General features: G+C 44.9%; 97 protein-coding genes and 1 other RNA gene (2 of these 98 cut by a window edge). 86 read left to right on the plus strand and 12 right to left on the minus strand.

Annotated elements, in window-relative coordinates:
• The 4 genes from MKX60_RS10620 to MKX60_RS10635 all read left to right on the plus strand — a co-directional run.
• A protein-coding gene (locus tag MKX60_RS10620; protein ID WP_341059744.1) for a ComEC/Rec2 family competence protein crosses the window boundary here: on the plus strand, positions 1 to 243 show its 3' portion. Its footprint begins 2,436 nt before the window's first position; only the last 243 of its 2,679 coding nucleotides appear in the window; its start codon lies beyond the left edge, outside the window; it ends in the stop codon at positions 241 to 243.
• Positions 244 to 608: 365 nt separating this feature from the next.
• Positions 609 to 1,148: an RNA polymerase sigma factor gene (locus MKX60_RS10625; protein WP_341059745.1), complete on the plus strand. Its 540-nt coding sequence runs from the start codon at positions 609 to 611 to the stop codon at positions 1,146 to 1,148.
• Complete coding sequence (locus MKX60_RS10630; RefSeq protein WP_341059747.1) at positions 1,145 to 2,263, plus strand: hypothetical protein; 1,119 nt, start codon at positions 1,145 to 1,147, stop codon at positions 2,261 to 2,263. Before MKX60_RS10625 ends, MKX60_RS10630 begins: the two co-directional genes overlap by 4 nt.
• 73 nt (positions 2,264 to 2,336) lie before the next feature.
• Positions 2,337 to 3,353: a LacI family DNA-binding transcriptional regulator gene (locus MKX60_RS10635; RefSeq protein WP_340972331.1), complete on the plus strand. Its 1,017-nt coding sequence runs from the start codon at positions 2,337 to 2,339 to the stop codon at positions 3,351 to 3,353.
• Positions 3,354 to 3,441: 88 nt separating this feature from the next.
• Here the strand turns inward: MKX60_RS10635 and MKX60_RS10640 are convergent, their stop codons facing one another.
• Positions 3,442 to 4,392 (minus strand): sugar kinase, encoded by a 951-nt coding sequence (locus MKX60_RS10640; protein ID WP_341059748.1) that lies wholly within the window; start codon positions 4,390 to 4,392, stop codon positions 3,442 to 3,444.
• 345 nt (positions 4,393 to 4,737) lie between these two features.
• On the opposite strand from MKX60_RS10640, the gene MKX60_RS10645 reads away from it, so the two are divergent.
• From MKX60_RS10645 to holA, 5 genes are all read left to right on the plus strand, one after another.
• A complete protein-coding gene (locus MKX60_RS10645) occupies positions 4,738 to 5,379 on the plus strand; it encodes a bifunctional 2-keto-4-hydroxyglutarate aldolase/2-keto-3-deoxy-6-phosphogluconate aldolase (RefSeq protein WP_042130419.1) in 642 nt (213 codons plus the stop codon).
• A gap of 238 nt (positions 5,380 to 5,617) precedes the next feature.
• Positions 5,618 to 5,854 (plus strand): hypothetical protein, encoded by a 237-nt coding sequence (locus tag MKX60_RS10650; RefSeq protein WP_042191032.1) that lies wholly within the window; start codon positions 5,618 to 5,620, stop codon positions 5,852 to 5,854.
• Positions 5,855 to 6,238: 384 nt separating this feature from the next.
• Positions 6,239 to 6,787: an RNA polymerase sigma factor gene (locus tag MKX60_RS10655; RefSeq protein WP_036677530.1), complete on the plus strand. Its 549-nt coding sequence runs from the start codon at positions 6,239 to 6,241 to the stop codon at positions 6,785 to 6,787.
• The gene (locus MKX60_RS10660) at positions 6,784 to 8,034 is read left to right on the plus strand and encodes an anti-sigma factor family protein (protein ID WP_076284817.1); all 1,251 of its coding nucleotides are present in this window, start codon (positions 6,784 to 6,786) and stop codon (positions 8,032 to 8,034) included. The genes MKX60_RS10655 and MKX60_RS10660 overlap by 4 nt, the downstream gene beginning before the upstream one ends.
• Positions 8,035 to 8,312: 278 nt before the next feature.
• Positions 8,313 to 9,332 (plus strand): DNA polymerase III subunit delta, encoded by a 1,020-nt coding sequence (holA, locus tag MKX60_RS10665; protein WP_042191027.1) that lies wholly within the window; start codon positions 8,313 to 8,315, stop codon positions 9,330 to 9,332.
• 248 nt (positions 9,333 to 9,580) lie between these two features.
• Here the strand turns inward: holA and rpsT are convergent, their stop codons facing one another.
• Positions 9,581 to 9,853, minus strand: coding sequence for a 30S ribosomal protein S20 (rpsT, locus tag MKX60_RS10670; RefSeq protein WP_042130412.1), 273 nt, complete (start codon positions 9,851 to 9,853; stop codon positions 9,581 to 9,583).
• 310 nt (positions 9,854 to 10,163) lie between these two features.
• Here rpsT and gpr point away from each other — a divergent pair, with 310 nt between their 5' ends.
• From gpr to dnaJ, 16 genes are all read left to right on the plus strand, one after another.
• Positions 10,164 to 11,165 (plus strand): GPR endopeptidase, encoded by a 1,002-nt coding sequence (gene gpr / locus MKX60_RS10675; protein WP_042191024.1) that lies wholly within the window; start codon positions 10,164 to 10,166, stop codon positions 11,163 to 11,165.
• Between the two features lie 156 nt (positions 11,166 to 11,321).
• Positions 11,322 to 12,695, plus strand: a complete 1,374-nt coding sequence (locus tag MKX60_RS10680; protein ID WP_339266635.1) for a stage II sporulation protein P — start codon at positions 11,322 to 11,324, stop codon at positions 12,693 to 12,695.
• Positions 12,696 to 12,759: 64 nt separating this feature from the next.
• A complete protein-coding gene (locus tag MKX60_RS10685; RefSeq protein WP_149647636.1) occupies positions 12,760 to 13,245 on the plus strand; it encodes a hypothetical protein in 486 nt (161 codons plus the stop codon).
• 134 nt (positions 13,246 to 13,379) lie between these two features.
• Entirely contained in the window at positions 13,380 to 15,194 is a 1,815-nt protein-coding gene (gene lepA, locus MKX60_RS10690) for a translation elongation factor 4 (RefSeq protein ID WP_036677511.1), read from the plus strand.
• 108 nt (positions 15,195 to 15,302) lie between these two features.
• Positions 15,303 to 17,108, plus strand: a complete 1,806-nt coding sequence (locus MKX60_RS10695; protein ID WP_341059749.1) for a sensor histidine kinase — start codon at positions 15,303 to 15,305, stop codon at positions 17,106 to 17,108.
• Complete coding sequence (locus MKX60_RS10700) at positions 17,093 to 17,860, plus strand: response regulator transcription factor (protein ID WP_076284813.1); 768 nt, start codon at positions 17,093 to 17,095, stop codon at positions 17,858 to 17,860. Before MKX60_RS10695 ends, MKX60_RS10700 begins: the two co-directional genes overlap by 16 nt.
• 95 nt (positions 17,861 to 17,955) lie before the next feature.
• Positions 17,956 to 19,260 (plus strand): ABC transporter substrate-binding protein, encoded by a 1,305-nt coding sequence (locus MKX60_RS10705; protein WP_076284812.1) that lies wholly within the window; start codon positions 17,956 to 17,958, stop codon positions 19,258 to 19,260.
• A 91-nt stretch (positions 19,261 to 19,351) separates the two neighbouring features.
• Positions 19,352 to 20,236 carry a carbohydrate ABC transporter permease gene (locus MKX60_RS10710; protein WP_231573337.1) on the plus strand — a complete coding sequence of 295 codons (885 nt, stop codon included), beginning with the start codon at positions 19,352 to 19,354 and terminating at the stop codon, positions 20,234 to 20,236.
• Positions 20,237 to 20,299: 63 nt separating this feature from the next.
• Positions 20,300 to 21,127 carry a carbohydrate ABC transporter permease gene (locus tag MKX60_RS10715; protein ID WP_076284811.1) on the plus strand — a complete coding sequence of 276 codons (828 nt, stop codon included), beginning with the start codon at positions 20,300 to 20,302 and terminating at the stop codon, positions 21,125 to 21,127.
• Positions 21,128 to 21,146: 19 nt separating this feature from the next.
• Positions 21,147 to 23,396 (plus strand): FAD-dependent oxidoreductase, encoded by a 2,250-nt coding sequence (locus tag MKX60_RS10720; RefSeq protein WP_341059753.1) that lies wholly within the window; start codon positions 21,147 to 21,149, stop codon positions 23,394 to 23,396.
• Positions 23,397 to 23,608: 212 nt separating this feature from the next.
• On the plus strand, positions 23,609 to 24,781 hold the full coding sequence (gene hemW, locus MKX60_RS10725; RefSeq protein WP_042191005.1) for a radical SAM family heme chaperone HemW: 1,173 nt from the start codon (positions 23,609 to 23,611) through the stop codon (positions 24,779 to 24,781).
• 93 nt (positions 24,782 to 24,874) lie between these two features.
• Positions 24,875 to 25,366, plus strand: a complete 492-nt coding sequence (locus MKX60_RS10730) for an N-acetyltransferase (protein ID WP_042194380.1) — start codon at positions 24,875 to 24,877, stop codon at positions 25,364 to 25,366.
• 104 nt (positions 25,367 to 25,470) lie between these two features.
• Entirely contained in the window at positions 25,471 to 26,502 is a 1,032-nt protein-coding gene (gene hrcA / locus MKX60_RS10735) for a heat-inducible transcriptional repressor HrcA (protein ID WP_042191003.1), read from the plus strand.
• Between the two features lie 62 nt (positions 26,503 to 26,564).
• Positions 26,565 to 27,146: a nucleotide exchange factor GrpE gene (gene grpE, locus MKX60_RS10740; RefSeq protein WP_042191002.1), complete on the plus strand. Its 582-nt coding sequence runs from the start codon at positions 26,565 to 26,567 to the stop codon at positions 27,144 to 27,146.
• Between the two features lie 114 nt (positions 27,147 to 27,260).
• Positions 27,261 to 29,108 carry a molecular chaperone DnaK gene (gene dnaK / locus MKX60_RS10745; protein WP_042190999.1) on the plus strand — a complete coding sequence of 616 codons (1,848 nt, stop codon included), beginning with the start codon at positions 27,261 to 27,263 and terminating at the stop codon, positions 29,106 to 29,108.
• Between the two features lie 257 nt (positions 29,109 to 29,365).
• Positions 29,366 to 30,487, plus strand: a complete 1,122-nt coding sequence (gene dnaJ / locus MKX60_RS10750) for a molecular chaperone DnaJ (protein ID WP_042130386.1) — start codon at positions 29,366 to 29,368, stop codon at positions 30,485 to 30,487.
• 317 nt (positions 30,488 to 30,804) lie between these two features.
• Here the strand turns inward: dnaJ and MKX60_RS10755 are convergent, their stop codons facing one another.
• On the minus strand, positions 30,805 to 35,286 hold the full coding sequence (locus MKX60_RS10755) for a S8 family serine peptidase (protein WP_341059754.1): 4,482 nt from the start codon (positions 35,284 to 35,286) through the stop codon (positions 30,805 to 30,807).
• Positions 35,287 to 35,570: 284 nt separating this feature from the next.
• Between MKX60_RS10755 and MKX60_RS10760 the strand changes: the two genes are divergently transcribed.
• The 11 genes from MKX60_RS10760 to mtaB all read left to right on the plus strand — a co-directional run bounded on the left by MKX60_RS10760 (position 35,571) and on the right by mtaB (position 45,323).
• Positions 35,571 to 35,930 carry a hypothetical protein gene (locus MKX60_RS10760; RefSeq protein WP_042190997.1) on the plus strand — a complete coding sequence of 120 codons (360 nt, stop codon included), beginning with the start codon at positions 35,571 to 35,573 and terminating at the stop codon, positions 35,928 to 35,930.
• Positions 35,931 to 35,969: 39 nt separating this feature from the next.
• Entirely contained in the window at positions 35,970 to 36,149 is a 180-nt protein-coding gene (locus tag MKX60_RS10765; RefSeq protein ID WP_042130382.1) for a YfhD family protein, read from the plus strand.
• 93 nt (positions 36,150 to 36,242) lie between these two features.
• Complete coding sequence (locus MKX60_RS10770; protein WP_076284806.1) at positions 36,243 to 36,617, plus strand: hypothetical protein; 375 nt, start codon at positions 36,243 to 36,245, stop codon at positions 36,615 to 36,617.
• A gap of 363 nt (positions 36,618 to 36,980) precedes the next feature.
• Entirely contained in the window at positions 36,981 to 37,892 is a 912-nt protein-coding gene (locus tag MKX60_RS10775) for a methyl-accepting chemotaxis protein (protein WP_076284805.1), read from the plus strand.
• Positions 37,893 to 38,089: 197 nt separating this feature from the next.
• Complete coding sequence (locus tag MKX60_RS10780) at positions 38,090 to 38,650, plus strand: RNA polymerase sigma factor (RefSeq protein WP_076284804.1); 561 nt, start codon at positions 38,090 to 38,092, stop codon at positions 38,648 to 38,650.
• The gene (locus MKX60_RS10785) at positions 38,610 to 40,286 is read left to right on the plus strand and encodes a DUF4179 domain-containing protein (RefSeq protein ID WP_341059755.1); all 1,677 of its coding nucleotides are present in this window, start codon (positions 38,610 to 38,612) and stop codon (positions 40,284 to 40,286) included. The genes MKX60_RS10780 and MKX60_RS10785 overlap by 41 nt, the downstream gene beginning before the upstream one ends.
• A 136-nt stretch (positions 40,287 to 40,422) precedes the next feature.
• Positions 40,423 to 41,001: a DNA-3-methyladenine glycosylase I gene (locus MKX60_RS10790; RefSeq protein ID WP_042190988.1), complete on the plus strand. Its 579-nt coding sequence runs from the start codon at positions 40,423 to 40,425 to the stop codon at positions 40,999 to 41,001.
• A 190-nt stretch (positions 41,002 to 41,191) separates the two neighbouring features.
• Entirely contained in the window at positions 41,192 to 42,247 is a 1,056-nt protein-coding gene (prmA, locus tag MKX60_RS10795; RefSeq protein ID WP_076299675.1) for a 50S ribosomal protein L11 methyltransferase, read from the plus strand.
• Positions 42,248 to 42,249: 2 nt separating this feature from the next.
• On the plus strand, positions 42,250 to 42,933 hold the full coding sequence (locus tag MKX60_RS10800) for a site-2 protease family protein (RefSeq protein WP_076284800.1): 684 nt from the start codon (positions 42,250 to 42,252) through the stop codon (positions 42,931 to 42,933).
• Between the two features lie 278 nt (positions 42,934 to 43,211).
• Entirely contained in the window at positions 43,212 to 43,976 is a 765-nt protein-coding gene (locus MKX60_RS10805) for an RsmE family RNA methyltransferase (protein WP_042190982.1), read from the plus strand.
• 3 nt (positions 43,977 to 43,979) lie between these two features.
• Complete coding sequence (mtaB, locus tag MKX60_RS10810; RefSeq protein ID WP_076284798.1) at positions 43,980 to 45,323, plus strand: tRNA (N(6)-L-threonylcarbamoyladenosine(37)-C(2))-methylthiotransferase MtaB; 1,344 nt, start codon at positions 43,980 to 43,982, stop codon at positions 45,321 to 45,323.
• A gap of 738 nt (positions 45,324 to 46,061) precedes the next feature.
• Here mtaB and MKX60_RS10815 read toward each other — a convergent pair.
• Entirely contained in the window at positions 46,062 to 46,388 is a 327-nt protein-coding gene (locus MKX60_RS10815) for an AzlD domain-containing protein (RefSeq protein ID WP_341059756.1), read from the minus strand.
• Positions 46,379 to 47,113 carry an AzlC family ABC transporter permease gene (locus tag MKX60_RS10820; RefSeq protein WP_341059758.1) on the minus strand — a complete coding sequence of 245 codons (735 nt, stop codon included), beginning with the start codon at positions 47,111 to 47,113 and terminating at the stop codon, positions 46,379 to 46,381. Before MKX60_RS10820 ends, MKX60_RS10815 begins: the two co-directional genes overlap by 10 nt.
• Before the next feature lie 211 nt (positions 47,114 to 47,324).
• On the opposite strand from MKX60_RS10820, the gene MKX60_RS10825 reads away from it, so the two are divergent.
• The 4 genes from MKX60_RS10825 (at position 47,325) to MKX60_RS10840 (ending at position 52,916) form a co-directional block, all read left to right on the plus strand.
• On the plus strand, positions 47,325 to 49,553 hold the full coding sequence (locus MKX60_RS10825; protein WP_341059759.1) for a hypothetical protein: 2,229 nt from the start codon (positions 47,325 to 47,327) through the stop codon (positions 49,551 to 49,553).
• A 158-nt stretch (positions 49,554 to 49,711) separates the two neighbouring features.
• Positions 49,712 to 50,272 carry an ECF-type riboflavin transporter substrate-binding protein gene (locus tag MKX60_RS10830; RefSeq protein WP_341059760.1) on the plus strand — a complete coding sequence of 187 codons (561 nt, stop codon included), beginning with the start codon at positions 49,712 to 49,714 and terminating at the stop codon, positions 50,270 to 50,272.
• A gap of 110 nt (positions 50,273 to 50,382) precedes the next feature.
• A complete protein-coding gene (locus MKX60_RS10835; protein ID WP_341059761.1) occupies positions 50,383 to 52,089 on the plus strand; it encodes an ABC transporter ATP-binding protein in 1,707 nt (568 codons plus the stop codon).
• Positions 52,086 to 52,916 (plus strand): energy-coupling factor transporter transmembrane component T family protein, encoded by an 831-nt coding sequence (locus MKX60_RS10840; protein WP_042190968.1) that lies wholly within the window; start codon positions 52,086 to 52,088, stop codon positions 52,914 to 52,916. Before MKX60_RS10835 ends, MKX60_RS10840 begins: the two co-directional genes overlap by 4 nt.
• Positions 52,917 to 52,968: 52 nt before the next feature.
• On the opposite strand, the gene MKX60_RS10845 is transcribed toward MKX60_RS10840, so the two are convergent.
• Positions 52,969 to 53,955, minus strand: a complete 987-nt coding sequence (locus MKX60_RS10845; RefSeq protein WP_341059763.1) for a Na/Pi cotransporter family protein — start codon at positions 53,953 to 53,955, stop codon at positions 52,969 to 52,971.
• Between the two features lie 99 nt (positions 53,956 to 54,054).
• Here MKX60_RS10845 and MKX60_RS10850 point away from each other — a divergent pair, with 99 nt between their 5' ends.
• Positions 54,055 to 55,479, plus strand: coding sequence for a class I SAM-dependent rRNA methyltransferase (locus tag MKX60_RS10850; protein ID WP_341059764.1), 1,425 nt, complete (start codon positions 54,055 to 54,057; stop codon positions 55,477 to 55,479).
• Positions 55,480 to 55,941: 462 nt separating this feature from the next.
• On the opposite strand, the gene MKX60_RS10855 is transcribed toward MKX60_RS10850, so the two are convergent.
• Entirely contained in the window at positions 55,942 to 56,616 is a 675-nt protein-coding gene (locus tag MKX60_RS10855; RefSeq protein ID WP_341059765.1) for a DUF4097 family beta strand repeat-containing protein, read from the minus strand.
• A 397-nt stretch (positions 56,617 to 57,013) separates the two neighbouring features.
• On the opposite strand from MKX60_RS10855, the gene MKX60_RS10860 reads away from it, so the two are divergent.
• From MKX60_RS10860 to rnpB, 30 genes are all read left to right on the plus strand, one after another.
• Positions 57,014 to 57,814, plus strand: a complete 801-nt coding sequence (locus MKX60_RS10860; RefSeq protein ID WP_341059767.1) for a MerR family transcriptional regulator — start codon at positions 57,014 to 57,016, stop codon at positions 57,812 to 57,814.
• 293 nt (positions 57,815 to 58,107) lie between these two features.
• Positions 58,108 to 61,620, plus strand: coding sequence for a helicase-exonuclease AddAB subunit AddB (addB, locus tag MKX60_RS10865; protein ID WP_076299668.1), 3,513 nt, complete (start codon positions 58,108 to 58,110; stop codon positions 61,618 to 61,620).
• A gap of 2 nt (positions 61,621 to 61,622) precedes the next feature.
• Entirely contained in the window at positions 61,623 to 65,741 is a 4,119-nt protein-coding gene (gene addA, locus MKX60_RS10870) for a helicase-exonuclease AddAB subunit AddA (protein ID WP_341060294.1), read from the plus strand.
• Positions 65,742 to 65,782: 41 nt separating this feature from the next.
• On the plus strand, positions 65,783 to 66,964 hold the full coding sequence (locus MKX60_RS10875; protein WP_076299667.1) for an exonuclease SbcCD subunit D: 1,182 nt from the start codon (positions 65,783 to 65,785) through the stop codon (positions 66,962 to 66,964).
• Position 66,965: 1 nt separating this feature from the next.
• The gene (locus MKX60_RS10880; RefSeq protein WP_341059768.1) at positions 66,966 to 70,379 is read left to right on the plus strand and encodes an SMC family ATPase; all 3,414 of its coding nucleotides are present in this window, start codon (positions 66,966 to 66,968) and stop codon (positions 70,377 to 70,379) included.
• Positions 70,380 to 70,745: 366 nt separating this feature from the next.
• The gene (locus MKX60_RS10885) at positions 70,746 to 71,105 is read left to right on the plus strand and encodes a histidine triad nucleotide-binding protein (protein WP_042130338.1); all 360 of its coding nucleotides are present in this window, start codon (positions 70,746 to 70,748) and stop codon (positions 71,103 to 71,105) included.
• 139 nt (positions 71,106 to 71,244) lie between these two features.
• Positions 71,245 to 71,418 carry a 30S ribosomal protein S21 gene (gene rpsU / locus MKX60_RS10890; protein ID WP_036657994.1) on the plus strand — a complete coding sequence of 58 codons (174 nt, stop codon included), beginning with the start codon at positions 71,245 to 71,247 and terminating at the stop codon, positions 71,416 to 71,418.
• Positions 71,419 to 71,433: 15 nt separating this feature from the next.
• Positions 71,434 to 71,877: a GatB/YqeY domain-containing protein gene (locus MKX60_RS10895; RefSeq protein WP_042190953.1), complete on the plus strand. Its 444-nt coding sequence runs from the start codon at positions 71,434 to 71,436 to the stop codon at positions 71,875 to 71,877.
• 139 nt (positions 71,878 to 72,016) lie between these two features.
• Positions 72,017 to 73,381, plus strand: coding sequence for an NfeD family protein (locus tag MKX60_RS10900; protein ID WP_149647677.1), 1,365 nt, complete (start codon positions 72,017 to 72,019; stop codon positions 73,379 to 73,381).
• Between the two features lie 63 nt (positions 73,382 to 73,444).
• A complete protein-coding gene (floA, locus tag MKX60_RS10905) occupies positions 73,445 to 74,446 on the plus strand; it encodes a flotillin-like protein FloA (protein ID WP_042190951.1) in 1,002 nt (333 codons plus the stop codon).
• A gap of 18 nt (positions 74,447 to 74,464) precedes the next feature.
• A complete protein-coding gene (locus tag MKX60_RS10910) occupies positions 74,465 to 75,016 on the plus strand; it encodes a hypothetical protein (RefSeq protein WP_076284785.1) in 552 nt (183 codons plus the stop codon).
• Between the two features lie 169 nt (positions 75,017 to 75,185).
• Positions 75,186 to 75,479 (plus strand): sporulation protein YqfC, encoded by a 294-nt coding sequence (gene yqfC / locus MKX60_RS10915; protein ID WP_060621997.1) that lies wholly within the window; start codon positions 75,186 to 75,188, stop codon positions 75,477 to 75,479.
• Entirely contained in the window at positions 75,476 to 76,657 is a 1,182-nt protein-coding gene (gene yqfD / locus MKX60_RS10920) for a sporulation protein YqfD (RefSeq protein WP_076284784.1), read from the plus strand. The genes yqfC and yqfD overlap by 4 nt, the downstream gene beginning before the upstream one ends.
• 15 nt (positions 76,658 to 76,672) lie before the next feature.
• Positions 76,673 to 77,644 (plus strand): PhoH family protein, encoded by a 972-nt coding sequence (locus tag MKX60_RS10925; RefSeq protein WP_042190944.1) that lies wholly within the window; start codon positions 76,673 to 76,675, stop codon positions 77,642 to 77,644.
• Between the two features lie 14 nt (positions 77,645 to 77,658).
• Positions 77,659 to 79,914 carry an HD family phosphohydrolase gene (locus MKX60_RS10930; protein ID WP_076284783.1) on the plus strand — a complete coding sequence of 752 codons (2,256 nt, stop codon included), beginning with the start codon at positions 77,659 to 77,661 and terminating at the stop codon, positions 79,912 to 79,914.
• Entirely contained in the window at positions 79,911 to 80,408 is a 498-nt protein-coding gene (ybeY, locus tag MKX60_RS10935; protein ID WP_076117315.1) for an rRNA maturation RNase YbeY, read from the plus strand. The genes MKX60_RS10930 and ybeY overlap by 4 nt, the downstream gene beginning before the upstream one ends.
• Positions 80,408 to 80,803, plus strand: coding sequence for a diacylglycerol kinase family protein (locus MKX60_RS10940; protein ID WP_341059769.1), 396 nt, complete (start codon positions 80,408 to 80,410; stop codon positions 80,801 to 80,803). The genes ybeY and MKX60_RS10940 overlap by 1 nt, the downstream gene beginning before the upstream one ends.
• Before the next feature lie 204 nt (positions 80,804 to 81,007).
• Positions 81,008 to 81,427 carry a cytidine deaminase gene (locus tag MKX60_RS10945; RefSeq protein WP_042130321.1) on the plus strand — a complete coding sequence of 140 codons (420 nt, stop codon included), beginning with the start codon at positions 81,008 to 81,010 and terminating at the stop codon, positions 81,425 to 81,427.
• Between the two features lie 631 nt (positions 81,428 to 82,058).
• Positions 82,059 to 82,952, plus strand: coding sequence for a GTPase Era (era, locus tag MKX60_RS10950; protein WP_042190933.1), 894 nt, complete (start codon positions 82,059 to 82,061; stop codon positions 82,950 to 82,952).
• A gap of 112 nt (positions 82,953 to 83,064) precedes the next feature.
• Complete coding sequence (locus MKX60_RS10955) at positions 83,065 to 83,208, plus strand: YqzL family protein (protein WP_076117313.1); 144 nt, start codon at positions 83,065 to 83,067, stop codon at positions 83,206 to 83,208.
• A gap of 36 nt (positions 83,209 to 83,244) precedes the next feature.
• The gene (gene recO, locus MKX60_RS10960; protein ID WP_341059770.1) at positions 83,245 to 84,000 is read left to right on the plus strand and encodes a DNA repair protein RecO; all 756 of its coding nucleotides are present in this window, start codon (positions 83,245 to 83,247) and stop codon (positions 83,998 to 84,000) included.
• 425 nt (positions 84,001 to 84,425) lie between these two features.
• On the plus strand, positions 84,426 to 85,313 hold the full coding sequence (gene glyQ, locus MKX60_RS10965) for a glycine--tRNA ligase subunit alpha (RefSeq protein ID WP_042130314.1): 888 nt from the start codon (positions 84,426 to 84,428) through the stop codon (positions 85,311 to 85,313).
• The gene (glyS, locus tag MKX60_RS10970; protein WP_341059772.1) at positions 85,306 to 87,381 is read left to right on the plus strand and encodes a glycine--tRNA ligase subunit beta; all 2,076 of its coding nucleotides are present in this window, start codon (positions 85,306 to 85,308) and stop codon (positions 87,379 to 87,381) included. Before glyQ ends, glyS begins: the two co-directional genes overlap by 8 nt.
• 239 nt (positions 87,382 to 87,620) lie before the next feature.
• Complete coding sequence (locus tag MKX60_RS10975) at positions 87,621 to 88,097, plus strand: YaiI/YqxD family protein (protein WP_042194373.1); 477 nt, start codon at positions 87,621 to 87,623, stop codon at positions 88,095 to 88,097.
• Between the two features lie 39 nt (positions 88,098 to 88,136).
• Positions 88,137 to 89,957, plus strand: coding sequence for a DNA primase (dnaG, locus tag MKX60_RS10980; protein WP_042190927.1), 1,821 nt, complete (start codon positions 88,137 to 88,139; stop codon positions 89,955 to 89,957).
• Between the two features lie 40 nt (positions 89,958 to 89,997).
• Positions 89,998 to 91,131 carry an RNA polymerase sigma factor RpoD gene (gene rpoD, locus MKX60_RS10985; protein ID WP_042130309.1) on the plus strand — a complete coding sequence of 378 codons (1,134 nt, stop codon included), beginning with the start codon at positions 89,998 to 90,000 and terminating at the stop codon, positions 91,129 to 91,131.
• Between the two features lie 106 nt (positions 91,132 to 91,237).
• Positions 91,238 to 92,062 (plus strand): hypothetical protein, encoded by an 825-nt coding sequence (locus MKX60_RS10990; RefSeq protein ID WP_076284781.1) that lies wholly within the window; start codon positions 91,238 to 91,240, stop codon positions 92,060 to 92,062.
• A gap of 5 nt (positions 92,063 to 92,067) precedes the next feature.
• The gene (locus MKX60_RS10995; protein ID WP_339271763.1) at positions 92,068 to 92,838 is read left to right on the plus strand and encodes a tRNA (adenine(22)-N(1))-methyltransferase; all 771 of its coding nucleotides are present in this window, start codon (positions 92,068 to 92,070) and stop codon (positions 92,836 to 92,838) included.
• The gene (locus tag MKX60_RS11000) at positions 92,814 to 93,929 is read left to right on the plus strand and encodes a Nif3-like dinuclear metal center hexameric protein (RefSeq protein WP_341059774.1); all 1,116 of its coding nucleotides are present in this window, start codon (positions 92,814 to 92,816) and stop codon (positions 93,927 to 93,929) included. The genes MKX60_RS10995 and MKX60_RS11000 overlap by 25 nt, the downstream gene beginning before the upstream one ends.
• A gap of 64 nt (positions 93,930 to 93,993) precedes the next feature.
• Positions 93,994 to 94,409: RNase P RNA component class A (gene rnpB, locus MKX60_RS11005), an RNA gene on the plus strand.
• A 533-nt stretch (positions 94,410 to 94,942) separates the two neighbouring features.
• On the opposite strand, the gene MKX60_RS11010 is transcribed toward rnpB, so the two are convergent.
• Positions 94,943 to 96,163: an aminotransferase-like domain-containing protein gene (locus MKX60_RS11010; protein ID WP_341059776.1), complete on the minus strand. Its 1,221-nt coding sequence runs from the start codon at positions 96,161 to 96,163 to the stop codon at positions 94,943 to 94,945.
• A gap of 93 nt (positions 96,164 to 96,256) precedes the next feature.
• Between MKX60_RS11010 and pdxR the strand changes: the two genes are divergently transcribed.
• Entirely contained in the window at positions 96,257 to 97,696 is a 1,440-nt protein-coding gene (gene pdxR, locus MKX60_RS11015) for a MocR-like pyridoxine biosynthesis transcription factor PdxR (protein WP_341059778.1), read from the plus strand.
• Between the two features lie 5 nt (positions 97,697 to 97,701).
• On the opposite strand, the gene MKX60_RS11020 is transcribed toward pdxR, so the two are convergent.
• The gene (locus MKX60_RS11020) at positions 97,702 to 99,642 is read right to left on the minus strand and encodes a S8 family peptidase (RefSeq protein WP_341059780.1); all 1,941 of its coding nucleotides are present in this window, start codon (positions 99,640 to 99,642) and stop codon (positions 97,702 to 97,704) included.
• A gap of 309 nt (positions 99,643 to 99,951) precedes the next feature.
• Here MKX60_RS11020 and MKX60_RS11025 point away from each other — a divergent pair, with 309 nt between their 5' ends.
• The 6 genes from MKX60_RS11025 (at position 99,952) to thiI (ending at position 104,794) form a co-directional block, all read left to right on the plus strand.
• On the plus strand, positions 99,952 to 100,449 hold the full coding sequence (locus MKX60_RS11025) for a YpuI family protein (RefSeq protein WP_042190914.1): 498 nt from the start codon (positions 99,952 to 99,954) through the stop codon (positions 100,447 to 100,449).
• 234 nt (positions 100,450 to 100,683) lie between these two features.
• The gene (locus MKX60_RS11030) at positions 100,684 to 100,905 is read left to right on the plus strand and encodes a DUF1540 domain-containing protein (protein ID WP_042190912.1); all 222 of its coding nucleotides are present in this window, start codon (positions 100,684 to 100,686) and stop codon (positions 100,903 to 100,905) included.
• A 12-nt stretch (positions 100,906 to 100,917) separates the two neighbouring features.
• The gene (locus MKX60_RS11035) at positions 100,918 to 101,331 is read left to right on the plus strand and encodes a hypothetical protein (protein ID WP_341059782.1); all 414 of its coding nucleotides are present in this window, start codon (positions 100,918 to 100,920) and stop codon (positions 101,329 to 101,331) included.
• 183 nt (positions 101,332 to 101,514) lie between these two features.
• The gene (locus MKX60_RS11040) at positions 101,515 to 102,225 is read left to right on the plus strand and encodes a lytic transglycosylase domain-containing protein (protein ID WP_149647605.1); all 711 of its coding nucleotides are present in this window, start codon (positions 101,515 to 101,517) and stop codon (positions 102,223 to 102,225) included.
• A gap of 127 nt (positions 102,226 to 102,352) precedes the next feature.
• Complete coding sequence (locus tag MKX60_RS11045; protein WP_341059786.1) at positions 102,353 to 103,504, plus strand: cysteine desulfurase family protein; 1,152 nt, start codon at positions 102,353 to 102,355, stop codon at positions 103,502 to 103,504.
• Between the two features lie 3 nt (positions 103,505 to 103,507).
• Positions 103,508 to 104,794 (plus strand): tRNA uracil 4-sulfurtransferase ThiI, encoded by a 1,287-nt coding sequence (gene thiI / locus MKX60_RS11050; RefSeq protein WP_341059788.1) that lies wholly within the window; start codon positions 103,508 to 103,510, stop codon positions 104,792 to 104,794.
• Positions 104,795 to 104,831: 37 nt separating this feature from the next.
• Here thiI and MKX60_RS11055 read toward each other — a convergent pair whose 3' ends face one another.
• Positions 104,832 to 105,524: a TerC family protein gene (locus MKX60_RS11055; protein ID WP_341059790.1), complete on the minus strand. Its 693-nt coding sequence runs from the start codon at positions 105,522 to 105,524 to the stop codon at positions 104,832 to 104,834.
• 172 nt (positions 105,525 to 105,696) lie between these two features.
• Here MKX60_RS11055 and MKX60_RS11060 point away from each other — a divergent pair, with 172 nt between their 5' ends.
• The 6 genes from MKX60_RS11060 (at position 105,697) to MKX60_RS11085 (ending at position 111,340) form a co-directional block, all read left to right on the plus strand.
• Complete coding sequence (locus MKX60_RS11060) at positions 105,697 to 106,356, plus strand: TerC family protein (RefSeq protein WP_076284774.1); 660 nt, start codon at positions 105,697 to 105,699, stop codon at positions 106,354 to 106,356.
• A gap of 269 nt (positions 106,357 to 106,625) precedes the next feature.
• Entirely contained in the window at positions 106,626 to 107,135 is a 510-nt protein-coding gene (locus MKX60_RS11065) for a hypothetical protein (protein ID WP_042190902.1), read from the plus strand.
• Between the two features lie 206 nt (positions 107,136 to 107,341).
• Positions 107,342 to 109,183: a translational GTPase TypA gene (gene typA / locus MKX60_RS11070; RefSeq protein WP_042190900.1), complete on the plus strand. Its 1,842-nt coding sequence runs from the start codon at positions 107,342 to 107,344 to the stop codon at positions 109,181 to 109,183.
• Positions 109,184 to 109,308: 125 nt separating this feature from the next.
• Positions 109,309 to 109,605 carry a YlaH-like family protein gene (locus MKX60_RS11075; protein ID WP_042190898.1) on the plus strand — a complete coding sequence of 99 codons (297 nt, stop codon included), beginning with the start codon at positions 109,309 to 109,311 and terminating at the stop codon, positions 109,603 to 109,605.
• Positions 109,606 to 109,688: 83 nt separating this feature from the next.
• Entirely contained in the window at positions 109,689 to 110,786 is a 1,098-nt protein-coding gene (locus tag MKX60_RS11080) for an LCP family protein (RefSeq protein ID WP_042190896.1), read from the plus strand.
• Positions 110,787 to 110,887: 101 nt separating this feature from the next.
• Positions 110,888 to 111,340: a pyridoxamine 5'-phosphate oxidase family protein gene (locus MKX60_RS11085; protein ID WP_076299659.1), complete on the plus strand. Its 453-nt coding sequence runs from the start codon at positions 110,888 to 110,890 to the stop codon at positions 111,338 to 111,340.
• A gap of 29 nt (positions 111,341 to 111,369) precedes the next feature.
• Here MKX60_RS11085 and MKX60_RS11090 read toward each other — a convergent pair whose 3' ends face one another.
• Positions 111,370 to 111,945 carry a YhcN/YlaJ family sporulation lipoprotein gene (locus MKX60_RS11090; protein ID WP_042190892.1) on the minus strand — a complete coding sequence of 192 codons (576 nt, stop codon included), beginning with the start codon at positions 111,943 to 111,945 and terminating at the stop codon, positions 111,370 to 111,372.
• A gap of 105 nt (positions 111,946 to 112,050) precedes the next feature.
• On the opposite strand from MKX60_RS11090, the gene MKX60_RS11095 reads away from it, so the two are divergent.
• Complete coding sequence (locus MKX60_RS11095; protein WP_042190890.1) at positions 112,051 to 113,382, plus strand: PhoH family protein; 1,332 nt, start codon at positions 112,051 to 112,053, stop codon at positions 113,380 to 113,382.
• 385 nt (positions 113,383 to 113,767) lie between these two features.
• On the plus strand, positions 113,768 to 114,994 hold the full coding sequence (locus MKX60_RS11100; protein WP_341059791.1) for an extracellular solute-binding protein: 1,227 nt from the start codon (positions 113,768 to 113,770) through the stop codon (positions 114,992 to 114,994).
• On the opposite strand, the gene MKX60_RS11105 is transcribed toward MKX60_RS11100, so the two are convergent.
• Positions 114,986 to 115,343, minus strand: partial view of a coiled-coil domain-containing protein gene (locus MKX60_RS11105; RefSeq protein WP_262495767.1) — the 3' end only. It continues 770 nt past the right edge of the window; only the last 358 of its 1,128 coding nucleotides appear in the window; its start codon lies beyond the right edge, outside the window — the gene reads right to left on this strand; it ends in the stop codon at positions 114,986 to 114,988. The genes MKX60_RS11100 and MKX60_RS11105 overlap by 9 nt on opposite strands.

Below are 115,343 nucleotides of genomic sequence, written 5' to 3' on the forward strand. Positions count from 1 at the left end.
CATGGGAGCAAGACATCTTCTGGCGAAGCTTGGCTTGACTTCTGGCAGCCTGTAGCAGCGGTGATTTCTGCGGGTGTTAATAATCTGTATGGTCACCCGAAAGCTGAGGTATTGGAGCGATTGGAAGATCACCATGCATCTATATTCCGGACGGATCAGCAGGGGGAGATTCAGATGCGGGTGCGGGCGGAGGGGGTTGAAGTGCGATATAAGTTGGTGGAGGCATTGCATTTTGTGCAATAGAACGCAATCCAAGATAGCTGGATCTTCATTCTACTGTACTTTGTACACTCAAAATGAAGGAAAACGCCTAATTCTCTGAATTTTAATAGTATCTATTGCATGAAGTGCAACAGAATCTTTCTATGGAGTTGGAAAATCAAGTTCTATTGCACGAAATGCAATAGAAAGCTATTTACAGATATATTCAGCTCTCCCCAATCGGACACGCGAGCACCACTGATGACGTTTAAGCGTTCATCGGTGGTGTTTTTTTAATAGACAGACCTAAAGATTATACTGTTAAGTAAAGAACAACCCAATTATTAATTTTATAGGGAACTTTTTCAAGTTTGGAAAGTCTTATTAGGCAAGGGGTGAGACGAAACATGCTAAGCGAAGATATGCCATATGCAGAAGCGTATGCGTCCGAAATGACCTTGCGGGAAATGATGGAGGAGTATGGCTCGGATGTGTGGAATTATGCTTTTTTCTTAACTAGAAGCCGGGAGCAGGCGAATGATATTAGCCAAGAAGTGTTTTTGAAGGCATATAAGAATGTGGGGAAGTACCGAGGACAATCGTCGATGAAGACCTGGCTGCTTACGATTACAAGAAATACAGCCTTTAGTTGGAGCAAAAATAGCTTTTGGCGCAGATTCATACCATTTGGGGATCAACCTGTCACTATAACTGCTCCGTCTGCGGAAAGAGAAGCGCTCGGCAATCAGTATGCGAACCGAATCTGGGAAATTATTATGACCCTACCAGATAAGAACAGAGAGGTGCTTGTACTGGATATTCAGCATGGACTATCGATTGCCGAAATGTCTGATTTGCTGAATATAGCTCAGGGGACTGTGAAATCTCGACTCGCGCGAGCGAGGGAGAAGGTTAAGCAAGCCATCCAGAAGGAGGAGAGAGAATGAGAGGCAAAGCTGATGACAGTAACCCGGTGATGATCGGACAGAATGATTGGTATGCACAAGCAGGCAAAAGGCCTTTTATTGAAGATGGCTTTACACCTGAGCTGATGATTCAGATCGAACAGGCTGCTACGCTTAAAAATAAAAATCACAGACGTTATCGAATAAACAAAAGTGTGCTACTGACCAGTGTGGCTATGATTTTGTTGATAGGTGCACTTAACTTGCCTATAGGCGCATGGAAGAGTCATGGTCCAGTCCAATCTTCATCGGTGCAGTCACAAGCTGCAGGGATACTACCTTCTTCTACTCCTGCTACTAATGACAAAGCGTTAGAGCCTCCGACAAGTCCAGCAGAGTTTGAGATTAGCGGTAAGAAATATTACATGCCTTTGCCAATGAGCAGAGATAAGAGCAAAGCATATGCCGTTGAGACAACAGCGGGAATCCTTTGGTCGCCGCCGCCCCCGATGGTTGACTACAAGAAGCCAAAGTACACACATCCTACAGAACCGTTCACCCTTTACCTGAGCTCGAAGGACCAGACGGAACTATCGGCTTCTTCGGCTACTAGGATATATACTTTTCCTCTTTATGCGGGAGGGGCAAGTACCTATCAATATTTGAGTGGGGTTTTTGGAGCAGGAGATTATGTCCTGTTAACTTCCTATAAAAAGACTCTTGGTGTAGGTATGTATGAGGATGGTAAGTTTTCGATACTTAATGTTAAAAAAGCAGCGGCAGGGGAAACTGTGGTGCCGATCGCGCTTAAATCCTTTGATTATACACTATTAGATTACAAGTCAATAATTGCTGTTGATAAGGAGCATGAGCAACTCGTATTTAGTTACTTAGAAGATGCAGGGGATGAAAAGTACAAAGAGAAAACCGTACTTTATGATATGGAGACCATGCGCATTCCAACACCCGCTATAGCAATTAGGTTTAAAGAGATTACAGGGCAAGCATTAATCATGGATTATAGAGTGGACGGGGAACAACGTAAAGCTGATATTCTTATGAAAGCTGGATTGGGGTGGCTGGATGAGAATTGGGCTTTTTTATCGGAAGAGCAACAAAATAAGCTTTATATGGATTTTATGAACAATACTCCTTAGTAGATAATTCACCCAATAAAAGCTATACTTTTTGATAAAGTAATTTTCTTTTGAGAAGAGTGGAGCCGAAGTGATGAAGAAGTTAACAATTGATGATGTGGCTCAAAAAGCGGGAGTGTCGAAGAGTACGGTCTCCCAATTTTTGAACAAACGTTTTAAATATATGAGTGAAGCGACGAAGAATCGGATTGAGGCTGTGATTGAGGAGCTTAATTATCAACCGAATGGACTTGCGCGCAGTTTGAAACAGAATCGGACGCATATGGTCGGAATCATCGTTGCTAATATCGATTATTCGCTGTCTATTCAATGTATCCGGGCGATCGAGAACGAGCTGCAGCAACACGGAATCCAAGTAATCATATGCAATGCCGATGAGAATGCGGAAAAAGAAAGCAAGTACGTCGAAACCTTAGTTGCCCGCCAGGTGGACGGTTTGATTATTTTTCCTACGGGGAACGATTCATCTGCTTACAGCCGACTGGTTGAGGCCGATTTTCCGCTAGTGTTTATGGATCGTCTGGTAGATGGAATCACTACGCAGAGCTTGTTGCTCGACAATGAAATGGCGGCCAAGATAGGTGTGGGACAGCTGACACAGCAGGGCCATGAGCGAATTGCTCTGGTCACCCTGCCGCTAGGGGAACATGCTATTACCCCTCGTAAAGAGCGGATCAGTGGTTATAAAAAGGCGATGGAAGAAGCGGGTCTAACGCTGAGTGAGGAGTATATTTGTAGTGTGCCAAAAGAAGAATTAGCTGCAGGACTGAAGCGCCTTTTAGCGTTGCCGCACCCTCCGACAGCGCTATTGGCTACGAATGATATCACGCTAGCAGAGATTTTGAAATATGCGAATCGAAATGCCATCGCTATTCCGGAACAATTGTCTGTCATCGGTATAGATGATGCGGAGTTCGCGCAAATTTATAATCCGGTCATTACAACAATTCGTCAGCCTGCTTACGAAATGGGTATGCAAGCTGCTAAGATTATACTCTCTTCTATCGAGGATAAAGGCGCTTCTGTTCCTATCACTTATCGTTTTCCGCCGACCCTGCAACAAGGACAGTCTGTGAAGTCTTATAAATAAGTATAGGCTATAAAAATACAAAGAAATGCCGTTCCACAGTTCAACTGTGAGACGGCATTTTTTAATGAATATACTCAAATCTATGTGCTTAAACCTCCTGCTGCATAAACTTTGCAAGCTCCTCACGGGTCGGAAGTCCATCCATATCGCCAGGCGACATGACGGCTAACGCACCGATCGCATTGCCACGTTTGACGGCCTCAGCAATCGGAAGCTTTTCCAGCATCGCACTGATAACACCAACGGCAAAACCATCTCCTGCACCTACGGTATCAACGACCTGTTCTACCTTAAATCCGTCTACATAACCTTCTCCTTCAGCGGATTTATAGTAAGCGCCTTCAGGACCGAGCTTGATGACGACTAAGCTGACGCCACGCGCCAGATAATAGTCCGCAATCTCTGCGGGCGTACTTAGACCTGTAAGAATCTTGCCTTCACCGAGTCCTGGAAGGAACCAATCACAGCGTGTAGCCAGATCATTGATCGTGTTCACCATCGTTTCCGTATCCGGCCATAAGCTAGGGCGCAGGTTTGGATCGAGGGAGACCGTCTTTCCTTGTCTCTTCATAAATTCCATAGCGTGAATAGAGAATTCATGACAGGTCTTGGATAAGGCGGAGGAGATGCTTGTTACATGCAAATGTCCTGCAGCATTAAAGTATGCCTCGTCAAAATCAACCAGACTAAGCTTGGAGGCCGCGGAATTTTTGCGGAAGTATTCGACTTTAGGATCGCCTGTAACAACCTTTGATTTGATTAACATACCTGTTGAATGTTCTTTAGTAAAAGTAATGTTGTCGGTATCAATGTTCTCTTTCTTCATTGCTTGAGCAATGAAATGACCAAAGTTATCTTCGCCAAGCTTCGTAACATAACCTGTAGGATGATTTAAGCGTGATAAGCCTGTAGCTACATTGCTCTCTGCACCTGCCAACGCTTTGGAGAACGAAAATACTTCATGCAGGGGACCCGTTTCATTCGCATAAAACATCGCCATCGGCTCCCCGAAAGTGACGGCATCCAGCTGTTTACTCATTTGAGTTCCTCCTAGGGTAATGAATTTATCCCAGTATAATGATGTGTAACTTGAAATTATCACATAAATCGGTTTTGTACAATAAAAGAATGCTTTTTAATCCGAATGGTGTTTTGGATAAAAGAAAACAAATAAGAAATAAATCCTTTCTATAAAAGGATTTGTTGATATTATAGGTGAATTAATATCTCTATACCCAGAAAAATGTATTGACTGTTAACCGTATTGTTATTACTATCTGATTATAGATTATATCGTTTATATTAGTAAATTTAATAAAAAAGTTTATCTAAATTAGTGTTTCATATTCATCTATGATCGTACCAAGAGAAAGGGAGTCTACTGATGAAGAAAATGAAAGTATTGCAGAATGTGGCGTCCGTTGGAGTTGTAGCCGTTATTCGTGCTGATAGTGCTGAGGAAGCTTTTAAAATGTCCGTTGCTTGTATCGAAGGCGGTCTGAATAATATTGAGGTAACCTTCACGACTCCGGATGCGGATGTGGCGATTAAACGATTGGTTGCGGAGTACGGAGATCGCGCAGTGATTGGAGCAGGTACTGTACTTGATCCATTAACGGCGAGAATAGCCATTCTTGCAGGCTCGGAATTTGTGGTCAGTCCCTCTTTTGAAGCAGAGACAGCTAAAATGTGTAATCTTTATGGTATACCGTACATGCCTGGCTGCATGACATTAAATGAAATGAAGGAAGCATTGAAGTTTGGTGTGGATGTGCTTAAGTTGTTCCCTGGCAGTGCGTTTGGTCCGGATTATGTGAAAGCGGTTAAAGGCCCTATGCCGCATGTGAACATTATGCCAACAGGTGGCGTGGATCTGAATAATATGGAAAAATGGATTGCCAACGGCTGTATAGCAGTAGGAATCGGGGGTAATTTGACTGCACCTGCGAAGGATGGTCGGTACGATCAAATTACCGATCTTGCGGCTCAGTATGTGGCGAAATTTAAAGAGGTAAAAGGTATTTAATTCTGTTTTTTTTCTTAATTCGAATAGATAGATTTATTGAAGGTTGTATAGCTGACGCATGTCAGCCGTACAACCTTTTTTATATACATATTTTCCGACATTCAGATTTTCTTACATTATATGTATTCATAAAGTATAGAATGAGGACAAAGGCAATAAACTATAAAGTAGAAGAGTTATGATGTTTGACTGACGTCTACGAATTGGAATGGTTTATTATCGGACCGGGAGTGAGTATATGCCTGCTTATCATGATAAAAAGCTGTATCTTGCAGCTGATGAAGAGGATGCGGAATACGTAGAAATTGCGTCGGCATTCCATGGTTGTAAGGTGACGGAAGGCCAGATCTATAGATTAGAGAGGAATTACAATAACCCTCATATTTTTGAGAATGGAGAGGCGTATGTTGTGGATGATGAAACTAGGGACAACTACGCAGTGTTCATGCTCTGCAAGATTGTGTTATATAAATAGAGTTATGTGCTCGATTCTAAGGTTATTTCTTGTTTACTGACGGCTTCTTTTCCGACAGGAGGATAAGCCGTTTCTTTTGGAAATGGGGGATATTTCTTACCTAAACGCTTGCCGGCCTTATTGGGATGCCGAAGGCGTTTATACTTGTGTCATTTTTGTTATAAAGTTATTCAAAAGAGTATTTGAATGATTGAAGTTTCCCCTGTATGCTTAGTAGGAATTATTGGCTGTGAAATGCTATGAAATGTGCGATAGCGCTTTATAAAAGATGGCTTAACATGACGTTCTAAGAAAAGTTTGGTATTCTAAAAATATTAATTACAGGGTTGCAACAAATTCGCAGTCTTGCGCGTCAGTAAGATTGCATAGAGAGGGGGAACCTTCGTGGTGGAGCAGGGACTCATCAGAGCCGCTCAAGCGGGCGATCGCGACGCTCTAATCACCCTATTGCGAGAAATTGAAGGGCATGTATATAAAACCGCCTTCTACATTTTGCATAATGAACAAGATGCGCTGGATGCATCTCAGGAGGCCTTGATCCGGGTTTATACCAAAATCGGTTCATATGAGGAAAAGGCCCAGTTCAAAACGTGGGTTCAGCGAATCGTTACCAATATTTGCATTGATAAATTCAGAAGAACTAAACCTACAGTTTCTATTGATGAGCATGAAATGGTGTTTCAGGATAAACACAATGTGGAACGTGAGGTTCTATCCTCTTATTTAGCTGAGGATATACGTGAAGCGATTGATCAATTGCCCGAGCATCATCGGACGGTCATCGTCCTGCGCTATTTACAAGATTTTTCTTACAACGAGATTGCAGACTGCCTGGATTTGCCTTTGAATACAGTGAAATCATATCTGTTTAGGGCCAGACAGCAGCTGCAGAATAGACTTCAGGAGTACCAGAAAGGTGGTGTATCGGGATGAAATGCGCGGAGGTGATGGAATGGATGCACCGCTATATAGACCAAGACTTGAGCCAAGATGAGATTGTTGAGATGTTCCGTCATATCGATAATTGTCCTTCCTGCGCGGAAGTCTTTGAGCGGCTGACACTTCTCTCCAAAGAATTGGAGCAGTTGCCAGACGTGAAACCCCCGTTTAGTCTGGTTGACTCTATTTTACCTCAGCTTGCAGAATTGGATCGAAGCAGTCGTGAACAAAGCGCTGTGAGAACCGAGGAACCAGTTGTAGTTCCATTTTCACGAGAAAGCTCCCGCGGTAAACCTTCCAAGGGAACCTCTATAGCAGCACGGACAGGCATTGGAGCTATCGCAGCTGCCGTAATATTAGGGATCGCTATTTTTAATATGCCGGATAAAATGCCTGGGGCAGAGGTAGAACAAATGATGCAGGATAGTAGTAAAGCGACCAGCGATAGTGCTAATAATATGGCTATTGATTCGCAAGCCTCTACTTCTGCTGAATCATATGAGGCTGCGCCTGCTAATAGCGGAACGGATTCGGGGGCTCTACCAGCTGCTCCTGATGTGAATGAAGATAACGCTGCATTAGATAGAGCGATGGGGCCGGTAGACCCTGCGTCGATGCCGACTTCTCCAACAGAAACTAATGCTGGATCTGGAGGACGGTCGATACCAGAACCAACAAATAATGTGAAGCCCAATCCTACGGAGAAGATTATGACGCCGAAGCCGGATACTGTAACGAAAGTTCAAACTCCGGATACTAGTGCTGGCGGTAATAATCAGTCCAAAGCTGATAAGAAGGATCAACCTGCTTCTATAGATAAAGGGATCGCAGCTGATTCAGCGACATCTACGGAGGAATCATTAAAGACTTCTGATGACTTCGGAATGGGCGTTATGGGTTTTAACATTTCTAATGATTCTAATGATTCTAATGTACAGACTTGGACTTCCCCTGATGGGCATTATGCCGTTGAGTTTGCTGGATTACAGCTTGTTATTTATAAGAATTCACCCGAAGGTTCAGTGGAAGATAGGATAGCAGTGACTTCTTATCCATTAGAAGGAAATTGGATTTCTGGAGAATGGTCGGCGGATAGCTCGCAGTTCACGTATGTGACGGAGAAAGATGGTGTGAATACCACTAAGGTGTACACTGTACAGGAAGCAGCAGCTTCTTCAACGCCGGTTACATCACCTGGGGCGACACCATCAAAGACTCCATCTTCAACGTCAACAAATTAAATTGAGGCTGGAACATTTTTCGAAGTTTCAGAATATACTATAGCAACCGGACAGGAACTAGAAAGTATAGGATTTGAAGAACATCGGTATGACCGTCGGATGGGAAGTTTCTAGGGCTTCTCACTCCGGCGTTTATATAGATGCGCCGCTTAAACGGAGGGGCTTTGGCCATGGCTGCCAGAGTTTCTCCGTTTTTGCATGTGCATTTATGTCGTTTTTTTTGCTACAATAGGAATCTGGGCAAATTGGGCTAGATGAATGGAAAAGGAAGTGGCGGAATGGATGCCAAAACGGCGATAAAAGAAATCAAACAAGGGAAAATCTCACCGCTGTACCTTTTGTACGGCAGTGAAAAATTTCGAATGAATGAATTCGCGGCATTGCTGGAAGACCAGCTGATTGCCAAAGAGGATCGCGATTTTGCAGTTATTCCCTTTGATCTCTCTGAGACGCCGGTGCAGGCTGTGGTAGAAGAAGCTGAGACTGTACCTTTTATGGTAGAACGTAAATTATTGCTGGTGCGGGACGCATCGTTATTTACAGCGGGAAAAGAAAATGCCAAACTTGAGCATCGTATAGATATTTTAAGTGATTATTTGCAGCATCCTGTAGATTTCAGTGTGATCGTCTTTATGGTGAATAGTGACAAGCTGGACGAGCGTAAGAAAATTGTGAAGACTGTTAAAACGGCGGGTACGGTATTAGCTTTCAACCCGCTAGGGGCAGAAGAGCTGCTGCGCTGGGTAGAGAAAGGGATTCGTGAGCGGGGTTGTACGATGGCACCTGGCACCGCAGAGATTCTTATCACTAATGCCGGGACAGGTTTGCAGGGCTTATCCGCGGAAATGGACAAGCTATGTTTGTTCGCTGGTAAGGGCGGAACCGTAGACGCAGAAGCAGTAGAAAGTCTGGTGCATCGCGGAACGGAACAAAATGTGTTTACGCTTGTAGAGGATATCGCTAATCTGCGTCTAGATAAGGCGCTTGATACGCTGTATGAGCTGTTGAAGCAGCGGGAAGAACCCATTAAGATTGCTGCGCTGGTTGCGCGGCAGTTCCGAATTATTTTGCAGGTGAAGGATTTATCAGCACATAGTTATTCGCAAGGTCAGATTGCGTCTCAAATTGGACTTCATCCTTATGCAGTAAAGCTTGCAGGGGAGCAGGCCCACAAGTTCTCAAGTGAACGTCTGCGGCAAATTTTAAGTGCACTAGCTGATCTGGATTATAAGATGAAGACAGGAGCTATAGATAAAGTGCTTGGTCTGGAGTTGTTTATGTTGCGGCTAGGTACTTGAACTAAGCAGTGGAAAAAGTATATGGAGATGATCCATCTATGAAAAATGCCTAATCGGAATGAAAGTAACTTATTCAAAAGAGAAAAGTTGATCGTTTAAGAAAACTACCTTTCTAAGGTGGTTTTTTTTCATTCAACTAACGTCTAAAGGAAACTATTACTTATATTTATAGAATAGTAGGCACAAAAAAACCCAACCGTATGAAACATAGCGGTCAGGTTCTTCAATTGCTCATTATGAATGTCGTCCTAGGCTTGAGCCTTAAGAGCGTTCAATTTCTTCGCCAAGCGGGATTTTTTGCGGGCAGCCGCATTTTTATGAACCAGACCTTTAGTTACGGCCTTGTCCAGCTTTTTGGAAGCAGCTTGGAAAGCAGCTTGAGCAGTTTCAACTTCCGTACCTGTCAGTGCTACATCAGCAGTTTTCACAGCTGTACGAAGCGCGGATTTTTGGGAAGCGTTCAGTGCACGGCGTTTTTCGTTCGTGTTTACGCGTTTAACCGCGGATTTAATATTTGGCATTGCATTCACCTCCTGTAAGACATTCGAAATCATTATCAAATGATTCACAACTTAAAATAGTTTAGCATGACCGGTAGTAAAAAGCAATACTTAAAGCTTTCAAATTAAACCATTTTAACCTGCATAAACAAGGGCTTTCTCTCGCACACTATCGACAAAAGAGCATAGGCAGAAGCTTGCAATTTGAGTTTTTGTTAGAAGTAACTCAAGGAAGTGTCTGCTCACAAAACTAAGTATCGCTTACGAAGCAAGTTTTGCTCGAAGTAATTCATTGGAGCGATGCTCACAAAACTTTTAGGAGGCTGGAACAATGGAACCGGATCTGCAGCTATATTCGGTACGCACGGACTTGGCGTTAGAGGCAAAGGAAATGGCTCAAGGGCCACAAAGGACGCCAATCCCTGGTGTAAACGAAGAAGTGGAAGAGTCTGATGGGATAAAAGTTACCCGGCTTGGTGTGGCTAACGCTGCCGGATCACAGGCGATAGGTCGCGCGATTGGGAATTATGTCACGCTTGAGGTACCAGCATTGCGCAATGGAGATACTGGCTTGCAGCAAAAAGTAGCTGAAGTCTTTGCTCGCGAATTCGAGGACTTCCTGACTAGGATTGGGATTGGTAAGGATGCATCTGTACTGATCGTTGGACTCGGTAACTGGAATGTGACTCCAGATTCATTGGGGCCGCTGGTGGTGGAGAATGCGCTCATTACTCGGCAATTTTATGAGCTCGTGCCGGATCAGGTCTCTCCAGGCTACCGTAAGGTAAGTGCTATTGCTCCCGGGGTATTAGGGTTGACCGGTATCGAGTCGAGTGAGGTTGTACAGGGGATCGTGGATCGTACAAAGCCGGATCTTATTATTGCCATTGATGCGCTGGCATCCCGTTCGCTGGAACGGATCAATACGACGATTCAAATTGCCGACATCGGTATCCACCCCGGTTCGGGGATTGGTAATAAACGGCGCGGATTGACGCAGGAAATTCTGGGTGTTCCTTGTATTGCTATCGGTGTTCCTACAGTTTGCTATGCTTCGACCATTGTAAATAATGTACTGGAGATGATGAAGAATCATTTCGGGCAAGGAGCTGGTCACACCAAGGAAATTATGGGGATGCTAGACGATATTTCTGAGCAGGAACGATTGTCACTAGTGAAGGAAGTACTTGAGCCACTAGGACATGATTTGATCGTTACACCTAAGGAAATCGATGAATTTATTGAAGGCATCGCCAATATTGTAGCCAGTGGTCTGAACGCGGCCCTGCATGATGCGGTCGATCCTGAGAATGTCGGCGCTTATACCCACTAATTGAATCATAGCTAGCACAAGTCCGGCGGGATGCTGATGTACAGTATCTCGCCGGACTCTATGTCTATTCTCTCATTTAGGGTTCTACTATTTCTCTTTCACTCATAGATTTGGAGTATAAGAGATTACAGAGGGCTGGAGGAGGACATAAATATAATGAATAAAAAATGGTTTCAGCTTTGGAACATCGGCCGTTTACGTGGAAGAGTGCTGGATGCTTTATCGCTGGGAAGAACGATGCTGCTGTTGGCCGGAGGTTCGCTAGTATTTTTTATGCTGCTTGGCGCTGGTGGATTGGCCGGACAGAAGTTGAACTCTTCACCCATTCCATCTATGAAGGGGCTTGCGGCCTCCCTATCGAGTGGATTTTTCATGGAGCTGTTGGGGATGGAGGTACCCCATTTACCGCAGGGTAAAGAGCCTTCTGCTTTTTCAGGTGAAAAAGTGACTTCCTTTGTATTTCAATTGCTGACCAGTGTGAATCCAAGTGATCCGAAGAGTCTAGTTTCTCGTGAAGTGCCAGGCTTGGCAGCGGATGATCCATTTCTTTTGCGAAAAGGCTCGGGTGGCTCTACAGGAGCTCCTGTTGATTATCATCCGGGAACGGATGAACTGGCTGAAGGTGGAGGGGAAGAGGTTGATCCATCGGTTCCAAACGAAGTGGACAAGCCCGAAGATACTCCAGCACAGCAGCCTGAAGCGACAATAGCTCCGTCTCCTGAGCCATCAGGAGCTGCGGGAGGTACGGATAAGAGTGATCCGCAAAGCGAGACAGATAATACCAAGGACACCTCAGTTAAACGGATCCTTATCTATCATTCACATCCTCGGGAGGCCTATAACCCTCTACTAGGAGTAGCGAACGAAAATCCAAGCTCTGCGGTTTCAACTAAAAATGTAATGCTGGTAGGATCATATATTACGAAAAGATTGGAACAACGCGGGATTGGTACAGTTCATGCCAAAGAAGATTTTCTAACAAAAATTGCCGACTATAACTGGAATTTTTCCTACAAATACTCTCGAATGCTGGTTAAATCTGCAATGAGCTCAAACCAAGAAATGAGTGAACTTATCGACATTCACCGCGACTCGCAGCGTCATGGCAAAACAACTGCAGTGATTGATGGGAAAAGTTACGCTCAGGTGTATTTTATCATTGGACATGCGAATAAAGATTGGAAGAAGAACGAAGAGTTTGCGAACAAGATCCATCAAACGATTGAGAAGGGCTACCCAGGAATATCTCGCGGGATATGGGGAAAAGCTGCGGGTAAAGGAAACAACGGAGAGTACAATCAAACCCTCTCGCCTAACAGTGTTTTGATTGAAGTGGGCGGTATTGATAATACAGCAGAGGAATTAAAGCGTACGGCTGATATTTTGGCAGACGCTATTGCGGATGTGTACTGGAGCAGTCATGACTCGGAGAAGGTAAACGCTGCTGGCAAGGCGACGAATCCCACAACCCAAGAGAGCAAGGGACAAACCAATGCTACAGCACCTCAAAAGTCGAACGGGGCTTCTTAAGCTACAGACATTTAATTTAGAATAAACAGCTTTATTACCAAGTATTTAAAAAGGAGTGGCTTACATGTCTCGTTTCGGTAAAAAACTGGTTATGGTCGGTATTTGGGCAGGGGTCGGCATACTCTTAGGTATGCAGTTTAGTGGCAGCGGAGGGGCAACCGTCTCTAAGTTGCTGCCAGGCTGGACCGACCTATCGACTACGCCAACCAGTCAAGTGACGGGCATGCAATCACAGCCGATTAAGAATGGGGTTACACAAGGTGGGCAGACTTATGTGTATGTTCCGATGGTGATCGACCCTCTCACAGGTGCATATACGCCTGTTTCTCCATTGCCTCAGAATAGCAATCCTGCGCCAACTACAGATCTTCCACAGAAGGTGGTAGATGGGTATAATACGAAAACTCCAGAGCAGATTTTGATTCCTGAGGAACAAAAGCCGACAGTCGATGTGATAGCGGATAAAACGGCAGGCCTTCTGCAGCAAGCTTCTCAGAAGGGCATACGCTGGGTAGTCTCATTGTTCGATTCGGCGGAAGAATCACAATGATTTCAGGAGAAACAGTTATTTCACGGGTACGTGAATAGCTGTTTCTTCTGTTTTACGTAAGGGCGGGATTGATGGAGTAAGCTTGTACTGTTATAATAAGTGGATTAATATCAGGCTGTCTGTGGGGGTAAGGAATGACTGACGTTCAGAAAAGACAACAACAAATTCGCAATTTCTCGATTATTGCACATATAGACCATGGTAAATCGACACTAGCTGACCGCATTTTGGAATACACGGGGGCACTAACCACGCGTGAAATGCAGGAACAGGTACTCGATCAGATGGATCTGGAGCGCGAACGTGGTATCACAATAAAGCTGCAAGCCGTGCGTTTAACCTATCGTGCAGACGATGGTGTAGAGTATTATCTCAATTTGATTGATACACCGGGACACGTCGATTTCACCTATGAAGTTTCCCGCAGTCTTGCAGCATGTGAAGGCGCACTGCTGGTTGTGGATGCGGCTCAAGGAATTGAAGCGCAGACACTGGCCAATGTGTATTTAGCACTGGATAATAACCTTGAAATCCTACCTGTGCTTAACAAAATTGATTTGCCAAACGCTGACCCTGACCGGGTAAAGCAGGAGATTGAGGATGTTATCGGGCTGGATACCAGTGAAGCGGTTATGGCATCTGCCAAAGCCGGTATCGGGATCAAGGAAATTCTGGAGCAGGTGGTGAAGCAGGTTCCTGCGCCATCCGGTAATTCAGAAGAGCCGCTTAAAGCGTTGATTTTTGACTCTCATTACGATCCTTACAAAGGCGTTATCGTCTATGTGCGCGTAATGGACGGTAAAATCCGTGCGGGATCGAAGATTAAGATGATGGCAACTGAGAAGACCTTCGAGGTCATTGAAGTTGGCGCATTTATGCCGCGTATGACCATTGTCGATGAATTGAACATCGGGGATGTTGGATTTATCGTAGCTGGGATCAAGCATGTTGGAGATACCCGTGTCGGTGATACTGTCACTGACGCAAAGAATCCTACTGCTGAGCCGCTTCCAGGTTACCGTAAGATCAACCCGATGGTATATTGCGGGTTGTATCCGATTGAAACCTCAGATTATAACGATCTTCGTGAGGCATTGGAGAAGCTCCAGCTTAATGATGCTTCGCTAAGCTTTGAGCCGGAAAGCTCGAGCGCGCTTGGATTTGGTTTCCGTTGCGGATTCCTTGGACTCTTGCATATGGAGATCATTCAAGAGCGGATTGAGCGCGAGTTCAATTTGCCGCTAATTACAACAGCACCGAGTGTTATTTATCGAATTATGCTGACCAATGGCGAAATGATTCAAATCGACAACCCGTCACATTATCCGGAAATCGGAACGATTGACTACATTGAAGAGCCATATGTTAAAGCAGCAATCATCGTGCCTAACGACTTTGTAGGTACCGTAATGGAGCTGTGCCAGAACAAACGTGGCGAGTTCGTAAATATGGAGTATCTTGATACTAATCGTGTAACGATTACTTACGAGATTCCACTGTCTGAAATCGTTTATGATTTCTTTGATCAGTTGAAATCAGGTACAAAAGGTTACGCATCCTACGACTATGAAATTTGCGGGTACCGTCGTTCGAATCTGGTCAAGATGGATATCTTGCTTAACAATGAGCAGGTTGATGCCTTGTCCTTTATCGTTCACCGTGATCGTGCATACAACCGCGGTCGTATCATTTGTGAGAAACTACGTGGGATTATCCCTCGTCAAATGTTCGAAGTGCCGATTCAAGCCTCTGTGGGTACGAAGGTGGTTGCGCGTGAAACCGTTAAGGCGATGCGCAAAAACGTACTTGCAAAATGTTACGGCGGTGATATTTCGCGTAAGCGGAAGCTGCTAGAGAAACAAAAAGAAGGTAAGAAACGCATGAAGCAAGTAGGTAGCGTAGAGGTACCACAAGAAGCATTCATGGCAGTACTGAAGATCGACGAGTAGAAATTAGGTAGAGCCGGGAGAATATCCCGGCTCTATTTTTTTGCGCAGGAGAAGATTACAATAGGGTGGAAGGATTGTAAGCACATACACTGTAAGGGGAGTCCTCTTTTGAAACGATTATATTTGAAACTTACGCCAAGTACCTTTAAGAATCGGATTTTGTTAGCTTTCTTACTGTTGGTACTAACACCCATTGCCATGCTCGTTCTGTATAACTTCAAAGAGACAGAACAAATGCTGCAGGATAATGCGGAAACGAAGAACATAGAGCAGCTTATTGGGATTAAGAATGGTTTTGTTGATCTCATGAGTCTCGTTATGAAAACAGGGTCATTACTTGAACAAGATACAACGATTTTATCGATAATGAAGAATCCCGAGCAATCGGATGAAATCACGAGAAAAAAGCTCGTTGAAAACAAGTTTGGAGCGATTGAAAATACATTCTTCATGAGTGGAGCGACGGTGTATTATACTTTAATCGACCTTCATGGAAACGCATACACTTCCTTTATGCCGAGGGAAACCTTGAGCTACGACGAAATCCAATCGGAGGATTGGGTTCAAGCATTGAAGCGAGAAGGAGCGAATCGATATATATGGAATCCGAATGACAAGAATAATGTGGTCCGGGAAAGTACGACAAGTAAGAAAATGCTTAGCCTCTATGAGGTTATGCGTGATAATGGTTTTAACATTTATGCCTATGCAAGACTAAGTATCGATTATGAGGAGTGGTTTATTAGATCAACGTTAGGGAGTAAACAGGAAGGGTCTTTTTTTCTGCTCGATGCCTCAGGGAGAATGATGCTTAACCCGGATAAGGATAAGACCTTTTCTCCGGATATTGCGCAGAGTATTGTGAAGAGTGACCACCAGCGGCAGACAGAGCGTGCTGCATCCATCATCGATCCGAAGGAGAAAAGCTTATACACATACAGCTACATCGAAGAGTTGAATGGTTATGTCGTTAAAAAGGTACAGCTAGCACAGCTATTTCTTGAGGTGTATAAGCAGAAGCAACGATTTTTTGCTGTATTTGGAGTCATACTCCTGCTATTTGTTCTATTAACTTATTTTATATCATCGACGATTACAGTGCCGCTAAAGAAGCTGCAGAAGAAGATGGAGATGACCGCTAAAACGAATCTCAAAATGAAATTACCCGAGCAAGGGCGGGGAGAGATTCTTGCACTGACTCAGAGTTTCAATATAATGATCCATGATTTAAATGAGCTGTTGCAGCGTCTTCAGCTTGAAGAAAAACAGAAGCAATTCGTTCGATTTCAGGTGTTACTTTCGCAGATGAATCCACATTTCCTACTAAATACATTGAATACGATAAAGAGCATCGCCTTAGATAAAGATGATGATGAAATTTATGAAATTTGTGTTGCACTAGGCAAAATATTGGAAACAACTTTAAATACGGAAGTGGATTTGATTCTGTTAAAGGATGAGATTGTACTCATAGAATCTTACATGGAGATTCAGCGGCAACGCTTCGGACATGGGATTGAGATTCAATATGATATCAACGAGGAACTACAATACGCATTAATCCCTAAATTCTGTCTTCAGCCCTTAATTGAAAATAGCTTGATTCACGGCTTCGGTCAGTCTGTGAAACAAGGGAGAATTGATATTTCCGCTAAGGTGACTGGACAGCAACTATATCTGCAGGTTAAAGATAACGGCATGGGGATAGATAGAGCACAGCTGAATAAGGCTGCACGGAAACGAAAAGGAATCGGTGTTCAAAATATTAGGGAGAGCTTAGAGCTGTTGTTCAAGAATCAACGGACAGGCATGGACATTGTATCATCAGACACAGGAACTGAAGTGATTATCCATTTTCCACTTCTTATTTCAAAACCTTACGATGGAGGTAAGCTCACATGTGGAGAACGTTAATTGTGGATGATGAACAACCCGCGGTTAAAAGTATACGGAAGTTATTCTTAAAGGCTGGAATCCCGTTTGAAATTATAGGTGAGGCGGAGAATGGAGAAGTAGGCTTGCAAATGATTCGTGAGCTTCGACCTGATGTTGTAGTGACGGATATCAATATGCCAGTGATGGATGGGGTGAAGCTCCTTCAAGTTGCTCGAGAGGAAGGCTTCGACTGCCGATTTGTAATGTTGACCGCATTGAGTGAATTTGAATATGCCCGGCAAGCGCTCGTATTTGGAGCTTCGGACTACATTCTGAAGTTATCTTTAGATCTACAAGGTTTGAAGCAGACCATGGATAAGGTTCATGCCGAGCTGGAGCGAATGGTGAAGATGAAGAAGGCCGATAAATGGTTTCCTGAGAAGCAACAAACGGGACCGACAGATCATGTGGAGATGAACAAAATAATTGCTTATATTGAAGAACATTATTCTGAGGAAATCTCGCTCAAATCCATGTCAGAGTTGATCCGAATGGATGCCAGCTATATAAGTGACTTATTCAAGAAAAAGACAGGGAAAACGTTGACGAATTATATTCAAGAGCGGCGTATTCAGGCTGGGAAAATGCTGCTTGCAGAGACGAAGCTAACAATTAGTGAGATTGGGCAGCAGGTGGGCTTTGAGAACGATAATTATTTTATTAAAATTTTCAAAAAGTGGTGTGGCGTCACGCCAAATGAATTTCGAAAAGAACCAAAAAACGTTCTATAGTTTCCCAAATGTAGTTCATCCCCCAGAATCCGCTCTGATGATAAAGTTATAGACGTAGAGCACAACACATAATCCTTCCAAGGGGGAAGATATCGATGAAGAAAAAGTGGTATCCTGCAGTGCTTTCTGTCTTATTAGCAGGTACGATGCTGGCTGGTTGTGGTACTAGTGGAAGTAATGATGCGCAGGGCAGTGCAAATGGACAAACAGCAAAGGAGAAAATAAAGCTTACGATGTGGGGGGCAGTTCCTGCAGAAGCCGGGCCTCAAGCTGTAATTGATAACTGGAATAAAGATAATCCGGACATTCAAGTCGAGTATATCCGTAATGTAAATGACGATGCTGGAAACTTAAAGCTGGATACTGCCTTGATGACCAATCAAAACATAGACCTTTTCATGAACTACGATCTTGCTCATTTACAGAAACGTATGGATGCAGGCGTTGCCTTGGATCTAAGCACGAAGACAGATTATGATATCGACAGCCAGATCGGCGAAGACGCAGCAATGTGGAAAATCAATGATAAGTACTATGGGATTCCTACAAAGAAAAACATGGCGTTTGTATGGTTGAACAAAGATATGCTGGATGCAGCAGGATTACCGATTCCTGCGGTGGACTGGACCTGGTCAGATCTTGAGGAGTATGCGAAGAAGCTAACGAAGCCTGGTGTGTACGGATTATTGCAGGCAGATTCCTCCTTCCCAACAACGATGGACGGTACGCTTGCTGGAATGGGTGTGAAACAGGCGGATGGTACTTCAAACTTTGGGAATGATCTATGGAAAGAACACCTGGAAATATTGCATAACATGATGTTCGTGGACAAATCCACACCGGAATATGGCGAGCAACTGACCAGTAAAATGCCGGTTGACACCATGTTCCTGCAAGGCAAAGCGGCAATGCTAGCAGCAGGTGAGTTTATTTTCCGAAATGCGAACAACTTGAAAGACTATCCGCATGATTTCAAAACCGCGTTCGCCGCTATTCCAAAAGTGAATAAAGATCAAAAGGATTATAAATATTCGGGCGGTGTGGGTGACATGCTTGCTCTTAATGCGAAATCCAAGAACCTGGATGCAGCTTGGGAGTTCGCAAAATGGTATGCGGATGGCGGTATGCTGCCAATGGCAAGCGGTGGTCGTATTCCAGCCTCTAAGAGTGTAGATAGTAAGGAAGCAATGAGCCTTCTCATGAAGGGTGTGGAAGACAAATATGATACAGATTCAATGAATAAAATTGTATTCGGCAAATTCCCGTCCTTCCAGCTAAATGTAACTCAACAAGCCATTGATGCACGTAAAGAAGAGTATGAAAAATACTTCTTAAATAAGCAAGATATTGAAACCACGATGAAGAATATGCAAACCCGTTCGCAAGAGTTATTGAAATAATGAAATAGTTAGCACAAAAGAGAAGGAGGAAGATTTCTTCGTTCTTCTCTTTCGTGTACCCATTTTTCAGCATACGAAAGGCGGCGATACCGTGAAGCGGAGAAGCTGGATGGACAGACAAGGCTGGATCGGCATGACCTTTATTCTTCCGAATATGATTGGTATTCTCTTATTCTTTATTATTCCTGCAATCTATTCCTTTGTCCTCATGTTTACGAATTATCAATTTTCAAATCCGAATTGGCAATTTACTGGGCTGGATAATCTCAAACGATTGTTCCATGACGATAATTTCTATGCCTCGATCAAATATACGGTGATATTCCTGATATCGGTTCCAGTATCGATGGTGCTCGCATTTATTGTAGCGCTATTTCTAAACCGCAGTGTGTATCTTAAAGGCGTATTACGTGGAATGTTCTTCCTACCGTATATCTCCAGTGGAGTAGCCGTTGCATTTGTCTGGATGCTGCTATTTCAGCCTTCACAGGGACCCATCAATGAAATGCTTCGCTGGATTGGCATAACATCGCCGCCAGGATGGTTTGCGGATACGGAAACCGCAATGTATGCCATTGATATCGTACAAATCTGGCTGATGCTTGGCTACAATATGATCATCTATTTAGCTGCATTACAGGAAATTTCGACAGAACAGCTGGAGGCTGCTCGGATCGATGGTGCAAGCACATTCAAAACAACATGGAAAATTGTATGGCCTCTTGTTAGTCCCACAACTTTCTTATTAATGATTACCGGATTAATTATGACGATGAAATCGTTCTCGATTATTCAAGCCATTACGGCTGGAGGTCCTAGCGGAAGTACGACGGTCTTATCACTATTCGTTTATAAAACAGCATTCAGTTATTACGATATGGGATACGCTTCAGCCATTTCATGGTTCTTGTTCGCCGTCATTCTCGTCATTACAGTCATTCAGTGGATCGGCCAAAAGCGCTGGGTTCATTACTAAATGATCCCACAAAGTGAAGCTTTGCGGGGGGCCCCGAAACCATAATTTAAAGGAGCAGGCGGTATGAATGAAAAAGCAGGAAACATGAAGGTGAAACTGCCAGTAACGATCATCATGTTTGTTCTAGGACTATTTATGATTGTGCCTTTCCTATGGATGCTCAGCACATCCTTTCAGACACCTGCCGAGGTGTTTAACAAATGGCTGCCTTCATCTCTCAACTGGAGCAATCATATTCGGGTGTGGACAGGAAGTCATGATTTTGTTCCGTATTATTTAAATTCACTTAAGATTTCAATTATTGGAACTGTGGGGGCGGTGTTTCTATCTGCCCTTGCCGCTTACGGATTTTCACGTACTTCGTTCAAAGGTCGAGATGGACTATTTGTCATATATTTATCCATGATGATGGTTCCGCCTCAGGTACTATTTGTTCCAAAGTTTATCATGTTTAACTGGGTTGGGATTTACAATACGCATTGGGCGCTGATCCTACCAGCCATGTTCTCAATCTTCGGTGTATTTATGCTTCGGCAGTTCTTTATGAGCATTCCTAAGGAAATTACGGAATCTGCTTTTTTGGATGGGGCGGGGCATTATAAGATATTTTTCCGCTTAATTCTGCCATTAGCGAAGCCAGCAATAGCAACGTTTGCTATTCTCGATTTCTCCTGGCAATGGAATGATTATGAGAATGCGCTTGTATTCTTGCAAAGCCCTAAACTATATACCATTCCGCTTGGATTGCAGAATTTTATTCTTGAGAACAATGTGGACTACAACGGGATGATGGCTGCTTCATCGGCTGCGATTATTCCAATGATTATTATCTTCTTTGTGGGTCAGAAATACATTATTCAAGGGATTTCAAGTTCGGCTGTGAAAGGCTAACTATAGGAGGGGTACTAACATGAGAACAGAAACGGTTAAATCCGATGTAACAGTGGTCGGTGGTGGACTTGCAGGAATGAACGCGGCGATCGCTGCAGCGCGCCTAGGGTTAAAGGTAGCACTAGTGCAGAATCGTCCTGTACTTGGTGGTAACTCGAGTTCAGAGGTTCGGGTATGGGTATGTGGTGCAACAGGACATGGTGTAAATCGATATGCACGTGAGACAGGCATTATGGGTGAGTTATTCATCGAGAATCAATACCGGAACCCGGAGGGAAATCCATACTTATGGGATCTAACCTTACTCGAAGCCGTGAAGGCAGAGTCGAATATCAGCCTGTTCCTAAATACCGATGTACGCGAAGTGGAAGCGGAAGGTGAGGCAGAGGATCGGACGATTCGCAGTGTGATTGGTTGGATGATGGGATCTGAGCGGTTGATTACGTTCAAGAGTGAGGCGTTCATCGATTGCACGGGCGATGGTTTGGTTGGCTTCCTGGCAGGAGCTGATTTCCGATTAGGACGTGAAGCCCGCCATGAATTTAATGAGGAATGGGCACCTGAAGTGCCTGATAACATTACATTAGGCAGTACATTATTGTTTTATACACAGGATACAGGAAAACCGGTACGTTATGTTGCTCCATCGTTCGCGAAGGATATTACAACAACGTCGATTCCGATCCGTCGGGTCATTCGGAGTGGAGATTCAGGCTGTCACTACTGGTGGATTGAGTGGGGCGGTGAGCTTGATACGGTGGATGAGAATGAACGTATACGTGATGAGCTATCCTCTGTTATTTATGGGATTTGGGATTACATTAAAAACTCAGGTCATTTTGATGCCGAAAATATGACGCTGGAGTGGGTTGGCTCAATTCCGGGTAAACGTGAATACAGACGGTTTGTTGGCGATACGATCTTAACGCAAAATGATATTCTTGCGCAGCGTGAATTTGCAGACCGGATTGGATTCGGAGGATGGTCGATTGATCTGCATCCACCGCAAGGGATGTACGCAGAAGAGAGCGGCTCGAAACATCTGCATGCGGATGGGATTTATCATATTCCATTTAGTTCGCTCTATTCGAAGAATGTGCGAAATCTACTCTTCGCGGGTCGGAATATCAGCGCATCTCATGTGGCTTTTGGAACAACACGCGTCATGGCAACCTGTGCGATCATGGGTGAAGCGGCTGGAGCAGGTGCAGCATTATCCGTCATCAAAGGTGTAACCCCTCGTGAAATTCGCAAGCAGCATATGCATGAATTGCAACAGGTGATGTTAAAGCAAGATGCTTCGATTATTGGATTGTGCAACGAAGATCCACTGGACCTCGCCAGAAAAAGCGAGATTCATGCATCCAGCACGATGAATGGTATACTGCTGGATCGTCCAGCCGAAGCTTATGAGCTTTCTCATGACGTAGGAATTTTGTTTCCGGTTGAAGGAAATATCCTTGGGTTGAAGCTGCTTGTGTCAGCAAGTACTCAGTCAGAGCTGACCGTTGAGCTATGGACGACTGGGCGTGCGGAAAATTACGTTCCAGCAGAGTGTAGACAGGTTGATGTTGTATTAGTACAAGCTGGAGAGCAGCAATGGATTGATGTTCCAGTACAAGAGGAGCAGTGGAGTTCAATCGGCGAATGTAATATCTTCGCTATTATTCGAACTAATGAGCATATTCAATTGCATATTTCAGAAACTCCAATCACAGGTGTTATTACTTTTGAGAGAGGCGTTAAACCTGTAGTTGATTCAGCGCTGGAGGATCATCAGCCAGATCAGCCGGTGATGGAGTGGAGCATGAAACAGCTAGTACGCAGGCATTTCTGTTTTGCGGTAGAAACATCCGCATATGCTGCATCCAAAGTCACTGACGGGTATGTTCGACCTTTTGCAGGGCCACATAGCTGGGTTTCTGAGCCGATGGCTGCTGGTAGAACGGAGTGGGTAGAGGCGCGTCTCCCGGATGCTGCTTCAGTCTCTGAAATTCATTTTACCTTTAACGATGATGTTAATGAGGATCTTATCAACCTACATCACCATGAAACGCCATTTCTAGTGATTCCTGAACTAGTAAAGGCTTACGATGTAGAGTTACTCATTGATGGCGTGTGGCAAGTCATGTTCCGCGTCAAAGACAATCATCGCCGGAAGAACGTACATCGTTTAGAGAAGCCTGTCCTTACGGATGCTGTTCGGATCGTTGTTCATGAAACCAACGGAGGAGAACGTGCAGAACTCGTGGAAATGCGGATATATTAAGAAGAAACGGCTTAGCCGTCCTTATAGGGACGGTATCCGTTTCTGCGAGAAATACAAAATATATAGGATAACGTAAAACTTATACTTTTTTGTATTTTAAAATAGAGATCATTTATAAATGATCGCCCTTGGAGGGAAGCCGTCAGGCTTCCCTTTTCTTGTTTTTTAGATTACACTAGTCAAACGATATTTTTATATAAAGGAGACAGCTAATGACCACGAATACTAATGGCCGTCCCCCTGAGGCCGTATACATTCATATTCCTTTTTGTACCAATAAGTGCTTTTATTGTGATTTTAATTCCTACGTTCTCAAGGATCAGCCGGTTATGGATTATCTCCAAGCCTTGGATCGAGAAATGGAGCTGACCGTCAAGAACACTCCACCGGGAGTTATCAAAACGATCTTTGTCGGCGGTGGTACCCCAACAGTACTGAAGCCGGATGAGATGGCTTATTTTCTAAAATCAGTTCGGACACATTTCCCAAACTGGGATAAAGATATCGAGTTCTCTATGGAAGCAAATCCGGGAACTACGGATATAGATAAGTTGGCGGTTATGAAAGAAGGCGGCGTGAATCGGGTGAGCTTTGGTGTTCAGGCGTTTCAGAACGAACTCCTTACGGGTATTGGCCGGATTCATAATGTTGACGATGTATACCGCAGCTTGGAGAATGCTCGTGCAGTTGGTCTTAACAACCTGTCGGTTGACCTTATGTTTGGTTTGCCGAACCAAACTGTAGAGATGCTGGGCGAAAGTATTCGTAAGGCCTTGGAGCTTGATTTACCCCACTATTCTATTTACAGCTTGAAGGTGGAGGAGAACACTCTTTTTCACACCCTATTTAATAAGAACAAACTTCCTCTTCCTAATGAAGAAGATGAACTGCAAATGTATCTCTTGTTGATGTCATCTATGAAGGAAGCGGGCTATAACCAATACGAAATCAGTAACTTCGCAAAACCAGGTATGGAGAGTCGTCACAATATCACTTACTGGCGTAATGAAGATTATTATGGTCTCGGAGCAGGTGCACATGGATATGTGGGGCGCCAGCGTCATATTAATGTTAAGGGTGTAAATCCTTATGTTGAAGCTACACGTAAAGGGTTGCCTCGATTAGACGCATACCCAATCACTGAAGCAGAAGCGATGGAGGACTTTATGATGGTTGGCTTACGTATGCATGAAGGCGTCTCTAATGAGGCTTTTCAAGCGCAATTTGGGCGTTCGATAGAGGATGTATTTGCGAAATCCTTGCATAAGATGCTGCATGCGGGTCTACTTGAGCACGAAGAGGGGACTTACCGACTCAGCAAGCAAGGGATCCTTTTCGGGAACGATGTTTTCGCGGAATTTGTAGGCGCACTGACAGAAGTTTAATTTTAAAATACCCCTTGAATTGTAATTCACTCTGTTGTATATTTATTCATATTATCAACAGAGGGGTGAATTAAAGTGCTTGCCAAGACGGAAATGATCCGCCATTCGTCTCCAGCAGGAGACGCACAGGTGATTTGCAGAAATGCTGTGATAGAAGATGTTGAACCGTTGTATCTGATGATAGAAGAATACGCACAGCGCGGGATCATGTTGCCCCGTTCCAGGCAGGCGCTGACACGCCAGATCGATCAATTCGTTGTTGCAGAAATTGGCGGCAGATTCGTTGGCTGTGGGTCACTCTTCAGACTCGGGAATGATCTTGTAGAGATTCGCTCGATCGGTCTGAATGACGAAGGTAAGGGCAAAGGTGTAGGCTCAATGATTTTAGAGAAGTTGGTTGAGGAAGCCAGAAACCAGAAAATTCCTAAGGTCATGGCACTAACCTACGCCGTAGATTTCTTTCTTAGAAACGGATTCGAAGTTGTTGAGAAAGAGATTTTTCCCGAAAAGGTATGGACAGATTGCGTGAATTGTAAAAAGCAGCATGCCTGCGATGAAATAGCAGTACTTAAGATGCTGAACTGACTTGACAATGTCAATGTCAGTTTGGTATTTTTGTATTAGTGGTTAGCACTCATCTGAGTCGAGTGCTAACGAATCGGAGCCAACAGCCGATAGGAGGGGATAACATGTTAACTGATCGCCAGAGAATGATACTAAATGCAATTGTAGATGATTATATTTCATCGGCAGAACCAGTAGGATCTCGCAGCATTTCTAAACGGGGTGATGTAGGGTACAGCCCTGCAACTATTCGAAATGAAATGGCTGACCTAGAGGATTTGGGTTATCTCGAGCAGCCTCATACATCGGCGGGGAGAATACCTTCCCATAAAGGATACCGATATTATGTGGATCATTTGGTACCGTGGAATTCCGCCGAAACGGCAGAGATGGGCACGATCCGCGCTTTTTTTGCCGAGAAGCTGAATGCGATGGAGCAGGTAATCCAACATGCGGCGATGATTCTTTCCAATATGACGAATTACACTTCCATCCTTCTGGGACCGGAGGTTTTTCATACATCATTGCGTCATTTTCAGTTGTTACCACTAGATGATAAAACCGCTGTAGCGATTATTGTTACAAGTACGGGTCAAGTTGAGAACCGTACGGTGAACATTCCGCCGGAGATATCCGTTTCCGAGATGGAGAAAGTGGTTAACCTACTGAATAGTAAGCTGGTCAATGTACCACTCTATAAGCTGAAGACTCGGCTGTATTCCGAGCTTGGCGAGGAAATGCAGCGTCACATCTCACATTATGAAGAATTAATGCAAGTGCTAGACATTGCGCTGGAAAGTGATCAAGAGCAGCGTATCTATCTTAGTGGAGCGACGAATATGCTTACACAGCCTGAGTTCAAGGATGTTGACAAGGTGAAAAGCATTCTTGATCTGCTGGAAGAGACGCCTACATTGCTCAAAATGCTGGCCCCTACAACAGGCGGCACAGGTATCCAGGTCCGAATAGGGACGGAGAACAATCATGAAGCGTTCGCTAACTGCAGTCTGATCACCGCCACTTATTCTCTTGATGGGCAGGCACTGGGGAGCATTGGTATCCTTGGTCCGACACGAATGGAATATGCAAGAGTGATGGGGATCTTGGGCATTTTATCCCGAGATTTGACAGCGATGCTGGCACACTGGTATAAGTGAACAGAGTCAACATTGATTACGTGAATGATTTTAATGAATGATTTTAAGGAGGTGAAGACAACTTGAAAAAGGAACAAGTTCAAGATGCTAATGAATTCAAAGAAGATTTGATAAATGAGGAACCTGAGGCTGATGTAGCTTCGGAAACCGACTCATTTACGGCAGAAGAAATTAGTGAAGGTGCTTCAGACACAGGTTCGGAGGTAAAACGTCTGCAGGATCTCGCTGATGAATATCAAGGACGTGCGCTACGTGCGCAGGCTGATTTCGATAACTTCCGTCGTCGTACTCAGAAGGAGAAAGAAGAGTTGGCTCAATATGCCACCTCCAAGCTCGTGACTGAATTGCTTTCAGTACTGGACAATTTTGAGCGTGCTTTAGTGACTACTCCTAGCAGCCCAGAATCCGAAGCTTTCGTGAAGGGTGTTAATATGATTTTCCGTCAGCTAGATGGGGTATTGAAGTCCGAGGGACTTACGGCTATGGAAACAGTAGGACAGCCTTTTAATCCTGAATACCATCAGGCTATTATGCAGGTGGAGAGCGAGGAGTACGAAGAGGGTATCGTAACGGAAGAGGTCCAAAAGGGATACCTCCTGAAAGATAAAGTCCTTCGTCCTGCTATGGTCAAAGTCAGCATGTAATCTGTATATATAGGACGGGCAGTATCTGTCCACCATGTACCAATCGAATTTTTTAAATATTTTATTATTTTAATGAGCGAATGCTCCATATACCTTTAGAGGAGGCAAATTATTGTGAGTAAAGTTATCGGTATTGACTTAGGAACCACGAACTCTTGCGTTGCCGTAATGGAAGGCGGCGAAGCCGTTGTAATTCCAAACCCAGAGGGCGCACGTACAACCCCTTCGGTGGTAGGTTTTAAGAAAGACGGCGAGCGTATCGTCGGTGAAACAGCTAAACGCCAAGCAATTACTAACCCTGATCGTACGATCAGCTCTGTTAAACGTCACATGGGTACTAACCATAAAGAAAGCATCGATGGTAAAGACTATTCCCCACAAGAAATTTCAGCAATGATTCTTCAAAAGCTGAAATCCGATGCAGAAGCATATCTTGGCCAAACTGTTACTCAAGCAGTTATCACAGTTCCTGCTTATTTCAATGACAGCCAACGTCAAGCTACTAAAGATGCAGGTAAAATTGCAGGCTTGGAAGTTTTGCGTATTGTGAATGAGCCAACAGCTGCAGCTTTGGCATATGGTCTGGAGAAATCCGAAGATCAAACTATCCTTGTCTATGACCTTGGTGGCGGTACGTTCGATGTATCTATCCTTGAACTGGGCGATGGATTCTTTGAAGTAAAAGCTACAAGCGGCGACAACAAACTTGGTGGCGATGACTTTGACCAAGTGGTTATGGATCATCTGGTATCCGAATTTAAGAAAGAGCAAGGCATTGATCTGAGCAAAGATAAATCTGCTGTACAACGTTTGAAAGATGCAGCTGAAAAAGCGAAGAAAGAATTGTCGGGCGTACTGACAACTACTATTTCTCTTCCGTTCATCACTGTAGTTGACGGAGTACCTCAGCATTTGGAGATCAACTTGACTCGTGCGAAGTTTGATGAGCTTACTGCTGGTCTAGTAGAACGTACTTTGGGACCAACTCGTCAAGCATTGTCTGATGCTGGTATGACGCCTGCAGACCTTACCAGAATCGTTCTGGTTGGTGGTTCTACACGTATTCCTGCTGTACAAGATGCAATTAAGAAGCTTACAGGTAAAGATCCACACAAAGGTGTGAATCCGGATGAAGTTGTAGCTCTTGGTGCTGCTGTTCAAGCGGGTGTATTAACTGGTGATGTTAAGGACGTTGTATTGCTCGACGTAACTCCGCTTTCCCTCGGTATCGAAACTGCAGGTGGCGTGTTCACGAAGATGATCGAGCGTAACACTACAATTCCTACAAGTAAATCCCAAGTATTCTCGACCTTTGCTGACAATCAACCTAGCGTTGAGATTCACGTGCTACAAGGTGAGCGCCAAATGGCGAATGGCAACAAAACATTGGGACGCTTCATGCTGAACGAGATTCCACCAGCACCACGTGGCGTACCACAAATCGAAGTTTCTTTCGATATTGATGCCAACGGTATCGTGAATGTTTCTGCAACTGATAAAGGCACTAACAAGAGCCAAAAGATCACTATCACTTCTTCCAGCGGTCTGAGCGACGCAGAAGTAGAACAAATGATGAAGGATGCCGAGCTTCATGCTGAGGAAGACCGTAAGCGTAAAGAATTGGTAGAAGCGAAGAACAGCGCTGACCAACTCGTGTATTCCACTGAGAAAGTGATCAAAGATCTTGGTGATAAAGCTGATGCTTCCGAAGTTGAAAAAGCAAACGAAGCTAAAGATAAAGTGAAAGCAGCACTTGAAACTGACAATCTTGAAGAAATCAATGCAGCTACAGAAGCATTGACTGAGATTGTACAACAGTTGTCCATGAAGCTGTACGAACAAGCTGCTCAAGCAGAGCAAGGTGCTGAAGGTGGTGCTGGAGCTGCTGAAGGCGCTCCTAAGAAAGACAATGTAGTTGACGCTGATTATGAGGTTGTTGACGAAGATAAGAATCAAGGGTAACCTTAAACGATAAGTGTATAGGGCGTAACTGATAAATTCTTATATAGTTAAGAAGGGAAGGTCAAAACCGGGTCATCCCGTGTTTTGACTTTCCTTTTGTAATATCAGTTTGCACACTCTTCGCGAATGCGCCTTCTGATATTGTAAGAATAAACATCTGCTGGAACTGGATGGTCAGATCCTGGGGTTTTATCGTATAATGGTTTCTTTGGCAGGTAATTAGGAATTTGAGTATGTAATGTACGGAGGTGAAAGCAGTGGCAGATAAACGCGATTATTATGAAGTGCTTGGCCTCAGTAGAGATGCTTCAGACGACGAGGTGAAGAAAGCGTACCGGAAATTGGCGCGCCAATATCACCCAGACGTGAATAAAGCAGATGACGCTGAAGCTAAGTTTAAAGAAGTAAAAGAAGCTTACGATGTTCTTAGCGACGGACAACAGCGAGCTAGATATGACCAATATGGCCATATTGATCCTAACCAAGGTATGGGCGGCTTCGGAGGCGGCGGTGGCGACTTCGGAGGACTAGGTGATATCTTTGATATGTTCTTTGGCGGCGGCGGACGTCGTGATCCTAACGCACCACAGCGTGGCGGGGATTTGCAGTATACGATGACCATTGAATTCAAGGAAGCGGTATTCGGTAAAGAAACTGATATCACTATTCCACGTACGGAAACTTGCGATACCTGCTACGGCTCCGGGGCTAAACCGGGTACTAAACCAGAGACTTGTTCCACTTGTCATGGTAGTGGGCAACAGGAATTCGTACAGAATACACCACTTGGACAGATGCGTAATCGTCGTCCATGTTCGCATTGCAGTGGTACAGGTAAGATTATTAAGGAAAAATGTACGACTTGTAGCGGACAGGGTAAAGTTAAGAAGCAGCGTAAGATTCATGTACGTATCCCTGCCGGTGTCGATGACGGTGCGCAGCTGCGCATGACTGGCGAAGGCGAGGGCGGCTTACGCGGTGGTCCTGCTGGAGACTTGTATATTGTCATCCGTGTCAAATCGCATGATTTCTTCGTACGTGAGAACGATGATATTATGTGCGAGGTTCCACTTACATTTGCACAGGCTGCACTTGGCGATGAGATTGAGATTCCTACCTTAACGGAAAAAGTGAAGCTGAAGATTCCTGCGGGAACGCAGACCGGTACTTTCTTCCGCCTTAAAGGTAAAGGTGTTCCACGTCTACGTGGATCTGGCCAAGGTGACCAGCATGTTAGAGTCATTGTTGTGACACCTAGCAAGCTGAATGATGAGCAAAAAGATTTGTTGCGACAGTTCGCCTCTCTAAATGGAGAAAACACACATGAGCATGAGCAATCTTTCTTTGATCGTGTGAAGCGTGCGTTCCGCGGGGACTGATATTTCTAACTTCATTAATTGAGTAAATAAATAATACAGCAGAGCAGCGATCCTCCCGTTATTTTGGGATCGCTGCTCTGCTTTTTTGATTTAAGGCAGTTTGCTCATGTCGACTGTTAGTAGGGACAAGCTAGCCAATCTCATACGGTGCTTTTCATGCCAATAGCGACTATGGGGTCCGTTAGCATGCCAAATATTGCATAATCCAGCGTTTAAGGTCATCTGAGTCCGATGACTGCCTCGGAAACGCAAATGTGACTTATAGACGAAAAAGCCCCAGCAGTCATTGGCTGCTGGGGCTTTCTTTTAAAGTGCAACTAGATGTTGTTCGAAGAACGTAGGTCCTCAAGCACACGGCTCAGAATTGTTGCTGCTTGTGCACGAGTCAGTGTACCTTGTGGATTGAAGCTGTCCGCAGTAACACCTTTGAGATAACCTTTGGTTACAGCATAGGCTACAGCGTTGCGTGCCTCCGCAGCGATGTTATCCGCATCCTTAAAGCTTAAAGGTGTCTTGGCTACTGTAAGATCAGCACCAAGAGCCTTAGCGATGATAAGAGCTGCTTCCTCGCGAGTCAGCACATCACGAGATCCACTTTCTTTGATGCGAGTACTCCAAGTGTCACCTTTTCCAAGTAGACGGTCGAAGAGCGTTAGAAGCTCTGCCTGATTTAAAGTGTCAGCAGGTTTAAAGCTGCCATCGGCTCCTTTGCCGGCAATGATACCATGTGAAGCAAGGATTTCGATATCGGTTTGAGCCCAGTGTGTGCCAATATCTTTAAAGCTTATTTTTCGGGATGCTGCACTGTAAGAACCGTCACCAGTAACGTTAAACTGTAGAATCCCTTCTTTAGAGATAGAACCAGGTAGTAGATAGGACCATTTATGATCCTTTGATTCTACATAAGCGGCAGTCTTTCGTGCATCATGAAGACTGCTGGCTTTTAGATTAAGCTGAAGGATGATCGGCTTTCCGGTTGTCCAACCATTTTTGATAGTGAGAATGGAAGAACCGATATTTATTGCTGCTGAGCTACCTGCTAAAACTGCTGTGTTGCCTACATCTGTTAGGCTAATCGTAAGGGTCAAGCCGTTGCTGTTGATGAAATCCGGAAGAGTCGCCGCTGGAATAAGTACATTGAACCCACTACCGTTTAGGCGGAGTGCATACTCTGATTTCTTTAACTGCTCGGCTTGGGCCGGGGTAAGAGAAATAACAACTTGGCTATATTTATTGAAGCTTACATCGCTAAGATCAAGAACAGAAGTTTTATCTTTTGCATTCTGGATCGAATTGGCTAATGCAGTGTCTAAGATGTTGAACACCGCTGAAGGCTTGCCACCTGCTGGATCTGCAGTCTCTACTAGCTTCCCAGATTTCAATGCGATTCCAGAAGCAGGAGCACTGGTTGCTGTAGGTACATATGAATCAGTTGATGGAGTTGGTGTTGGCTTCGGTGTTTCAGGTGTCTTAACACTTACGCTTACCGTTCTCACACCAGATGGGATTGTTGATGTTGTAGCATCATTCCAGATCTGCACATCATACAGCTCGAGGGAATAGGCTCCTTCTACTGTAGGTTTGAAGGTTATTTTACCTAGTGAGCCAGAGCCGTGATAAGCACCACCTGACAGATTGACGCTATACTGTGTCAGTTTGCGGCCGTCTTCTAGATCATAGGTTTGTGAGAATTCTGTAAGTGGAATACCTGAGAAATTCTCCTCTTGATACGTAGCCAGTTGTACACTTGGCTGGATTACCGGTGTTTCAAGGGAATCGTCGTAAATGACAGCGAATGAAGCCCCATAGACGCCATAAACCTCATCAGTCACGGAATACCCTAGATCAACGGTTACCGGTTGTCCCACTTCAATGGTGGCCGCAGATAGAGACGGAGTTACATTGAAAATACCATCTCCTGTGCTATAAAGCAGTCGCTGAGCATAATCATCGTCGTCCGCGCCGTTACCTACTTTATCAACCACATAGATTTTGTACTCATTAAGCCCCTCGTTAACAGGAACGTCAATGGAAAAAGCACCATTACTTGCAATTACTCCACCGAATTTATAAGTATTCCCATCATAATGTTTACCTTCGGCGTACACGGTAAACCAATTTCCAATAGGTTGTGTATTAGAAATATAATAGGCCATTAGGTCATCATCAATAAAACCGCTGATTTGAGCCGCACCAGGATCGGTTGGCGCTTCACGTTCATACTCCTCAAGTGTGATGCCGGAAACTAATGGCTTCTCGGTATCAATTGTGAACTCGGTCTTTTGTTTCTCGAGCAGTTGCCCATTAGGAAGCACAGGAGTGATGTAGTAATGACCATCTGCTAAAGTGGACTTGGCGGAGGTCTCCAGGTCTGTTAACGTTCCATCCCAATTTGTAATCTCGTACACGCCACGATAGACCTTTTCATCGATAGAATAAACTTCACCTAAAACTGTCGCAGGAGCATCTATTGGAGAGGCTACGAAACTTATGCCATCCAGTTCTTCATTGACAGAGAAGGTAAAGGTGGTGTCGTCTGAGCGTCCATCCCCATTAGGAGAAATCTGTGGACTTTCAAAAGAAAGCTGATTAACAGGCTCTAAGTTGAATTTATCGCCGACAAGTGCATTAAAGGGAAGACGAAGAGTTTCAGTATCAGAGGTTAGGAACAGGATCCCTTCATATGCACCCTCTTTTGCGGTGTCAGATACCTTTAGTGTAAATTGTGTATATTGATCTACACCTGAGGTAACGCTGTTTGGTGCAATATTAATACTAATGTCATCAGGCACTTCTGTAAGCCATTTGGTGGATAGAGTATAGGTTGATCCATTCTTATTAAAATCTTCCACATAGACTGATTTCGTTACACTAGCTCCCTTTGAGAGCAAGCCAAAGGATAAGGAACCTGTGTAATAAGGGATTTCTACAGTCCCAGGTAGGCCGCTAATTAAGCTCTCTCCGACTTTAGCGATAGATTCAGCTTTTGCTGATTTCTCCAAATTAATTAATCCGGCACCTTGTTGATATAGTGAGTAAGCATCCCCATCACGGTTAAAAATAGGATCCGCATTGTTCATCAGCAGTGCTTTAATTTCATTTGGCTTAAGATCAGAGTTTTCACTCAGTAGCAAAGCTACAGCTCCTACAACATGTGGGGTTGCCATGCTTGTACCGCTTTTTAAGCCATAAGCATGTTCGTAATCATCATTCCAGCTAGGAATTGTGGAGTTGATATTGACCCCTGGTGCAACAACGTCAGGTTTGATTAGATAATCAGGCATCCCCGGACCCATAGAGCTGAAGTTTGCTAACTGATTGACTTCAAGCCCTATATAGTAACTGATAATATCTTTAGCAGCATCCAATTGAGCTTTTATCTTTTTCCCATCTGCTTGAGAAATTCCGTAGGTAGGAATGTAATTCCCAGGCGCACCAAGGGTGGGACTGATTTCACCAGCAGCATTATTGGCAATTAGGACAAGCTTGGCTCCAGCTGCTTTGGCATTTAGAGATTTATCTCCGAAGCTCAGCACACCACGATCGACGAGGACTACCTTATCTTTGACGTCCAAATTTGTGTAATCGGAAGTACCTCCAAGACCAGCATAAACGATCTTACTGCCAGCAGTATTATCAACTAAATTTGGGGAGTAAGTTGCTAATATCCCTGGAATTTTTTTAACATCGCCAATATTAAAGAATGGGGTATTCACTGGGGTAGTAGAAGCACCTACACTAAGTGCGAGTTGAGATCCAGCAGGTTCGCCCAATGTTCCTACATCCGGTCCAGCGTTACCGGCAGCAACAACAACATTCACGCCCGACTTTATGGCGTTGTCTATCGCGATTGAACTTGCGGAATAGCTTTGGTTGACATCAGAGCCCAGGGAGAGGTTAATTATATCGGCTCCATCAGCGACCGCTTTCTCAATACCCGCGATTACAACCGCTGTTGGACCGGAACCGTAAGGGCCAAGTACGCGATACGCGTACAAATCCACCTCAGGTGCAACATCCAATATTGTACCGGCTACATGAGTGCCATGTGAGGTTTCATATGGGCTACCATTTTTTGGAGGAAAGTTGGCATCAGGAGGTGTTTCTGACGGATCATTATCCTGATCATAGGCATCGTAACCGCCCTTATAATTATTCTTTAATAAAGGGTGCTCTTTATCGATGCCGGTATCTACAACCGCTACCTGTACCCCTTCTCCTGTGTAACCTAATGCATGTAGTGTATCCGCACCTATAAGATTGCCACTGTCCGAATAAGAACGCGTAACAGGCAAAGTCGCTACCTCAACACTGTCTGCTAACGCATGTACTTCATCATTTGGATAAACAGCTGCAACGCCCGGAAGCTCTAACAGCTTGTTTACTTGATTGGCTGGCAGAGTAATGGAATATCCGTTAAAAATTTCACTGTATTCAAAACCGATGTCGGCATCGATTTTCTGCGCTGAGGAAATAAAGCTTTTATGCTCCAAGATAATTTTACTGCGTTGTAAGGAGACTGAGGATCGTAAAGAAGAAGTTTTAGCCTCATTTTCATACACACTGACTGGTTTATTAGTTAATTCCACGATCACGGATACTGGTGCTGAACCTTTGAGCACACCCGCGTAGTTATGAGGGGTCACACTTTGAGACTGTACATTATTAGCTAGGTTAGTTGATGTTTCAAGGGATGAGTTCGCAAATGCAGCGGATGGAAAAAGGACAGAAACAGCCAGTCCGAAGCTCGCCGCCCCAATACCAAATTTTTGAATAGAGTGTTTAAAGGTACGTTTCAAATAAGTTCATCCTCCCAAATGAATTTTTATATTGCAGTGTGTATCTGTAGTTCTCCTCCTCAGCGTAAAATGTAAAAAATTATGAAAATTAAATTTATTCTACAGCTATAACTTCAAATCGAATATACAACTTTAGCACTATATTGCAGGGAAGCGTCGAGGAAAATGTCGAATTCCCAGTAAATAAGTGGAGTATGAGAAAAAAAGGGCATAAAAGAAGTGAAATGAAGACAATATAAAGGAATGCAACAGATATCTGAATTTCAAGCGAGAGCGGGGATAAGATGTCGGAAAGATCTATTTTGGCTTATTTTAAAAGTCCTGAAGAAGCGGAGGGTGTTGCTCGTAAGCTACGTGCACTTCGGGCCATTGAAATTTCCGTTGATCGCTTCAGTAGATATGGAGGCACGAGCTTTAGCTCAGGGGTAAACCCAGTGACAGGCAATGTTGCCAGAATGGATTCCATGACTGCTGAGCGTGCACACACAGGCATACTAGCTGCTGCTGATACCAGCGCCAGTGGGATGAGTCATGGCGGAGATGGAGGACCGACGGGTAGAGATATTTTACTTACGGTGATCTTGAATTCGGAGTCCCATGATCAGGCATTACGCTTAATTGAAGAAGCAGGCGGGATGATTTGAATAATAATTTTCTTAATAAGAAGGGAGATGATCGATACTATGGATAGAGAGAACTCGCAAATATTCTCAAAGACCGAGAAGATGAAAATGCTGTACGAGGCGAAAGCAGAGGATGTAGAGTTTTCAGCAGCGGAGGCAGATCTGGAGGATATCGAAGCCCAGGCCCGGGCTCTAGAAGCAGACAAACGTCAGCTGCATGAAATTATGAAAAAAGAATAGATGCTAAAAGCTAGGGCAGATACCTCACATTGTGGGGTATTTTTGCGTTCTGATGTGTATAATTAGGAGAATAACCCAAGCTGGAGGGGAAATATGGATAACGTTATTTTATGGATAGGTTTAGCGCTACTTATCGCATTCTTAACTTTTATGAATCAGAAGCAACTGTACTCTTCAAAAGTAAAACAGGCCTACCGTGAGCTGCGGGAGCTGACTGAAAAAGTTCGGCTGGAACGATCTGAGGCAAGCGATTTATACCGTTGGGAATTAGAATTAGCGGAGATGGAGAAACACCCGAACGAACTTAATAAACTGGATGCTGAGATTGGGGTTCGCCAGGCGTTTGTGATGTATTTGGAACGGCATTGTCCTTTGGATGTAAGACTTCCAAGTTTAAAGGAGGCTGCGTCCTATCAGAAGGATTCGGTATGGGGAATTAAGATCGGAGATTACGGATCCAAGAAATAAGGAAATGTACATATAAGAGGCTATGTTTGCTGGACCGATTGGTATGTGCATTTTGCAAGAGACAAATTAGTATTAATAGGAATGGGTTCGAACCCTGGCTGGAATTACGGCTGGGGTTTTCCAAATTTATCATCACTTAAAAGTATCTCGATATTACTTGCCCCTCGTCAGAAATCGGCGTATAAACATCCGGGATGAAAGCTGGACTCTACCGAACGTTGGTGGGGTTATTTTTATTACGAATTAGATGCATTTTAATGAAAATCATGTATTTCTCTCTGCGCAATAAGAGCGTATAATTGTTCAGATATACTTCATGATGACGCGACGAGTAACTTATAGATATCCAGGAGGAATTATTATATGGGAATGGTACACTCTCAGGGAGTTACCGATGAGCTTGTTGTCCGATCTTTAGAAAAAAATTTAGCGATTATAAGGTTTGATCTTGAGCGACGAGTGGCTTATGTGAATGACGTTTTTGCTAGTTCGATGGGGTATAACAAAGAAGAGATGTATGGTATGCATCATAAAGAGTTTTGCTTTCCTCACTTTGTAAATAGCCCGGGCTATGAGCTGTTCTGGCAGGATCTTTTTTCAGGAAAAAGTGTCCAGGATAAGATCGAACGAATGGATGCAAAAGGAAATGCGGTATGGCTGGAAGCTACATATATGCCTGTCTTTGATGAAAATAATGAACAGGTCATTGGCGTATCTAAGATAGCGACTAATATCACGGATCGACAAAATAACATGAGTGTTGTAGTACAGCGGATGCAAGAGATGTCGGACAGCTTAAATCATAGAGCCGAGAAAGGCATTGAACGTAGTCAAGAACTATTGCTGAGTATCGATAAAATAGCCGAAGTATCCATTGAAAATACACAGACTCTAGCTAATCTGGAGACACAAGCGGTATCGATTCAGGGAATTGTACAAACTATTCGTAACATTGCTTCGCAAACGCAACTGTTAGCGCTTAATGCAGCAATTGAAGCGGCACATGCCGGGGAGTTTGGGCGTGGTTTTGACGTGGTTGCAAAAGAAGTTAGGAAGCTATCTTCCATGGTGCAGGATTCGATCATTCAAGTGAAAGATAGTGTGGATGCCATTACGCTGGAAATCAATAAGATCTCCAAAGGAACAAACCAGGTGCAAGAAAATATAGAAGCTAGTCAACAGCAGATTCAAATAGCCTTAGATGATTTCAATAATATCTCTTCCTCAGCCCAGGATTTAGATACACAAGCACGAGAGGTTATGAATATCATTTAATTTCTGTATGCTGTTAGCGTGAATATAAAGGAAAGCCAGTTCTCAGATTTATGGGGAGTGGCTTTTTGTGTTGCGAGTATAATTGCTATCTTTCATCTGTTATTACTAGCATCTATAGTTTATGCTCAGAAAAACGAACCTTTTCCAGAGATTGGTTGTCATATAGATATCACGGATAAGAAAGGAGGGAGAAAGATTTGCAGACTAATCGGGAATTATTCGAAGCCTACAACAAGGATGTATATCGGACCTGCTACTATATGGTGCATGACGCGGCGGATGCGGAGGACTTGACGCAGGATGTGTTCATTACCGTATTTCACACGAATCGTGAGAACGTAGAGCATTTGAAGGCTTGGATTATGAAAATAACAGTCAACCATTGCCTGAATCATTTGAAACGGAAGCGTACTTTACAACAAAAAATATCAGATAATCTTTATTTATTTAAGAAGTCTCCTGAAATCCCTGTAGAACGATTGATTGAGCAGCGGGAGACGACAATGGAATGGGCGAAATATTTGAGCCAGCTCCCAGTCAAACTTCGGATGGTGATTACGCTTAGGTACATGCATGATTTCAGCTTGGCTGAAGTATCGGACCTGCTATCCATCCCGCTCGGGACGACCAAATCAAGGCTGCATAAAGGGCTAAAGGTATTGCGGAGAATTTTGCTGGAGGCTGGGGTTCAAATTGAACGGAAAGAGGGCGAATCTTATGAAAAAGTTGGAGAATATGCTGGAGCATCAGTTAAATGAGGGTCAAAGTGTAACATATCCTGATTTTGAGCGCATGTGGGAGAGAATTGAACATAAAAATACAACATCTTTTCACACTCGGATGAGCAGTGGTAGCCAGAAACAGGGGAGAAACTGGAGCAAAATAGCACTTGTTTCATCGTTTTCATTACTTCTAGCGGCGGCGCCAGTATATGCGGCAGTTCATTATAATTGGGATACAATGCTCCGTGAAAAAGGTGGTATTCAGGCGGCACTGGCACAAAACCTCGGTCAAAAGCTGGATCAATCGGTGACAAAGGACGGAGTGACGCTAAAGCTACATACCGCCATCGTGGATGAGAATCGAACGGTCATCTTATTCACATTGGATGTTGGACAACGACAGGACAGTGAAACTTGGCGTGTGACTGAGATGACCCTGAAAGGTACTGAGGGGAGAAATAGTTCTGGAGAGTACAATTATCTGAACTGGGACGAAAAGAACCGAATTTATAACGGTTATTTCGAAAGTGAATGGACACCAGAGAAGGACACCGTGAATGTTCAGCTAGTTACAAATGATATTCAAGCTTTTAGTGAACAGTCGTTAGATTTGCCGCTGGATATTCACTCGACGGAGACACAGAGCTTCCCTATTGGACAGGAGGGGATGCGCAGCATAGAGGTGAAGCCGTTTACCCAAGGTCAAGAGAAAATGTTATTCTCTTCAGCGATCATTTTTGATCAGCCAGAAGCAAAAGAATGGGCCTATCCAAATATTGTCGGGTACAAAAATGGAACGCTCATAAATTCGCTGCCTGGAGGTACTTTCGGTACACCAGGAGAAAAAGGGGAGTATACAGCGCAGCAATACTTTAAGGCGGAGGATGTTTCCGGTGGTCAAACGACTTATCAGCTGCAATATATGAAGAAAGAAAAAGATGTTAATGGACCACTTTCATTCGATCTTCAATTAAGTAAAAAGCAGATGGAGAGCGGGACGATAAAAACCAGTCTAAATCTGCCGCTCGAGGCAGGTGAGACTGATTACACGCTGGAGAATATGGTTGTGTCGCCTACTCAAATTCGAGTCACAGTTAGAAGTAAGGATATAGACAATGGCTTCCCTTATAAAAAGTATGCTCTTGAAGTAGCAGGCAAGACGCTTGAGGGGAATTTATGGAGATCTCCAGAGGGTGAGCCGGAGCTGACAGTGCTTCGTTTCGAACGGCCAGTCGACCTTGAAATCACGAAAGAGACTCCGATTACCTTTGTAGCTAAATATAAGGTGACTCAGCATGGCAGCTATAAAATTACCAATAATAATGATGACAAAATACCGCTTCTTTTAACGAACATCTCTCAAAAGAAACAGACGATTATCCAGCAACTCAACGGGTATCCGGTGAAGTGGACATACTATATGCAGGGATCCGATCTTTATGTAGAAACTGGAAGTGAAGATGCTCGCTTCGGTGGAATTAACCAGACACATATTGGGTTGGGTAAGGAGCGCATCCTAGGTAAACCGCTAACCGTCAATTTCGCGGGGGATGGAAACAACAAGGCCATTGATGTGTATAAGGATTTTAAAGGTACAGAAGCTACTATCTATATGTTCTACTATACAACTGATGATCCGGATAAAGAAACGAGAGTGCAGATCCGGTTATAAGAGTTAGAAGAAGCATAATTAAAGGAAATAGAATAACTTTTTTAGGGGATGAACCTTGTGTTCTTCCCTTTTTTTCGTATACAGTGAGTAGACGTTGTAAAGGTTTAGCTATGAATAATTAAAGGGGGAGGAAATGATGGAAGTAACTCGCTGTGCTTGGGTCAATGATGATCCTCTATATATTGCCTATCATGATGAAGAGTGGGGAAAGCCTCTATATGGTGACCAAAAGCTGTTTGAATTGCTTATGCTGGAAGGGATGCAGGCAGGGCTGAGCTGGTACACGGTACTAAAAAAACGGGCGCGTTTCAGAGAGGTATTTGACGGATTTGATCCGAATAAGATTGTCCATTATGATGAAGCCAAAATGGCAGAGCTAATGAGTGATCCAGGGATTATTAGAAATCGATTGAAAATTGATGCTATCATTCGTAATGCGGGTGTGTATTTGCAAATTTGCGAGGAATATGGCAGCTTTGCAGAGTATCTCTGGAGCTTTGTCGGAGGTGTGCCAACTATTAATCATTGGAAGACTCGTGCAGATGTACCTGCTTCGACGGCTCAGTCTGATGAGATGAGTAAGGCATTAAAGAAGAAAGGCATGAAGTTTGTGGGTACTACAATATGCTATGCTTTTATGCAGGCATCGGGGATGGTGGATGATCATTCGCTCAACTGCTTTTGTAGGCGTAAAGAGGACGTCGCAGGTCGTTGAGCTGTAGTTTGGCGTTACACCAATAAGAAATGTTATACTATGAAGCGAATGCTTTCGAAGCGAGTTTTGCACGAAGTAAACCAATGAAGCAAATGCTCACAAAACTAAGCCTATGCTTTCGAAGCGAGTTTTGCACGAAGTAAATCAATGAAGCAAATGCTCACAAAACTTTTAGGAGGATTACATAAAGATGTTATGGCATGAAGTGACGATACATACAACAGAAGAAGCACAGGAAATGATTTCGAATTTTTTATATGAAGCTGGTGCGGGTGGGGTTTCTATCGAGGAATCCGGCACACTGAATAAAGAACGGGATACACGTTACGGTGAATTGTACGACCAACCTTTGAATGATATTCCTGAAGGGGAAGCGGTCATAAAAGGGTATTATGCCGATTCCACAGATATGGATGCTGTTATAGAAGAATTGACTCCACGGGTAGCCGAATTGCATGAGTACGGGATTGATCCAGGCAAAGCGTTGATTTCTTGGAAGACTGTGGATGAAGACGAATGGGCGCATGCTTGGAAGCAATATTTCAAACCGCTACGCGTATCCAAACGTCTTACCATTAAACCAACCTGGGAGGAATATACGCCTGAGAGTCCAGATGAAGCCATCATTGAGATCGACCCTGGCATGGCATTTGGTACTGGGACTCACCCTACAACAGCTTTGTGCCTCCGTGCACTTGAAAAGAATATTAGCGGCGGTGAAGAAGTTATCGATGTCGGCACCGGTTCAGGAATTCTGGCTGTAGGTGCGATGCTGCTAGGTGCAAAATCCGTATTGGCCTTAGATTTAGATCCGGTGGCTGTGGAAAGTGCACGGGAGAATGTAGCTCTTAACAAGCTTGAATCATCCATAACGGTAAAAGAGAGCGATCTTCTATCGCTGCTGGGCGGGGAAGGCGTAGCTGATACAGCGGCTGGAGAGATGTGGCCATCCGCTAGACCTGGTCACTCACTAGAAGGAGCCGTTCCTGCTAAGCAAGAGCAAGAAGGCAGCCTTGGCGTGACATTGCCTGTACAAATTGTAGTTGCGAATATTTTGGCGGAAATCATCGTATTATTTACGGATGATGTGTACCGCGCGCTTCAGCCTGGAGGCCTCTACATTACCTCAGGTATATATAAAGATAAAGAAGGACTTGTAGCGAACGCGCTGAAAGCGTCTGGTTTTGAGATTATTGAAATATCCCGTGAGGAAGATTGGGTGGCGTTTACAGCCGGAAAGAGGTAAAGATGGATATATTACAAAATATAATTCGAGTAGATTTAGATCAGCTTCCTTTCCTGCTCATTACAATTTTAATTGCTTTTACAGTACATGAATTCAGTCATGCATATTTCGCGAATAAGTTCGGTGACCCAACAGCAAGATTACTTGGCCGCATGACGCTTAATCCTGCTGTTCATTTCGATTTCTTTGGTATTTTGCTGCTGCTAGTTGCTGGCTTCGGTTGGGCACGTCCGGTTCCGGTAAACCGCGATAACTTTAGTCGTCCTCGTCTCATGGGAGTCATCGTGTCGGCTGCAGGACCAATCAGTAACCTGCTCTTAGGAATTATTGGTGCTATAATCTACGGTGCACTTGCGGCAACTGGAGTTTTGGAGACGATCTCGAATGATCGCGTGCTTGAGGCTGTAAATCGGTTCTTTGGCGCTTTCATTCAATGGAATTTCTTCTTGTTTCTATTCAACCTTATTCCGCTGCCGCCACTGGATGGTTATCGGATTGTGGAAGATATCGCCCCACGTTCGATCCGCGGCAAATTACAGCAATTTGAACAATGGGCTGTATTTCTCTTTTTATTGATATTGTTTATTCCCGGTCTACGGACGTATACGATTGACCCACTTGCCACGTGGGCTAGTGAAATGTCGATAACCTTTGTACAGCTGTCTCTAAGAATTTTTGGCAGCTAAGGCAAGGGATGAAGTCTGTTCAACCTTTGTCAAACATTGTATTATGTAATTTGATCAAAATTTGATAGTTAATTTTCATCTGACCGAACCTTATATTTCTTGAAGAAACGGGTGACGTCCTTATAAGGGCGACTAAGCCGTTTCTTCAAATATAAGAAAGTATAAGTATCACTCTATACTTTATGACTTATATTTTTCGACTAAACGCTTACCGTCCTTATAAGGACGCCGAAGGCGTTTATATTTGTTACTGAATTTATGAACAGGATGATGATGAGATGCAGCGATATTTCGTTACACCGGAGCAGTTTGGTGCGGATACCGTGAGAATTGATGGGGAAGATGCCCGTCATATCGCTAAAGTGATGCGTGGTAAGGCAGGGGACAAGCTTATTGTTAGCGATGGTGTTTCCCGTGAGGCATTAGTAGAGATTGCGCAGATTGAAATTGGGGAAGTCACTGTGAACATTCTGGAGTCCCTGGAGATGACGCATGAACCTCGAATTAAAATTACAGTCGCTCAGAGCTTGCCTAAAGCCGATAAGATGGAAACTGTCATTCAGAAGTGTACAGAGATTGGTGCTGTAGGCTTTGTTCCTTTTCTGTCAGAACGCACAATAGTGCAATACGACGAGCGTAAAGAAAGCAAACGACTGGATCGCTGGCGTAAAATTTGTAAGGAAGCTGCCGAACAGGCTCATCGGAACATCGTTCCGTCTGTAGGGTCACCGTTGTCCTGGAAACAGCTTTTGCAGACTTTTAGTGAATATGATGCTGTTTATTTCTGTTATGAAAAAGAGGAAGGCTTACAGCTTCGAAGCAGCGTCGCTCCATGGTTAGCATCGCTTTCGCCTCAGTCTGGCGGGAAAGTTATGGTTGTAGTAGGTCCTGAAGGAGGTTTTACTCCGGAGGAATGCCTCAAGGCAGAAGAAGCCGGAGCAGTATCCGTAGGACTAGGACGGCGAATTCTGCGCTGTGAGACAGCGGGCATGGTTGCCGCTGCTTGTATATTATATGAATCTGGAGAAATGGGAGGAGCTTAAGAGATGCCATCCGTAGCGTTTTATACTTTAGGTTGTAAAGTGAATTTCTATGATACCGAAGCCATTTGGCAGCTATTTAAAAATGAAGGTTACGAGCAGGTTGATTTCGAGGGTCCCGCCGATGTATATCTGATTAATACTTGTACAGTAACTAACACAGGTGACAAAAAAAGCCGTCAAATGATCCGACGTGCCGTGCGCCGTAATCCAGAGGCCATCGTAGCCGTAACAGGCTGCTACGCACAAACCTCTCCTGGGGAGATTCTAGATATTCCTGGAGTTGACCTTGTCATCGGTAACCAGGACCGCGATCAGATCATGACACATGTGAAGAATATTGAAGCCTCACGTCAGCCGGTCAATGCTGTGCGTAATATTATGAAGACACGTGAGTTCGAAGAGATGGATGTGCCGGGCTTTGCGGATCGGACGCGTGCTTTTATGAAGATTCAGGATGGTTGTAACAACTTCTGCACCTTCTGCATCATTCCATGGTCGCGTGGACTTTCTCGCAGCCGTGATCCAAAAAGCATCGTAGCTCAAGCGCATCAATTGGTAGAAGCAGGGTATAAGGAGTTTGTACTAACGGGTATTCATACCGGAGGTTACGGTGATGATCTTGATAATTACCGTCTTTCCGATTTACTGTGGGATCTAGATAAGGTAGATGGTCTGGAACGGGTGCGTATCAGTTCTATCGAAGCTAGTCAGATTGATGAGAAGCTGCTTGAGGTGCTGAACCGTTCCTCCAAAATGTGCCGTCATCTGCATATTCCGTTACAAGCCGGTCATAATGATGTGCTGAAAGTGATGCGCCGTAAATATACGACAGAAGAGTATTACGCCAAAATGCAATTGATCCGCCAGGCAATGCCAGATGTCGGGATTACCACTGACGTTATCGTTGGATTCCCGGGTGAGACTGATGAGATGTTCCGTGCCGGTTACGATTTCATGAAGGCTGTAAATTACTCGGAGATGCATGTATTCCCGTATTCCAAGCGGACAGGTACTCCTGCAGCGCGGATGGAGAATCAGATCGATGAGGAGATCAAAAATGTACGCGTGCAGGAGCTGATTGATCTATCCGAAGAAATGCAATTAGCATATGCCCGTAAGTTTGTAGGACAGACGCTAAGTGTGATTCCGGAAAGATCCGCTAAAGGAGCTCCGGGCCGCAATATCCAGCATGGATTCAGCGACAACTATTTGCAGGTCTTCTTTGATGGAGAGGATTCACTTCAAGGAGAACTTTGTGAGGTGAAGATCACCGAAGCTGGTGTGAACGAATGCCGAGGCGAATTGGTCGGGGTTAGTCAGAGCGGTCTTAAGCTGGCTGTTCGTTAAGGAATAGACGTTAGTTAAAAGACAGCAAAGGAGCAATTCTCCGTTAATGAAGAATTGCTCCTTTGTGTGTTTGGCGTTAGCTGAGAAATGCAACCGCATAGCAGAGGAATAGCTGCTACATGGGAGAGGCATTGCTCTCTCCTAATCTTGCGGTTTTCTATGGAGATACCAGCATACTTATTAGCCATTTGAGCATACTTTCGGACTCCAGGGACAATATTCTTGGAAAAGTGGTACATATATTAGCAGTGATTTTGTAAAGAAGCCCAAAACTGCGCCCGTATCGCCCGGAAGGCGCGAAAGATGAAAAAGAGGGGTATAAATCCCCCAGATATCGCTCGAAAGGTGTGAAACGTGAGAAAGAGGGGTATAAATCCCCCAGATATCGTCTGGAAGGTGTGAAACGTGAGAAAGAGGGGTATAAATCCCCCAGATATCGTCCGAAAGGTGTGAAACGTGAAAAAGAGGGGTATAAATCCCCCGATATCGCTGAGAAGGTGGTGCGGAGCGCCTGAAAGAGAAGCTCTCGCTTACAATCACTATAAATGACTTGTACTAAGTCATCTTTTTAACTCTTTTATGGACGAAACTGGCATGATGAATCTTGATTGTTACGCAGAAATAATGCAGCTATTCCTGATAACGAATTCTTACGAGTAGCGCCAAGAAGTGGTCAGATAAGAGACGGAGGGGAGCAGCAGCCACGGTAACTCATTGCTTTTGGGGTCCCCTGCATGATCAAAAAAACATCCGCAGGATCATGATCGAAACAATCCCAACCAGTACAGTTCCTAGCAAACTCCGGGTCTTAATAGCGATCCAAAAAGTAGGGATTGCCGCAAAAAGCTCAACGTTATTAGCAATAGGCGAGAATTTTCCATCATTTAAGAGGATCTCCTGACCTATTAGTGCCGCCATAACAGAGATAGGAACATAATTTAACCAGCGCATTCCCCATTCAGGCAATTCGAATCGGCTTAGAATCATTAATGGAACCACCCTTGGAATGAAGGTTACCAAAGCCGCCCCTAGAATAATCAAAAATACATCCCATCTCACTTCCATTTTTCAAGCACCATCCCTACTGTTGACGCAATGACCGTTGCAATAATGACACCCACACTACCGGAGAATACGAAGGAGCTAGCTACAGCGATGATTACTGCTAGGATTGAGACAACTAAATCAAGTTTTATTTTATTACGATCAATCATGGAAATAACAAGGATGCCAATGAACATGGCAGGTAAAGCAAACTGTAGACCGAATTGATCTGGATCAGAAATCCACTGTGCCAAAAAAGCTCCCGCTATATTCGCAATAAACCAATTTAAATAGGCAGTGAGATTAAGGCCATGCATCCATTTTTCACTGATTTGTTGCTTATTCACTGTTTGATTAATAGCAACTCCAAAGGTCTCATCTGTCAGCAGGGTTCCAACCAGCATGTTTCTCAGTGGGGTAAGATGCCGGAAATAAGGTGAAAGAGCTGCACTAAGCAAAATATGACGAAGATTCACGATAAATATCGTAACGATAATAGCAACAGGCGGGCTGCTTACAGCTATCATTCCAGCAGCTATAAACTGTGCTGAACCGGCATAAAGCATCAGACTGATCAAGGCAATCTCAGCAATGCTCAGCCCGGCGGTCTTTTGAACAACACCTGCTGCAAGTCCAATGCTCAAATAACCGAGTAGTGTAGGAATGCAATCTTTTACCCCTTTAAGAAAGCTATCCTCCTCTTTTGGAGTAGGGATTGTCTCTAGTTGAAAGTTCTCTATACTCATCGTAGCCCCCTTGGTTCAAAAAAAGAATGTAGTAGCTAGCATATTACTTCCTAATATATTGATCAACCTTTCACCTGATTATCTAGTCTGAAAGTCCTGAATTTGGCTTTATGGAGTTATAGGGTAAACACTTGGTGTACAATTGTCGATATAAGTAAAAGAGTGTGGGGATAAACCACCAAACGACATTATAACCTAAGGGAGAGAACAAATGACTGTGTACAGGAAAATGACGAAAATGCTCCTCATCATGATATTGTTAGCTACTGCGGTTTTTCCGGTAAGTGTCTTTGCAGCTGCCGGCGATATCAACTCGATTGAGTTTGAAAGCTCAGCCAAAGTGCAGCTTACGGTTGGACAAACGCCAAAGCAACTGAAGGTATATGCGAATGTGGAAGGGTCCTCCTCCAAAAGAGATGTGACTGGTGCAGTGGTATGGAATTCTTCTAACACTAACGCTGTAAAAGTAGTAAATGGCTTATTGACTCCGATAGATAGCGGAAAGGCTATTATTACAGCTACTTATAATCATGCACTCGCTACTATAGAAGTAGAGGTCTCACATCCGATCAAAGAATTGAAGCTCGAATATAGCTCCGAAGGGAACTATAAATTGGGTGACGAAGAGGATAAACTGTTGGTCAAAGCCAATGCGATTGGTGGCGAAACAGCGACTTCTGCCAAGGATGTAACGGCTGATACCACTTGGAGCAGCTCCAATACAAGCGTATTGACGATTGCAGAAGGTAAAATCACACTGGCGGGTGAAGGTACCTCAACCATTACTGCCAAATACAAGGATCTAACGGCAACCTTTAAAGCTGTAGTCAAATTGCCTTATTCTGAAATTGAGCTTAAAAATGATAAGGGCATCGTAATTAAGGAAATTGAAATGCTCGTTGGCGATAATCCGGTGAAAGTAGCTGCGTTTACCAAAGAGACTACAAAGACGACCGCAAATGATATTTCAGAGAAAGCGGAATGGTCTTCTTCTAATACAAGTGTCGCTACTGTAGACAAGGGAGAGATCAAAGTACTGTCCGCAGGAAAAGCTGTAATTACAGTATCTTATCTGGGGATTACACAAACTGTGGATGTATATGTACGTGCTCCTTACGAGGCGTTATTGCTTACTCCATCAGGCGATCAATTCTTGTTTATGGGTGAGAGCTTGAACGTTAAAGCAGAAGTTAGAGATGCTGCGAATTCCACTCCGAATGTATCCAGTAGTGCAGTATGGAGTTCGGACAACCAACTCGCGGCGACGGTTACTGCGGGTACTGATGCTGCAGCGATCACCGCAAAAGCAGTGGGAACATCGGTTATTAAAGCAGAGTACAGAGGGATTAGTAAAAGCTTTAAGTTGACGGTATACCCTACGATTACTGAGTTGGAAGCTGATAAAAAGGAACTGGACATGTACACAGAGGATTCCGTTAGTTTGCCAAAGGTCAACGGAACCAAGCTAGATGGAACGAAGCTGGATCTCAGTCAAGAAATCGAGTGGACTTCTGCCAACGATGAGATCGCCACCATCAAGGATGGCAAGCTCGTTGCTGAAAAGGCTGGTACTGTTAATATTGTCGGCAAAATAAAATCAGAGAATCCTACCTCCTCCAAAGCGGCTATCCGGGAAAAAAGTGTTGTAGTGAGTGTTACAGTTAAAGATAAGGTTCATATTTTGCTCGGACCAGAGGAAAACGTTGTGATTGTTACTGGTGAAGAGAAGGCTGTTCCTGAAGTCAAAGCTGTGATGGAAAATGGGAATGAACTCGATGCTACAAGTACTATGGAATGGGAGATTACCGGTACGAATGCAATTATCAAGACAACCTCTTCAGGCAAGGTAATCAAAGGACTGGTGAAGGGTTCTGCCACTTTAAAGGGAACCTACGCTAATAAGACTATTAGTATCCCGGTTACTATTGAACAAAAGGTTACTAAAATTGTTGTAGAACCGAATGCGATTGAATTGAATATTAAAGGTTCTAAATCCATAAAGGTAACGGCTTACTACTCTAATGGTAAGACGGGGAATATCTCCAGCAGCATGAATTGGGAGTCCTCGAATGAAGCAGTTGCCACGGTTAAAAGTACATCTGTTAAAGCCATAACAGAAGGAACTGCGACGTTATCAGGTTCTTACCAAGGGCTCGCTGCTAGTGTCAAAATTAATGTAGTTCCTAAGCTAATGAAGTTGACTGTCAACGAGAATAGACTGAAGATGGCTCCGGGAGCTGTTCAGAATGCAGTTGTGATTGCGCAGTATGATACGGGGAAGACCGCTATTGTTACTGGAAGTGCGGCGTGGACTAGCTCTAAGCCTTCTGTAGCTAGAGTATCTGCTAGCGGCCAGATTGTAGCTGTGAGCAAAGGAACGGCATCCATTAAAGGAAAGATTGGCACCAAGACAGTGACGGTAACCGTTACTGTGAAATAGATAAAGTAAATCATATAATAACTCTATAAGTGGTCTGGGTCTGCAAAGCCAACATTAATGTTGCTTTGCAGATTTTTTTATTTTAATCTATATTAATTCCGACTATTCCGATGTATAATTACATAAAATAAAAGAGAAGCGTTGGGGGAGATGAAAATATGGCAAAACAAAGGGTGTTATCGATTAAGACGATTGTTGCGATTGGTATCGGTTCTGCTTTATTCGTTATTTTGGGCAGGTTCGGTTCGATTCCATCCGGAATTCCAAACACTAACATTGAGACTACATACGCTTTACTGGCATTGTTCGCACTGTTGTACGGTCCGTTTGCCGGATTACTCATTGGCCTGATCGGACATACACTGAAAGATGCGATTTTTTATGGTTCCCCTTGGTTCAGTTGGGTGATCGCTTCTGGAATTGTTGGGCTCGTTGTTGGTCTGCTTGTGGCTAGAATTGGGATTCATGACGGGGAGTTCGGACGAAAGGAACTGATTCGTTTTAATCTGGCACAGATTGTAGCAAACGCAATCGCCTGGTTCTTAGTAGCTCCTGTACTGGATATTCTAATCTATGCAGAACCAGCGAATAAAGTATTCACACAAGGACTTATCGCCGGAGCATCCAATATAGTCACTGTAGCAGTGATTGGCTCACTACTCGCAATTGCATATGCAAAGACAAGAACGAAGCAAGGCAGCTTGACCAGAGAAGCCTGAGTAGCATATAATCCAAACCAAAAGCCGGTGGAGATCACCGGCTTTTTTATGGCTGTAAAACATATAATGGAAGTGAAATTCTTCAAACGAAGCTAAGAGGAAGGTCAAGGATGAAAAAAGCAGTGATTGAATTTAAGGATTTTAGTTTTCAATATCGAGCACAGCAGGAGCCTACACTCACAGATATCAACTTAACGATTGCCGAAGGGGAGAAGGTACTTATTGTGGGACCCTCTGGTTCTGGAAAAAGTACACTGGCTCATTGTATAAACGGACTCATCCCTTTTGCCTATAAAGGTGAAATGTCTGGGTCATTGCGAATTATGGGTCTGGAGCAGAAAGAACTTAGTATTGCGGCATTGTCGGATCAGGTCGGGACTGTACTACAAGACCCGGATGGACAATTTGTTGGATTAACGGTTGGTGAGGATATCGCCTTCAGTCTGGAGAATCACGCGGTTCAACAGGCCGAAATGATAGAAAAGGTAGTGGCTGCGGCAACAGCCGTGGATATCCACGAATATTTGGGAGCGTCACCTCAGGAATTGTCAGGTGGTCAGAAGCAGAAAACAACCTTAGCTGGTGTTCTGGTTGGTAATGTGGACATCCTGTTGTTTGATGAGCCTTTGGCAAACTTAGATCCATATACCGGCACAAAAGCGATTGAGCTTATTGACCGAGTGCAAAAAGAGACCGGTAAAACGGTTATTATTATCGAGCACAGACTCGAGGAAGTACTTCACCGTGCGGTGGACCGCATTATTGTGATCCATGACGGACGCATTGCGGCGGATATGCCAGCCGCTGAGCTATTAAGCACTCGCTTACTTTCAGAAGTAGGCATTCGGGAACCTCTCTATTTAACGGCTTTAAAGTATGCAGGATGTACGATTGCATCAGATATGAATCCACAGCATATAGATGAAATTCGGCTGGACTCTTGCTCCAGCAAGCTTGAGTACTGGTATGATAATAATAATTCGCAGCAGGATAAACGTGAGAGTCTACCTATCCTTGAGTTACATGATGTTTCATTCGGTTATGAGAAGAGCAGACCAGTACTTCATAAACTTAACCTTCTTATTCATAAAGGAGAAATGGTCTGTATAGCTGGGAGAAATGGTGCCGGGAAATCCACGGTATCTAAGCTTATCTGTGGCTTTTATAAGCCCACTTCCGGTTCGATATTGATGAACGGAAGGGATATTGCCAAGGATACGATTAAGGAGCGGGCAGAGCGGATCGGTTTCGTGATGCAGAATCCTAATCATATGATTTCTAAGACGCTTTTATATGATGAGGTTGCGCTAGGCCTTAAATTACGAGGGGTGTCCGAGGAGATTATTCGTGAGCGAGTGCATCATGTTTTGAAAATATGCGGTCTATACGCTTTTCGTAGCTGGCCCATCTCTGCGCTCAGCTACGGACAGAAGAAACGTGTGACTATTGCTTCTATTATGATCCTGGAGCCGGAAGTGATCATATTAGATGAGCCGACTGCAGCACAGGATTATAGGCACTACAACGAAATGATGGAATTTCTTTTGACGCTTCGGGAACAGGGAATGACGGTCATTATGATTACGCATGATATGCATCTTATGCTGGAGTATGCCGATAGAGCTGTAGTGTTGTCTGATGGTGTTAAGCTTGCTGACGATAGCCCTGAGCGAGTATTAACCAATATAGAAGTAGTGAGGAATGCTAATTTGAAAGAGACCTCACTATTTACATTGGCTATGAGGGTCCAATTGGATCAGCCAGAAGAGTTCGTAAGAAGATTTATTGCATACGACAGGAGGAGCCGGGGCGGATGAAGGCCACAATGTTAACTTTTACGAAGCAAGATTCACCTATTCACCGTCTTACAGGCGCTACTAAGCTGATTTTATTTATAGTGTGGTCTGTGACAGGGATGATTACATATGATACAAGATGTTTAATAGTGATGCTATTATTTAGTTTGATTGCTTTTAGAGTCTCTAAAGTTCAATTTCAGGATTATGCTTTCGTACTATATTTTATCCTGATCTTCTTTGTGCTTAATCATATAGCTATCTTTATTTTTTCTCCTTTGGAAGGTGTAAAGGTTTACGGTTCACGTCATGATATTGTTCATCTTGTAGGTCGGTATACCGTTACATATGAGCAGCTATTCTATCAATTAAATATTGCCCTTAAGTATGCAGTAGTCATTCCCATGGCACTGTTGTTCCTTCTAACGACAAATCCTAGTGAGTTCGCAGCGTCTTTAAACCGGATTGGTGTGAATTATAAAATTGCATATTCTGTATCGCTTGCGCTGCGGTACATTCCGGATATCCAAAGAGATTATGAGAATATATCGTTCTCTGCTCAGGCACGGGGAATAGACATCTCTCGAAAAGAAAAGCTGCCTAAGCGGCTTAAAAATATCATTTCGATTCTAATGCCCTTGATTCTGACTAGCATTGAGCGAATTGAGAATATTAGTACGGCTATGGAGTTACGTGGCTTCGGAACTAATAGAAAACGGACTTGGTACAGCAGTCGTCCGTTCTCAAGAAATGACTATATTGCTTTAATCTTATTCGCTCTGATCGCAATATCTTCGACGGTAATCACTTTTTACGATGGATCGCGGTTTTATAATATTTTCGATTGAAGTATAATAGTACAGTTGTGGAAAGTTTGGGATCAGGCGTTACAGTATATTGTTACGATTGAAGACGTTTCTCCAGTCTTGACCATACAGGCAGGTAACATAATGGCAGTGCGATTAGCGAGCATACTACATTAAAAATAGTCTGTGCATGGGCGATTTGTGAGGCGGCTCCTCCGCCAATCCATGCAGCAGTTGCTTGTAGGGGACCGATTAGAGGTAGAAACAGTAGCGCACCGCCTACATTGAGCCCAACATGCGACCAAGCGACGAAGACGCCGGAAGATGAGCCGCCGATGGAAGCAATGACTGCCGTGACGCAGGTACCGACATTAGCACCGAGCACGATGGCTATGCCGAGCTCTGGCGGCATGGCACCCGAGGCGGCAATACCCATGGCCATGGCTATAACTGCTGCGCTGCTATGTAACAGGGCAGTTAAGCAGGCACCTGCGGCGAGTCCCCATAGGGCACTTGTGGCGGCATGATTCAGGAACCAGAGGAATAGGCCACTCTCTTGAAGAGTTCCGCCGATGGATTGCATGACTGCGATTCCCCATAAGACTAGGGCGAATCCTGATACAGCCAGGCTGATGAATTGCAGCGGCTCTGATATTTTCCGGCACAGTGCTACCGCCCGTGACGTATGTGGTAACTCGCCTGCTATAACCGCAGCTGCCCACAGACTCAGCGAGGCAGCCAGCAATGGGGAGGCCATGGAATTGATCTGGAGTCCGATCAGTTCTGTGGTCAAAGTAGTGCCGATGTTGCTACCTAAGATAATGCCTAGTGTACGAGCATAGGTGAGCAGGCCGGCATTCACCATACCGATCGTTAGCACGGTTACAGCCGTGCTGCTCTGAAGCAGGGCCGACAGCAAGCTACTGGCAATCATTCCTTTGATTGGTGTAGAGGTAGCCTTATTAAGGCTTCTAGTCATCAGAGGGCCTGCGAGCTTGGACAAGGCTGTTTCCATAAGCTTCATGCCAGCCAAAAAGATAATAAGACCATATATGATAGGGAAAAGCAGTTCACGGAACATAGGGCATACTCCTTTGGACGAGGGTTGTACACCAATATATGAAAGTAACAAGTAGGACATGTATAAAATCATTTTTAGAAAAACAGGGAGTTGAAGTCATTGGCATCGGTTATTTTAGAACGCAATCGTAAAAAAAGACTGGAACAGGGCCATCCATGGGTCTACGCAGGTGAAGTTGCATCAGTTGAAGGAAACCCAGAAGCAGGGGGATTAGTAGATGTCCTAAATCATCAAGGCCGGTTTCTGGCTGTAGGATATTACAATCCAGCATCGCAGATTCGGGTGAGAATTGTATCACAGGGACCGTTGGCTATAATGGACACCGCTTTTTTCGCAGAACGGTTTACGAATTGTCTACAGCATAGAGAACGTTTCCTTCCTGGGGCAGATGCTTACCGTTTGGTTTATGGAGAGGCGGACTTTTTGCCAGGGCTTATTGTGGATCGATTCGGGGATATTCTGGTTGTGCAGCTCCTTACACTTGGAATGGACAAGCGCCGTACAGAGATTGTTGAAGCACTTGTACAGGTTATGACACCGCGTGGTATTTATGAACGCAGTGATGTTAGCGTGCGCGAACTGGAAGGGATGGAGCAGACTACGGGTGTGCTGTACGGGGAATGCCCGCGTCATGTTACCGTAAGTGAGAATGGCCTTAAGCTGGTAGTAGATATCGAAGAGGGCCAAAAGACAGGCTACTTCTTTGATCAGCGTGAGAATAGAGCATCCATTGCCCCACTCATGAAGGGCTGGGGTGGACGAAGTGGCATTACGCTGCAAGAAATCGAAGCAGAAGATGGCTCGTTACAAACTTTGCCGGTAAACAAGAGTGGTAAACACGTAACCTTCCCTTATTGGGATGGTGCTACTGTGCTGGAATGTTTCTCGCACACAGGCAGCTTCACTCTGCATGCTTGCAAGTATGGTGCGAAAAAAGTAACCTGCCTTGACGTTTCCGCTCATGCCATAGAGAGTGCCAAGGTCAATGTGGATCTGAATGGCTTTAGTGATCGAGTGGAATTTGTAGTGGATGATGCTTTTGCCTACCTGCGCAATCAGGTAAAAGGTCTGGAGGAACGTTCGGAGCGGGCGACGATTGCAAGCGGAACGGAATCAACAGTAGCGTCTACAAATGCTAAATCCGGAGGCAAAACAACCAAAACGGATACTTCCAAACCGATGACAGCAGGTGGAGGTAAAACTTGGGATGTAGTTATCCTAGACCCTCCAGCGTTTGCGAAAACTAAAAGTGCAGTAGCAGGTGCTTGCCGTGGTTACAAGGATATCAATCTACACGGCATGAAGCTGGTGAACGAAGGCGGATATTTGGTTACTGCAAGTTGTTCTTACCACATGCAGCCGGATCTATTCCTTGAGACAATTGCCGACGCAGCTAAAGATGCAGGTAAAGTATTGAGACTTGTGGAATGGCGTGCCGCAGGCAAAGACCATCCGCAGATTCTAGGCGTTAACGAAGGACACTATCTGAAGTTTGCGATTTTTGAAGTGCGGAGTAAGAAATAAGCTGGCTGTTCAAATATAAGTAATGGATTTTAATCCGTAAAGGAGTCTTCGATCGAGGCCTCTTTTTACGGATTTTTTGCTATGTTCTAAGAAGAGTAAGATTCGGGATTAACAAGGTATGTCCGCTTAGTCCGAAAAGTTGCCAAAACAGCACGAAATTCATGAATAGCGACTCCTGAATCCGAATGTAATCCAGAAAGTATAAGCCGCTGTAGTACGGCTTATACTTTATTTTGATGGAAGTTACGATCAAGCTTAATTTTGGGCCTCGGGTACATCATAAGATAATCGATGTACGAGTCGGATCAACAACTTTATCGAGGTGATTTTCCATTACAAGAGGGATATTTTATCGGTCATAGGCCGGTGGAATAGTCGAAGAGGTAGGACCAGAAGTTTCAAAAGTGAAACAGGGGTTATCCCTTGTATTTGATTTCATACGAGCCAATATTTAACTACTGGCTACTCAGAAAATTGTAAGGTAATATCGCCGTTATTTGTATAAGCAGATAATTTTTTCGAACCATTCTCTTTATTGGCAGGCAAATTGCTATCTCCTTTCTTTACCTTGCTTAAGATCGCGAAATCATCATATGACCCTGAAATTGAACCGCTAATATTTCCGTTTTTTGTTTCAAGGGTTATAGCCGTTCCTACATTCAATTTGTCCAGTTGGATATTTCCGTTATTTATGTTTACTTCCACTGTCCCTAAAAACACGATTGTTGGTAATACAATACTTTCATTTGATGTTTTTAAAGTTAAATTTTTTAAAGTTGCATCAGGTATCGATACCTGAATAGTTCTGGTTACTTGCGAGCCTTTTCCTCCGATATAGTCGTTCCATTCCTTATTACTGTCACTTACCATTGTCAGTTCTTTATCCTCAGATAGATCAATCTTGTAAAAATCTTTCTCACTTTCATAGTAAACAATATGAATTTGTTCATCTTTAGATTGGAGGATATTTATTTTTTTGTCCTTTACATCAATTGTTAAGGTATCAATCTTTTGGGCAGGTATGATGTAATTTTTTTCCTCCATGGAAGTGGAGTCGGAGGAACATCCTGCTAATGATATCAATAGTGTCACCAATATGCCTATAGTAGTTAGTAATTTTTTTGCAGTACTTTTCATTATAAAATGCTCCTTTGTTAAATCATTTTTCTTTTAAATATAGCCAGTCCTACGAATGCCAATCTTAAGCTGCTATGCAGACAAGTTCCGATATGCAACAAAGCATTAGAGTTGAACATAATGATCTTGAAAAAGTCTACCCAAATATGTTGCAAGGGTTGGATTGGAATAAATACACAAAATGATAGTCACTAAAGTAGGATCTGTCAGCCAACCATACCAATATGACTGCATAGACAGCAATACATGTTTGATAATCCTTTGATACATGATTTAGTTCTTCATATTTGCCTTCCTCTCTGGTAATAAATTCATTTTGTATTTCGTTGCGTTTATCAGTCGCATATGTTTTAATCATCATAAACTTTTGTGTTACAAAAAGGTCAAGAGGGTAGATATGAACAACTATTTTACAATTAAGCAAGCAGCAGAGATCGTAGAGATGACCACTGAGACCTTACGGCACTATGATCGTATTGGATTAGTCAAGCCATGCCATAAAGATGAATTGTCGGGATATCGATACTATTCCGAGCAGGAGCTCGTAAAGCTGCAAACCATTGAACTGCTCAAAGCAATGGATCTTACTTTAATGGATATTAAAGATATTTTGCAGCAGAATGATCTCTCTAAAGTAATTGCATTTCTAAAACAAGCAGAAAAAAGAGCAGACGATAAAATTGCTCGTCTGCATTATGCAAAATCGAAAATTAAACGTGCCTATCTACATTATGAAAATAAGTTCCACGACGGTTATAGTCAAAGTGAAAATTACTTTGTCAGACACATAGAGGAAAGGGTAATTATGCTTTCGAATAAAATGGAAAGCCCCACACTTAAGAATTTATGGGACTATCACAGACATTTCTATCAACAAATTGAAACGTCTCTGCATTCACAATTTCTGTTTGAAGATATGGCAGGAATGTTCACGACTGAAGGAATAACACGATTATTTGCTGTTTGCTTGAAATATCCGTCTTTAGAGGGGCTGACTGTGCTACCAGAAGGGGACTATCTGTGTGCAATTTGTACCGAAGAGAATAAGAATGCTGTATTACAAAATTTACTTGAAAGGGCAAAGACGGAATACGATGTGTGTCCAGATTTTGTTCTTCATAACATTATTGTGACTGGAATATTGCAGTGGGATTATCAGATACAACTGTTCATTAAGAAGGAAAAGAGAAATGTTTGATTGAAAGTCGCTAATTTAGCGGCTTTTTTTGATTAAGGAATCACGTTTCTTGCTTAACAAACTAGAAATACTAAACAGCAAGTCACCAAAATACAATAGTTGCTGTTTACTTCGTAGCTTTTTTATTGTAAATCATTAGAAAATACTAGCAAACGCATGTTCTGATATGTGCAGCTATGTTATACTGAGGGGACGAGGAACGACTGAACTTTTTCATTTGAACATTATCAAACGGTGAGTATTTCACCTTGTATCATATACATTTTCTCCGCTACGGAAGGAGTCTATCATTTATGTCGGTAACCTTTTTACTAGGCCGCTCTGGTAGTGGCAAGACAACAAAAATATGGGAGTCTATTTCTTCTTCATTAGAGAAGGAGCCTCTTGGCGCGCCGATCATTATTCTTGTACCGGAACAAGGTTCCTTTGGAGCAGAACGGGGGCTTTTGACCGTAGGGAATGTGAAGGGAAGCATTCGGGCGCAGACACTGAGCTTTTCTCGGCTTGCCTATCGAGTGAAACAGGAAACTGGAGGCAGCGCTAGTCTGCCGATCAGTGAAGAAGGTAAAAAGATGTTGATTTACAAAATCATCAGTCGCCGTAAAGAGGAACTGAAATTATTCGGTGCCTCTGCCGACAGACCGGGTTTTGTCGAACGGTTGAATCAACTGCATACGGAGATGAAGCGTTGCTGCTTGGCTTCCTCTGATTTAGAGGAGCAGTTATCCGCAATGCGAGGCGCTATTGCAAGAAGTCCTATTCTTGAAGGCAAGCTGGATGATTTACAGCTGGTATTCAGCGATTTAGAGAAGGAAATGTCACGCCTCTATATCGACGAAGAGGATCGTTTAGCGGAACTAGCTGAGCATATTCCTGATTCCTCTTACATTCGCGGGTCGGAGATTTGGGTAGATGGGTTCCACGGCTTTACCCCGCAGGAATTCGTAGTGCTTCGAGAATTGATGCAGCAAGCATCGAAGCTGACCGTGTCCCTTACACTTGATCGTTCGTATCCCTATGGAGATCAGTTGAATGAGCTTGAATTGTTTCACCCAACTGCGGTTACTTACATTAAACTGCGTGGAATAGCTGAAGAGCTGGGCATTGATGTGTGGGACGAGCTTCTGGAGCCAGCGGTTCTTCCGCGTTTTGAAGAAAGTCCTGTTCTTGCTCATCTCGAAAGGGGATATGACCGCCGAAAGGTCTGGATGGGTGCAGATGAACTGGCAAATGAAGCGATATCTATAGGCGCAGCAGTTTCTCATAGAGCAGAGGTTGAGGGAGCACTGCGTGAAATGATCAGACTGGCGCGAGATGAAGGTGCAAAATATGGTGAAATGGCCGTATTGATGCGTAATATTGGAGATTACGAGCAACTGATTAAACCGTTGTTCCAAGATTACGGAGTACCTTTTTTTCTGGACCAGAAGGTAAATGAGCTGCACCATCCATTGGTAGAGTTTGTACGCTCCGCATTGGATGTGGTGCGTCGACGCTGGCGCTTCGAGGATGTATTCCGCTGTGTAAAGACAGAGCTTTTGCTACCGCTGGACGGTAGTATTACGCGTGAGGATATGGACGCCTTAGAGAATTATGTGCTGGCTTGTGGTATTCAAGGGTATCGCTGGACGGATGGCCGTTCATGGAAAGGGATTCCTAGCTTGTCGCTGGAAGGCGGCAGACAGATGGATGAAGAACTGCTTGCTACAATGGAGCGATGCCGTGCTAGTATAACGGGACCTCTATTTGCTTTTGAGAAACGGATACAGAATAGTAGAAGCGGCCTTGAACTATGTACCGCAGTGTACAAGCTGCTTGATGAGACGGATGTTGCCCGAAAGCTGGAGAAACTTAGTGTCGGTGCTATGGAGAAGGGGCAACCCGAGAAGGCTAGAGAACATAGTCAGCTGTGGGGTGCAGTGCTTGATCTGCTAGATCAGATCGTCGAGATGATGGGCAACGAGAGACTTGAATTTGATGTGTTCACCGGAGTCCTAGAGACAGGACTTGCTGAGCTTAAGATGGGACTTGTTCCTCCCGCGCTCGATCAAGTACTGGTTGGTAACATGGATCGGACTCGACCAACGGGAGTTAAATACGCTTTTTTGCTTGGATTTAATGAAGGTGTTGTGCCTGCGCAGTTTAAGGAAGATGGAATTCTCTCGGAAGGCGAACGCTCTGTGCTTGAGAACGCCGGTATGGAGCTTGCTCCTGATGCTTCTCGTAAGCTGCTGGACGAGCGGTTTTTGATCTATAATGCGCTAACGACAGGAAGTCGAAAGCTCTGGATTAGCTACGCCACTGCTGATGATGAGGGCAAGGCGCTTCTTCCCTCTGAGGTAATCCGTCATTTGCATAGAATGTTCCCAAGGGTTCATGAGCACAGCTTGGCAGCACTTCCACCTGCAGGACTACCAGAAGAAGTCAGAGATTCCATTCACCTCGGTTACATTGGTCATCCAGAACAGAGTCTTCGTGCATTGATTATGCAGCTACGCCAGTGGCGCCAGGGGACGGAGATACCTGAATTATGGTGGGATGTGTATAACTGGTTCGCTGCTGATGATATTCGTAGTCTCGAATTGAAACGTCTGCTCAGTTCATTGTTCTACCGTAACGTGGGAACGAAGCTAAAACGTGGAACAAGCCTTAGATTGTACGGTGGATCGACACTGCGAGGCAGTGTGTCCCGGATGGAGAAGTTTGTTGCTTGTTCCTTCTCCCATTTTGCATCTTACGGACTTAGACTGAAGGAACGCCAGTTATATAAGCTGCAAGCACCTGATATTGGACAACTGTTCCATGCTGCGTTAAGTGACATGGCGGTAAGACTGAAAGAAGAGGGCCGCGGCTGGGGAAGCTTGTCTCCAGAGGAATGTCGGCGTGAGGCAAGTGAGACGGTAGAACGTTTATCGCCGATGCTGCAGGGTGAAATTCTGATGAGCTCTAAACGTTACGGATACATCTCACGCAAGCTGAAAAATATTGTTGGACGTGCTTCTGTAATTCTGGGCGAGCATGCCCGCCGAGGCAGCTTTGAGCCGGTAGGGCTGGAGCTGGATTTTGGACCGGATAAGGAGTTGCCTCCTTTAAGAATTACGCTGCCGAATGGCTGTGTGATGGAGGTTGTTGGACGGATTGACCGTGTAGACATGGCCCGAGGAGAGAATGGAATTCTTCTGCGGGTGATTGACTATAAATCGAGTCAAAAAGACCTCAAGCTGCACGAGGTGTACTATGGATTATCGCTACAGATGCTGACCTATCTGGATGTGCTGCTTACGTACTCGGAGCAATGGCTCGGGCAACCGGCGCTTCCAGCAGGGACACTGTATTTCCACGTACATGACCCACTGTTAACCTCATCTAACGGGATGAACAAGGAACAGGCAGAACAAGAATTGCTGAAACGCTTCAAGATGAAAGGACTGCTTACAGCAGACCGCGAGGTAGTATCCCTGATGGATATGACTTTAGACAAAGGGTATTCTTCTATCGTGCCTGTAGCAGTAAAAGCTGATGGCAGTTTTTATAGTAGTGCTTCTGTAGCTACACCAGAGCAATGGGGACACTTATTATCATCCGTTCGGGGAACTATCTCGGATATCGGGACACGCATTACGGAAGGTGATGTGGCGATTGAGCCATACCGGATTGGGCAAGAGACAGCCTGCACATTCTGTTCCTTTAGACCCGTCTGCCAGTTCGATGATGCCGTGGAAGGCAATGGGTACAACAATCTGGGTAAGCCAGGGAAGGACGTTATTTGGGATCTGCTGTCCCGCAAAGGAGGAACTACACCGTGAGTATGAAGTCTGAAATAGAAGCGAAACCGGAAGGAAGCATATGGAGTGATGACCAGTGGCGCGCCATCGCTGAGAGCGGTGATGATATCCTCGTTGCCGCGGCGGCAGGTTCCGGTAAGACAGCGGTACTTGTAGAACGGATTATTCGCAAAATCAGCAAGGAAGAGAATGGCTTTAGCGTAGATAGATTGCTAGTAGCTACGTTTACCAAAGCTGCTGCTGCCGAGATGCGCCAGCGGATTAGGGAAGCACTAGATCGGGAGCTTGAGGAGAATGGAGAGAATGACCATTTACGCCGTCAGCTGTCGTTGCTCGGGAAAGCCTCGATTACAACACTACACTCCTTCTGTCTGGAAGTGATCCGGCGTTATTATCAGATTATTCCTATAGATCCTGGTTTCCGTATCCTGAACGAACATGAAGCAGAGATGATGCGGCAGGAGCTGCTTCAAGAGCTACTGGAGGAAAAATACGGTGAAGTAGGTGAAGATGGCGCGGATAGCGTATTTGTACAGCTTGCTGACTGGTTCAGTGGTGAACGCAGCGATGATGCGGTACATGCGCTCATACAGCGACTGCATGATTATGCACGCAGCCATCCTTGGCCAGAGCAGTGGCTTCGTGATACCGCAGCTGATTTCTCATTACCAGACACAGATAGCTTAGGTCGAACTCCTTGGGTGCTAAGTATTCTTGAAGAAGCGAAGTTGACCCTTGCGGGTGCAGCCAGTCAGCTTATCCAAGGCCGGGAGATCGCGCTACAGCCGGGTGGTCCGGCGCCTTATGCCGAGAATTTGACGACTGACCTTGAGATGGTAAATGCATTGCAGGAGGCTGTGAATGAACGGCCATGGGCAGAATTATATGATATTTTCATGGAAGTATACTTTGGAAAATTGAAAGCTTGTAAGAAGGATTCGACAGATCCTGGACTGCAGGAAATGGTTAAAGAACTGCGCGATAGTGTGAAGAAGAGTATTTTAGATCTTCAGAAGGCATTGTTTGGCCGTCCTGCAGATGTTTTTTTGAGAGAACTGAACGAGGCGGCTCCTCTTATGGCAGAGCTTGCTGAGACGGTGATAGCGTTCGGTGAACGTTATCGAATCGAAAAAGCAGGACGGGGTCTCGTTGACTTTAGTGATTTGGAGCATTATTGTCTGCAAATTTTGCGCCATCCTGATTCTCTACCAGGCCATTCCCTGCCTTCTGATGCAGCGATGGAGTACCGTGCTCAATTCGATGAGGTTCTGTTAGATGAATATCAGGATACGAATAGTGTGCAAGAAGAGATTGTGCGGCTTATCTCCCGCGAAACACCTGGTAACCGATTTATGGTCGGAGATATGAAGCAAAGTATTTATCGGTTCCGTCTGGCAGAGCCGGGGCTGTTCCTGGATAAATACCGTAGCTTTGGCTCTAAGAATGCCGGAGGTGGCAGCAATACAGTTGGCGAATCCGAGTTAAGCGAGTTATCTGAGAAGCCTAATGAATCGTCCGGCGGTTCGGTTATCGATCTAGCCCGTAATTTCCGTAGTCGTATGGAGGTTGTAAATGCCGTAAATATGATTTTTCGGCAGATTATGAACGAGACAGTGGCGGAGATTAATTATGACGAACGTGCTGAGCTTGTGTATGGAGCGAATTTCCCGGGTGCAGCAGAGAAGGGGCCAGATACTTTTTTTGCACCAGAGCTATTATTGATCGATCGCGGAGCGGCAGCAGGTAAAGTAGAAGAGACTGAGGACAGTGAGACTCCACTTCAGGAAAGCGAAGCTATTGAAAGTGAGACTGCGCAACTGGAAGCACGGGCGATTGCTCACCGCATTTTACAGATGACTGGCCTGAATGGCGGATCTCCGCTGCTTATTTATGATAAAGGGCTTAAGATTATGCGCCCAGTGATTTATGGTGATATCGTGATTTTGCTTCGTTCGGCGAGAATATGGACCCCTTTAATTATTGAAGAGCTTCGGATGGAGGGAATCCCTGCTTACGGGGATCTGAATAAAGGCTATTTTGAAGCTACAGAAGTAGAAATTGCACTCTCACTCTTAAAAATAGTCGATAATCCTCAGCAGGATATTCCACTCGCTGGTGTGCTTCGTTCACCTGTTGTTGGTTTAACTGAAGAGGAACTGGCTAAAGTTCGGATGTACAGCCATGGTTCTTTCTATCGTGCTGTACAAATGGCAGCAAACATGCAAGATGCAAACGAAGCTGAGGAAGAATACGATCTTTTCTCGGCTCATGTGATAGAAACAGCAAGTGCAGCGGAAGAGAAAGTTACCTCAGATAATAATGATGAAATCATTAATGAGGTGGAATCTGGAAGTGGAGCTTTACCGCAAATCAGCCTAAAGCTGAAGCATAAGCTTAAGAATTTTCTAGAACGGCTTGAAAGCTGGAGAGATGCGGCTAGACAAGGCAGTCTCAGTGAGCTGATCTGGCGTATTTATGGTGAGAGCGGCTATCTGGAATGGGTTGGAGGCTTGCCTGGAGGCTCACAGCGACAGAACAATCTTAAAGCTTTGTATGATCGGGCTGTTCAATTTGAGAATGATACTGCGGCGCGTGGGTTGTTCCGTTTTCTGGTGTTCATTTCACGGCTTCGTGAGAATGGCGGAGATCTTGGTGTAGCTGGTGGTGGCGGCGAAGAGGGCAATGGGGTCAGAATTATGACTATCCATAAATCCAAAGGCTTAGAGTTTCCTGTTGTTTTTATAGCGGGCATGGCGAAGCAGTTTAATCGGCAGGATTTGCATTCTCCTTTCCTGATGCACAAGGAGCTTGGCTTTGGGCCACGTTTTGTGGAGCGGGAAACACGGGTCAGCTACCCTACGCTTCCTTATTTGGCTATTAATCGTCGTACACGACTTGAATTATTGGCTGAGGAAATGCGGGTATTATATGTAGCTTTAACTCGTCCGAGAGATAAGATGATTCTAGTCGGTACCGTAAGAGATTTACCACGGAAAATTGCTAGCTGGAGCAGTGTGCAGAATCGGGATGAGCTACTGCTTGCTGATCATTTACTAGCCCGGGGTCGCAGCTATCTGGACTGGGTTGGACCGGCATTGATCCGGCATCCGGCGGCGGCTATTCTTCGGAAGCTAGGCGGCTCTGAAGGTACCGTCTCGACAGTGCTGCACAGCGATGTCTCAAACTGGAGCATGAGTGTGCAGAATGCTTCCGAACTGAATTCCGGGGCGTTCCTTCCTTCGGATAACTCAGAGGACAAAGCAGAAGAACGTCAATCTGTACTCAAGGCGCTGCAAAAAGGTGAATCTGTAAGTGTCTATGGATCAGTGAATAGCGATGAAATTGCTAGAAGACTAGAATGGCCCTATCCGTTTGCGGCTGCCTCTGGTATTCCTGCCAAAACCTCTGTTACAGAGTTAAAATCTTTGTTGTCGATGCAGGACCAGCCTTCTTATGATCTCTTAGAGGAAAGTGGCTATCCTGTCACCTCAACAGAAAACAATAAACGTACAGATGTGGCAGGAGCAGACAGTCTGCATTTGCGGCGTCCGAAATTTATGGAAAAGCGCAGTCTAACCCCAGCGGAGCGCGGGACAGCCTACCATACGGTTATGCAGCATATTCCGCTGGAGGGTTCTGTTGATCCTAAAGTTGTGGAAGAAACATTAGCCCGTTTGCAGAGATTAGCTATTCTAACTGCTGAGCAGGTGGAGGCGGTATCCCCCGATCAGATAGAGACTTTTTATACGAATGAACTTGGTCGTAGATTAATAGATTCTTCTTGGAAGCTTAGAGAAATGCCGTTCAGTTATATGCTTCCCGCAGGCGAGGCTTATGGAGGGCTCGATTATATGAATAAAGCCGTCACAGAGCTATGCCATGGAAATAATAATGAAGGCTTTAGTGAAGGAGTGCTGATCCAAGGGGTCATTGACTGCCTGTTCCGCGAAGAGGACCGGATTATTCTGTTAGACTATAAGACGGACTCTGTTTTAGAACATCAGGGTGGGTTAGAAGCGCTTAAGGAAAAATATCGTTTTCAGCTAGAGTTATACAGCAAGGCATTACATGATATTTTGGGAGAACCGATCAGCGAGATTTGGCTGTACTTTTTTGACGGCGGACATGCTGTGAAATTATAAATCTATTCATTACCGCGTAGGAGCGGGGAAAGAGGACGAAGATGCGGATATTGCATACGGGAGATTGGCACCTCGGCCGAACGCTGGAAGGAAGAAGCCGGCAGAAGGAGCAAGAGCAGTTCATAGATGAATTGGTGGAGATCGCCGATTTTCATAAAGTGGATTTGATAATGATGGCGGGAGATGTGTACGATTCCGTTAATCCACCAGCGGCTTCAGAACAACTATTCTATGAGGCTGCCGCAAGGCTGACTGCAGGGGGCAGGCCCCTTGTTGTGATTGCCGGAAACCATGATCAACCGGAGCGCGTATCTTCAGTTTCACCGCTTGTATTAAGGCAGGGGATTACATTAGTGGGGCTTCCTACCTCAGAGCCAGTGACTGTTCATGCTGCACGCACGGGTGAGATCGCCAAAATCGCAGCTCTTCCTTATCCCTCCGAGGCGCGTCTCGGTGAACTGCTTGCAGGAGATAGCGGAGAAGAGGAGCTTCGACTGGCTTATAGTGCACGGGTTGGCAAGCTCATGCAGCTGTTGGGACGGGAATTCACGCCGCAGACTGTAAATTTGGCGATGAGTCATATTTATGTGCTTGGTGGTGTGGAAAGTGATTCGGAACGTCCAATTCAAGTGGGCGGAGCGTATACCGTTGATCCTTCTGCTTTGGCTTGTGGAGCGCAATATACTGCACTAGGTCATCTTCATCGCGCACAACGTGTCAAAGGGGAAGGAATGATCCGTTACAGCGGATCTCCGCTGGCATACAGTTTTTCTGAAGCAGGACAGGCTAAATCGGTGACGCTTATTGATGTTGCGCCGGGTGGTGAGCCAACCTTTGAAGAAATTTATCTTCGCTGTGGGCGTCCGCTTGTAAGATGGAGCTCCACTGGTGGATTGCAGGAGGTATATAACTGGCTGGATGAAGGTAGAGATGCTTCTGCTTTTATAGATTTGGAGATTCGGCTTAGTGAAGCCATGTCGATGAATGATATTCAGCGCCTGCGCAAATCACGCGAGGGGATCATTCATATTCGTCCCATCTACCCGCAAATGGAGATGGAGCTCGAACAAACTGCCCGTTCACGAATGCCGGTGCAAGAATTGTTCCGTAAATTCTATCAGCGTCAGACAGGTGGAGCAGAACCGGAGGATAGCTTGATAGAGCTGTTCTTACAGCTAACCGAAGAAGAACGGCGTCAGCCGGAGGAAGGAGAGGAGAACTAAGGTGAAACCTATTCTATTAAAAGTAGCAGGATTACAGAGTTATAGAGAAATGCAAGAAATAGATTTTGAAAGTCTGTGTGAGACGGGTCTGTTTGGGATTTTTGGACCTACGGGCAGCGGCAAGTCTAGCTTGCTGGATGCTATTACTTTGGCGATGTACGGGAAAGTGGAACGTGCCGTTAATGGAACACAGGGGATTATGAACCACTCTGAAGATTCACTCAGCGTGGCGTTTACCTTTGAGCTCACTTCTTCCGCGGGGGCACATCGTTATCGTGTTGAAAGGAAGTTCAAGCGGACTGGTGAACAAACTGTCAGCAACACGATTAGCCGTTTCATTGAAATCACACCTGACGGTGATAATGTTATGGCGGATAAGCTCGCAGATGTTACACGCTGTGTGGAGGAGCATATCGGTCTAAAAATGGATGACTTCACGCGAGCGGTTGTATTGCCGCAGGGGAAATTTGCCGAATTCTTATCACTTCGTGGCGTAGATCGTCGGCAAATGCTGCAACGCCTGTTCCATCTGGAACAGTATGGCGATCAGCTGGCAATTAAGCTTAGTCGCCGGGTGAAGGAGAATGAGGCTGCGCTCCGCGCGCTGGAAGCGGAGCAGCAGGGTCTTGGCAGCGCAGGCAAAGGGGATGTAGAGGCAGCGGCGGAGCGCCTCGAGCAGGCCACCCTTTATGCTGCGGAATGCCGCCGCAAACTGGAGGCGGCGCTGCAGGTCTCGGAGCGTTTTGCGCGTATACGCGAGCTCCAAGAGGAACGGACCCGCCGCGAGTTACAGCGGCAGGGGCTGCTCGCCAAGGAGGAGGAGATTCTCCTCTTTGAACAGAAGCTCGGCCAAGCTGACGAGGCCGAGGCAAGGCTTCCCGCGCTGAAAGCATGGCGCAGCGCGGAAGAAGCCTTTAAGAGCCGATTGGCCCGCGCGGAGGGCCAATCGGTGATGGCCGCCGCCGCCGAGCAGGAGGCGGCGCGTGCCGCTGCCGTCGCGGCTGCTGCGCAGGCCGCACTTGCGGCGGAAGAGCCGGCCCTCCGGGAGGGGGCCGGCACCTACCGCCGCGCGCTCGAGCTCGAGTCCGAGCTCGGCGGCCTACGGCGCGAACTCGCGGCTCTGCGCGAGCGCCGCGAAGAGGCCTCCCGCAAGCTGGCGGAGCTGCGGGAGGGAATGGCCCGGGAGCGTGAGCTTTTGGCCAAGGGCCAAAAGCGCCAGCAAGAGCTGCAGCAAAGCTTGCAGCCGCTCGGTGTCCGCTCCCAGGAGCGGCAGTCTCTGCAAGAAGCGATGCAGAGACTGCAAGGGCTGCACTCCGCCGAATCCCAGTGGGATAAGGCGGAGAAGGAGCGCCGCGAGCGTGCCGCTGCACTCGCGGCTGCGCAGGCGCGACTCGCGGAGGCCGAGGGCCGTCGCGAGCTGCAGGAAGCTGCTCGCGGGCAACTGATCCGCGAGGCGGCGCTGCATCAAGAGAAGCTGCTGGCGACAGAAGAAGCTGCGCGCGCCGCAGCGGAGCGCCTGGAGCAACATGTCAGCACTTTGGAAGCGGCTATGAAGGATCAAGAGCTTCACAGATTATCGTTAGCACTAGCTAAGGAGCTGGAAGAAGGACAACCCTGCCCTGTATGCGGCAGCGAGCATCATCCTTCACCTGCATTATTGCAGGATAGCTTAGAGCAACAAGAACTGGAAATGAAGCTTCAGCAAGTCCGAACATTGTCTAGACGGGCTTTGGAAGCTCGTCATCTGTTCCGTGGTCTTCGTGAACAGGATCAAGTATGGCTGGAGCAGGTATTTGGAAATGAAGTCATCGAAGCGGCAAATCACCCTGCAGCTGCAGGTTCAGAAGTAAGTAGTGCAGTTACTTCCACCGATTTAATCATTCCAGATGAAAAAGCCTTGGCAGAACTTGAAGCTGCACATTTGGGATTAAAAGGACAGTCAGGTGAAGTACGCCGAACTGCGGTACAGTGGCAGCAATCGATGCAGGAGGTCCAGCAGCTGTGCCTCAAAGAAGCGGCAGCTGTCGCAGGTGAACGGAGCTGGGTAGAAGGAATTGCTGCCAAAGCTGAGGAACTCAGCGCCCAGCTAACGGCTCTACGGCAGAACTGGACACAGCAGTTCCCGGATCTGGCACCTGGAGAAGTGGAACAAGCTTACCGTGATCTGTTAGCTAAGGATGCACAAGCTGAAGAAATTAGATCTCGACTTGATATCAGTGTCAAGTTTCTGGAGGAGAAAAGTGCTTCAGTGCAGAACCTTCAAGAGACCATAACGGGGCTGGATAAAGAGCTGGCTCAGTGGATCACACAGATCGAAGGCAAGGAAGAATTGCAGCGTGAAAAAGAACAGCGTCTACTGGAGTGGACGAATGGTCGTTCTGCTGCTCCTCTTCTTGCGGAATGTGAAGGACGTCTGCAGGAATTGTTAACTGCTCTGGAGACAAGCAAGCAGTCACATCTCGCAGCGGCGGAGAAGGCTCAGCATGAGGTTAAGGAAGCAGCGATTACTCGCCAGGCTGCGGAATCTGCGCGTGAACATTACGTAGCAGCTACCAGTCATTGGGAACAAAGTTTGGCTTCTTCACCGTTTAGTTCAGCCACTGAGGTTGAAGGAGCAGCGCTCACATCCGAAGCAAGGGAAATGGCTTATTCCCGCGTACGTGCTCATCGTGCCGAAGAAGCTGAGGTCTCGTTGCAACTGCGTAATATTGAAGAAAAGCTTGACGGAGCCAGCTTAAGTGAAGAAGAATGGCAAGAAAGTCAGGGGATCTTAAGAGAAAGCAAGGCTGAGGATGAAGTATCTCTTCAGTCAAGAGCACGTGCAGAGCGTGATCTGGAGGACCTGCGGCATCGACATATTCGCTGGATGGAGCTCGAAGCTAAGCGGATTGAGCACGCTTCTATGCAAGATCAACTCTCCAAACTACAGACGGTCTTACGTGGGAACGCCTTTGTTGAGTACATTGCTGAGGAACAATTGATGCAGGTGTGTCAGTCCGCTTCCCAGCGGCTTCGATTCCTGAGTAAGCAGCGTTATGCATTGGAGGTTGATTCGGGTGGCGGCTTTGTGATCCGTGATGACGGGAACGGCGGGGTGAGAAGACCTGTCTCAACCCTGTCTGGTGGAGAGACCTTCCTAACATCCCTTTCGCTGGCACTTGCTCTTTCAGCTCAGATCCAGCTGCGTGGGCAATATCCGTTACAATTTTTCTTCTTAGATGAAGGGTTTGGTACTCTCGACCCAGAGCTGCTGGATACAGTGATTACTTCACTTGAAAGGTTGCATAATGACCAGCTGTCTGTCGGTATTATCAGCCACGTTCCAGAGCTTCGTGCAAGGTTACCGCGCAAGCTGGTGGTAGTTCCTGCTGAACAAGGTGGAGGGGGATCTCGTATCCTTTTGGAAAAAATGTGAAGCATTTTAAACTGTGTGATCGATATCACAGATACAGCATCAACGCGCTGTTATAATACAGCTAAGCCGACATTACTTTAGAAACACCTCGGCGGACGTATGACCGGGAATGTACTCCTTTTCATACGTCCGCCGCCGAATCAGCTTTATAAGCTGTGAAGGGTGTTTCTCTTTTTTTTGCCTTTTTAGGCCCTACGGGTATATATATAGCTCAACTTCATTTGTAAACGGATTTCATTTCGTAATAGATACAGTTTTAGAGTGTGGATGTTGAATCTTCTAGCGTCTTTCGTAATTGGTGATTATCCTGTATGATTACCTTATGATGAAGTGGAATTTCACCAATTTTTAGGAGGCAAGCACTCTATGGAGACCGTGTTTAGCAAAATTATTGAGGGTACTATTCCTTCCAAAAAAGTATTTGAGAACGAACGTATTCTTGCATTCTACGACATCGAGCCGGCTGCACCGGTACATGTGTTGATCATTCCAAAGAAGTTCATTGCTTCCATGAATGATGTCACACCTGAGGATCTTCCGCTAATTGCAGAAATTCACAGTGTAGCGCAACAGATCGCTATCGACCTTGGGATTGCCGAATCTGGTTATCGTTTGATCAATAATTGTGGTCCAGATAGTGGACAAGCTGTGCCTCATCTTCATTATCACTTGCTTGGTGGGGCCAAGCTGGGAGCTCTCACAGGAAACTCAGCTTCTCACGCATAGTACAATCATTAAATGTTGAAGAACTTGCCAGAAAAAAAGAATAACACGAAGGTTGACACCCTATTTCCGTTTGACCTATAATGGAATTTGATAAACCGTGTTATGCTCTTGGACGGTATGGTCGGAGGGAGGGGAAACTGTGTCTGAAACGAAAGTTCGCAAAAACGAGACAATTGATGCTGCACTTCGTCGCTTTAAACGTTCCATCGCAAAAGATGGTGTCTTGGCTGAGGTGAAGAAACGCAAACATTACGAAAAGCCAAGCGTTAAGAAAAAGCTGAAGTCTGAGGCTGCTCGTAAGAGAAAGTTTTAGGAGGATTACCCACGCATGAATCTTAGCGAGAGATTGAACGAAGATATGAAGCAAGCGATGAAGAGTAAGGACAAGTTCACGCTCTCCACGATTCGAATGGTTCGTTCTACAATAAAGTATCTTGAAATAGATTTGAAGAGAACATTGGACGACAACGAAGTGCTTGATATCCTTAGTCGTGAAATCAAACAGCGCAAAGATGCCCTCCAAGAATTTGAATCAGCGGGTCGCGACGAGCTTGCCGCGAGTACGAAGGCAGAAATCGAGATTATTATTAAGTATCTTCCCGAGCAACTTTCCGAAGAAGAAATTAAAGCAATTGTACAGCAGACCATCCAGGAAACCGGTGCTTCTTCGAAAAGTGAAATGGGTAAGGTCATGAGCGCACTGATGCCTAAGGTCAAAGGTCGCGCCGATGGTAAACTCGTGAACCAAGCGGTTCAGCAATTTCTGCAATAATATAGCGCCAGCACCCCTTGTAAAAGGGGTGCTTTTCTTTGTTTTGAAACGTAATTACGCTTACAACGTAATAAAGTTTATGTGTCCCGGGTCAAGTTGAAGAAGGGAGGTAAAAACATTGAAAAGAATACGGAAAATTATGTTAGCCAGCATTCCAGTTGTTTTACTGCTATTGCTCTTAACGCCGTTTATCCCGAACGTCAGCGCTGATGTAACGGTACCAAAAGCACCAAAGGCTGCGAATGGTGAGATGAAGAAAGGCCCTGTGTTTATTATTCCGGTTGATCAGAAAATTGAAAGAGGTCTGCAAAGCTTTTTGGAAAGAGGGTTCGCAGAAGCTGCTAATTATGGAGCGGTTCTAATTGTACTGGAGGTCGATACACCGGGTGGACTGGTGAGTTCAGCAGAACAGATTGGGACGATGGTAAGAGATAGTGACATACCTACGGCTGCTTTTATTAAAGGTGATGCCGCTTCCGCAGGCAGTTACATAGCACTTAACGCAGGTGCAATCATCATGAAGCCGGGCAGCATGATCGGTTCTGCATCTCTAGTAGATAGTAGCGGCCAGAAAGTAGATGACGCGAAGATGGTCTCCTACTGGAAATCAAAAATGATTGGAGCCGCTGCTCTAAATGAGCGTGATCCTGATATTGCTGCGGGAATGGTCGATAGTAATTTGGTTGTGGATAAGCCAGATCTTGGCGTATCTAAAGCGCAGGGCGAAATTATTGCCTTGTCTAGTGACGAAGCTTTAAAAGCTGGTTATGCTGATCAAATTACAACCACTCCAGAAGAGGCAATTACTTGGTTAGGTTATACTACAGATGACATTTTTCGTGTGGAGCATACGGGTGCCGAGAAAATGTCGCAATTTCTGACGAATCCGATTATTATGACGATTTTGCTATTCATCGGGATCACAGGCATTGTGATTGAGTTGATCGTTCCGGGCTTCGGTGCACCTGGGATTATTGGGACATTAGCCTTTGTTTTATATTTTTTCGGAAATTCTGTAGCAGGGTTTGCCGGATCAGAGACTTGGCTTTTGTTCATAATCGGACTTGTCATGCTTGTGCTGGAGCTATTCGTGCCGAGCTTTGGGATATTGGGGATACTTGGTTCCGTGAGCCTTGTGGCAGGTGTCGTACGCGCAGCATACAGCTTCACACATGCATTGTTTAGTCTCGGTATCGCATTCGCGGCTGCAACAGTAGTCATTGTGATTGTGGCTGTCGCATTTAAAGAACGTGGAATTTGGAATAGGTTTATTTTAAAGGATACGCTCTCTAAAGATCAGGGATTTGTACCTGTTGAAGAAAAGTTAAGCTTAGTTGGAGCTATAGGAAACAGTATTACTCCACTTCGTCCATCCGGAACGGCTATGATTGGCGGCGAGCGAGTAGATGTCGTTACTGAAGGCAGCTTTATTAGCGTTAATGCACCGGTCTCTGTTGTAAAAGTTGAGGGCGGACGGATTGTGGTGAAGGAAATTAAGGAATAAGGTAAAAGATAAAGGGTATGGCGAATAGTAGCTCCACAATAATTTACTGGAGGTTGTAAAGTTATGGAAGCATCTTTAATTACTTTTTTGTTGATTGCGGTAGTCGTAGTCATTTTGTTGAGTGTCTTTTTAAGCTTCTTCCCGGTCATGCTCTGGATTTCTGCACTGGCGTCAGGGGTTAGGATTAGTATTATTACCCTAGTAGCGATGAGACTGCGTCGTGTAACACCAAGTCGAATCGTTAATCCAATGATTAAAGCGACTAAGGCAGGTCTTGGACTGAATATTAATCAACTGGAGAGCCACTATCTCGCAGGTGGTAACGTAGACCGGGTGGTTAATGCGCTTATTGCAGCACAACGTGCAGATATTCCTTTGGAATTTACACGCGCAGCGGCTATTGATCTTGCAGGACGCGATGTGCTTCAGGCTGTGCAAATGAGCGTTAACCCTCGTGTAATTGAAACACCAGTTGTTGCGGCTGTCGCTAAAAACGGGATTGAAGTTAAGGTAAAAGCACGTGTAACTGTACGTGCCAATATCGACCGTCTCGTGGGTGGTGCGGGTGAAGAAACAATCATTGCCCGTGTTGGTGAAGGGATTGTAACGACAGTAGGTTCAAGTGATTCACATAAAGATGTCTTGGAAAACCCGGATTTGATTTCTCGGACGGTATTGTCGAAAGGTCTGGATTCAGGTACTGCTTTTGAGATCCTCTCTATTGATATTGCGGATATCGATGTAGGCAAGAACATCGGTGCGTATCTTCAAACCGAACAAGCAGAAGCGGATAAACGTATTGCACAAGCTAAGGCAGAAGAACGCAGAGCAATGGCTGTCGCTCATGAGCAAGAGATGAAAGCGCGTGTAGTTGAGATGAAGGCGCTTGTTGTGGAAGCTGAATCTCAGGTGCCTATGGCGATGGCTGAGGCACTCAGAAATGGTCAAATCGGTGTGATGGACTACATGAACATCAAAAATATCGAGGCAGATACCCAAATGCGCGGTTCCCTCGGCAAAATGAATGATCAGGACGATAATAACCGTCCTAACAATAATAAATAAAAGGGGATGTGAATCTCCATGAGCTGGATCTATATTGTTGCGGTTATTATCTTCGCGATTGTATCCAATGTGAACAAAGCTACGAAGAACAAACCCAAAGGTACTACACGCGGAGGGATGCCGACCTTTGGCGGAGGAGACGGGAATCCTCTCCACCGTAATAAGGATGTAGACGGGAACAGAGATCAGCCAGAACAGTCTGGTAGCGGGTTTCCTGCTCCTGTTACTACATCCTCCCGTGAGTATGACGCATCACCTGCATTTCCAGAGCCTGCGTACATCCCGACACCAGATTATTCTACTGGAGAAGGTATGTCTTTGGAGCATGCTGATGACGGAGTTGAGTTACGCACACAAAGAATGCAGGAAGAGGTGCGGCGTCTTCAATCTGCTTTTGATGGAATAGCGGGAGCAGATCCCAGGTCGAAGAAGACGAAGAGTTCATCCCCTGATACAGATGTTCAGTCAAATAGAACAGGGAATAGGGATGAGCTGCGTAATGGTGTGGTTTGGGCGGAGATTCTAGGACCTCCGCGTGCTCGCCAGCCGCATTCCTCCCGAAGATCGTAATTTTCGGTCAAGTAACAATTAAGCCTTAGCTTTCTTATCTTAACGATAGGAAAGCTGAGGCTTTTTTATGTTTTTTATACCTGAAAGGTGCTCCTTTATGAGTTCTTCTCATAAACAAAAGCGTTGCCGCATAAGGTGTACAGAAGGCAGGAAGGGGGAGCGTCTACTTATGACCCGTATTGGCCGCAGGCTGCGGGGATGGACAAACGGGGTGTTGGATTTACCACAGGACTTACTACAGGAAATGCCCCGGATCACCCTGATCGGCAATAAGGAACTGTATATCGAGAATCATCGCGGCGTGCTGCATTTTTCCTCAGGCCAGCTTAAGCTCGCGTTAGCTAAAGGATCGCTTGAAATCACAGGCGAGGATCTTGTCATTCGCAATATTCTTGGTCAGGAGCTGGCGGTAGAAGGCATTATCGGAGAGATCAGATATAAAGAAAGCGAGGGGAAATCATGAAGGAACCACCTCTTTCATCACTGCGGGGATTCGTTACACTGCATGTGACGGGGCCTCAGGTGGAGAGATTCATTAATGTCATTTCTGAAGCAGGTATAGTGATTTGGGATGTGAGGCCCGCTGAGGGCGGCGCTTCCCTTAAGCTGCTTCTGAATGATTTTTATGTCCTCCGTCCGATTTTAAAGAAGACAGGCTGTCGGATGCACGTTACAGGAAGAAGCGGACTGCCTTTTTTGATGGCGCGGCTTTGGAAACGTAAATTTTTTGGCATGGGAATATTAGTATTCGGGATTATGCTCTTTATGTTATCCACGATGGTATGGAGCATTAGAGTCGAGGGAAATGAAAAAATTGCCTCTGAGGATATATTGGCAGCTGCTCGCCAGGAGGGGGTGTATCCTTTTCAATGGATATGGCGTCTGGATGAGCCGGACAAGCTCTCTAAGGGGCTCCTAGCCCAATTACCCGGCGTTTCATGGATAGGGGTGCAGCGGACGGGGACGAGCATTAAAATTCAGGTGGTAGAATCTAAACAGCCGGATATCAAACCTCTACTTAGTCAGCGGCATTTGATTAGCAGAACAGATGCGGTGGTAACTGAAATATATGCGGAGCAGGGCAGACCGGTTGTAGCGCGTAACTCACGGGTTAAAAAAGGGGATATCCTGATCTCGGGTGCTTTAGGCGACGAAGAGAATGTACAGTACGTGGTGGCTAAAGGTGAGGTTAAGGGTCTAGTGTGGCATGAATACAATATAGAAGTGCCTCTTACAACAACAAATAGCTCATATACAGGGGAGCGTAAAGATCGAACCTATCTGGTGCTTGGTAAATGGGCTATCCAGCTATGGGGTTATGGCGATTCTCCTTTTGAGAAATCACGAACACTTACTGAGCACGATCCGCTGTCCTGGCGGTCCATTAAGCTGCCGCTGGGCCTAATGACTGAGAAAGAAATGGAGATTAGTGAAACAAGTGAGACATTAACTCCAGAGGCTGGATTTGAAAAGGGAATAGAGCGAGCGAAGAATGATATTTTGGCGCGTTATGGCGTTGATAGCGTCATCAAAAGTCAAAAAGTTTTGCATGAGAAGAAAGAGAATGGTAAAGTTTATATGAAAGTGATCTTTGAAGTAGAAGAAAAAATTTCCGAAGAACTGCCAATAGTAAACAATTGAGGAGAATGAGGCTACTTGTCAGAACAGACTGCAAGCATTCGTATTACTTTGCAAAATGCGGGAGAAGCGCAATCGCTGTTCGGCCCGCAAGATGGATTCCTAAAAATCATCGAGAGTGAAATTCCTGCTATTATTGATTCCCGTGAAGCAGAGTTAACGATACGTGGTGCGGAGCGGGAAGTAGACATGCTGGGACAATTGTTTAATGTGTTGCTGTCCCTCATTCGGAGCGGTTACATACTTACTGAACGTGATGTGCAGTACGCTGTGGAGCTGGCGAAAGACTTTCGGGTCGATCAATTGCTCGATTTGTTCAAGGGAGAAATTACAACAACTTTTCGTGGAAAGCCTATCCGTGTCAAAACGATTGGCCAGAAGCATTATGTGACAACGATCAAGAAGCGTGATATTGTATTCGGAATCGGTCCTGCAGGAACGGGTAAGACCTACTTGGCGGTAGTGCTTGCAGTTACGGCACTTAAAGAAGGTTCTGTTAAGCGTATCATTCTTACGCGCCCAGCAGTAGAAGCAGGAGAGAGTCTAGGGTTCCTCCCAGGGGATTTGCAAGAAAAGGTAGATCCATACCTTCGTCCGTTATATGATGCCTTATACGACGTTATGGGGCCCGATCAGGTGGCTAAGGCACTCGAACGGGGATTGATTGAAATTGCTCCGCTCGCTTATATGCGTGGTCGTACGCTGGATGATTCATTTATTATTTTGGATGAAGCCCAGAATACAACGCCTGAGCAAATGAAAATGTTTTTGACTCGACTCGGCTTCGGGTCCAAAATGGTGATTACGGGTGACGTTACCCAGATTGACCTGCCTCGCGGCAAGAAATCCGGTTTGATTGAGGCTAAAGCGATTTTATCCGGCATAGAAGAACTCGGTTTTGTTTATTTTGCGGAGCAGGATGTAGTACGGCATTCCCTGGTGCAGAAAATTATCGTTGCCTATGACCGCTCTGCCGAAAACCTCCAATAAAGGGGATTGTCTTCATGGCTTCAAAGCAACCATCTAAATTAAGCGGATTTGTATATACGAACAACGGATGGAAGTATAGCGCGGCGACACGCTATGCTCTTTTCCTGTTACTCGGACTTGTGTTCTACTTCAGTCTGTCGCCCGATCTACTACCTAAGCGGTACGATATTAAAGAGAATACGCTCAGCGCGAAGGAGATAACAGCGCCTAAGCAAATTTTGGACAAGAAGGCAACACTAAAGGCGGCGGAAGAAGCGGCCGAAGGTGTATCTCCTAAGTATAAAATCATCCCGATGAGGGCCGATAATCTTGTGACATCGCTGCTGGACCGGATTGATCGTCTGAATCAGGATGATTTGATTTCGCAAAGCGATAAGACTGAGATTTATCGTGATGAGATCCCGCAGAGAGCCAATGATTTTATTTTGAATTTCATAGCCTCAAATCGGGGTGCAGGTACTTATTCCGATCATCTTTTGGAGGAAATGCAATCTGTCATAAAAGAGCAGACCTATGTCATTCCAGATGAAACTTACATTAAGATTCCGCGACTGACCTCTCAGGACATTATCGAAATGAAGCCTGTCGCTCGTGATATTGTGACTAGGCTGATGAACGATCAAATCACGGACGCCCAGACTGCGCGCGCCAAAGTGGCGGAGCAGGTCAGTATCAGCTCTCTGAGTCAGCGTACGGCGCGTGAGGTTGTGCAAGAGTTAGTCCGGCTCGTTATTACAAGCAATAAGTTCTATGACGAAGATGCAACGAAGGAAGCGAAGGTACAGGCTCGTGAGAACACACCTGATGTGTTTATTGAGCAAGGGGAGGTTCTTGTCGCTAAAGGGCAAAAAATCACCCCTGAGCTGTACGCCCTATTGGATGAGAATGGCCTGCTAAGCAATGAGGTCAACTATTGGCCTCAGGTTGGATTGCTATTACTTGCTACCATGCTATCTGCGGGTCTGATGGTGTTTATCCGTTACTCTGGCGGAACTGCGGGCTTCAAGTATAATAATTCCCAGTTATTAATGCTGGTGCTTGTGTTTGTTATTACGATCATCTCCATGCGGTTGACCGCAATTTTGCAGACGGATGTCCATTCCTATCTCGGGTATCTGGCTCCAGTAGCCATTGGTGCTATGCTGATTACCATGCTTCTGGATATGACATTAGCGTATTTCTGTTCTATTCTGATCAGTATACTCGCCAGTATCATTTTGAATGTTCAGCAGAATTCGGTGTTTGATTTTACCTTTGGCTTCTTTTCAATTGTTGTTTGTTATGTAGCTATTTTTGCCACTCATCGTGCAGGCCAGCGTTCCACATTATTAAAAGGCGGGATTATGGTATCCCTTTTTGGCTGTGTGACCGTCTTTATGCTGACCCTCTTAGCTGGTGGTGAATGGAAAGATGTAAGCACGCTGTATGCCGTTGGTTTTGCTTTTGCGAGTGGACTTTTGACTGCAGTGCTTGTGATTGGTCTGATGCCTTTCTTTGAAGCTACCTTTGGCATTCTATCTGCCCTGAAGCTGGTAGAGTTGTCTAATCCGAACCATCCCTTATTGCGCAAGCTTCTTACGGAAACACCAGGAACCTATCACCATAGCGTAATGGTAGGTAACTTGTCAGAAGCGGCCGCAGAAGCGATTGGAGCAGACGGACTATTGTGCCGGGTAGGATCGTATTATCATGATATTGGTAAAACAAAACGTCCGTTTTATTTTATTGAAAATCAGAATAATATGGAAAACCCACATGATTCTATTGAACCGAAGCTTAGTAAATCTATCATTGTAGCTCACGCCCGCGATGGGGTGGAGATGCAACGAGAATATAAGCTGCCCAAACCGATTCGTGATATTGCTGAGCAGCATCATGGGACGACGTTCCTGCATTATTTTTACCATAAAGCCCTGAAGCTGGCGGAAGAAAAAGGTGTAGAGCCTGATTTTACCGAGGAAGATTTCCGTTATCCTGGCCCGAAAGCCCAGTCGAAGGAATCGGCTGTTGTAGGAATTGCCGACAGTGTTGAAGCTGCGGTGCGATCCTTGCGCAAACCAACCGTCCTTCAGGTGGAAACGATGATTGAGAAAATTATTAAAAGTCGACTGGATGATCATCAGTTTGACGAATGTGATTTAACGATTAAAGAATTGGACATTATTGCACGGACGCTGAAAGAAACGGTCATGGGGATTTTCCATTCACGGATCGAATACCCAGAAGATGTGCGTAAGCCGAAAAAAGAGGAAGGGGCAGCTAACCCATGAGTTTGGAGATCGTTTGGGATAACGAGCAAGAAGAATACGAGATAAAGGACGATCTCATAGCACTGCTGGAGAGCATTTTGCAAAAAGCAGGTGAGGCGGAAGGGATCGATCAGGGAGAGGTTGCGCTTACTTTTGTCGATAACACTCGTATTCATGAGTTGAACTTGGAATATCGGGGAATTGACCGTCCGACGGACGTACTTTCTTTTGCGATGAATGAAAGCGGAGAGGACGAGCTGGACATTATATACGAAGTAGAAGAAGGCGAAGCGCTGGAAGATGTTCCGGATGTACTGGGAGATATCATCATTTCCGTAACTCGTGCTCAGGAGCAAGCGCAGGAATATGGTCATTCGCTGGAGCGTGAGCTTGGTTTCCTCTTTGTGCACGGATTTCTGCATTTGTTAGGATATGATCATCAGGATGAAGCTTCAGAGGCTGAAATGATGTCTAAGCAAGAGAAAGTACTAGCTCAGGTTGGGTTGACTCGCTAATGGTGAAGAACACGGCGGTAGGACATAAGAAGTTCTGGCACTCTTTTCGGTTTGCATCGCAAGGTATCGTATCGGCATTCAAATCCGAGCTTAACATGAAGGTGCATTGCTGTTTGGCTGTGGTTGTACTTGTTGCCGCTGCCGTGTTCAGACTTCCGCTGGCCAGTTGGATGTTGCTGCTCTTCTCAATCACGCTTGTCTTAACCGCCGAGTTGCTCAATACAGCAATTGAAGCGACGGTAGACTTGATCTCGCCGGAGATTCACCCACTGGCTAAGAGAGCAAAAGATACCGCCGCAGGAGCTGTGCTTCTTACGGCGGTGTTTGCTGTCTTAGTCGGGGTCTATGTTTTTTACCACCCGATGATGGACTGGATTACCGGACTTATGTCATAATCAGGTTACAATTCAATTCAGGGGAGAGGCGGACCCGCGTTTTGCGATTCCGCCTCTTTGGTTACTGGATGTTTAGGAAGCGAGTTTTGTACGAAGAAAATTCAATGAAGTATTGCTAACAAAACTAAGTGGATGCTTTGAAGCAAGTTTTGTACGAAGTGATTCCACGATGTAGCGCTAACAAAACTTTAGGAGGACCCAAATATGGATTCCGCTCTTCTTATGCAAGAAGCGATTAAAGCACGTGCTAAGGCATATATTCCTTACTCCCGATTCGGAGTTGGAGCCGCCCTTCTTGATCAGGATGGTCATATTCATCACGGATGTAATGTAGAAAATGCTGCTTTTGGCCCAACCAATTGTGCAGAGCGCACCGCGTTATTCCGTGCCATCGCTGACGGTCATGCTATCGGTTCTTTCAAGGCAATTGCCGTTGTTGCCGATTCCGATGGCCCCGTATCTCCTTGTGGTGTATGCCGCCAAGTTATGATCGAGTTGTGTTCACCCGACATGAAGGTTATCCTTGGAAACATGAAGGGCGATATTGTTGAAACGACGGTGGGAGAATTACTTCCCGGCGCTTTTGGTCCCGTAGATCTGAAGCAAGGACAAGCTCCAGAATAAATTTAGCTCATTGTTGAGTGTTAAGCTACTTTAGTTGCATTATATACAATTAAACTGCCACTATTTCGGTCCAAGCCTAATTTAGTTGCAGAATATACAATTAAATTTACGCTTTAATCCACATTTGGCTTTTGAAGTAGAACTTAGTTGCACAGAATGCAATTAAAACACCAAAAGCATAACTCAAACTCAAATTAGTTGTACAAAATACAATTAAAAGTGTGCGCTAACAATCAAGTTAGGCTAAAATCGTGCAAATTATGTGTTGTTAGAGTAACATTACGAGGTAAGCGCCGCGGCAACGCCGCCAGCGATTCTAATTACGTAAGGTTACTTGTAACACAGCCTAAAGCCAATCATCTCAGTAATCTTTATCCATGGTGAGCTTAATGCGAACCGTGTGAATAAGCGACAGTGAAGCGTGTCCCCGATAGGGGACGAAAGCGCTCATGCACGACCGTTTCTAATCCCGCCGAACGTTGCAGGTACGCCTATTTCCGGGTGTCCAGAGGGCCGGGGCCCTTGGGGTCCCCCTTGGCTAAGGGGGATTTAGGGGGATCGAAAAAGCTTTAAAAAAGATTGAATGATTGAAAAAGATTGAACTAGAAGGAAAGTATGGAAGGAAGATAATATGAAATTCAAATCAGGCTTTGTCGCAATTATCGGCAGACCGAACGTAGGCAAATCGACACTCATGAACCAGGTTATTGGACAGAAGATTGCAATCATGTCGGATAAGCCACAGACCACTAGAAACAAAATCCATGGGGTCTATACAACAAATAATTCGCAAATCGTGTTCCTGGACACACCAGGTATTCATAAAAGACAGTCCAAGCTAGGCGACTACATGAACCAAACTGCAATGAGCACGCTGGGTGAAGTTGAGGCTGTGCTGTTCCTTGTGGATGCTGCAGATGGTTTGGGCGGTGGAGACCGATACATTGCTGAGCAATTAAACGGACTTAAGACGCCAGTTATTCTTGTACTCAACAAGATCGATAAAATAGAGCCGGAAGCATTGCTCCCACTTATGGCTCAGTATAACAAGCTGCATAACTTTGCTGAAATCATTCCAATTTCTGCCAAGATGGGTAGCAATGTTAACACGCTATTAGAGCAAGTCGCTAAGTATTTACCAGAAGGTCCGCAATACTACCCAGAAGATCAAATTACGGATCACCCTGAGCAATTTGTGTGCGCAGAACTAATTCGTGAGAAGATTCTGCATTTGACGCGCGAAGAAGTACCGCATTCCATTGCTGTGGCTATCGAAGATATGAGGGTTGAGCCGAATGGTGTTGTGCATGTGTCTGCCGTTATTTTTGTTGAACGTGATTCTCAGAAGGGGATCATTATCGGTAAGCAAGGTGCGCTGCTGAAAGAGGTTGGCAGACGTGCTCGGACTGACATTGAGAACCTTTTGGGTTCGAAGATTTTTCTGGAGCTATGGGTAAAAGTGAAAAAAGACTGGCGTAATCAGGACCGCGTTCTGCGGGATTTGGGCTTCCATAAAGACCTTTAAGATCTTTATCCGTCATTCCTCGTTTGGCAGGAATTGCAAGGATAGAACCTGGCTCATCGCACATCCTAATTCTTGAAGAGACATCGTCTTTCCCAAGAAAGGATGAATACGAATGCGAAACTTTTCGTGGAAGTATTTTGCAATGACAGGAGACGTCGATGCTTACCTGCTATACAAGGAAGCTGGCTATCCACTTGAAGACAGTGGATTACAGCTAGTGGAAGAAGAGAAGGTCTGTGATGAAGAAGCGCAATAAGGACTGGTTGCTTGCCGAATGGTTGGGGGAAGAGGCATGCTACACAGGGTGGAAGGGATCGTCATCCGCAGCATGGACTACGGCGAGGGGAACGCAATTATTACGCTTTGCACCGAGAACGCCGGGAAAGTAGGAGTTCTGGTACGAGGTGCTAAGAAGGTTAAGAGCCGCCATGCTGCCCTGATCCAGCTGTTCACCGTCGGGGAATTTGTTTTTTTTAGAAATAACGGAGGTCTTGGAACGCTGAATTCCGGCGAGATCACGAAGTCTCACCACCCTCTGCGTGAGGATTTGATTAAAGCAGCATATGCATCATACGCTTGTGAACTGCTTGATAAAGTCCTGCATGATGAGGAGACGGGGAGCTTCTGGTTTCGCCAGCTTACGGCCTGCTTGAACGCACTTGAAGAAGATAAGGAACCTGGAGTTATCATAAATGTTTATGAAATGAAGATTTTGCAAGCAGCCGGTTATGGTCCAGAGTTCGACACCTGTGTGATATGTGGAGCTGAAAAGCCTGATGAACAACTGCTGATAAGCCCTCGCCTTGGTGGAGCACTCTGCCGCAGCTGTAAACATAATGATCCTCCAGCAATGGAGGTCTCTGCTCGTGCGTTGAAATTACTACGCTTATTCGCCAGACTTGATCTAACTAGATTAGGGAATGTGGATGTCAAAGAAAGCAGCCGTGATGAGCTAAAAAAAATTATGCGTGCCCTTATGGATGTGCAGCTTGGATTAAAGCTAAAATCACAGAATTTCCTGGATCAGCTCGACAAGTACAAGATTTGACGAAATCTGATTTTTCCGTTACTATAGGAACAGTTTAATTATAAGATTATCGCCGTTTTGCTCCACTTCGGGAGAACGTGCATTGATCGGGAAAGTAATGAGCGATATTGTCGCGATTCAGCGAGCTGGGGGTAGTGAGAGCCTGGCGGGACAATGTTCATGAACATGGCACCCGGGAGTACGGATACGGCGAATGAAAGTGGATTTCGTTCTTGTCTTTAGCAAGTGATATTGCTGAATCAAGGGTTGGAATCAAGTAGGGTGGAACCGCGGGAGAATAAGTTAAGCTCTCGTCCCTATGTCTGTTAATCAGGCATGGGGGCGGGGGTTTTTTGTTGCTGTCAGGAGCGAAAAATGCCGCCTCCATGGTAAGAAGTTTTAAGCAAGATGAACTAAAAAACTTGTAAAGCGAAGGAGACGGTATTATGAACTTTCAGCAGATGATTTTGACGCTGCAGCAGTTCTGGGCTGAACAGAACTGTATTATCGTACAGCCTTATGACACTGAAAAAGGTGCCGGTACGATGAACCCTATGACATTTTTACGCTCACTAGGTCCTGAACCATGGAGAGTTGCGTACGTAGAGCCTTCACGTCGCCCATCCGATGGACGTTATGGGGAGAATCCGAACCGTCTGTATCAGCATCATCAATTTCAAGTCATTATCAAACCATCGCCTGATAACATTCAAGAGATTTACTTGGATAGCTTGAAAGCACTCGGCATTGATCCGCTCTTGCATGATATCCGTTTTGTTGAGGATAACTGGGAGAACCCTTCACTGGGTTGTGCAGGTCTAGGATGGGAAGTATGGCTAGATGGTATGGAAATCACTCAGTTTACGTACTTCCAACAGGTCGGTGGAATTGAGGCCAATCCAGTTGCCGTAGAAATTACTTACGGAATGGAGCGGCTAGCATCCTACATTCAAGATAAAGAAAATGTATTTGATCTTGAATGGGTTAGCGGCATGACTTATGGTGATGTTTTTCATCAACCGGAGTTTGAACATTCTACTTACACCTTTGAAGTATCTGATGTAAAAATGCTATTTTCACTGTTCAACATGTACGAAGAAGAAGCGCGTAGAGCGATGGAGCAGCATCTTGTGTTCCCTGCCTATGATTACGTGTTGAAATGCTCACATAGCTTTAATCTGCTGGATGCACGTGGAGCCATCAGTGTTACTGAACGGACTGGATTTATTACCCGAGTGCGTAATCTTGCCCGCTCTGTAGCGGCAACATATCTTGAGGAACGCGAGAAGCTTGGCTTCCCGCTGCTGAAGAAAGAAGGTGCTGACCGTGTCTAAAGATATCCTGTTTGAGATCGGTCTGGAGGAAATTCCTGCACGTTTTATCCGCGCTGCGATGGAACAGCTGCAAGATAGAACATCCAAGTGGTTGGATTCTGCACGGATTACCCATGCTGGAGTTACTGCTTATGCAACGCCACGTCGTCTCGCTGTTTTTGTTAAGGATGCGGCTGAGAAGCAAGAGGATATCAGCGAAGAAGTCAAAGGACCATCACGCAAAATCGCACTGGATGCAAACGGGGACTGGAGCAAAGCTGCTTTAGGGTTTGCCCGCAGTCAGGGTGTATCTCCGGAGCAATTTACGTTCAAAGAGCTTGCTGGAGTTGAGTATATCTATGCTACTAGAAATAGTGCTGGGGTAGAGACAGCTTCGTTGCTTTCTGAAGGTCTTTTAGGGATCGTAAATGCGATGACTTTTCCTAAAAATATGCGTTGGGGAGCTTATGATTTTAAATTCGTGCGTCCGATCCGCTGGTTAGTTGCTCTTTTCGGGAAAGATATTATTGATTTGGAAATTACGGATGTAAAAGCGGGTAATATGAGCCGTGGACATCGTTTTCTGGGTACAGAGACTGTAATTTCGGAGCCTGCACAATATGTTGAGATCATGCGTGCGCAGCATGTCCTTGTAGACGTGAAGGAACGGGAAGAATTGATCCTGAAACAAATCAATCAATTGGCTGAAGAAAAAAGCTGGACGATTGCGATCAAAGAGGATCTTTTGGAGGAAGTACTGTTCCTAGTTGAAACACCAACCGTGTTGTTCGGAACCTTCGACCCATCTTTCTTGAACATTCCACAGGATGTACTGATTACTTCGATGCGTGAGCATCAGCGGTATTTCCCGGTATTTGATGCAGCGGGCAAACTTCTACCTTTCTTCGTAACGGTGCGTAACGGGAATGCAGTATCTTTGGATGTTATTGCTAAGGGTAATGAGAAGGTACTCCGTGCTCGTCTATCAGATGCCAAATTCTTCTATCAAGAAGATCAAAAGATGAAGATTGATGATGCACTAGCCAAATTGGAGAATATCGTCTACCATGAAGAGCTTGGCAGTGTTGGAGATAAAGTGCGTCGTATTCGCCAAATCTCCGATCGTCTTGCTGTAAAGTTGGGATTGTCTGATATAACCCTTTCTGAAGTAAGTCGGACTGCTGATATTTGCAAATTCGACCTTGTGACTCAAATGGTTTATGAATTCCCAGAACTTCAAGGCACCATGGGTGAAGATTATGCACGCAAAGCAGGAGAACCTGAAACTGTGGCAAAAGCAATATTTGAGCATTATCAACCAAGGTTCGCGGGTGATGCAGTACCATCGACAGATGCCGGTTCAGTTGTCAGCATTGCGGACAAGATCGATACGATTGTAGGTTGCTTCTCTATCGGTATTATCCCAACAGGCTCACAGGATCCTTACGCACTGCGTCGCCAGGCTGCAGGGATTGTTCAAATCGTGCTGGAGCATAAATTGCCGATTACGCTGCGCGAGATTTTTGAAGCAGCGATTGAAATTCATAAAAATTCAGGGAATTCGAAACATTCTGACGATGAACTACGTATAAACCTGTACGAGTTCTTCGGTCTGCGTGTTAAACGACTTTTATCCGACAATGTACGCTATGATGTTGTGGACGCTGTTACAGCAGCTGGCTTTGACAACGTGGTAGATGTTGTGGGCAGAAGCCGTGCGCTTATGGGTGCTGTGTTAGACCAAGCAGACTTTAAAATTACAGTAGATTCACTCACTCGTGTCAGTAATTTGGCAGCTAAAGCAACCAGCGAAGTGATTGATCCTTCATTACTTAAAGAAGATGCTGAGCTGAAGCTGTACAATACATGGCAGGAATTACACACACCGTATCTTGAAGCGATGTCCGCGAATAATGCCGAAGAAGCACTCCGTATTCTCTCGGGTCTAAAAGATGCTGTTACAGCATTTTTCGATTCCGTTATGGTTATGGCAGAGGATGAGCAGGTACGTGCTAACCGTTTAGCTTTGCTAGCTGGTATTGATGCTGACTCCAAGGCGTTTGCTGATTTTGGCAAGCTCGTTTGGTAAACGACTGAGCACCGGAGTTCCCGGCTGAATTCAAGATTCGACATTTGATCAAAGGACAGCTTTTTGAACAACATCTATAAGAAAAGTTTGTGTCTTATGGTATAGAATGTTGGTTTGGGGTATAAATATACGGAACGGTGCCAATGCGTCATTTGACATCCGTTCCGTATTTATGCATAGAAAGAAGGATTTCTTGCGGTAAGGGCGTATATATATTACACGGGAAATTGGTGATGATCATGGAGAAGAAGTCCCGGTCTAGAACTATAGTCGTGGATGGGGATGCTTGTCCGGTCAAAAAAGAGATTGCTGAAGTTGGCCGCGCCTTTGGTGTGCCGGTACTGATGGTGTCTTCTTATGACCATGCACTGAAAGCTGAAGAGGGTGTAACGGTTGTGCAGGTGGACCGGGGAGATCAGAGCGCCGATCTATATATTGCCAATCATATTTCTGCTGGAGATGTGGTATTGACTGGGGACTATGGTCTCGCAGCACTTGCGCTCGGGAAACGTTGCAGTGTTCTTTCTTTTCGTGGCCAGGAATATGACGATTCCAAAATGGATTTTATGTTGGAAGGCAGGCATGCCAGGGCCGTGGAACGAAGACGGGGACATTATTCTAAGGGTCCAAAACCTATAACGGCAGAAGAAAAAATATATTTTCAACATAAAATGACAAAACTTTTAATACTTTTGCAGGAGAATGTGGAGCAATAGCGAATTATATTTATTTGTTAAGAATTGAAGGTGGTTGAAGTGGCTAGCGGACACGGGAATATTCCGGAAGAAGTTATCGAAAGCGTGCTTGCACGTCATGATATTGTCGATACAGTCGGTAAGGTAGTCCATTTGTCCAAGCAGGGGAAATATTTATGGGGCCTCTGCCCGTTCCATTCGGAGAAAACCCCTTCCTTTACAGTTACCCCCGACCGGGGAGTATTTCATTGCTTTGGCTGCGGCATGGGTGGAAATGCCATCAAATTTAGGATGGAAATCGAAGGATTAACCTTCCCCGAAGCCGTCAAAATAATGGCTGAAGAAAGTGATATTCCCGTTCCTGAAGGTAAGGGAGGCCTAATGTCTCCTCCTGATCCGGAACGCGATCGGTTGATTCAAGCTTATGAATGGTCTGCAAAGTTTTATCATTACTTGCTGAAGAATACGGAACACGGCAAAGCCGCAATGGAGTATTTAAGAGCCCGGAACTTCAGCGATAAAATGATTGACCAGTTTCAGATCGGATATGCTCCGGACCGCTGGGATACTTTGCTACAATTTTTGGAGAAACGGAATTTTGACCTTGCTGAGATGGAGAAAGGTGGACTCTTGTCTGCCCGAGGTGAGGGTAAAGGCTATATAGACCGTTTCCGTGGTCGGATTATTTTTCCGATTGCGAACCGCACAGGCAAGGTGATTGCGTTTGCCGGAAGAATTTTTGGTGAAGGACAACCCAAGTATCTTAATTCTCCAGAGAGTAGATTGTTTAACAAAAGCCGGATTTTATACAATTTGCACCAGTCCAAAGCATCCATCCGCAAAACGCGGCAAATCGTCCTCTTTGAAGGATACGGAGATGTCATTTCGGCCTGGGAAGCAGGTGTGCATAACGGTGTAGCAACAATGGGAACATCTTTAACTGAAAGTCATGTAGCACTGATGAAGAGTCTGGCCGATGAAATTGTACTGTCTTATGACGGTGACCGGGCAGGACAAGCAGCTGCTATGAAGTCCATTCCAATGCTTGAAGGCAGTGGCTTGCGTGTAAAGATCGCCTTACTGCCAAGCGGGCTCGATCCAGATGAATTCATCTCAATGCATGGTGGAGAAAGGTTTATGGATCAGGTTATTGATTCAGCGGTTTCATCCATAAAATTTAAGCTTATATATCTGAAAAAAAACCATATACTCCTAGAGGAAGATGGCAAAATTGCCTACGTCAAAGAAGCTTTGGAGGTCATTGCTTCGTTACATTCCTCGACCGAGAGAGAGGTTTACCTAAGGGAAATCGCTTCTGAGCTGGAACTTTCATATGATAGTTTGAAGCAGGATTGTAATTTACTTAGGGCATCGATGCAAAAAAACATCCCTGAAGGGGATAATAACGACAAAAGGTGGAATAATGGTAGGCATAAAAAAGGGCAAGTGCAGACACCAACTTTGCTGCCCGCTTATCATGTCGCGGAACGGCGTCTACTGTCCTTTATGATTCAGGACCCGGAAGCTGCCACGTATGTGGGCGAACGCCTCGGAGAAGATTTCAACATCGATGATCATGCGGCAATTGCCGCTTATCTATATGCCTATTACGCGCAAGGCAAACCACCCGGCATTAGTCGGTTTCTATCATCGCTTCAGGATGATCGTCTAGAGAAAACTGCTACATCAATTTCCATGATGGATACACCTCCAGACTGGAATATGCAGGTGCTGGATGATTGTATCCGTGAAGTACGGAAATACCCACTGCAGCGCAAGATGGATCAGAAGCGTGAAGAGATGATTCAGGCGGAAAAGTCAGGTGACTTTTTGCGTGCGGCACAAATAGCAAGTGAGATTATAGCCCTAGAGAGACAATGAAATGTTGACAGGATGTACCTAGGGAGGAGGGAGTCGAATTATGGCGAACGATCAGCATACTGAATTGGAAGCAGAATTTACTTTGGATCAGGTTAAGGATCAGCTTATTGAGCAAGGCAAGAAAAGATCATCATTGCTATACAAAGATATTATGGAGAAATTATCGCCGTTTGATCAAGACCCCGAGCAAATGGAGGAGTTCTATGAACAACTCAGTGATTTGGGGATTGAAGTTGTAAACGAGAACGATGAGGAGGTTAACAGCCTCCGGCCAAATGAGGACAATGAAGACAAAGAGGGCGATGAGTTCAGCTTTGATGATGATTTGTCACTGCCGCCAGGGATCAAGATTAATGACCCTGTCCGTATGTATCTAAAAGAAATTGGACGCGTTCCGCTGTTGTCGGCTGACGATGAAGTAGAGCTTGCTATGCGTATTAAGAATGGTGACGAGGAAGCCAAACGTCGTCTCGCTGAAGCGAACCTACGTCTTGTAGTAAGTATTGCTAAACGTTATGTTGGACGCGGTATGCTGTTCCTTGATTTGATTCAGGAAGGTAATATGGGTCTGATCAAAGCGGTAGAGAAATTTGACCATAACAAAGGGTTCAAATTTAGTACGTATGCAACTTGGTGGATTCGTCAGGCCATTACCCGCGCGATTGCGGATCAGGCACGTACGATTCGTATTCCTGTACACATGGTCGAGACGATCAACAAGCTGATTCGTGTCTCTCGTCAATTGCTGCAAGAACTGGGACGTGAACCTTCGCCAGAGGAAATTGCGGCTGAGATGGAGCTGACGGTTGAGAAAGTTAGAGAAATCATGAAGATTGCCCAAGAGCCAGTATCGCTCGAAACACCGATCGGTGAAGAAGACGATTCTCATCTGGGAGATTTCATTGAGGATCAGGAAGCCTTGGCTCCTGCGGATGCAGCAGCTTATGAACTGCTGAAGGAACAGCTGGAGGATGTACTGGACACGCTCACGGAGCGTGAAGAGAATGTACTTCGTCTGCGTTTTGGCCTAGATGATGGCCGGACGAGAACACTTGAAGAAGTGGGCAAAGTGTTCGGCGTTACCCGCGAACGGATTCGCCAGATTGAAGCTAAAGCATTGCGTAAGCTTCGTCACCCTAGCCGCAGTAAACGGCTTAAGGATTTCCTTGAATAGTATTTCATGAACTGGACCTTCTGCTGCTCAGTAGCAGGAGGTTCTTTTATTTGAATTACGACCCTAAAAGTGCTGACCCTGTGTATCTGGAAAGAAGGATGAGCCAGTGAATTTGGAAAAACGCGAAATTATTATAAAAGAGATTCAGTATTGGAGAAACAACAGATTGCTACCAGAGCAATATTGCGACTTCTTAACCAACCTGTATGATGATGAAGCTGCGGCGAAGGATAGAAATCCGATTTCGCTGAAGAATCTACAGCAGGGAAACATCAAAATTTGGCTGTTTGGTTTTGGAATTATTTCCTTGATTTTCTTGATTAGTCTTTATTTTAGCGTTTTTCCCTGGCCTTTGCAACTTGCAACAGCACTATCCGTATTAATTATTTGTTATGGATACTCAGCGGTTTACAGGAACCGAAATCATGTTATTAGTCTTATCCTGGCGGGGCTGGGCAGTGTGTTATCGCTTGGTTTTGGGCTATGGCTGATTGCTTTGCATGATCTTGATCCTCAGCTCTGGAGACCGATTCTGATTGGGGCTTGTGGCTTGTTATGGTGCATTCTGGGATTTGTGCTCCGTATAGGCTTGCTGCAGTATTGCGGTTATGCTTTTTGGGCCTTATTATATGCGGGATTCTTCGGTGGAAAACGCCCTGAGGCTTCGATGCTAGAGCTTGAGCTCTTATGGCTTCCACTCTGTGTAATGATGGTGTGGCTGAGCTGGCTATTACATCACAAAGTTAAAGGCGTTGCCAGTGTTTTTTTTGCAGTGGGAGTATCACTATGGATGATGCCGGAACTCGATGCTCTTTTATTGAGGCAGGATTATCCACAGTGGATTTCGTTTATGCTAATTTTAAAAATTGCGGTAGGCTTGGCCCTGCTGTTCTTGTTTCGAAAAAAATGGATAACGTGGGTGGCAACATGAACAATGTGAAATTATCAGATCGACTTCAGCAATTGCTGGAACAAATTCCGCAAGGAAGCAGGTTGGCAGACATCGGCTCTGATCATGCTCTGCTTCCTGTGGCTGCTGTAGAAAGCGGTAAGGCTGTATTCGCAGTAGCAGGTGAGGTAAACCCGGGTCCCTTTGATGCTGCTTGTAAGGGCGTTGCAGAGGCCGGATTAGGGAAGATAATCTCGGTGCGTCGAGGAGATGGCCTTGAGGTACTGGAACCTGGTGAAGTTAATTGTATCACGATCGCTGGCATGGGAGGGGCTTTAATTGCCTCGATTTTAGACCGTGGTCAGAGTCAAGGCAAGCTTAAGGATGTTACAACACTGGTACTTCAACCGAATGTGGGCGAGGATATTTTGCGCCGCTGGCTGTTAAATAATGAATGGGTTCTTACCGCTGAAAGTATTCTGGAAGAAGACGGCAAGTTATATGAAGTATTAACAGCTGTACCAGAGGATGCAGGTGCCGGAATTACAAATGCCAATGTATATCGAGAGATAACGTTAGGCGATTCCGCTATGGTTCGTGGTCAGGAGACCTTGCTACAGATGGGACCTTTTCTGATTCAAGCACCGAATGAAGTGTTTTTTGCCAAATGGCAGGGAGAGGTTCAAAAATTGGAAGGCATTCTTACTTCATTGTCACGTTCAGAACTCGAATCTGCGGAGAATAAACGAAAATTAATTCGAGAACAGATCAAGGAGATTACGGAGGTGCTGCAATGCTTGCCAAAGGACAAACAGTAATTCAATATATGGAGCAGCTGGCTCCAAAGCATTTAGCTGAAGATTGGGACAAAGTCGGTCTGCAACTAGGTTCCTTACAGAAAGAAATAACCAATGTACTGGTTGCACTGGATGTGAACGATGAAGTCGTTGAAGAGGCAATTCGTCTCGGCTGTAATCTAATCATTGCCCACCATGCGATTATTTTTCGTCCGCTGCAAGGGATTCAAACAGACACTCCAATGGGCCGAATGTATGAAAAATTGATTAAAAATGACATCGCGGTATACATCAGTCATACTAATCTGGATGTTACCGAAGGTGGAATGAACGATTGGATGGCGGAAGCTCTTGGTATAGAGAACGGAGTGCCTATTAAAGACATTCATTCCGAGCAATTGTCAAAGCTGGTTGTGTTTGTGCCGAAGGATCATCATCAGAAGGTACTGGATGCCATTTTGAATGCAGGAGCAGGGGCAATCGGCAACTATAGTCATTGCAGCTTCAATATCGAGGGATACGGGACTTTTATTCCGGGAGAAGGCACAGATCCTTATATCGGGGAAAAAGGGAAGCTGGAGCGTGCTGAGGAGATCCGTATTGAGACAATCGTGCCACAGAGTATCCGCAATAAAGTGGTACAGGCTATGCTCAAGGCTCATCCTTATGAAGAGGTTGCCTATGATTTGTACACGATGGATCTTAAAGGCCGCAGTTTAGGGCTTGGGCGGGTTGGAAAGCTCAAAGAGCCTACCACACTTGGGCAATTCGTTGAGACGGTAAAAAAAGGTCTGAAAGTTGACCATGTACGTGTTGTGGGTGATTTGGATCGTCCAATTCGTAAAGCGGCTGTTCTCGGCGGTTCGGGTGGAAAGTATTATAACAGTGCTATTTTCCGCGGTGCGGATGTGTTGGTTACGGGAGATCTTGATTACCATACAGCACAGGATGCCGTGCTCGCTGGGATCACTCTGATTGATCCAGGACATAATGCAGAGAAGATCATGAAAGAGAAAGTAGCAGAGTGGATGACTGGGAAACTGGTGGAGCATAAGTACGATACAGCTGTACATGCTTCGCAGGTGAATACGGAGCCATTTAAGTTCCTATAAAATTGCCATTTAATAATGCTTGTGCCAGACAGGTGATGTCTGTATAATATATAATGTTGTTCGGAAAGTTTGACAGACAATCGCCGGTGACGTGAAGACGTCACGGGAGGAAAGTCCGGGCTCCATAAGGCAGGATGCTGGATAACGTCCAGTCGGCGCGAGTCGAAGGATAGTGCCACAGAAATGGACCGCCGATGGCCGCCTTAGGGCGGCACAGGCAAGGATGGAACCGAGGTGTAAGAGACCCCGAGGAACGCTGGTGACTTCGTTCCTGGTAAACCCCATCTGGAGCAAGACCTAATGAGACGCAGCAGATTCCTTTATTGGAATAGGCAGCCTTAGCCTGAGGCGCGTCTAGGTTGGTCGCTGGAGCTGTGCAGTAATGTACGGCCTAGATAGATGATTGTCGCTTATGGTGGGAGGGTAGTTCCCGATTGAACCACGACGAGCACAGAACCCGGCTTACGGCAAACTTTCCTAACTGCAACGTTATGATAACAACAACAACCATACAAGCGGCGGCGTATCTCGGGAAACCGGATCACGTCGCTTTTTTATAAATATAAGAAAGTATAAGCTTCACGTTATACATTATCCTTATATTTCTCTCATAAATGCTTACCGTCCTTATAACGCTAAAGGTGTTTATGCTCGTGGCAAGAAGATATGTAGAAAGTGGGAAACGTGTAGCATGGGTAATTATCAGATTTGCGGGTTCTGCGGACATTTATATGAACGAAACAATAAGAGAATGTGCAATAGTTGTGATGAGATGTATCAGAGAATCAGGCAAATCGTAGAGACTTCACCCGACACGATGGTATTAAATATATCCCTTCAGACAGGGGTAAGTGTCAGCCGAATCATGTCTTTTGTTGAAAATGGATATTTTAGGATCAATAAAGATAGCATAGAAGTATTTAAGAAGTAAATTATTCTAAGCATGGCTGGAAAATAAAAAAAACCCGTCTTCCTGATCCCATAAAGGATGAAGAAGACGGGTTTTGTCATGCTCATGATCGAATGCCGGTCTGACTTTCCCGCCATTGTACCAACGCTTTCTCCAGACGCTGAACAGCAACGGGTACAAGCTCAGGTGGCGTATGTGTGAAATTCAGACGCATCTTATTCTTATGGTGCTGTGATGAATAGAACACTTCACCTGGAACAAAAGCAACACCGTTCTTTACTGCTAGAGGAAGTAATTCCTTCGTGTTGATCTCTTGGGAAAGTGTTAGCCATAGGAACATACCGCCTCGTGGCTCCAGAAAATGAGCTCCTTCCCAGTTCTGCGATCGGAGTTCCGCCGATAAGAGCTTCATTCGGGAATAATATTCTCGTGAGATGACACGGATATGCTGCTCAATATCGAAATGCAGCAGCAGTTCATCTAAAGCGCGCTGGTCAATGGTGCTAGAATGCAGATCAGCTGCTTGCTTTGCTTTGGCGATGGTCTTGATTAGATTGGAATCGCCGATAATCCAACCGGTACGCAGGGCAGGGGCTACGATTTTGGAAAAAGTTCCAGTGTAAGCGACACAATAATCTCCGTCATAACTTCTGTCGATGGACGCTAGTGAGGGTGGATAAAGATCTTTATTCTCCTCAAAGGTTATTTCACCGTAGGGATTATCCTCCAAGATAAGAACATTGTAGCGGCGGCAAATTTCCACCACTTTCTCACGGCGTTCCTTACTCCAGGTTGCTCCTGAAGGATTGTTAAAGGTCGGAACTGCGTATAGGAGTTTGGGCCGTAGTTTCTGAATTTGATCTTCCAGGTGATCAGGCAGAATGCCTTGCTCGTCGTTATTTATCGTATGAATATCAGCTCGGTAAGAGCCAAGTACTTGTAAGGCTGCCAGATAAGTAGGAGCTTCAACAAGGACAGCATCACCGGGATCAAGCAGTATTTTACATAATAAATCTATGGCTTGCTGGGAACCTGTGGTCAGAATCATCTCAGACGCTGTAACAGGGATTCCTTGCCGAGTAAGTCTTTCAGCGATTTTGTCACGTAGTGGAGTAAAGCCCTCGGTTAGTCCGTATTGAAGCGCTGAGGTATCGCTGGAGAGTACGCGGTTGTAAGCGTCCCGTACTGCTTCCAAGGGAAACAAATCCTCCCCAGGCAGCCCGCCCGCAAGTGAAATAATGTCATTGCCCTGTGTAACCTTTAGAATCTCACGAACGGCTGACGATCCTAGATGATTGGCTGCGGCCGAGTATTTGATATCCATAAATGAGTTCTCCACCTTTCGATTTGGTGCTATCATAATAGGAGTACTGTATAACAGTAAAGCGTTGAATATAACAGTGGAGGTGAAGGGTTCATGCATATCGATTTGATTCGCACCAGCAGTAAATCTCTGCCTCATCAAATCAGTGAAACCCTAAGTCAGCGGATCTCATCAGGACTGCTCCAGCAAGGTGTCCGGCTGCCCTCCGTAAGAAGTTTGGCTACAGCTTTGAGAGTAAGCCAGGTTACAGTAAGCAAGGCATACGATGTGCTTGAGAAGCGGGGACTTATTTATTGCAGACAAGGAAAAGGCTGCTTTGTAGCCGACCCTGAACACACTAGACGTCAGGAAGATGGTCGCTGGCAGGATGTATATGATGATTATTTGCCGCGAGCTCAGCTTTGGCGCAATTTTGATTACTCTGAAGTTAAGTATCCCTTTCACATAGCTGCAATTCATAGTGAGTTACTTCCTCTAAAAAATATTGGTGACTCCTTCGCATCATTAGTTACTCAGCAGCCGGAGCTTATGGCAACCTATGGGAACTTCCAAGGTGATCTGGAGCTGCGAGGAATTATGAGAGATCATTTAAAAACACGTGGAATTGCACTTACTTCCTCTGATGTAATGATCACAAGCGGAACTCAGCAAGGCATTGATCTGGTGGCGCGTACCTTTGTCGGACCTGGGGACACAGTGTATCTTGAGGCTCCTAGTTATACAGGGGCTATAGATGTTTTTGCAGGACGAGGTGCAGAGATGATTTTTGTACCTACGGACGGTGAAGGGATGCGGGTGGATATTCTCACAAGAATGTGTGATCAAAGACCACCTAAGCTAATTTATACAATCCCTACTTTTCAGAATCCAAGTGGAGTAACCATGAGCATAGCAAGAAGACAACGTCTGCTGGAATTAGCCCGCAGTTACCGTTGTCTTATTGTTGAGGACGATCCATTTAGTGATTTATATTTCCATGCGCCTCCGCCGCCTACGATCAAATCGATGGATTCCGAAGGGCATGTAGTTTATATGAAGAGTTTCAGTAAAGTTATTGCACCCGGCTGCAGAATTGCCTGTGTAGCCGCTAGTGGGAATATTCTGTCACGGCTTATCGCCGCCAAGTCCGCAAGTGATTTAGGGAGTCCGCTGCTTACACAAAGGGCGGTACTGCCATTCATAGCTGGCAAGTATGAAACCTATGCTGCTCAGTTACGAGTTACACTCCGTGGTCGCATGGAAAAGGCGGCGAAGCTTCTGAAGCTTTACGCGCCGCCTGGAGTAAAATACATTCTCCCAGAGGGTGGTCTTAATCTCTGGCTGGAGTTGCCGGCTTCACCTGATATCGGAAGGCTACATGAGCTGGCCGAACAGGAGAGCATTTCTTTTTTACCGGGTGATGTTTGTTACTCTGCGGAGACCCCTTCCCGGCATATCCGTTTGTGTTATTCACAAATGAATGAAACGGATATGGAGGAAGGCTTACGATTATTTCTCCGTTTGCTTGGTAGATTTTTGCAGATGGGTGGTTAAGGTTGTTACTTAGAGTTACTTAATCTTTGTTTCAATTGATTCATTTGTTTTTGTACATGCTGTGGCCATAGTTGTAGTGGAACCTGATTGCCGCTAGCGGCTTGCAATGTTTTATAGATATCGACCTGACCCCAGCCAAAATATTTGTCATGCCCGGGAGTGCCTAAATCAACAGCATTTTTGGTCATAAGATCTATAACTTCCGTATTTGTTAGATTCGGATTTAGTGAACGCACCAGACCCGCCAGCGCAGCGACATGAGGACTGGCCATCGATGTACCGGATAACGCGGCATACTGGCTATCTGGGTAAGTGCTTGCTATGCTTTCTCCGGGTGCTGCGACATCAATATAATCGCCGTAGTTGGAGAAGGAAGCTTTTTCCCCTGAAGCATTTGTTGCAGCTACTGCAATCACTTCGGGATACGCAGCAGGAAAACCTGGTCGTTCTGTATTATCGTTGCCTGCAGCAGATACGAGGACGATATCTCGGTCGTAGGCATATTTGATCGCGTCATGAAGAAACTGGGAATCCGCATAGTTACCTAAACTTAAGTTTATGACTTTCGCACCGTTGTCCGCAGCCCAAATGATTCCTTCTGCAACAGAATAAGTGGTGCCTGCTCCTGAATTATCGAGTGCTTTTACCGGAAGGATCTTGTTGTACCAGCTGATTCCAGCTACTCCCTCTCCATTATTGACCAGGGCGCCTATAATTCCAGATACATGTGTGCCATGTCCTACATCATCTTCAGGAGTGGAACCATTGGTGATCGCGTTATACCCTGTCAAAAGCTTACCCTTCAAATCCGGATGATTGATCTGGACTCCGGTATCCACTACGGCTACGATCACTTCTTTACTTCCCTTAGAAAGATTCCAGCCCAGCTCCGTTTCGATCGCTGGCAGATTCCATTGATAGGTGGAGAATAACATGTCATTTGGAGTAACTACTCCCTCTGCGTTTTTAGATATCGTATCATTGGTTAAATACATATAGTGAGGCTCCGTATATTCGGGGTGCCATTTATTGGTGAAATAGTCTTTGAGCTCATAATAAGTCATCTTCTCCGAACGGAAAATATAGGCATACCCAAGCTTACGTGGCTTCTTGCCGTTGATATCAGCGGTTATCGTTTGAAGCTGCCCCGGAGTAGGTGAGTTGTTGCGGAAACGGACGACAATTTCATTCTCATAAAAATGGCTGGCGTTTTCGTTATCATGACCGGTCTTAACGGTGATATCTTTTAAATTATCGGTATGAACGGATTCTACACGGTACTTACCTTCCTTTGGATAAGGAATGAGACGCAGGTTCTTCAACTGATGGTCTGCCACACGACCAAGCACCTTTTGGTTAATAAGTGCAATGATGCCTACATTTTTTTCTTTGTTCCGCTGAGCGATAAAGTAATATTTCTCTTTACCGATTGTAAACGTTGGAGATTCATAGGATTGATGACCATGGATCGCTGATTTCGCCGTCTTAAGATATTTTTGCAGCTGCTGATTCTCCTGTTCGGTTCCTTGAGGAAATGAAGAGGACTTAAAGGTTTCCGTTTTATGCTTGCGAAAATCAATCCACATAAGCATAGTGATAAATCCGTGGTTCTGCTGCAAACGTTTTGCATACACTGATTTATCATGAAGCGAAGTCATTCCATCCGTTTCAGAGAGGAGCTTAGTCAAATGTCTGCTGACATCCACTCTATTCAGATGATCCGTCGCATCAACATCTTGAGATAAGGAGCTTTTCTTCAATGATTTTTCCTGTGAAGGGTTTGGTGCTGAATGTAGGGCTGAAGTTGGAGCAGGATTTGGTACAGCAACATTAGCGACTTCTCTGGTCGTCGTCCCATTAGTGGCAGGACGTAGCGCAAAGGTAAGTAATACAACTGTGAACGCAGCTGTTACCAAACCTGCAACCGTTAGATTTTTACGTGACATGATTTCCGCTCCTCTACGCATTGTAATGCCTATAGGTTTAGAAGAGAGCGTATGTTTTATGCATCTTAGAAAAGGATACCTTCCTAACGTTTTTTATGATAATATCAGAGAGAATAAGCATCTTGAGTTCGCATCCTGATATTGCAGGAGATACGTCGATAGATGTTCTTTTGATTTTCAGAAGGTTAGACTTCTCTGTGTTTGCATCCTGATATTGCAAGAATAAAGAGATATGTCTAAAGACTATTTCTTCATAAGATTAACTTTATTGACTACAAGAGCAGGGAATAATAAGGGGGAGCAACCGCCATGTCAGCAGCCAATGTGCAGAAATTATGTGAATCGACGAGAGACAAACTTAAAGATGTAATTGATAAGATGGAAATTTTTCTGAACGAGCATGCATTGCCTCAGCTTGTAACAGAAGATGATGAAGAAACTGTACAATTTTATCAAGGATTTCTGTCCGATGTCCGTCATCTGTTAGTGTTCTCGGAAATGTCTTATGAGAAGCTGGGAGTTGCGCTGCGTCGTGCTACATTCGATGAATCTTTTGCGCAGAAAGCGCTTTATAATGTATATCACTATGGCGTGAATAACTTCTTCTATCCAAAGAACGAAAGCTATTCTGAAGATGGACGTTATGCTTATACTGGACAGGATGCTATCCGTTTCCGTAAAAAGCCAGTTCGTCCGGCGCGTGATATCATTCTAGAAATTACCAAGACCTATGAAGAGCTACGCGATGACCTTACTTATTATGAGAACGACTATTTGACTGAGAAACGTATGCAAAATCAGGTTTAACAGTTAACTAGTTCGTGTAAAGGATCAGCACTTCGTCATAATGACGAGGGCTGATCCTTTTTTGACGTATTAGAATTTATATATTTGGGGCTCCCACAAAGTACCTGAGTACGCATCGAAGCAACCCCCCCACTTTGTGGGGATATTTTGCGTGGGCATCGTTACATCAACTGGAAACCGTCCTGTCGAATAGGGGGTAAATCATGCGGACATAATGAAGCCGAGGTGATAAATATGTCGAGTGTAAAGCCATTAGTCAAATGCAGTGTAAGCAATTGTCATTATTGGGGCGAGCATAATTTATGCCGGGCAGAAGAAATTATTATTGAGATCGACAAGCACGCTGGCAGTGGATTTAAAGAAGAATATGCTGAAGAAATGACGAATGAAGGTCACCACGATCAAGTCGCAACATCGTCTGCAACATGCTGTTTAACATTTAAGCCGAACTCCTAGGAGGCCGCCCTAATGGACAGAGAAAAGGAACATGAATTAGGTTCATCAAATGGACAATCCGGTCCGAGAAAAGTTATTTTGCGTCCGCGCAGAGTAGACTATCCACGCCGGGACAGAGAACATCAAGAGGAATATGCCGCAGAGGTGAATCCGGTTTCGATGCCGATCCGGGATACAACACCACGCGTGGCGAGTGAGACTAAGGAGCATGAAGAGGAATATAGTGGAAGCAAAGCGATAGGTTATACTGGGCTAGCTATGGGTATTGCCTCCTTGTTTCTCTGGTCCATCATACTTGGGCCCATTTCAGTTGTGGTTGGTTATTATGCATATGCCAAGGAGCAAAAAACGCTTGGGGCATGGGCGATGGGGTTAGGGATTGTATCCACTCTTAGTTACTTTGTGATGATACCCTTTGCTCGCTAAGAAATGAACTGGTAAGTTTGAATTATAACAGGCTTTAGACCTAAATATCAGGGTCTGAAGTCTGTTTTTCATTCCAGCATATAGCAATAATCTCGGATAAAATGTAATATTAAGCCGTAATTCATCGAAATCTAAGGTTAGACCAATAGATATGATTCAACAGGATCAAAGGAGTGCGCCGGTATGGAGATTAATCCCGCTGTAACCAATGGGTTAGGGCAGCTTAAATGGGTAAGCTTAAAGAGTGCAACCGACAAGAGTAGCTCAGCAAATGAAACCGAAAGATCAGGCGCGTCAGCCTCTCAATTTGCAGCAATGCTTCAAGCTTTATCTTCTAACTCGTCTAATGGCGGGGATACAAACTTCTTGACGTCACTTCCGGATGCTTCATCAGTTAGTAGCTTGTTATGGCAACAGATAGGCGGAACAGCTGAAAGTATCGATAGTGTAATTTCCGGGGAAATAACGGATACTAAACCAACAAGCTATGATGATCTGATTCAAACGGCGAGTGCTAAGTACGGGGTGCCAGTCGATTTGATAAAAGCTGTGATTGATACAGAATCTTCCTTTAATCCAAACGTTGTCTCTTCGGCTGGTGCTAAAGGATTAATGCAATTAATGGATGGAACAGCGCGTGGTTTAGGGGTTTCTGATTCATTCAATCCTGCTCAAAATATTGATGGTGGTGTACGCTATCTGTCTTATCAATTGAAACGCTTTGACGGACAGGAAAAGATGGCATTAGCGGCTTACAATGCAGGGCCTGCAAGGGTAATTAACCTTGGAGTAAGCAATGATCAAGAATTATTGGAGAAACTTACACTGCTCCCTAAAGAGACGCAGTCTTATCTCACTAAAATAGAACGCGCTCGCGCGGAATACGCTGTATAATAAAAAGGATCAAACGGGTATTTCCCTTAAACCACATGCTGGTATTTGGGATCACCGTTTGATCCTTTTTCGAAATTTAAAAAAGAATGATTCTGTACTTTAAAGAAGTAAAGGAGACAATCGATATATGCTTTACTGGGATTATGCCGCCGCCACACCACCCTATGAAGACGTGGTGAAGACGATGGAACAAATTATGAAGCTGCATTATGCTAACCCGTCCTCCTTACACCGTGCCGGTAGTGAAGCGGCAAAGCTGATCAGGCGTTCACGAGAAGTATGCGCGGCTGCGTTATCTGTACAACCAAAGGAGATCCTATTTACATCTGGGGCTACGGAGAGTAACAATTTAGCCATTAAAGGTGCTGCTTTGCAATATCAGTCAAGAGGACGTCATCTGATAACTACGGAAATAGAACATCCCTCTGTGTATGAAAGTTGTCTGCAGCTGCAGCAAAATGGCTGGGAGATTACTTTTGTAGCGCCTGACAGCACTGGAATGATTGATCCAGAGCGAGTGGCTGCTGCAGTACGGCGTGATACCGTACTCGTAAGTGTGATGCATGTAAATAATGAAATTGGAACAGTACAGCCGCTGATGGATATTGGCAGGCTGATTAAATCCGTAAATCCACGAACCTTATTTCATGTGGATGGCGTTCAGGGATATGGTAAGCTTGCTGTTGACCTCAAAGGATGGAAAGCGGATCTTTACAGCTTGTCTCCTCACAAAATTCGAGGTCCTCGCGGAGCGGGGCTTCTCTATATTAAAGAAGGAATTCAGCTGTTCCCCTTACTTTCAGGTGGTTCTCATGAAGAGGGACTACGTGCTGGAACTGAGAATGTACCTGCAATTGTTGCTTCTTCCAAAGCCGTGCGGATGGGTGTTGAGCAGCGCGAAACCTTCTATGCCCGATTGCTCCCACTTCGGGATCGGCTGTTACGCTTCTTGCACAGCGTTCCTGAATTTGTTATAAACAGCAGAGGGGATGGTGCCCCTCATATTGTGCATTTCTCATACCCTGGCATGAAAGGGGAAGTGTTCGCCCGTAAGCTGGAGGAACTAGGGATGGCTGTTTCTACTCGATCAGCTTGCTCCTCCCGGCTGGCAGAACCTAGTCGTGTTCTATTGTCTATGGGGAAAGATGTCTCTGTAGCTTCAGGTGGCATCCGCATCAGTTTCGGTGATAGTCACACTGAAGATGATGTCGCGGCGCTTGAGAAAGCACTAATTACTGCGGTACGAGCTTTAAAGATTGCTGAAGGAGGTATGAAGTAACTAATGAGTGTGATGAATCAAGAATCTGCTAAAGGCAGTGCCAATAGTATTGATTATGCCGATATGCTGCTTTTGCGTTTCGGGGAGTTTACATTAAAGGGCAGGAACCGTGCCAGATTTGAGAAAACGGTACTACGTCATGTGAAAGAAATGATTAAGCCATATCCAAAGGTGGTTCTAACCAAAGAATTTGGAAGAATTTACGTGGAACTGAATGGAGAAACTGCTGCCCCATTGGTAGAAGCATTGAAGAATGTATTCGGAATCGCTTCTGTCAGTCCGGTAAAGGTGGCCAAGTCAGATCTCGAGGATATTGTGGCTGTCAGCCGTCATTTTTTGGAGATCATCGCTCCTGCACCGGGAACTACATTTAAAGTTAATGCACGCCGGGTGTGGAAAGAGTTCCCATATGGCTCCATGGAGATGAATAAGCTAGTCTCGACACCACTGCTGCAAGGCTATTCCGGACTTACTGTGGATGTAAAGTCACCTCAATTGGAGCTGAAAGTCGAAATTCGTCAAGGTCATACTTTTATATTTTGTGAAAATATTGCTGGTGTTGGTGGATTTCCGCTTGGTACAAATGGAAAAGCGATGTTATTGCTGTCCGGAGGCATTGATAGTCCTGTAGCCGGTTGGTCATCCATGCGTCGTGGACTCGAAGTGGAGTGCGTACATTTCTATAGTTATCCTTATACGAGTGAGCTTGCCCGGCAAAAGGTGGTTGATCTTACGCGGGTATTGTCACGATATGCGGGAGTCATCAAGCTACACTTAGTACCTTTTACAGAGGTGCAGACATCTTTTACCGGAATAGGTCAGGATAATCTGATTATTACGTTGATGCGTCGAGCTATGCTGAGAATTACTACACAGCTTGCTGAACGTGAGGGTGCCCTCGCGATCGTAACCGGTGAAAGTCTTGGACAGGTTGCTAGCCAGACGTTACCAAGTATGAATGTGATCGGTCGTGCGACAGAACTTCCTCTTTTACGTCCGCTGGTAATGATGGACAAAAGTGATATTGTAGAGCTGTCTAAGAATATCGGCACCTATGACCTGTCAATTCTTCCTTATGAGGATTGCTGTACATTATTTGTACCTAAATCACCTACAACGAATCCGAATTTACGGATTGTAGATAAGATTGAAGCTACGCTCCCAGGTTACTCTGCATTACTGGACGCAGCGATTGAAGCCACGGAGACCGTGCTGATCACTCCGTATGGAGATGAGAAGCCTAAAGATGTAGTAAGTGCTCAGGCTGGATTACAGGAAGAATGGTTCTAATATTATAAACAAAAGGCTGTCTCATTCGTAGCAACATCTACGGTTGAGGCAGCTTTTTTGAATTATTATGGTTTGATTGGCGTCTCCAGTGTCCTCCAATTAAGATGCCAACAATGATCACAAATATAAACAGAGCTCTCAATAGTGGATGCTGCTCAAAAAATGGGGATAGCTGCTGCTCATCTGTAATCATGCTTGAGGCTGTAAACCCTAGGACTGCTGAGCCAATATAAATAATCCATGGATATTTGTTGATTAATTTAATAAAGAGAGTGCTTCCCCAGACCACAATTGGAACGCTGATTAACAGTCCTATGACAACTAGAGAGATATTGTGCTTAGCGACTCCCGCAATGGCGATGACATTATCCAGCCCCATCGCAGCATCGGCTAGAATGATTGTACCCACAGCGGCCCCTAAGCTTTGACCAGCCTTGATATTCGTTGAATTGTTCTCATCTGTTAACAGCTTATAGGCAATTAGAATAAGTAAAATCCCGCCTGCCAGCAGTAACCAAGGGATTTTTAATAACCATACGACCAGAACCGTTGCGAAAATCCGTAATACGACGGCACCTGCTGTTCCAAGCACAATTGCTTTTTTTTGAGTGCTGTTCGGCAAATTACGCGCAGCAAGTCCGATGACTATGGCATTGTCTCCCGCCAGAATGAGATCTAGAAAAATAATATTGAGCAGTGATAATACAAACTCCCATATGGATGTATTCAAGGCATAGTCACCCCTAAAGTTAGTTAAGATGAGCACGAAGATATGCTTAGTTTTGTATACGCAAAAAAAGGGGCATACATGCTTTCATCCTCAAAAAAAGTTGGACAGGAAGCATAGCTTGTCACTTCCGAACATACATGTAGTTACATGTGATTCGGGGAGGTAAAAGCGAATGGAATCATTATTGCTCCTTGGTGAAATATTGATGATCAATCTTGTGCTGAGTGGAGATAATGCTATGGTCATCGCGATGGCCAGTAAGGACCTTCCGGAGAAGCACCGGAAGATTGCGGTATGGTGGGGAGCTGCGGGAGCTGTTATTCTGCGCTGCTTGCTAACTTTTGCTGCGGTATTACTGTTGAAAATCCCTTATATCCAGGCTGGAGGAGGAATTCTGCTGCTATGGATTGCGTTCAAGCTGCTGCTGGAAGAAGAGGAGGACCTTAGAGTCGCGGAAACATCCTCCGTATGGAAATCCATCCGAACGATTCTCGTGGCTGATTTTATTATGAGTCTTGATAATGTCCTGGCAATTGCCGGTCTAGCCAAAGGGGATTTGGCTTTAATTGTCATCGGGATTGCGCTCAGCATTCCGATTGTAGTATGGGGAAGTGGCCTCATTGTGGGGTGGCTGCATAGATTTCCGATACTCGTATTTATCGGCGCTTATATTTTAGCCTTTACAGCAGGTGATATGATGCTTCAGGATGCAAAATTAGGGACAATGCTCTCCTTTTTGCTCCCATCCACGCATTCCATACTGCCGATCGCTTTAGGAATATTAGTAGTTGTTACTGGAGCAATTAAACGAAGAACAACATCAGTAGGTTAATAAATTGCAATAAAAGGCAATACTACAAGGACATCTCCATAAATTGGAATCGTCCTTTTTTGACGTATCAGAAAGTATATATTTGGGGCCCCCGCAAAGTACCTGAGTACGCATCGAAGCAAAGCGCCACTTTGTGGGGATATTTTGCATGGTCAGTGATGGCATTTTGTGTATGTTTCAGATAATATATGAATAAGAATCCTGTCGTTTTCTGGGTATGAGACGGCAAGGTAATGAGGTAGACGTGAATTTGAAGGGATGGGTGAAGGATGTCTTCCAAGAATGACATGAGACTAGGTATATTCATTGTAGCTGCGGGCGTCTTGATTTTATTCGGTAAGCTGGGGGTCTTCGGATTTTTGGGACGAGCCCTTTGGCCGCTAGTGATTTTACTTCCAGGATTGGTTCTACATATGTTATTTTTTAGCCGCCGCGCTTCGGCAACAGTATTGATTCCCGCGGGAATATTAACGGTATATGGTTTATTGTTTGGTCTTTGCAATATATGGGGATGGGGGCTTATGAAATATTTATGGCCTGTGCTTCTGCTCGGCATTGCCGTAGGTCTGTATGAATATTCCATAAATTCTCCAAGACGGTCAGGGGGACTATCTGCAATTGCTGTAATACTAGGCGTTCTAAGCATAGCGCTTTGTATTTTCAGTCTTATGGGTACGGGTGTGATCTATCTAATTGGTATTGTATTCATCGTGGCAGGAATTTGGCTGATTACAGGTCGGGGTAGAACTCGTGGCCGAAATAGATGGTATCGAAGTTAATTAATGTTGGATCTTGTGAAAAAAAACGGAATTTGCCAACTGTTTTTTTCATAAAAAGACTTGCTTTTCATAGTGCTTTCACTATAATATTAATGTTATGTTGAAGCGTCGGCTTTCTGCCTGGCGCTTCTTTTGTGAGACTGCCGTGACATGCTAAGAATTTTAACAGTTTTAATTTGATAAATGAGAGGATTTGGATACAAATCATGCATTCAAGAAAAGATATTCGCAACATTGCGATCATTGCCCACGTTGACCATGGCAAAACAACACTCGTCGATCAGCTTCTTCAGCAATCGGGGATCTTCAGCGCACACGAACACGTACAAGAACGCGCTATGGACTCTAACGATATCGAGCGGGAACGCGGAATTACAATCCTAGCTAAAAATACAGCAATTACTTATAAAGAGTTTTTGATCAATATTGTGGATACACCTGGACACGCTGACTTCGGTGGCGAAGTAGAACGGATTATGAAAATGGTTGACGGTGTATTGCTGGTTGTTGATGCTTATGAAGGCTGCATGCCGCAAACGAAATTCGTTCTGCGTAAAGCATTGGAACAAAAACTTACACCGATCGTTGTCGTGAACAAGATTGACCGTCCAGCTGCTCGACCTAAGGAAGTTATTGATGAAGTGCTCGATTTGTTCATCGAACTTGAAGCAAATGACGAACAATTGGAATTCCCGGTTGTCTATGCATCTGCTCTTAATGGTACATCAAGCATGGTTCCTGAGAAGCAAGATGAGACAATGCTTTCACTTTACGAAACAATCGTTGAGCATATCCCAGCTCCAACTGAAAGTGTAGAAGACCCGCTTCAATTCCTCGTAACGTTGATGGATTATAACGAATACTTGGGTCGTATTGCTATTGGCCGTGTAAACCGCGGTGTGATCAAACAAGGTCAATCTGTAACTGTAATTATGCGTGACGGTAAGAGTAAAACCGCACGTATTGAGAAATTGTTCGGGTTCCAAGGTTTAAAACGTATTGAAACAGAAGAAGCGGGCGCAGGGGATATCGTTGCTATCGCAGGGATCAAGGACATTAACATTGGTGAGACCATTGCTGATCCAGCGAATCCAGAAGCACTGCCTGTTCTTAAGATCGACGAGCCTACGATGCAAATGACTTTCCTTGTGAATAACAGTCCTTTTGCTGGTAAAGAAGGTAAATGGGTAACTTCCCGTAAACTGCGTGAGCGTCTCTTTAAAGAACTTGAGACAGATGTGAGTTTGCGTGTGGATGAAACGGATAGTCCTGATGCATTTATCGTTTCTGGACGCGGTGAGCTTCACCTTGGTATTCTGATCGAGAATATGCGTCGTGAAGGTTATGAAATGCAAGTTTCTAAACCACAAGTAATCATTAAAGAAATCGATGGTGTTAAATCGGAGCCACTTGAGCGTCTTATGATTGACATTCCTGAAGAAAGCATGGGCTCTGTTATGGAAAGTCTGGGCACTCGCAAAGCCGAAATGGTCAACATGATTAACAACGGTACGGGTCAAGTACGTCTGGAGTTCCTGATTCCTGCACGTGGTTTGATTGGTTACAACACTTACTTCTTGACTTTGACACGTGGTTACGGCGTTATGAACCATGCTTTTGACAGCTATGCTCCACTGGTTGCTGGTCAAGTTGGCGGACGTCATCAAGGTGTGCTTGTAGCCAGTGAGACTGGATCAACAACACAATATGGAATAGTGGGCGTTGAGGATCGTGGTATTCTCTTCTTGGATGCAGGTACAGAAATTTATGAAGGTATGATCGTAGGCGAGCATACCCGTGATAACGATATTATCGTTAACATCTGTAGAGAAAAAGCACTTACCAACATGCGTACCTCAGGTAAGGACGATACTGTAAAAATGAAGACACCACGTACCTTCTCTTTGGAAGGCGCACTTGAATATTTGAATGATGATGAATATTGTGAAATCACACCTAAATCCATTCGCTTGCGCAAAAAGATTCTGAACAAAGGCGAACGCGAACGTGTAGAGAAGCAACGTAAAATGGCACAAGCAAACGCGTAAGATCAGCTTATTATAGTAAAGAGCCGTCGGAGGTTTAACTTTCGGCGGTTTTTTTTATAACAAAAACTTCCCTTACTGATGATATAATGTAAACGTATCTTAAATTTGGGAGGAGTGCGGTATCTATGCAAGTCTGGTTTGCTGAGCATCCAATCGTCGCTTATATTGTTATTTTTATATTGCTTACATTTGTGTATAATCAGGTATTTCGTGTGAATCAAAAGTTATCGATTGGCAAAGAGATTATGCTGTACATAATGATGGCAATCGGCTCCGGCATGCTCCTCATTTTTCAACATGATAAGCTACCGATCATTCAGTGTCTGCTGGTCGCCGTCGGATTAATGCTGATGGTACGGATACGTTATATCGTAGAAGCTCGACAGAAGAGAAAGGCTGCAGCTGCAGCAAAAAGACAGTAATCGAAACTTTTACTGCTTATGCAACGTCTATTTAAGTGTAGCAATTTTAATTCCAAATGAAATGAAGAGGACTTTATTCTACTATGAGTACACGAAACAGCAGTTTACCTCCACGAGCAAGTGGTCAACAACCGAATAATAGAAAACAGCCTGTGAAGGGTGCTCCTAAGAAAAAAAAGAAGAAACCGCAAAAGAGAGGCTTTTTTGGCAGATTAGTTAGAATCCTGTTAACCTTACTCATTATTGCGATTCTTGGCGTATTGGGCTACGGGGGCTATCTGTATTGGAAACTTGAAAATGGGGTCTTTAATGCAGGTAGTAAAGGAACGGTTGCCCCAGGACATTCGGCTACAGAAAAACCACTGACGATGCTTATCCTGGGTACGGATAATAGACCAAAACATCAATCTAGATTGACAGATGTTATTATGGTTGCAGCGCTTAATCCTAAGACGAAATCAGCAACCATTGTCTCTCTTCCACGCGATACCTTAGTTGAGCTCAATGGATACAAGCAAACGAAGATTAACGAATTCTATGCTCGCTTTAAGGGGAAAGAAGATTCTTCTGGCATTTTGGCAGAAGATGAGATGAAGACAATGATGGGCAAATATCTAGATATTGACGTAGATTATACAACGATTCTGGATTTTCAAGGCTTCCGCGATGTGGTGGACGAGCTTGGTGGAGTCAAAGTCAACATTAGCGATAATATGTGTTATACAGACAGCGTTGACGGTACGAATATCAATTTGAAAAAAGGTCCGGCGGAGCTTGATGGAGATAAAGCGCTAGATTATGTGCGATACCGTAAATCTAATTGCAAGCCTAAGACTAAGGGTTCAGATGATTTTGATCGGAACAAACGTCAGAATGAGGTCCTTCATTCACTGGTGGATCAGATGCAATCGCTTGGTGGAGTATTAAAAATAGGCAAGGTACTTGACGCAGTGGATAGTAATATGAAGACTGATATCGAAAATTCGCAGATAAAAGATATGATTGCGACTTATTGGAAGATTTCCAAAGATGATATCGAATTCAAGCCCGTGACTGGAACGTGGCGAAGTCCGTATGTATATATTAATGATGAGGAGCTTGAGGCTGCCAAGAAAAGCTTGCAGGATCGATTAGCAGGAGTTTCTGCTAATTCCACTTCAGAATCCACTGAGGCGCCTTAAAGTCCTTAATAACACTTCGCCCTAAAATTGAATGCAAGTTTCAGCCTGTGCTATAATATAATAAATTGAATGAATTTACGCCGCATAGGGGGCCAGTACTTATGTCCGAAGCCGTTGCTCAGCTGAACGAAACCTTGTTATCGATGCTGCAATCGGAAACTTTTGTTCTTCTCAACACAGTTGATGCGGAATCAGGAGGTCCAACGTCCACGGCCATTTCGTGGATTTATGCAGTTAGTCCTAGTACTGTGCGTCTGGCTGTAGATCATCGTTCCAGACTCGTGAACAACATGAAGGTCAACCCGTTAGTAACCGTCACTGTGTTCGGTGAGGGTACTGTCTATGCTATTAACGGCAGTGCCGTTGTAAAACAGGATCCACTTCAGGATGTACCTTTCAAGATGTGCTGCTTTGATGTTGAAATTATGGCGGTGCGTAACGCGCTTTTTTATGGAGCGCAGCTTGAATCCGCCCCAAGATATGCAAAGGTTTATGATGGACGTGCCGCTGAGAAGCTGGACGGACAAGTATTTGCTGCCATGAAAAAAGCCTAGTGAGAATATCACTGGGCTTTTTTTGTCCTCTACTGTGCATTTTTAATCGGCTTAGTATCCTCTGGCAGCTGCGGCATGATTCGACCGATGATATCAGCCAGTTCGGATGAGAATCCGGAAATTGGATGTCCCTGAGAGATATGACGGCTCATGTCCGCTAAGCGGCTGGAGAGATCCATATCGGCAGTGACAAGTGCACGTACGCTTCTAGGGTCTTTGCGGATAGCTTCCGCTACAGAATATTTAATGCTTCCAACACGTGATCGGTCTAGAGAACCTTCTACGTCAAGACCTACAATGGCTACCTTGTTCATGACTACACAGTGTGCACCATTCACACCAGGAACTCTTTTGGCCAACTGTTCAAAATGGTCCTTAAGTGCAATTTCACTTTCGCCCTTAACACTGACGGTGTGACCAGCTTTTGAGGTGGCCTTAGGATTAGTTGCACCATCGTTGGCCAATTGCCGAACCTCATGGTTTCCCGTACCCTTTACAGCATTCGCAGATTGTTTATTCTGAGGAGAGGGTGATGTCTTTTTATTAGCGATACCGCAGCTTGTCAATAGCAGCAGTACCAGCAACAGACACATTGATTTTCTCATATGTGATTACTCCTTTCAGCCAAGATCGTTTCTGTACCTTATCTTTTCCCTTGGCGGAAAGAGTTATGTATGATCAATCAAACCAGGCGCTGTGGAGGGGATAATATGAACAAGATATTTGTGCTAGATACCAACGTGCTTTTGCACGACCCCAATTCGATTTTCTCTTTCAAGGAGCATGAGGTGGTTATTCCGGCGGTTGTGCTGGAAGAAATCGACTCCAAAAAGCGCAACGCTGACGAAATCGGTCGAAATGCCCGCACGGTTTCCCGATTGCTCGATGGACTTCGTGAGCTAGGTCATTTGCATAGTGGTGTGGAGCTGGAGCATGGAGGCAAGCTGAAGGTAGAACTTAACCATCGCAGTTTTGTGAAGGTACAGGAAATGTTTGGTGAGGTATCTAACGACAATCGGATTTTGGCTGTAGCTCTCAACTATTTAATCGAAGAGAAAGAGAAGCCTGATCCGCGTCCCGTAGTGCTTGTGAGTAAGGATGTGCTGGTTCGCATTAAAGCGGATGTGCTAGGAATTACGCCAGAGGATTACTTATCAGATCGTACTGGAGATTTAAATGAACTTTACACTGGTTACCAATCTCTGCAGGTACATCCGGCATTGATTGATGAATATTACAGTCACCGCTCTTTAACGGTTAAACAGCTCGGGTTGTCGTATCCCTTGTACCCTCATGAATTTGTGATCCTCAAGGATGAGATAGGCACGGGCAAATCAGCTCTTCTCAAAGTGAATAGTGATGCGACCCGTCTGGAGCCGCTTTATCTGGGCAATGATTCAGTTTGGGGGATCAGCGCCCGAAATGCTCAGCAACGAATGGCATTGGAGCTGCTTCTCAATGATGAAATCCCGCTTGTAACCATTACGGGTAAGGCTGGTACAGGGAAGACATTATTGGCGCTTGCTGCCGGACTATTCAAAGTTGAGGATGAGCATAAATACAAAAAACTGCTTATTGCTCGTCCAGTAGTTCCTATGGGTAAAGACATTGGTTATTTACCCGGAGAGAAGGATGAGAAGCTCAGACCCTGGATGCAGCCTATTTATGATAATCTGGAGTTTCTGTTCGACACCAAAAAAGCTGGCGATATCGATAAAATCTTAATGGGCTTAGGCAGCATTCAGGTAGAAGCCTTAACTTATATCCGTGGCCGTTCAATCCCTGCGCAGTTCATTATTATTGATGAAGCTCAGAACCTTTCCCGTCATGAGGTGAAGACAATCGTCTCCAGAGCGGGTGAAGGAAGTAAAGTGATTCTTATGGGTGATCCGGAGCAAATCGATCATCCGTATCTGGATGCTGCGAGTAACGGACTTAGTTATATTGTTGAGAAGTTTAAGCAGCAAGGGATTAGCGGACACATTACTTTGGAAAAAGGCGAGCGTTCCCGCTTGGCCCAATTGGCAGCGGATCTTCTCTAACCTTCAATCCTCTTTTCAGCCGGGAGAAGCATACACTCCCGGCTTTTTCCTGCCCGCCCAGAAACGTCGGAGGGAATTAACGGTTGTGGTGCCTTAGATTGAGCGCGGTCAGCGGAGGGGGAGGAATTGTTCTGTAGAAGCGTTAGCGCTCGCCTTTGTCTCCGGATTTATACCGTTTAGGAATATAATCCATAAATCTGGAGACAACAGCGATCGGAAGAATAATCCGCACACGGAGCGCCCTTAGCGCTAAGATCACCCAGTCTTTTAATTGTCTTCGTCGATTCCCCTATATAATAGAAAGAGAACGTTTTCACATTCTAAAGACAAGCAGCGGCTGGTTTGGTAAAATAGGGGTGACGAATCATGGGGAAGGTGGGGAATTGTGCTGAAACGCAAAAATTATTGGCTGCTTTTTGCAATTTTACTACTATCGCTGACAAGCTTGTCGCCCAGTATGGAATTGAGTACCAATAACGACCCACATCCTATGAAAAAACCACAAAGTCAGTCGACAAACCCTTCTTCAGGGGAAGAGGGAACTATAGATAGCCTGCGCATAACAGTATCGTTAAATAGTGAGGAATTCAATGAACTGGAGCTTTTAAGCAATCGTTATACTTTAGAAAGTGGAGTAAAGGTAATATTAAGAAATATTGATAGCGAGGATGCAGACGAAGTTTTGAAGCATGATCTAACCATCGGGGATAGCCCGGATATCGTTATGGCGGATGGACGAAGTATTCTCGACTGGGCAACACGTGGATATTTATTGCCGGTGGATGTGTATCAGAGCATTCCGGGAACTGCACCGTTAACTCAGTTAATCCCATGGATGCAATGGAACGGATATAATTGGGGAGTGCCGCTGGATATTGACCCTTATGTACTTGTTTATTCACCACAGCGTCTTGTGGAACTGGGATTCACTACCTTACCAAGAAGTCTGGAACAGTGGAACACGTTGCTTCAGAATGTGCTTAAAGAGCAAGGGAAATATTTGCTCGCAATGGATACACGTAATCCATATGGATTATCCGCTGTTATGGAGAGTATGAACAGCAGCTTGCTATCGGATAACCAAGAAGTGATAAATTGGACTCAGAATGCTCGCAGTTATTTTTACCTTACCAGTCGATATAACAAAGATGTTTGGGATATGTTTCAGAGCGGAAGCGTTGCTGTTGCTGCTCTACCGCTATCTGAGTGGAAAAAACACGGGAATTCGTCTTTAGTTGCTGAAGCACCACTGACCGCAAGTAACGGAAGAGGACTTGAATCTTATTACAGCCGTTCCTTTGCACTTCCAGCTCAATCCCCAAATCCAAAGGAAGCCGTGAATTGGCTGACGTTTATCACTTCTGAGGATTCTCAAATGGATTGGCTGGAGAACACGGGAAGCTTGCCTGCGCTGGATATCCTATATCGTTCAGAGCATGATTTCAAATATAGGCTTCCTTTTGGAGTCGAATTATTACTGACAGAAGAAACCGCCCCGGAGGTCGAATTCCAAGGCGGCTGGAGTAAGATTGTTGAAGCAGTATCCTTACTGCTTACAGGAAAAATGGATGCGGCCGGGTACAAAGATTTCATCAAGGAAGGCTTAGAATGAGATAGAAAGTTTAACTTGGAGGACGCCTTCTTTACTATCTACTTCTGTGGCGCGGAGGAAAGAAACGATTTTTCCAGGGTAAAAGCCTAAATCAAATTCCTCCTCAAGTGTTCTTCTAGTGGTATCAGGTAATTCGAGACCATTAAATACAACATGATCTACTTGGAATATAAGTCCGTTGATGGGTTCTTCCTGTATGATGTAGTGACCGGTTAATGAAAGGGCTAAAGCTCCACTTTTTCCTGTGGCAGTAATCGTTCCGTCATTAAAATGAAATGCGAAATCGTTAAATAGCTTATTCTGGGACTGAAGGAATTCGTTTAAATCCTCTTCCTTCAGATTCAGAACA

The organism is Paenibacillus sp. FSL R5-0914 (genome assembly GCF_038004525.1).
Lineage (GTDB): Bacteria > Bacillota > Bacilli > Paenibacillales > Paenibacillaceae > Paenibacillus_AQ.

What these genes read in the sequence shown, in the direction of transcription:
- MKX60_RS10625 (WP_341059745.1), top strand. Translation starts at nt 609, where the DNA reads ATGCTAAGCGAAGATATGCCATATGCAGAAGCGTATGCGTCCGAAATG.
- MKX60_RS10630 (WP_341059747.1), top strand. Translation starts at nt 1,145, where the DNA reads ATGAGAGGCAAAGCTGATGACAGTAACCCGGTGATGATCGGACAGAAT.
- MKX60_RS10635 (WP_340972331.1), top strand. Translation starts at nt 2,337, where the DNA reads ATGAAGAAGTTAACAATTGATGATGTGGCTCAAAAAGCGGGAGTGTCG.
- MKX60_RS10640 (WP_341059748.1), bottom strand. Translation starts at nt 4,392, where the DNA reads ATGAGTAAACAGCTGGATGCCGTCACTTTCGGGGAGCCGATGGCGATG.
- MKX60_RS10645 (WP_042130419.1), top strand. Translation starts at nt 4,738, where the DNA reads ATGAAGAAAATGAAAGTATTGCAGAATGTGGCGTCCGTTGGAGTTGTA.
- MKX60_RS10650 (WP_042191032.1), top strand. Translation starts at nt 5,618, where the DNA reads ATGCCTGCTTATCATGATAAAAAGCTGTATCTTGCAGCTGATGAAGAG.
- MKX60_RS10660 (WP_076284817.1), top strand. Translation starts at nt 6,784, where the DNA reads ATGAAATGCGCGGAGGTGATGGAATGGATGCACCGCTATATAGACCAA.
- holA (WP_042191027.1), top strand. Translation starts at nt 8,313, where the DNA reads ATGGATGCCAAAACGGCGATAAAAGAAATCAAACAAGGGAAAATCTCA.
- rpsT (WP_042130412.1), bottom strand. Translation starts at nt 9,853, where the DNA reads ATGCCAAATATTAAATCCGCGGTTAAACGCGTAAACACGAACGAAAAA.
- gpr (WP_042191024.1), top strand. Translation starts at nt 10,164, where the DNA reads ATGGAACCGGATCTGCAGCTATATTCGGTACGCACGGACTTGGCGTTA.
- MKX60_RS10680 (WP_339266635.1), top strand. Translation starts at nt 11,322, where the DNA reads ATGAATAAAAAATGGTTTCAGCTTTGGAACATCGGCCGTTTACGTGGA.
- MKX60_RS10685 (WP_149647636.1), top strand. Translation starts at nt 12,760, where the DNA reads ATGTCTCGTTTCGGTAAAAAACTGGTTATGGTCGGTATTTGGGCAGGG.
- lepA (WP_036677511.1), top strand. Translation starts at nt 13,380, where the DNA reads ATGACTGACGTTCAGAAAAGACAACAACAAATTCGCAATTTCTCGATT.
- MKX60_RS10700 (WP_076284813.1), top strand. Translation starts at nt 17,093, where the DNA reads ATGTGGAGAACGTTAATTGTGGATGATGAACAACCCGCGGTTAAAAGT.
- MKX60_RS10705 (WP_076284812.1), top strand. Translation starts at nt 17,956, where the DNA reads ATGAAGAAAAAGTGGTATCCTGCAGTGCTTTCTGTCTTATTAGCAGGT.
- MKX60_RS10715 (WP_076284811.1), top strand. Translation starts at nt 20,300, where the DNA reads ATGAATGAAAAAGCAGGAAACATGAAGGTGAAACTGCCAGTAACGATC.
- MKX60_RS10720 (WP_341059753.1), top strand. Translation starts at nt 21,147, where the DNA reads ATGAGAACAGAAACGGTTAAATCCGATGTAACAGTGGTCGGTGGTGGA.
- hemW (WP_042191005.1), top strand. Translation starts at nt 23,609, where the DNA reads ATGACCACGAATACTAATGGCCGTCCCCCTGAGGCCGTATACATTCAT.
- MKX60_RS10730 (WP_042194380.1), top strand. Translation starts at nt 24,875, where the DNA reads ATGATCCGCCATTCGTCTCCAGCAGGAGACGCACAGGTGATTTGCAGA.
- hrcA (WP_042191003.1), top strand. Translation starts at nt 25,471, where the DNA reads ATGTTAACTGATCGCCAGAGAATGATACTAAATGCAATTGTAGATGAT.
- MKX60_RS10760 (WP_042190997.1), top strand. Translation starts at nt 35,571, where the DNA reads ATGTCGGAAAGATCTATTTTGGCTTATTTTAAAAGTCCTGAAGAAGCG.
- MKX60_RS10765 (WP_042130382.1), top strand. Translation starts at nt 35,970, where the DNA reads ATGGATAGAGAGAACTCGCAAATATTCTCAAAGACCGAGAAGATGAAA.
- MKX60_RS10770 (WP_076284806.1), top strand. Translation starts at nt 36,243, where the DNA reads ATGGATAACGTTATTTTATGGATAGGTTTAGCGCTACTTATCGCATTC.
- MKX60_RS10775 (WP_076284805.1), top strand. Translation starts at nt 36,981, where the DNA reads ATGGGAATGGTACACTCTCAGGGAGTTACCGATGAGCTTGTTGTCCGA.
- MKX60_RS10785 (WP_341059755.1), top strand. Translation starts at nt 38,610, where the DNA reads ATGAAAAAGTTGGAGAATATGCTGGAGCATCAGTTAAATGAGGGTCAA.
- MKX60_RS10790 (WP_042190988.1), top strand. Translation starts at nt 40,423, where the DNA reads ATGGAAGTAACTCGCTGTGCTTGGGTCAATGATGATCCTCTATATATT.
- prmA (WP_076299675.1), top strand. Translation starts at nt 41,192, where the DNA reads ATGTTATGGCATGAAGTGACGATACATACAACAGAAGAAGCACAGGAA.
- MKX60_RS10800 (WP_076284800.1), top strand. Translation starts at nt 42,250, where the DNA reads ATGGATATATTACAAAATATAATTCGAGTAGATTTAGATCAGCTTCCT.
- MKX60_RS10805 (WP_042190982.1), top strand. Translation starts at nt 43,212, where the DNA reads ATGCAGCGATATTTCGTTACACCGGAGCAGTTTGGTGCGGATACCGTG.
- mtaB (WP_076284798.1), top strand. Translation starts at nt 43,980, where the DNA reads ATGCCATCCGTAGCGTTTTATACTTTAGGTTGTAAAGTGAATTTCTAT.
- MKX60_RS10815 (WP_341059756.1), bottom strand. Translation starts at nt 46,388, where the DNA reads ATGGAAGTGAGATGGGATGTATTTTTGATTATTCTAGGGGCGGCTTTG.
- MKX60_RS10820 (WP_341059758.1), bottom strand. Translation starts at nt 47,113, where the DNA reads ATGAGTATAGAGAACTTTCAACTAGAGACAATCCCTACTCCAAAAGAG.
- MKX60_RS10825 (WP_341059759.1), top strand. Translation starts at nt 47,325, where the DNA reads ATGACTGTGTACAGGAAAATGACGAAAATGCTCCTCATCATGATATTG.
- MKX60_RS10830 (WP_341059760.1), top strand. Translation starts at nt 49,712, where the DNA reads ATGGCAAAACAAAGGGTGTTATCGATTAAGACGATTGTTGCGATTGGT.
- MKX60_RS10835 (WP_341059761.1), top strand. Translation starts at nt 50,383, where the DNA reads ATGAAAAAAGCAGTGATTGAATTTAAGGATTTTAGTTTTCAATATCGA.
- MKX60_RS10840 (WP_042190968.1), top strand. Translation starts at nt 52,086, where the DNA reads ATGAAGGCCACAATGTTAACTTTTACGAAGCAAGATTCACCTATTCAC.
- MKX60_RS10845 (WP_341059763.1), bottom strand. Translation starts at nt 53,955, where the DNA reads ATGTTCCGTGAACTGCTTTTCCCTATCATATATGGTCTTATTATCTTT.
- MKX60_RS10855 (WP_341059765.1), bottom strand. Translation starts at nt 56,616, where the DNA reads ATGAAAAGTACTGCAAAAAAATTACTAACTACTATAGGCATATTGGTG.
- MKX60_RS10860 (WP_341059767.1), top strand. Translation starts at nt 57,014, where the DNA reads ATGAACAACTATTTTACAATTAAGCAAGCAGCAGAGATCGTAGAGATG.
- addB (WP_076299668.1), top strand. Translation starts at nt 58,108, where the DNA reads ATGTCGGTAACCTTTTTACTAGGCCGCTCTGGTAGTGGCAAGACAACA.
- addA (WP_341060294.1), top strand. Translation starts at nt 61,623, where the DNA reads ATGAAGTCTGAAATAGAAGCGAAACCGGAAGGAAGCATATGGAGTGAT.
- MKX60_RS10875 (WP_076299667.1), top strand. Translation starts at nt 65,783, where the DNA reads ATGCGGATATTGCATACGGGAGATTGGCACCTCGGCCGAACGCTGGAA.
- MKX60_RS10885 (WP_042130338.1), top strand. Translation starts at nt 70,746, where the DNA reads ATGGAGACCGTGTTTAGCAAAATTATTGAGGGTACTATTCCTTCCAAA.
- MKX60_RS10895 (WP_042190953.1), top strand. Translation starts at nt 71,434, where the DNA reads ATGAATCTTAGCGAGAGATTGAACGAAGATATGAAGCAAGCGATGAAG.
- MKX60_RS10900 (WP_149647677.1), top strand. Translation starts at nt 72,017, where the DNA reads ATGTTAGCCAGCATTCCAGTTGTTTTACTGCTATTGCTCTTAACGCCG.
- floA (WP_042190951.1), top strand. Translation starts at nt 73,445, where the DNA reads ATGGAAGCATCTTTAATTACTTTTTTGTTGATTGCGGTAGTCGTAGTC.
- MKX60_RS10910 (WP_076284785.1), top strand. Translation starts at nt 74,465, where the DNA reads ATGAGCTGGATCTATATTGTTGCGGTTATTATCTTCGCGATTGTATCC.
- yqfC (WP_060621997.1), top strand. Translation starts at nt 75,186, where the DNA reads ATGACCCGTATTGGCCGCAGGCTGCGGGGATGGACAAACGGGGTGTTG.
- yqfD (WP_076284784.1), top strand. Translation starts at nt 75,476, where the DNA reads ATGAAGGAACCACCTCTTTCATCACTGCGGGGATTCGTTACACTGCAT.
- MKX60_RS10930 (WP_076284783.1), top strand. Translation starts at nt 77,659, where the DNA reads ATGGCTTCAAAGCAACCATCTAAATTAAGCGGATTTGTATATACGAAC.
- ybeY (WP_076117315.1), top strand. Translation starts at nt 79,911, where the DNA reads ATGAGTTTGGAGATCGTTTGGGATAACGAGCAAGAAGAATACGAGATA.
- MKX60_RS10940 (WP_341059769.1), top strand. Translation starts at nt 80,408, where the DNA reads ATGGTGAAGAACACGGCGGTAGGACATAAGAAGTTCTGGCACTCTTTT.
- MKX60_RS10945 (WP_042130321.1), top strand. Translation starts at nt 81,008, where the DNA reads ATGGATTCCGCTCTTCTTATGCAAGAAGCGATTAAAGCACGTGCTAAG.
- era (WP_042190933.1), top strand. Translation starts at nt 82,059, where the DNA reads ATGAAATTCAAATCAGGCTTTGTCGCAATTATCGGCAGACCGAACGTA.
- MKX60_RS10955 (WP_076117313.1), top strand. Translation starts at nt 83,065, where the DNA reads ATGCGAAACTTTTCGTGGAAGTATTTTGCAATGACAGGAGACGTCGAT.
- recO (WP_341059770.1), top strand. Translation starts at nt 83,245, where the DNA reads ATGCTACACAGGGTGGAAGGGATCGTCATCCGCAGCATGGACTACGGC.
- glyQ (WP_042130314.1), top strand. Translation starts at nt 84,426, where the DNA reads ATGAACTTTCAGCAGATGATTTTGACGCTGCAGCAGTTCTGGGCTGAA.
- MKX60_RS10975 (WP_042194373.1), top strand. Translation starts at nt 87,621, where the DNA reads ATGGAGAAGAAGTCCCGGTCTAGAACTATAGTCGTGGATGGGGATGCT.
- rpoD (WP_042130309.1), top strand. Translation starts at nt 89,998, where the DNA reads ATGGCGAACGATCAGCATACTGAATTGGAAGCAGAATTTACTTTGGAT.
- MKX60_RS11000 (WP_341059774.1), top strand. Translation starts at nt 92,814, where the DNA reads ATGCTTGCCAAAGGACAAACAGTAATTCAATATATGGAGCAGCTGGCT.
- MKX60_RS11010 (WP_341059776.1), bottom strand. Translation starts at nt 96,163, where the DNA reads ATGGATATCAAATACTCGGCCGCAGCCAATCATCTAGGATCGTCAGCC.
- pdxR (WP_341059778.1), top strand. Translation starts at nt 96,257, where the DNA reads ATGCATATCGATTTGATTCGCACCAGCAGTAAATCTCTGCCTCATCAA.
- MKX60_RS11020 (WP_341059780.1), bottom strand. Translation starts at nt 99,642, where the DNA reads ATGTCACGTAAAAATCTAACGGTTGCAGGTTTGGTAACAGCTGCGTTC.
- MKX60_RS11025 (WP_042190914.1), top strand. Translation starts at nt 99,952, where the DNA reads ATGTCAGCAGCCAATGTGCAGAAATTATGTGAATCGACGAGAGACAAA.
- MKX60_RS11030 (WP_042190912.1), top strand. Translation starts at nt 100,684, where the DNA reads ATGTCGAGTGTAAAGCCATTAGTCAAATGCAGTGTAAGCAATTGTCAT.
- MKX60_RS11035 (WP_341059782.1), top strand. Translation starts at nt 100,918, where the DNA reads ATGGACAGAGAAAAGGAACATGAATTAGGTTCATCAAATGGACAATCC.
- MKX60_RS11040 (WP_149647605.1), top strand. Translation starts at nt 101,515, where the DNA reads ATGGAGATTAATCCCGCTGTAACCAATGGGTTAGGGCAGCTTAAATGG.
- MKX60_RS11045 (WP_341059786.1), top strand. Translation starts at nt 102,353, where the DNA reads ATGCTTTACTGGGATTATGCCGCCGCCACACCACCCTATGAAGACGTG.
- thiI (WP_341059788.1), top strand. Translation starts at nt 103,508, where the DNA reads ATGAGTGTGATGAATCAAGAATCTGCTAAAGGCAGTGCCAATAGTATT.
- MKX60_RS11060 (WP_076284774.1), top strand. Translation starts at nt 105,697, where the DNA reads ATGGAATCATTATTGCTCCTTGGTGAAATATTGATGATCAATCTTGTG.
- MKX60_RS11065 (WP_042190902.1), top strand. Translation starts at nt 106,626, where the DNA reads ATGTCTTCCAAGAATGACATGAGACTAGGTATATTCATTGTAGCTGCG.
- typA (WP_042190900.1), top strand. Translation starts at nt 107,342, where the DNA reads ATGCATTCAAGAAAAGATATTCGCAACATTGCGATCATTGCCCACGTT.
- MKX60_RS11075 (WP_042190898.1), top strand. Translation starts at nt 109,309, where the DNA reads ATGCAAGTCTGGTTTGCTGAGCATCCAATCGTCGCTTATATTGTTATT.
- MKX60_RS11080 (WP_042190896.1), top strand. Translation starts at nt 109,689, where the DNA reads ATGAGTACACGAAACAGCAGTTTACCTCCACGAGCAAGTGGTCAACAA.
- MKX60_RS11085 (WP_076299659.1), top strand. Translation starts at nt 110,888, where the DNA reads ATGTCCGAAGCCGTTGCTCAGCTGAACGAAACCTTGTTATCGATGCTG.
- MKX60_RS11090 (WP_042190892.1), bottom strand. Translation starts at nt 111,945, where the DNA reads ATGAGAAAATCAATGTGTCTGTTGCTGGTACTGCTGCTATTGACAAGC.
- MKX60_RS11095 (WP_042190890.1), top strand. Translation starts at nt 112,051, where the DNA reads ATGAACAAGATATTTGTGCTAGATACCAACGTGCTTTTGCACGACCCC.